The following is a 113516-nucleotide window of genomic DNA, read 5'->3' as shown; positions in this document are numbered from 1 at the left end:
ACCTCGACCGCGGTCGAACCACTGTCGGAATAAAACACATGGGCGAGCCCGGGCGGTGCGATCTCGATCAGCCCGCGCGCGAGTTCCTCGGCCGGCGCGTGGGTATATTCGGCGAAGATGATCTGGTCGCAGGTTTCCGTCGCCCTGCGGATCGCCTCCATGATGGTGGGGTGGCGATGGCCGTGAGTGATGACCCACCAAGACGAAATCGCGTCGAGGATCGACGCGCCATCTTCGTCGACGAGACAGGCGCCCTCGGTGCCGACGATGCGGCGCATCGCCGGTTCCAGCGCATGCTGGGTGAAGGGATACCAGACGGCGGAGTTTCTCATGCCGGCACCTCCAGGAAATCGGCGATGTTGAAATTTTCAGCGAAGGCGCGGCGCAGGCGGTCGGGCGTCAGCGGATCGAGTCGCGGCAGCCGGCCGAGACGCCGCACGGCGCCAAGTTCGGATATGACCGCTTCGCTGTCCTCCTGCGCGTCGCCGATGATGGCGACGCCGAGGATGGGAATGGCGCGGCTGCGTAGCGCTTCGAGCGACAAGAGGGTGTGGTTGATCGTGCCGAGCCCGGTGCGAGCACAGAGAACGACCGGGATCTGCCAGCGCGCGAAGACATCCGCAAAGACCGTGTGTTCCGTCAGCGGCACCAGAAGCCCGCCTGCGCCTTCGATCACCAGCGGTCGTTCCACCCCAGGCGGCAAAAGACCTTCCGGCCGGAGCGTGACGCCGTCGATCCGTGCCGAGAGGTGCGGCGAGGCCGGTGTTGCGAGCCTGTAGGCTTCAGGCAGGACGCGGTCAGACGACAACCGGCCGAGCCGGGCGACGGTTTCGCTGTCGGTTTCTTCGTCGAGACCTGACTGCACAGGCTTCCAGTAGCAGCCGTCGAGCGCGTCGGTGAGAGCTGCGGAAAAGATGGTCTTGCCGATGCCGGTATCAGTACCGGTGACCACGATACGGGTTTTCATGGCCGCTCCTTGGCGATCGCGCTCTTCAACTGCTGCAGCATCTGCGCGATTGCAGACTGGTCGACGTTGAGCGTGATGGCGATCCGAAGACGCGCGGTGCCTTCCGGCACCGTCGGCGGGCGGATTGCCCTGATATCGTAGCCCTCGGCGCGCATGCTGGCGGCGATGCGGAGCGCTCGGCCGTTGTCGCCGATCGGGATGGGCAGGATCTGCGAGCCGCTGCCTTCGATGCCAAGCGTCTCGACGAGCGCCCGGTTGGCGAAGGATCTGAGGCCCTCGAATGCGGCGCGGCGTTCCGGCTCGTCGACGAGGGCTACGAGCGCTTCGCGCACCGCGGCCGCAACGAGCGGCGAAGGTGCGGTGGAGTAGATGAAGTTGCGGGCGCGGTTGACGAGATAGTCGCAAAGGACGGCGCTCGCCCCGACCACCGCGCCGGAAACACCGAGCGCCTTGCCGCAGGTGTGCAGCACGACGACGTTCTCCCGGCCTTCCAACTCCGCCGCCAGACCGCGACCTTCCCGTCCGAAGACGCCGGTCGCGTGCGCCTCGTCGATGACGAGAAAGCCGTCATGCTGTGCGGCAAGCGCTGAGAGGTCGGCAAGCGGCGCGCGATCGCCATCCATCGAATAGAGGCTTTCGACGGCAATCCACGGGCGCCCCGCTCCGCCGGCCCGGCGCCATTTTTCGATGGCATCGGCAAAGGCGCCGACATCGTTGTGCACTGCTGCCACCGCATCGGCCTTGCTTGCGGCGACGCCCTCACGGGCGCTCGCATGGATCAGGGCATCATGGACGATGAGATCGTCCCGCTGCGGCAGCGTCGAAAACAAGGCAGCATTGGCGGCATAGCCGCTGCCGAAAAAGAGCATCCGTTCGGCGCCGAAGAAGGCGGCCGCTTCCGTCTCCAGCGCCTGGTGTTCTTCGTGATTGCCGCGCAACAGCCGTGAGCCGCCGGAGCCGACAGGCACGCCGCGCGCGATGGCGGCCGTTATCGCCGCCTTCAGCCGCGGCGAGGCGGCGAGCGCCAGGTAGTCGTTCGAGGTGAAATCCACTCCGCCGGCGGGGGCAAGAGCGCGCCGGCGGCCCTTGCGTTCGAGGCCCTCCAGCGTCTTCTCGTAGCGCGCAAAAAGACCCGCGGTCATTCCGCCGCGTCCTGCCTTGCCGCCAGCGCCATCGGCTTCAGCCCCAGCCGCCGGAAGAGCGCTGCATCGTGGTCCTCGCCGGGATTATCGGCGGTCAGCAGGGTTTCGCCGACAAAGATCGAATTGGCGCCGGCAAAGAAACAGAGCGCCTGCGTCTCGTCGCTCATGTCGGTGCGACCGGCCGAAAGCCGGACATGCGATTGCGGCATCAGGATGCGGGCAAGCGCGATGGTGCGGACGAAATCGATCGGATCGACGGGTGCTGCATCCGCCAGCTTCGAGCCCGGGATCGGGATCAGCATGTTGATCGGCACGCTCTCGGGCGGCTCGGCCAGGTTGGCGAGGGTCACCAGCATCGAGATCCGGTCGTCGGCCGTCTCGCCCATGCCGAGGATGCCGCCGGCGCAGACCTTGATGCCGGCGTCGCGGACATTGGCGAGCGTCTCCAGCCGGTCGGCAAAGCTGCGGGTGGTGATGATCTCGCTATAGAAGCGTTCGGACGTATCGACATTGTGGTTGTAGTAATCGAGCCCGGCCTCGGCGAGCCGCGCAGACTGGGCCGGCGTCAGCATGCCGAGCGTCATGCAGGTTTCCATGCCGAGCGCCCGTACACCCTCGACCATGGCGACGATGGCATCCATGTCGCGGTCCTTCGGGCTGCGCCACGCGGCCCCCATGCAATAGCGGGTCGCGCCGCCGTCGCGCGCCTTGCGCGCCTCGGCAAGCACACGCTCGACCTCCATCAGCTTCGATGCCTTGAGCCCGGTCGGATAATGAGCGGACTGGCTGCAGTAGCCGCAATCCTCGGCGCAACCGCCGGTCTTGATCGAGAGCAACCGGCTCATCTGGATGGCGTTGGGATCGAACTGCGCGCGGTGAACGGTGTGGGCGCGGTAGAGCAGATCGTTGAACGGCAGATTATAGATTTTCTCTGCTTCCGCCTGGGTCCAGCGGGTATTTGCCGCGTCGCCGAGGATAAAATCAGCACCAGCCGCTCGGTTTTTGTCCAGCATTTCGGTTTGTCCTCCAGGTCGTCACCGTCGTAAAATAGATAGAATCCAATATTATCTATAATTTTGTCGGACACGGAAATTCGCAAGCACCCAAGGGAAGAAATGTTTACATCGCATACTCTTCTGGTTGTATTTTTGGATCGTATGAAGGTCCGGACGCCGTCGGCACAGGGCGAGAACCGACAATCACTCACTCGCGCGTCAACGCCAAAGTCTCGCGCACGCCGCCAACGAAACCACTACGACTCCGGACTTCTCCGGCATTCCAAGCTTCATTCCGGTCGGCCAGCCCCTTCCTTCCATCGCGCCACCGACGCCTGCGCTTTCTCGCAGAAAAATTATAGATAATTTTTTCGGCAGTCAGATCACGGTCAGCACGAATGCTGGCTCTTGACAAAAACGGCCCCGAGCGGTCAGCTTGGAGCATTCACCAGGGGTGTCCCGCCAAGGGGCTGAGATTCTGCTATGCGGTTGCGCGGCGCAGTGACCCGTTGAACCTGATCCAGTTCATACTGGCGTAGGGACGGTGCAGACTCGCTGCCGCAAACGTCGCGCTTACGTGACGGTTCAATCGGCAAGGCGTCCTTCCCCTCCCCCGCTCGTGAACTGGGTCTCCACCTTTGGAGCCTCGGCATGCACACCGCCAACACCATCCAGCTTCGTTGCCTACGACGGCCCGTTCGCGCCACACGGGAGCGCTGAGCGATGCGGGTCCTCGTGAAAGGTGCCGGCGTCGCAGGGCTCTGTCTGGCCCATGAACTCAGCGCCCGCGGTGTCGCGGTGACGGTCGTCGAGCAAGAGCCAGGCTTTGCCGGCGCGGCCTCCTGGTTTGCCGGCGGCATGCTGGCGCCCTGGTGCGAGCGCGAAAGCGCCGAAGAGGCGGTGCTGACGAAGGGCATCGGCGCCATCGACTGGTGGGACGACGTCCTGCCAGGCGAAGTTTCCCGCAACGGCACGCTGGTCGTCGCCCCGCCACGGGACGCCGGCGAACTCAGGCGCTTCGCCTCGCGCACCTCCGGCTACGAATGGCTCGACACCGCGGCGATCGAACGGCTGGAACCGGCGCTTGCCGGACGTTTCCGCGAGGCGTTGTTTTTTGCCGGCGAGGCGCATCTCGACCCACGCCGGGCGCTCGCCCGGCTGCGGCAGAAGCTTGTCGATCGCGGCGTCACCTTCATCACCGAGGCGAGCGACAACGGACACCACGATCTCGTCGCCGACTGCACCGGTGCGGCACGCATCAGCGACACGCCCGGCCTGCGCGGCGTGCGCGGCGAAATGCTCTACCTTGAGACAAGCGACGTGGAGCTGTCGCGGCCCGTCAGGCTCGTTCATCCGCGCATCCCGCTCTACATCGTGCCGCGCGGCGGCGGCCTCTTCATGTGCGGGGCGACGATGATCGAGACGGATGACGGCGGACCGATCACCGCCCGTTCCCTCATGGAACTGCTGAACGCCGCCTATGCCCTGCATCCAGCCTTCGGCGAAGCGCGCCTCGTCGAGACCGGCGCCGGCGTCCGCCCCGCCTTCGCCGACAACCTGCCGCGCGCCCTGCGCGCCGGGCAGACCATCACGATCAACGGACTTTACCGCCATGGCTTCCTGCTTTCGCCAGCCGTGGCGGCGGAAGCAGCCGACCTTGCGCTTGCGCAGGACCTGAAGGGAGATGCCGCATGAGACTGACCGTCAATGGCGAGGATCACGACCTCGCCGTCGCCACCCTCGCCGAGCTTCTGGCCACCCTCGATTTCGAAGGCGACTGGCTCGCCACCGCCGTTAACGGCGAACTGGTGCACCGGGCCGACCGTTCGGGTCATGCGCTTTGCGACCGGGACCGCATCGAAATCCTCTCGCCGATGAAAGGAGGCTGAGACATGCTGACGCTCTATGGACAGGACCTGCGCTCGAGACTGCTTCTCGGCACCGCCCGCTATCCCTCCCCCGCCGTGCTCGAAGATGCGGTGCGATCCTCGGGCACCGAAATCGTCACGGTCTCGCTTCGGCGCGAAACCGCCGGGAGCCGCCAGGGCGGCGCCTTCTTCGAACTGATCCGGGCGCTCGGGGTGCAGGTGCTGCCGAACACCGCTGGCTGCCATTCGGTGTCCGAGGCGGTGCTGACGGCCAAGATGGCGCGCGAGGTCTTCGGCACCAACTGGCTGAAGCTCGAAGTGATCGGCCACCACGACACGCTGCAGCCCGATGTCTTCGGGCTGGTCGAGGCGGCGCGCATCCTTTCGGCCGAAGGGTTCGAGGTCTTTCCCTACACCACGGATGATCTGGTGGTTGCCGAGCGGCTCTTGGAAGCCGGCTGCAAGGTGCTGATGCCCTGGTGCGCGCCGATCGGCAGCGCCATGGGGCCGCAGAACATCCAGGCGCTCCGGGCAATGCGGGCGAACTTTCCCGATGTGCCGCTGATCGTCGATGCCGGCATCGGCCGGCCCTCGCACGCAACGACGGTGATGGAACTCGGCTTCGACGCCGTCCTGCTCAACACGGCCGTCGCCGGCGCCGCCAGGCCCGCGCTGATGGCATCGGCGTTTGCGGGCGCGATCGATGCCGGGCGGCAGGCCTTCGAGGCGGGCATGCTCGAACCGCGCGATTTTGCCGTCCCTTCCACCCCCGTCATCGGAAAGGCGGTGTTTGCGTGAAACTCGACCCCTTCTACCTTATCGTCGACAGCGCGGCCTGGATCGAGCGGCTGGTGCCGCTCGGCGTCAAGCTGGTACAGCTGCGCGTCAAGGATCGTCCGGAAGCGGAGATCCGCCGCGAGATCCGCGCGGCCAAGGCTGTTTGCGACGAGCAGGGCTGCCAGCTCATCGTCAACGACTACTGGCAGCTGGCGATCGCCGAAGGCTGCGATTTCGTCCATCTCGGTCAGGAGGACCTGGCGGAGGCCGACCTTGCCGCGATCCGCGCCGCCGGCCTGAAGCTCGGCCTCAGCACCCATGACGAGGCGGAACTGGAGACGGCGCTGGCGGCCGACCCGGACTACATCGCACTCGGGCCGGTCTACCCGACCATCCTCAAGGCGATGAAGTGGGCGCCGCAGGGACTACCGCGTCTTGCCGCCTGGCGGAAGCGCCTCGGCTCCCTGCCGCTGGTCGCTATCGGGGGTCTCAACGTCGAGCGGATTGCCGGCGTCTTCGAGCACGGCGCCGACATCGCCGCCGTCGTGACGGACATCACCCGCAACGCCGATCCGGAAGGCCGGACCCGCGAATGGATCGCTAGAACCGCACCGTGGCGATAGCCACGTGCCGGACCGCGGGCGTCGATCTCCGCGGTCAGGCGATCTCCAGCTGCGACAGCCAGGAGGCATCCAGGCCGCGCTTGCGGCAATAGGTGGCGAGCCGCTGGCGGGTCGGCCCCGGCCGGTCGAGGCCAAGGTAACGGGAGGCGTTCTTCCAGAAGATGTTCTGCTGGTCCTCCTCGCTGACATTGGCCTCCTTCAACTGCTGGGCGATCCGCGGGACATAGGCGTTGTAGTCCTTCTCCAGCGCCATCATCGACCAGTCGGTGCCGAACATCAGGTGGCGCGCACCGGGATCGTAGTCCTTGAGCCATTTGTCGAGCAGCACGCGGATCTTTTCGTGCAGCCCGGGCGTGTTGTCGGTGACGAGTTCACTGAGGTAACTCAGGTCGGCAAACAGGTTCGGCCGGCGCCCGTGGTCGATCGTCCTGCCGATGATGTCCTCCCAGGTCGGCGGACCGGAGAACTTGTCCTGGGCACAGGACACCATGACCCCCGTCGGCGCGCCCGGGCGAATGACTTCATCGAATGCGCCGAAATGCGCGAGGTTGATCCGCAAGTCATTGTAACGGTTGGTATCGAGCAGCTTCTTCCAGTAGGCGGGGCTCGCCATGTTGCCATAGCCGCAACCGGCGCCGATGCTGTTTTCCGCATGCGCCATGATCGGCACGCTGTTGTCGCGGCACCAGTCGTAGAGCCGCTTCAGCGCCGCATCGATCGCCGGATCCGCATTGCCCCATGCCTTGAAGCCCATCGGCGGATAGATCTTTACGCCGATGAAGCCCTTTTCCATGATCGCGTAGCGGACGTTTTCCAGCGACGAGCCGCGCTTCTGCGCCTCCCGGTGCGGATCGAAACCGACGAAGCTGTGCATGTGGATGCCATGCCGCTTGATCACCAGTTGCTGGATCTCGTCCATCACGTCGATCTGGTCGTGCTGCGGCGATGCCCTGCCGCCGATCGATTTCTCGAAATCGAGGATACTCGGCGTGATCATGGAGAACCGGCATTTCGAGGCGAAGATCCGGGCATAGGTTTCCGCCAGGTTCTCCCGGTAATCCTGCATGAGGCGCACGAAGGAAAGGTAGTTGCCGATCTGATCGTGGGCCTTGGCGGCCGATGCCAGCGCATCGACGTCCGTCTCCTCCACGCTGCCGGAGCGCCGCTGCAGGCCCTGCGGCAGGCCGGGGGCGCCACCGATCTGTTCCAGCAGACCCTGATAATCCGGCGTTTCGGCACCGCTTCGTGCGGTCAACGACGCACGCTGCTCGCCCGCTAGCGCCACCAGTTGCTTGACGGCGGTGCGCAACTGCTCGTCCTTCTGCCGCTCGAACTCGGCGTCGGACGGGCGCGGCATCCGCCTCTTGAGAATGGCGTCCTCGGCCTTGGCCTTGGGCGCGACATCGCCAAGGGCCGTCACGAGAAAGACCACCAGGGCGTTTTCCAGGCGCTTCGACTGTAGAGGATCGGCGGAGAGCCTCGCTTCCGGCAACTTTTCCCGCAGCGCCACATAGCGCACCAGACCTTCCACCGGCACATCGGCCGCGTTGAAGAAATGGCAGTGAACGTCGACGATCGGATAGGGCAGCTCGCAGGCCGCAGCCGGGGGCCAGTCGTGTCGGCACCCGGAAAGCACATTCGCCATCACGCCTGCCGAGAACAGCCGCAAGACATTGCGGCGTGTCACGGCGGCGACCGGACCACCCCAGTCGACCCCCATCGTCCCCTCCTGTTGCGAGACCCCCTCGAACAATCGGGCAAACATTACTCCGTTCGCAAGCGGCGTGGAACAGATATTTACTTGCCGTTACTGGAAACCCGTAGGTCAACACGGGCGGACTTTAAGTGCGAAAGGAGGCATGTTACTCTAAAATCTTGGGGAGAATTTTGCGTGGTAGGTGGCGCCGGCAAGAATGAATTCCAACGTTACCTGTCGGGAGCCCTGGTTCGATGGTCTGCCCCGGCGGCGACGGATTCGGCTGGCCCGACGCGCGAGGACTTTCCCGGCACATTGCTGTTCGCCGACATTTCCGGTTTTACCCGGCTGACCGCCAAATGGTCGGAAAGCGACCGCGCCGCCGGCGCCGAACGAGTAAGCCGGCTGCTCAACGGCTACATGGGACCGCTCGTCCGGCATATCGAGGAACATGGCGGCACGGTGCTAAGCTTTGCCGGCGACAGCCTGCTTGCCGGCTGGCAGGCTGCCTCCGACAGCGAACTGGAGCAGGCCGCCTGGCGCAGCTGCTATTGCGCCGGCCGCATCCGTGAAGAGATCGGCGGCCCCGGCGGGCCGGAGGACGCGCTACAACTGCGCATCGCCGTCGGCGTCGGCACCATCACCCTGCTGCACCTCGTTCCCCGCGTCGACCAGCGCTGGCTGATCGTCGGCGGCGACTGCCTGGCGCAGGCGGACCATTGCGGTCTTTTGAGCGATGCCGGCGAAATTCTCGTCTCCGATGCCGTGTGGCGGCTGATCGGCAAGCGAGCAACCGGCTCGCCCGGCCGGGAGGGCACCGCCCGCCTCGAACGCATCGATCCCTATTCGACCGCGACCAGGCCGCCCCGCGCCCTTTCTGGCGCCGCCAGCAAGCGGCTGGAAACCTATCTGCCGCTTTCGCTGCGCGGTCGGCTTCTGTCGCCGCTTTCGGAGTGGCTGGCGGACCTGAGAACCGTGACCGCCCTGTTCGTGCATATCGTCGGCCCGGACCTCGAGAAAGATCTCGACCGGCTGAACCAGCTCGTTGCGCGATCGATCGCCGTCGTCGGTCGCACCGGCGGCGAAATCCTCCATACGGCTCTCCATGCAAACAGTCTCGAGATCTTCGCGGTCTTCGGCCTGCCCGGCCCCAAACATGCAGACAACGCGCGTCGCGCGATCGTTGCGGCACTGCGTCTTTCAGGCGAACTCGACGATCCCGACATCGGCCTTTCGGCCGGCATTTCCACCGGCGAGAGCTTCTGCGGCGCGCTTGGCGCGAGCCACCGCGCGGACTACACGGTGGTCGGCGCCGCCGTGAACATGGCCGCGCGCCTGGCAAGCGTCGCCGCCGGGCGCATCCTCGTCGACCAGGCGACGGCCAAGGAGACGGCCAGCCAGATCGCCTTTTCCGGACCGTGGTCGCTGGCCATACCGGGTGTGCGCGGCGGCGTGTCCGCCTTCGCGCCGATCGCCGAGACGGTCGCGACGATCGACACCAAGTCGCCGGCACTCCTCAACCGCGCAGCCGAAATGACGGCCCTTTCCGCCTATCTCGACAGCGCGCCCAGGGGGCAGTCCGGCATCATGATCGTCAAAGGCGATTCCGGCGTCGGGAAGTCGGCCCTGCTGCGCGCCTTCGTGGAACGCTGTCGCGACCGCGGCAACCGCGTGCTCGTCGGCAATGCCGACGACATCGAAAGCGACGTGCCCTATTTTGCCTGGCGCGGGGTTATCCGCGACCTGCTCGGCATCGGCGACCTGCGCGGCGCCGAGGCCACGGACCAGGTGGGGCTCTTCTTTGCGGAAAGACCGGAACTCGCTTCGCTCGCGCCGCTGCTCAACGACGCCATCAACCTCACTTTGCCGGACACGCCGGAGACGCGGGCCATGTCCGGCGACGGGCGCTCCCACCGGTTGCGCGAACTGCTGAGCGAGCTCATGACCGACAGCCTCGCCGGCGGCCAGGGCTTCGTCGTGCTTGAAGATGTGCACTGGCTCGACGAGGCGTCCGGCCAGTTGCTGGGGCGGCTGGTTTCAGGGGCGGCACCGGTACCGGTCGTGGTGTCGACCCGGACGACCCGCACGCAGGAAGACCTGACCCGATGGACCGGCCTGCACCATAACGGCGCCCAGACGCTCGATCTTTTACCGCTCGATTTCGAGGGCACGATCGCGCTCGTTCGCGCTTCGATCGGCAGCAACTCGCCCTCCGACGGCTTCGGCGAGGCGGTCTATGCGCAATCGGCCGGAAACCCGCTGCTGATCTGCGAAATCTGCCGGATGATCGGCGAGCGCCGGCTGCCCAAGGCGGCCGAGCCTGCCGCAACCGTCTCACTGCTCTCCGAGCCCCGCTCGAACGATGCGACCCTGCTCAACACCGCCAAGGTGACCGTGATTGCCCGGACCGACCAGCTTCCGGCGGAGCTGCAGGTGCTGCTGAAGATCGCAAGCGCCATGGGTGCGACCTTCTCGCTCGCCGAGCTTGGCGCGCTGCCGCCGATCAGGAAGACGGCACTGGACATCGAGGCGAGCATCGAGCGGCTGCAGGCGGCGCATCTGATCAAGCCCGCCGACGACCGCCCGGGCCGGTTCATGTTCAGCCATGCCGTCATCCGCCAGGCGATCTACGAGAGCCTGCTGTCGGAACAGCGCCATGAAGCGCATCGCGCCATCGCCAAGGCGATGGAAGAAGGCGGGCAGCCGGACAATGCCGAAAACCTGCCGCGCGTGCTCAGCCACTGGGAGCGCGCCGGCGACGCCGCGCAGGCGTTCAACTATCTGGACCGCGTTGCCGAACTGCGGCTGCGCCAGTTCGACAACGCAGCGGTGGTCGACCTGATCGAACGCTTCTTCAAGACGGCGCGCGACCTTTCGATCACCATTCTACCGGCCAGACGGGCGGCCGCCTGTTTCCTGCTCGGCGAAGCCAGCCTCAATCTTGGCCGCGCCGAAGCGGCCCGCCATGCCTATGAGGAAGGCCTGCGGCTTTCCGGCCTGCCGCTGCCGCGCACCTCCGCCGGCCTCGCGCTACATCTCGTGCTCGATCTGGCCGAACAGGTGTGGCGGCGCACCACCCATCGCGACGCGGACTGGATCCTGAAACGAGAAATCTCGCGATCGCCGTCCGATCCCTTCCTGCTGGCGGCGAAGGCACATGAGGACCTCACGCGGATCTACTACTTCACCAGCGAGAAGTTGCGGCTGATCCATGCGACGCTTAGGGCGACGAACCTTGCCGAGAGAAACAAATACGTCTCGCCGACGACCGCCGCCAATTACGCGAGCCTCGGCGCCATCTGCGGGGTGATTCCGTTGCACAGCCAGGCCGAACACTACAGCCGGCTGGCGGCGGCACTGTCCGAACGCGTCGACCAGTTGGGAACGCGCGTGCGCGTCGACCTGCTGTCGGGCATGTACCAGATCGGCATCGGTCATTGGCACGCGGGCAAGCGGGCCTTCGAGGCAGGCCTCAACAATGCGGCGACGGTCGGCGACCTGAGGCGCTGGTGCGAGGTGGCGGTCGGGCTGGAGACGATTTCCGGCCCGTGGCTTTTGACCTCCGCCTTCGAGGGCATCGCGCCCTGGGAGATCCTCGTGCAACGGATCTGCGAGGAAGGACGCCGGCGCGGGGACATGCAGGTGCTCGGCTGCGGCCTGCTCGGCCGTCTCCGGGGCCATGCAGCGCTTGGCAGGTGGAACGCGATCGAGACCGACCTCGACGAACTCGAACAGATCCTTCGCGAAAAGGGCGACGGTCTGGAACTCGTCCATTCGATCGAAGGCGCATCGCTTCTGAGCGAGGCCGCGCGGCGACGGGGCAACACGACGGAGGCCGCAAGCTGGCTCGAGCGGGCGCTATCCTGGTGCGAGACGCTCAACCCGGCGATGAAGACGCGGACGCTGCCGGCGCTTGCCCGTCTCTTCGATGTCGCAAGCGACCCCGATGGCGGCGACCTGCTGGCGGCACAGCTTGTCCTTCGAAAACTCGAGCGCTTCGCGCGGGTCTACCCGATCGGCCGGCCGGCGGCGGCACTCGGCGAAGCGACCCTGCACCTGCGCCGCGGCCAGCAACGCCGCGCCGAGCGCGTCACCCAATATGCCTTCGCGGAGGCGATCCGGCTGGAGATGCCGGCCGTGGCGCTCGCCGCCCTGCAGCATGCTGCGGGACCGAGGGATGCCGAAGCGCGCCAGGCGTTCGAGACGATGTTTTCTCTGCGCCGGGCCACCTGGTGCGAGGTTCTTCCGCTTGGTCAAACCGACCAGGCGCCGCATGTCCAGTTTGCCAGATCCCAGGGAAGCCGCGCATGAACCGTACCAGTCCTCCCCGCATCCTGATCGTGCTTGCCCATTTCGACGAAACCCGGAACCCCAGGGGCCGCCCCGACTTCATTCCCCAGGGAACCGGTCACCTGTTCCTGGCGGGCGCATTTGCCCGCGACCGCGTGGATCTTCGCGCCTATAGCGAGTTCCACGACGGACCGCTCGTCGACGAGGCAGCCTTCGCCGAACTCGACATGCTGGTGTTGACCGGCGTGACCGCGGCCTTCGACCGGATGCAGCACCTGACGGCCTATGCCCGCACCAAGTCGCCCGGCTGCGTCGTCGTCGCTGGCGGGCCGGTCGTGCGCAATCTGCCGGTTTCGAGCGCCGAGACCTTCGATTACGCCTGCGACGGCGACGTCGAGGAAATGCAGGCGGTCATCCGGGAGGTGTTTGGCGAATGGGCCGTCTCCGAGACGATCCTGCCGCGCTTCGACCTTGCCAATTGGCGCGGTCCGGTCAGCTACGTCGAGACGAGCCGCTACTGCAATTTCAAGTGCAGCTTCTGTGCGTTGACCGCCGAAGGCAGACGCTACCACAGCTACGACCCCGCCTATATCGAGGCGCAGCTGCGCAACGCCCCACCGAAGAAATACGTGCTGTTCATCGACAACAACTTCTACGGCAACAGCAAGGACGTCTTCCATGCCAAGCTCGACGTGATCCGCTCGCTGTGGCGACAGGGCCTGTTTCAGGGCTGGATCGCCCTTGTCACCGGCGACTTCTACCGCGATCCACAAAATCTCGAAGCGGTGCGGGCGGCTGGCTGTCTCGGTCTGTTCAGCGGCGTCGAGACACTGAGCGAAGCGCAGCTGAAACGCTACCAGAAGAAGCAGAACCTGGTGGTGCCGCAGCTGGAGGCAATCAAGACCTGCCTCAATGCCGGCGTCGCCTTCCAGTATGGCCTGATGTTCGACCCGTCGTCGCAGACGATCGAGGCGATGCAGGAAGAACTTTCCTTCATCACCGGCGAAACCACGATGCCTTTGCCGGCGTTTCTGAGCCTGACGATCCCGCTGCTCGGCACGCCGCTCTTCGACGAATGCGTCGCCGACGAACGCTTCCTGCCCTCGGCCAAGCTGCGTGACATGGATGGGTTCACCCTGATGACCCGTCCGCTCGACGGCCTTGAGGAGGTGGCGCTCTTTGCCCGCAAGCTGTCGCGGCTCGACGGCAACCGTGCCAGGATCCTGCGCCATTGCCTGGGCTTCTACCGCAACTACCGCCATTCGCTTTCCGGGCGGCAGATGATCCATCTGCTTGCCAACAGCCTGCGCCTGGCGCTTCCTTCGGTCCTCCATCGCCACGGCCTGCCGACGCGCTCGGGCAGCGACGAAAATCTCACCTATGTGACGACGACGCAGCCGCTCGGCCCGCTCTACACGCCAGCCTTCCGGGTCGGCGAGGGTTTCCGTTCGCATTTTGCGCCGACGATGATCACCGACGCGTCCGGCGCGCTCGACGAAACCATCGCCCGCAACCTCGAATTCCGCAGCAGCCGCCGGCAACGGACAGGCACCGGCATCGAACATTCGTCCAGTTGAAGCCGCCACCACGCCTGCGTCAAAGTGCCCGGCCCGATGCAACCTCCAGTGCGTGAAATTGGGTTCGCTTGGTAAGATTGGATTCAAACTTTTTGAGTAAGCTTCCGTTAGCTATTTCACACCTGTCGGCCGGCGATCGCCGTCGACCTTGTTTTGCGTACGGGTGCCCATGCGTCTTTCAGCTGCGACCGCAATCCTTTTTGCCGGCCTCATTTCGGGCTGCTCCTCCAGTTCCAGCCTGGACACGATCGCGCCGCCCTCGCGCGAAACGACGAGTTCGGTCGCTATGTCGGCCGCACCGGTGCCCGCCGCCAATGTCGGTGCACGGGTCGCGCAGGTGACGCCGCCGCAGAACGTCCAATCGGCACCGCCACAGGAAATGCTCGCCTGGGCCGGCCCCGTTCCGGAACCGGAAGCCTTCGCGCCCGCGGCAAACACCACGACGACGACAACGCTCGCCGCGCCTGTTCCGGACGCGCGCCCGGTCGCCTTCGTCGCCCCGGAAAATCCGGTGACCCAGGCGATGCCGCAGGGCCGCTCGCGCATCTACGGTCACCGTTTCCGCGACGCCAAGCCGATCAACTTCGGCCGCGCCAAAAATCCGCGCAAGATGGCCGTGCATGGCGTCGACGTCTCCCGCTGGCAGGCCGACATCGACTGGGCCAAGCTGCGCACGCAAGGCGCCAATTTCGCCTTCATCAAGGCGACCGATGGCGGCGACCATCTCGACCCGATGTTCAAGAAGAACTGGCGCGCCGCCAAGGCGGCCGGCATGCGCCGCGGCGCCTATCACTTCTTCTACTGGTGCCGCACCGCCGGCGAGCAGGCCGACTGGTTCATCCGCAACGTCCCGCGTGAACCGGGCGCGCTGCCGCCTGTGATCGACGTCGAATATAACGGCGAATCCAGCTGCAAGCGCCGCCTGTCGCCCGAGCGCGTGCGCGAAAAGATGCAGGTGTTCATGGACAAGCTGGAGGCTCATTACGGCCAGCGTCCGATCATCTACACGGCGCCGGATTTCTACGCCGACAACCTGCAGGGCGCGTTCAAGAACTATCCGTTCTGGCTGCGTGCCGTCGCCCAGCACCCGTCGATCGTCTACCCGAATCGCAAATGGCTGTTCTGGCAGTATTCCGGCTCCGGCCTTTCGCAGGGCGTCGATGGCAAGATCGACCTCAACGTCTTCCACGGCAGCGAGGACCAGTGGCACGACTGGCTGGAGGCACGGGCGAACTGAGCCGGCGGGCACGCCTCTCGATTCTCTGACCTAACCTCACACCTTCTCAACCCGCGCGGGCCACCTTCGGCCCGCCGTGGTTGACACGGTCGAGGAACCGCCGATAGCCGGGATGGTCGCGCAACAGGCGCCGGCCGAGATCCGCAAGAAAATCGACGTCCTTTTCCTTGAGGCTCAGCCGATTGTGCAGCCCGAGGATCCGCCGCGCCAGCGCCGGATCGGAGACATCCGACAGCGCAAGCCGGACGATATCGACATCGAGGTCGCCGCAGCCACGCTTGCCGCCGCCACTGCCGCACCGCCATCTCACGAATTTCTCCCGCCAGGCCGGCAGATGATCGCGCAGCGCGTCGAAGCTCTGGAGATTGGGAATATTGATCATCGCGTCGATGGCGGCGACGATCGCGACGGGAGCCCTGGGGCTGTCGACATTTTTCGAGATGTCCCCGCCAATGCGCGTGGAGGCATCGACGACGATGACGACCAGATGCCTGAGACGCAAGGCACGCTCCACCGGGATGGGCTCCGGCGCAGGCCGGCCCATCAGGTGCAACAGGCTTTGCGTTCCGACGCCATCGACCAGGCCGCCATCGTAGAGCTTCAGATAGTTGAGATCCTTTGCCGTTTCGTAGCGCCTGAGGGAATCGGCGTATTCGCGCGCAACCAGCGAGCCCGGCGCCCGAGGCCCTGTCTTCGGTGTTTTCGCCTCGGGTAGCGCCTCGCAACCGCTTCGGAAATTTTGCAAGGTCAGCGGCGCGAAAACGACCGGAACAGCGGCCGAGGCCGCGACCGCATAGGCGAGCGGATAGTCGTCGTAGCTGCTGCAGATGGCGGTGAACGAGGCGCGGTCGAAGATGAACGGTGTACGGTTGTAGAGATCGGTCGCGTGGATCACCAGCCGCGGCTGACCAGGGCGGCGCTCGAGGCTGCCGAGCGTCGCGCCCTCGAAAAGGTAGGCATCGAGCCAGGCTGGGAACCCGGTGCGATCGTTCACCCCGCCGCGATAGCCGCGCAGAATGTTGGGCGGTGAAAACGACGTCCTGAGCGAGGCCTCGACATCTCGCCCGAGAAAGCGCTTGCGAAAATCCTCAAGGCCCGCTCGGCCGTTCAAGGCAAAGTACGAGGCGAGCACAGCACCACCGGAGACGCCGGCAACAACGGCGACATCGTCGGCTAGCCGACGCCCTCGCCCGCCCGGAGACGGCGCCTCGGCCAGCGCCGACAGGACGCCGTAGCCGAAGGCCGCAGAACGGGCGCCGCCGCCGGAGAAGGCAAGGATGATGCCGGTATCGCTCGCATCCGGCGTTGACTGCGCAAGCGGCACGGCGCCCGTCGTCAGTTCAAGTCGCCTGTTGGTGGGCGTCACGTCCGGGCCGGCGCAGCCGGCTGCAGCAAAGGCGAGCGCCAGGGTACCGTGGCGCAGGAACCGGCTGGCGCGCGCAAGCGCAACGGGGCGGGCCACGCGGTAACCAGCCGGCTTTTGCCTGCGTTGCCTGATTGTAATCGACGTCCGTTTGTTGAGTGTCATGCGCCGTGATCCGGGTTGGCTTTGCCCGCGAGACCTGTCTTTTCCAGGTGTCACTGGTGCGCAAGCCTAAGGATCAAGATTGAGCCTGCATGTCATGCAGGGCGCTCGCAACGAATGATTGTGCGGCGACAAAAATCGGGATTACCTTGCGGCGGGATGACAGGTTCCCTCAATGAAGCGGCACTAAGGTCGCGCGCGTAGGCACATTGCACGGGGTAAAGCGCATTCATGCGGGTCTTGCTGGTCGAAGATGAGAAGGAACTGGCGGGGGCGCTGAAGGCCGCATTGAGCCATCACCGGATGATCGCCGATCATGCGCGCGATCTCGCCGAAGCCGCGCTGATCCTGAATGATGCCGTCTATGACGTGGTCGTGCTCGATCGCAAGCTGCCCGATGGCGATGGGCTCTCGCTCATCCCCGTGATACGGGCGCGCGGCAACACCGTGCCGGTGCTGATGCTGACGGCGCTCGACGATCTCGCCGACCGGGTCGCCGGGCTCGATGGCGGCGCCGACGACTACATTGGCAAGCCCTTCGCCTTCGAGGAACTGCTGGCGCGGCTGCGGGCGCTGGCCCGTCGCCCGGTTCCGGTGCAATCCGATGTCGTCACCGTCGGGCGTCTCTCCTTCGATCTCGCCCATTGCGAGGCAAGCGTGGCCGGCGCACCGCTGAAGATGCCGCGGCGCGAGCTTCTGGTGCTCGAAACGCTGACCCGCCGCATGGGACGCATGGTGCTGCGCGCGGCCCTGATGGAGGCCGTGTTCGGGCTCGACGACGAGATCCAGTCCAACGCGCTCGACACCCATATCTCGCGCGTGCGCCGCAAGCTGGCAGACGCAGACGCGGGCGTGACCATCAACGGCATCCGCGGCGTCGGTTACCTGCTACGGGAAGACCAATGAGCGGCCGCGCCTCGCATTCCTTCAAATGGCGGCTTGTCGGCTGGCTCGTGCTGTTCGAGACGGTCGCGACCTTTGTCGTCATCGCCATTGCCGTCGGCCTGCTCTGGGTGACCGGCTATCTCATCGACGGATACGAGAACGGCAATGTCGACGTGCTGAAGGATGCGATCACCCGCAAAGCCGATGGCGGGCTCGAACTTCAGGAAACGCCCGAGCTACAGCGACTACGCCAGCAGGCTGGAAAGATCTGGTTCATCGTCCGCGACAAGCAAGGGCACAGCCTCGCGGAGGGCACGGTGCCGGAAGAATTCGCCTTTGCGGTCGCCGTACTCGAGCGCATGAACGACGCCCGCTTCCGGCGCTCCCCCGACAAGAACGCGCGTCCGGAGGCGGTGGTCAAATGGCTCGAGTCGCCGGCCGGCATGGTCCAGATCTTCAGCGGGACGGAGGGACAATTGACCCTCGGCCGTCTGTTGCTCACAACCACCGGCGCCTTCCTCACCATCTTCGTGCCGATGTTGCTGCTACTCGCCTTTGCGACCGTGGTGGTCACGCCAATCGTCGTACGACGGATGCTCTCGGGCCTGTCGCATGCGGCCGCGCATGCCGCCCACATCGAATATGACCAGCGCGGCATCCAGATGCCGGTGACGGGCGTTCCCAACGAGTTCCTGCCGCTGGTGACGGCAGTCAACGATGCGCTGACGCGGCTCGACGACGGCTATACGAGGCACAAGCGCTTCCTGGCGCAGGCCGCCCACGAACTGCGCACGCCGGTCGCGATCCTCGGCGCCCGCATCGCCTCGCTACCGCCGGGTCCGGACAAGACGCGGCTCAACGAGGACGTGACGCGCCTTTCCATTCTGGCGGGCCAGCTTCTCGACCTCGAACGGCTCGACGCCGAAAACGACGAGTTCAGGCCGGTCGATCTTGCGGCATTGGCCGAGCGGGTGATCGTCGCGCTCGCGCCGCTCGGCTTCGGCGCCGGCTACGAGATGAGTTTCGAGGCGGATCAACGGCCCGTGATGATTTCCGGCGACGAGGCGTCGCTGGAGCGGGCGCTCACCAATCTCGTGCAGAACGCCATCGATCACGGTGGAAGGCGTGGCACCATCACGGTGAAGGTCGATCCACTAGGCGCGATCGATGTCTGCGACGACGGCGACGGCATTCCGCGCAGCGAAACCGACCGGATCTTCGAGCCGTTCCAGCGCCTGCGCAAGGACGGCAAGGGTGCGGGGCTTGGCCTCAACCTCGTGCAGAAGATCGTGCACCTGCATGGCGGCTACGTCGATGTCGCCCGCTCGGCGTCCGGCGGCGCCTGCATGCGCATCGTGCTGCCGCTGTCGGCAGCCACGGCAGCCTGAGAAGAACAAGCCCCGGAACCTACGCTGCTTTCCCTTGAATCGGCTAGGACATGGGGGAAGAGGGCATGAAGTTCCGGGGCTCGACGCGGCCTGACCGGGAGAAAAAATCAGGCTGCTTGGACCTTTTTCGACACCCGCGCCCATTCCGGGATCCAGTCGCGATGGGCGATGAGCAGGTCGTCGACGAGCGACCAGATCTGGTCGAGGTCGAGCTCGGCCGCCGTATGCGGATCCATCATCGCCGCATGGTAGAGATGCTCACGGTTTTCCGTCATCAGCGCCTCAACCGTCAGTTCCTGGACGTTGATGTTGGTGCGGATCAACGCGGTCAGCTGCGGCGGCAGATCACCAATGAAAGTCGGCTGGATGCCGGACGCATCGACGAGGCAGGGAACTTCCGCCGCGCAGTTCTCAGGCAGCGAGGTGATGCAGCCGTTGTTCCTGAGGTTGCCGTAGATGACAGAGGGTTCGCCGGTCCAGACCGAGTTCATGATCGAGGAAGCGTATTCGTGGCTCTCGGCCACCTCGATCGTCTCGGCCTCCTTGAAGGCGGCCGCCTGCCCCTTCCAACGCTCGATCTGCTCGACGCAGCGCTTCGGATACTCGTCGAGCGGAATGCCGAACTTCTCGATCAGGTCCGGCCGGCCGTCCTTGATGAAATAGGGCGTATACTCGGCGAAATGCTCGGAGCTTTCGGTGACGAAATAACCGAGCCGCGTCAGCATTTCGTACCGCACCTTGTTGGGGCAGCGCGGGTTCCAATGGCTGGGCTTCGGGAAGCGGCCTTCGCGATAGCCACGCACGAGATCCGGATAGAGATCGCGGAAGCTGCCGTCGGCCTGTTTGTGCTCAAACTTGAGGAAGAAGGCCATGTGGTTGATGCCGGCGGCGCGGTAGCGGATCTCCGAAACCGGGATATCGAGATCGCGCGAAAGCTCGTAGGCCGTGCCCTGGACCGAATGGCAAAGGCCGACCTGGCGGATCGTCGGGAACTTCTCCGAGATCGCCCAGGTGTTGATCGCCATCGGGTTGACGTATTGCAAGAGGATCGCGTTGGGGCAGACCTGCAGCATGTCCTCGCAGATCTTCCAGAGATGCGGAACGGTTCGAAGCCCGCGCATGATGCCGCCGACGCCGAGCGTATCGGCGATCGTCTGGCGCAGGCCGTATTTCTTCGGCACTTCGAAATCGGTGACCGTGCAGGGCTCAAAGCCGCCGATCTGGAAGGCGACGACGACGAAATCGGCCCCTTCGAGCGCTTGTCTCTGGTTCGAGTGGGTCTCGATCTTGGCTTTGACGCCGAGCGTGCGCACCAGCTTGCCGGCGACGATCTCGCTTTCGCCGAGGCGCTCAGGGTTCACGTCCATCAGCGCGATCGTTGCGGCCGACAGCGCCGGGCGCTGCAGCACGTCGCCGATGATGTTCTTCATGAAGACGGTGGAGCCGGCGCCGATGAAGGTGATCTTGGGTTGTCTGGTCATGGATTGCCTCTGCTTTCTAGCGGTCATGCTGCCACATCGAAGGCGGCTCTCACGAGCCTTTCGGTGTAGGCGGTCTTGGGATTGGACAGAATTTCGCTCACCGGCCCTTCCTCGACGATCCTGCCGTGCTGCATCACCACCACCCGGTGGCAGAGCGCGCGCACGACCTTGAGGTCGTGGGAAATGAAGAGGTAGCTCAGGCCCCGCTCGTCCTGCAGCTTGCGCAAGAGTTCGATGATCTGGGCCTGGACAGAAAGATCGAGCGCCGAGGTCGGCTCGTCGAGCAGGATGAATTCCGGCTCGAGTGCGATGGCCCGGGCGATGGCGATGCGCTGGCGCTGACCGCCGGAGAATTCGTGCGGAAAGCGCGACAGGATGTTGCCGGGCATGCCGGCGGCAACAAGCGCATCCACCACCCGGTCGACCCGCTCCTTGCGGTTCTCGCCGATGCCGTTGACGACCAGGCCCTCCTCGATGATCTGGCCGATCGACATGCGCGGGTTGAGCGAGGCGAACGGATCCTGGAAAACGATCTGGATGCGCGAGCGCAAGGGCCGCATCTGGGTACGGTCCTTGTCGTGGATCGGGATGCCGTCGAAGAAGACCTCGCCGCCATCGGCATTGAGCAGGCGGATCAGCGCCTGCCCGAAGGTCGTCTTGCCGGAACCGGATTCGCCGACGAGCCCGAGCGTCTCGTGCTTACGCAGATTGAGGCTGAGCCTGTCGACGGCGACCAACTCAGAAAACTGCGAGCGGAACAGGCCGCCCTTCTTCAGCATGAAGGAGACCTTCACGTCCCGCCCCTCGAGCACGATCGGCGCATTGTCCGGCAACGGCTTGGCGGCGCCGGAAGGCTCCGACGAGAGCAGCCTTTTGGTATAGGGATGCAAGGGATTGGCGAAGAGATCAGCCGTGGTGTTGTGCTCCTTCACCTCGCCATATTGCATGACATAGACATAGTCCGAGAACTGCCGCACCACCGTCAGGTCGTGGGTAATCAGGATCACCGCCATGCCCAGTTCGCGCTGCAGGTCGCGGATCAGGTTGAGGATCTGCGCCTGGACGGTCACGTCGAGCGCCGTCGTCGGCTCGTCGGCGATCAGCACATCCGGATCGTTGGCGAGCGCCATGGCAATCATCACCCGCTGACGCTGGCCGCCGGAGAGCTGGTGCGGATACTGGTTGATGCGAAGCTCGGGGTCCGGGATCTTCACGTGACGCAGCAGTTCGAGCGCGCGCTCGGTTGCCGCACGGCGGCTCATCCGGCGATGCGCCCGGATCGCCTCGATGATCTGCGAACCGACCGTATAGACCGGGTTCAGCGAACTCATCGGCTCCTGGAAGATCATCGCCAGGCGGTTGCCGCGCAAGGCGCGGCGTTCTCGTGGCGAGAATTTCAGCACGTCCTTGCCGTCATATTCGATCCGCGATTGCGGTGCGACAGTGGCGCGCTTGGACAAGAGCCCCATGACGCTGCGCGCCGTGACCGACTTGCCCGAGCCGGACTCGCCGACGATGGCGATGGTCTCGCCGCGGTAAAGCTGGAAGGACACGTCCTTCACCGCCTCTACCGTGCCATGCTCGACCTTGAAACGAACCGCGACATTGCGGGCGTCGATGACCGGCCGGCCATCGCGTTCGGCAAGGTCCCTGCGCGCGGAAGGCGCGGCGGTGAGGACGTCGATTGCTTCAGACATGATGCGTCCTCCTCAATAGGGATCGATAGCGTCGCGCAGGCCGTCGCCAAGGGCATTGAAGGCGAAGACCGTGACAAGCACGAAGGCGACGGGCGACAGGATCCACGGATAGGATCCGATGACGGAATAGGTGGAGGTGTCCTGCAACATCAGCCCCCAGGAAATGAGCGGCGGCTTGACCGCAAAGCCGAGGAAGCCGAGGAAGGATTCAAGCAACACCACCTGCGGGATCGACAGCGTGACAGCGACGATCACATGGCTCATCACGTTCGGCAGGATGTACTGGAAGATGATGCGCCGGTCGCTGGCGCCGACGGCGATCGCGGCCCGCACATAGTCGATGCGGGCAAGGGCCAGCGTCTTGCCGCGCACCTCTCGCGACATCTGCGCCCAGCCGAGCGCCGACATGACGATGATGACGAAGGCGAGGAAGACATTGGTCGGCGCCGTCACCGGGATCAGCGAGGTCAGCGCCAGGTAGAGCGGCAGTTGCGGGAAGGCGAGCACCAGTTCGACGAAGCGCTGCGTCCAGACATCGAAACGACCGCCGAAATAACCGGACGCCATACCGACGGTGGTGCCGACAACGGTGACGATCGAGACGACGATCAGCGCGATCATCAGCGAGATGCGCGATCCGACGAGAATGCGCGACAGCACATCACGACCGAACTTGTCGGTGCCGAGCAGATGCACCGCCGAACCGTCGACCGCGCCGAAGAAATGCCGCTCGGCCGGGATCAGGCCGAAAAGGCGGTAGGGCGCGCCCTTGACGAAGAAGCCGAGGATCTGCGGGTTGTCGTAGTCCGGGCCAATGATCGGCTGGAAGGTGATCGGGTCAAGCTCGGTGCCTTCACTGAGCGGATAGCTGCGCGGCGAGAAGACGAAATTGCCATCCTTGTCGGCAAAGCTGATCGCCTGGGGTGGCGCAAAGGCGACACCCGTCGCCTTCGGATCGACCGGCGACAGGAAGTCGGCGAAGACCGCCATGAAGATCAGCAGACCGACGAGGACGAGGCCGAGCATGCCGGTCCAGGACCGCTTCAGCCGACGCCAGACGAGCGCCTGGTAGCTTTCGTTGTGATGTTCCTGCCGGGGTTCGGCGGCGAGCGGAATGGTCGTTTGCATCTCGGCGGTCATGCGTGGGCTCCTCCGAGACGCACGCGCGGATCGAGCGCGGCCAGCAGCATGTCGGCGATGATGTTGCCGAGGATAAGGGTTGCCGACAGCACCAGCATGAAGGTGGCGGTGACATACACGTCGCCCACCCACATGGAGCCGACGATGGCGGGACCGACGGTCGGCAGCGCGAAGATGATTGCCGTCTCGATCTCGCCGGTCAGCATGTAGGGCAGCACGACGCCCTGATACATGATCAGCGGATGCAGCGCGTTCGGAACGGCATGGCGCATGACGACGGCACCTTCGCTCAGGCCCTTCGCGCGGGCGGTCTCGACATATTGCGCGTTCAGCGTGTCCAAGAGATTGCCGCGCATCACCCGCATATTGTAGGCGAGGCCGCCGAAAGTGGCGATCGCCACGACCGGCCAGACATGTTTGACGAGGTCGACGAACTTGTCCCAGGACCAGGGCGCGCCACCGTAGCGGGCCGAGTGGAACGAGTTGATTTCGCTGACATTGAAATGGAAGACGAGGATATAGACGATGATCAGCGCCATCAGGAAGCGCGGCACCGTCATGCCGAGGAAGGCCACGGTCGAAAGCAGGCTGTCGATCCAGGAATATTGCCGTGTCGCGGCGATGATGCCGAAGGATATGCCGATAATGGACGCGAGGATGTGGCAGACGAGTGCCAAGGCCAGCGTGCGCGGCAGGCGTTCGCCGACGACATCGGCAACCGGCTTGTTGTAGTAGAGGCTGTGGCCGAAATCGCCGCGCGTCAGGATGCCGGTCATCCAGTTGACGTATTGCACCGGCAGCGGCTTATCGAGGCCATGCTCCTTGCGATAGGCCTGCGCCTGGGCTTCGGCCTCCTCGTAGGACGCACCACCCTGGTTGATCAGCTGCGAACGAATGTAATCGCTATAGTCTCCCGGCGGCGCCTGGATGATGGCGAAGGTCGCCACGCTCAAGACAAGCAGCACCGGAATGGCAGAGGCGAGGCGGACAAGCAGAAACCTGAACATGCCGTTTCCTTCTGTCGTTGGGGTGATCGAGCGCTCCTCCGGCCTGTAGCCGGAGGAGCGGTTGCGTTAGTTGCTCAAGCCCTTGTCGCCGGGCTTGCCCGGAAGCTGTTCGGCAAAGAGCTCGAAATCACCCTGCTTGTCCGAGGGGACAAAGAGGCGCTCGCGCATGATCGTGTCTTCGGCCCAGTTGAACATGAAGATCGGCGCGCCCGTCGGCACGTTGGCGAAGCGCTTGTTGATGATCAGCGCGCCCGGATATTCGGTAAGGCCGACCGTATCGAGGTTCGTCGTCGCGACCTTCTGGTACTGCTTCATCAACTCCGCGCGCTCGGCATTGTCGTTGGTGGCGATGAACTTGTTGATGATGTCGACGAGTTCCTGCTCGAAGGGCATCAGGTCAAGCTGTCCGCCTTCCGGTGCACGGTGGTGCCAGCTGGTGCGCGGACCGGCGGCCGCCAACTGCGGCGTGTTTTGCACAACGGAGGCATATTCGGCGGCGTTGCGGTGAACCATCCAGTCGAATTTTCCGGCGTAATTGGTCGCGTCCCGCTGCTTGCCGTCGAGCGAGTTCAGGACCACCCGGAGGCCGAGCTTTTCCATCTGGCCGATCAGGCCCTCGGCGAGGTTGCGGTCGGTCGCGTAGCTGTTGTCGATCAGAAGCACGATCTCCACGTCCTTGCCGCCTGCCTTGCCTTCCGGGAAGTTGACGAAGCCGTTGCCGTCGGTGTCCTTCAGGCCCGCCTTTTCAAGCAGAGCCTTCGCGCCATCAAGATCGAAGGGATAGTAGACGGTCGACTCCCGGTCGTAGAAGCTGGTGCCGGAGGAAAGCCCGCCGGGATAGATCGCGGTGAAGGGGCCCTTCACCAGCGCCTCGCCGAGCTTCTTGCGGTCGACCGCCATAGTCACCGCCTTGCGGAAATCCTCGTTGCGGTTGAGCTCACGCACGGCCTGGGCGCGTTCGTCCGGCTCACCCCAGCCGTTGGCCGAGAAGTTCATGTGCAGATTGTAACCGATCAAGCGCGGGCCGAAGGCAAGCCGAGCGGGAGCTGTGTCCTGCGCAGCGCGCTTCAACGACTCGACGAAGTTTTCCGGCTGCTCCAGGTTGGAAAGATCGGCGGAGCCGGCAATTGCCTGCACGTCGCGATCGGCCCAGGTCGAGAGCTTGTAGTGCAGCTCGTTGATATAGGGCAGCTGGTTGCCCGCCTCGTCGACCTTCCAATAGTACGGATTGCGGCGCAGCACGATGATATCGTCGGGGCGATAGGCGACCGGAACCCAAGCGCCCATGACCGGGATGTTCATGTATTCCGGCGGGAAGGCATTCTTGTACTGGTCGTAGGTGGTGCCGGCGTATTTCGGATGCTTGGCCTTGAGGATATGCGATGGGCCAGGGCAGAAGGTGCCGTAGGCCATGGCATAGAGGTGCTGGCGCGGGAAGGCCTCCTTGAAGGTCCACTCGACCGTATACTGGTCGATCTTCTTCAGCGTCGTGCCGGCGCCGAAAGTCTCCGGCGTCGCGCCGTTCAGCGGCGTCACGCTCGGGTCGAGCACGTTGTCTTCCCAGTAGAACATCACGTCGTCGGCGTCGAAGAGATCGCCGTCCGACCACTTGGCGCCCTCGACCAGATGCATCGTCAGCTTGTGACCATCGGCGGACCAGTCCCAGCTCCTGGCAAGGTTCGGCAGCGGCTCGACGTCCTTGGCCTCCACCTGGAAGAGCGGCGCCGTGCGGGTCAGGCATTCGGACATGCCGATATCGATGCCGCCCCAGCCCTGGCTCTGGCCGGCCGAGTAGTTCCAGCCTTCCGGCCGACCGCCGATCACGTGGCGCAGCGTGTCGCCGTAGACGCCGACGCCGTCGGGCATGTTGCCGGTCTTGAAGACCATCGGTTCCTTCGGCAGGCGCTCGGCGACCGGCGGCAGCTTGCCGGTCTTGACGTATTTCTCGGTAACCCAGGCCGGCTCCTTGTATTCCGGCAGCGCCTTGAATTCGGCGATTGAGTCGCGCGGCACATAGGTAATCTTGCCCTCGGCCGGGAATGCCGACTGCTGCGGCACGACGGTGGGCTCGGAAGCGGCGGCCTCCAAGGCAAAGGTCGAGATGCCGACAAGCAGCAGGCTCGCCATTTTCGTCAGTCTGTGGCTGGTCATTGGCTCAGATTCTCCCTCTTTCGCCGCGCCGGAACGCGGCCTCCTCCTTGAAAAGTCTGCAGTTCAGGCAGTGCTGCTTGCGTCTCCTCACGCAAGCAGCATTGCAATCGATCAGCCGGCGGCGCGGACCTGGCGCTCGGCGCGCAACTCGTCGAGCGAGCGCACCTGACGCCGCGCGGCGCCGTTCCACTCGCGGGTCTTGACGGTGGCGCGGCCAAGCCGCTCCTTCGCACCGTCGATCGCGTGGGCGTATTGCGGCAGCCACTGGCTTTGCGCGACCACCATCTCGTCGACCATCTGCCAGACCTCGTCCGGCGTGCAGATCGCGCCGACCAGCGGATCGTGCAGCATCGCCAGCTTCAAGAGGTCGAGATCGCCGGTCACGGCCGCATGGACCGACATGCGCTGGACGTTGATCGAGGAAAGGCAGGTGGCAGCACAGGCCTCAGGAAGGGTAATGCCCGAGACCATGTTGATGCCGAAACGATCGACGAAACCGGGGGATTCGATGATCGCGTCGGCGGGCAGGTTGGTGATCACACCATTGTTCTTGACGTTGAAGTGACCGCGATAGACCCGGCCTGTTTCCAGTGCCTCGAGAATATGGCTTGCATGTTCGTTCGAGCGCTTGGCGTGATCGAGCGGCTTTCCGGCCGCTTCCAGGAACTGCGGAAACTCGGTTTCGAACCAGTTGCGCGTCTCGGTCGAATGGCGGAGATAGCCGCCGGTCTCGCCGTGGATCCAGTCGGACATATCGATCCAGCGGGTAATTTCCTCCGGGCGCTTGCGATACCAGGGAAGATATTCGGAAAGATGGCCGTTGCTCTCGGTCGAATAGACGCCGAAACGCTTCAAGACGTCGATCCGGAGCTTCTCCTGCTGGGAGAACACCGGGTGCGCTTCGAAGGCCGCGACCAGTTCGTCCTTGCCGATGCTGCGGCCCTTGAGCCTGACATCGACGAACCAGGTCTGGTGATTGATGCCGGAGCAGATGTAATCAAGCTCGCCCTCGCCAGCGCCAAGGATTTCGGCAATCTGCTCAGCCCCGTGCTGGACACCATGGCAGAGGCCGACCGTATCGACCTTGCCGTATTCGATCGCCGCCCAGGTGTTCATCGCCATCGGGTTGGCATAATTCAGGAACTTCGCGCCCGGCTCGGCGACGGCGCGGATATCCTTGCAGAAATCGAGGATCACAGGAATGTTGCGCTGGCCGTAGAGGATGCCGCCGGCGCAGATCGTGTCGCCGACGCACTGGTCGACCCCGTATTTGAGCGGAATGCGGATGTCGTCGGCATAGGCTTCGAGGCCGCCGACGCGCACGCAGCTGATGATGTAGCGGGCGCCTTCCAGCGCCTTCAACCGGTCGGTGGTTGCCGTCACCTTCGTCGGCAGGCGGTTGACCTCGACGATCCGGTCGAGGATCGCCTTGATCATTTCCAGATTGCGAGCGCTGAGGTCGGTCAGCGCAACCTCGATGTCGCGCAATTCCGGCACGGCGAGAATGTCGGTGAAAAGCTTCTTGGTGAAGCCGATGCTGCCGGCGCCGATGATGGCGATCTTGAACGTTGCCATGCCCTCACTCCTCATGAACTGCATGCATTTCTGACAAAGGGTAAAATCAATTCACGGTTTTTCACCGTCTTCGCGCGCAACTTCGATGCATTCCCTCATTTCTTACGGGCCGAAAGCACTGCCTGTTGCGCTGTTGGCGGTCATTATGTGTATAATTACCGACCCCGCCAGAGCGGTATTGTGCTTTCATGGGTAATTTTATGCTGCAAGATTTGATCGACAACGGCCCGATTATGCGCACGGTTTCGCTGCCGCGGGGACGCCAGAGCCTGCATGCGATGCCGACCAGCACCGGCTATGAAATCCGCAACAATGCGACCTATGACTGGGACGGCAGAAAGCGCGGAAACACGCCCTTCACCGTGCTGCAGCACACGATCGCGGGTGCCGGAAACCTGCGTTACGAGAACCGCAGCTATCGGGTGCGCGGGGGCGAGACGCTGCTGCTGCTGGTGCCGCACAATCATCGCTACTGGCTGGAAGATGGCGGGCGCTGGGAGTTTTTCTGGATCTCGATGAACGGCGACGAGGCGCTGCGCATCCACCGCGCCCTGCTTGCCGTCACCGGCCCGGTCTTGAAGCTGCAACCGGAAACGATCGAGCATCTGGCCGACTGCAGCCTGCGCCTGATCCGCGGCGGCGAAACGCCGGGCCGCGCCTCGGCGATTGCCTACGAGGCGGCGATGGCGCTCTACGACGACGTCTTCGGCTCCCATCCGGTGTTCAGTCATGAGCACAGGACGATGCACCGCGTCGTCGACCACATCATGAACAACCTGCAGAACCCGCTACCGGTGGAGGAACTGGCACGCGTGTCGGGTCTGAGCCGGGCGCATTTCTCCCGCGTCTTTGCCGCCAGCGAAGGCATGGCGCCGGCCGAATATGTGCTGCAGAAGCGCTTGCAGCGCGCGGTCAAACTGCTGACGAAAACGGCAAGCCTGCCAGTCAAGGAAGTGGCGATCCTCTCAGGCTTCGAGGATCCCAACTACTTCGCCAAGGTCTTCCGCCGCTCGTTCGGGCTGAGCCCAACCGAATTCAGAACCACAGGCATGTATGCCAGCGTGCCGGCCGGCTCCGTGGAGCAACCGGTCGACACGGGGGAAGAAGCAACGGTGCTGTTGACGGGTTGAGGCCGACGGCGGTCAGCCGGCAAGTTGCTGGCGATAGGCAGACGCTCTCGGGAAAACCATGCCGAGGTCGGCATGCATGGCCCGCGCGATCACGCGGAAATCCCGCTCGCTAATGGCGAGATGACCGATACGCAGCTTCTGGTCCCAGTTGCGGTTGCCTTCGGCAAATTCCAGACTGTCGAGCCAGGGGCGAACCGGGGCCTCCATGCTGTCGGCCCAGTCGATGTCGCCGCGATGCGGCGCGACACCGCCCATGGCAAAGAAGTAGGGAGGACGCTCCTTGACGACGCCGATGGCGGCAAAACAGGCGAGCCCCGCCCGGCCGTTGAAGGCGGCGTTCGGCGCATAACCGATGAAGCCGTCACCCGCCTTCATGCGCGTCATCGCCTGGACGTTGCCGTAGCCGTAGCCAAAGCGAGAGAAACCATCTTCCGCAGCATGCTGCAGGTCGTCGCCGGAAACCGCGCCGATCCAGAAATTGCGCTCGCCCGACCTGTTTGCTGCACCCATCTGAAACATATCCTGCGCCGACATCTGCAATCCCTCGATCTCTTATCCTGCGACCACTTTACGCGCGACCCCTGCCAGATTCTGTCAGCATCGTTTTGACAGACCCGGCATACCCGTCGAGCTGCGTTTCAGCCCTCTACGCTCCAGAAATCGGTAATCTCAGGGGAAAACGACGGCATGGCACTTTATCTCTTGAAGGAACACGCGCCCGCGGGAAGCGGCGAGAGGTGCGATTAATGGAGTAATCGATTAATCAAATCGCAGTGCCAGCGATGTGTGCGACGACAATGGCGCAATGAAGGCGCCAAAAAGCAAAAGCGCCCGCAGGAGATGCAGGCGCTTGGCAATTCTTCAGTCTATGTGGGTCGCCTTAGCGGGCGAAAGCCGTGCGTGCAACGCGGTCGATGTCGGCGCGTTCGATGCCGAGGTCGCGAAGTTCGCGGTTCGACATGCGGCCCAGTTCGGTGACCGTCTGACGGTACTTGCGCCAGTTGTTGATGGAGCGTGCGATGTTCATTTGATCCCCCTTTCAATGGGCTTTCGAAGCCTGGCTGCCAGTCCGTGGCGCCTCGTTTCACTTCGATGAACACCTTATAGCTCAGGCTTTCCGTAAGTTGCAGCGCTCAAAACTCAGCGCTCCCATGTGGGAAATGCATGGGTCGGCAGAAAGCGCCGGGTCAGCCGCTGGTGCGGGCGGCCCGATTGCACAATCCTGTTTCCAAACACCGCTTTTATAACAATGCGCGTTGTAACCGCGCAGGGCCTTCAACAAAGTGCCGCTGAAGGCAAACACACGTATTTGGATATACCCGCCACCATGCACCCATCATCACGGAAACGGTTGATCCCTGCGGCAGAGACAAGTATTTCTTTTGTCGACAAAGGAATCTGACATGACCGATATCGACACCGACAACAGCCCCATCCCTGAGCGCAAGCGCGGCTCCGGCGTGAAGATGGTCTATGACCTCTTGCGCGACGAGATCCTCGACCTGGTGCTGCCGCCAGGCAGCCCGATCGACGAAGTGCAGCTTGCCGAGCGGCTGAAGATGTCGCGCACGCCGATCCGCGAAGCGCTGGTGCGTCTTGCCGGCGAAGGGTTGATCGACACGCTGCCGAACCGCTCGACGATGGTGGCGAACATCGACTTCCTCAATCTCAATCCGTTCTTCGATGCGCTTGTGCTGATGTACCGCGTCACGACAAGGCTTGCGGCGCAGAACCATAGGCCGGAAGACCTGGCGATCATTCGCGGCTTCCACGAAGACTATGCGGCAGCCGTGCAGACGCGCGACGCGCTGACGATGATCGCCACCAACGCCGCCTTCCATGCGGCGATCGCGGAAAGCGGACGCAACCCTTACTTCACCAGCCTGTTCCGCCGGCTGCTCGACGAAGGGCGGCGTATCCTGCGTCTCTATTACCAGTCCTATGACGAGCAGTTCCCCCAGCGTTTCGTCGACGAGCACGCGGCCATGATCGCGGCGATCGCCGCGCGCGACGTCGAGGCTGCCGATCGGCTCGGCAAGGCGCATGCGGAGCAGATCGTCGAGCAGGTGCAGAAGCTTTTTGCCCGCAATAGCAAGCTCGACATCGCCCTGTAGCGGCTTTTGTATTTTTCTTGTCGACAAATAAAATACAAACGGCTATTGTCTAGATCAAAGGCAGGGGCGTAGGTGCGCCGCTGCCCTGAAGACAAAGCCCGAGAGGAGTTTCAGATGAAGGCTCAGATTTTCACCGGCGTCATCCCGGCGCTGATGACCCCCTGCAAGGAAGACCGCACCCCCGATTTCGACGCGCTGGTGCGCAAGGGCAAGGAGCTGATCGCTCAGGGCATGTCCGCCGTCGTTTACTGCGGCTCGATGGGTGACTGGCCGCTCCTGACCGACGAACAGCGCATGGAAGGCGTCGAGCGCCTGGTCAAGGCCGGCATCCCGGTCATCGTCGGCACCGGCGCCGTCAACACCGCTTCGGCCGTCGCACATGCAGCGCACGCCGAGAAGGTCGGCGCCCAGGGCCTGATGGTCATCCCGCGCGTTCTGTCGCGTGGCTCGGTCGTTGCCGCCCAGAAGAACCACTTCAAGGCCATTCTCTCTGCTGCCCCGAGCCTGCCGGCTGTCATCTACAACAGCCCCTACTACGGTTTCGCCACCCGCGCCGACCTGTTCTTCGCGCTGCGCGCCGAACATCCGAACCTCGTCGGTTTCAAGGAATTCGGCGGCGCTGCCGATATGCGCTACGCGGCCGAAAACATCACCAGCCGTGACGATGGCGTCTCGCTGATGATCGGCGTCGACACGGCCGTGTTCCATGGCTTCGTCAACTGCGGTGCAACCGGTGCGATCACCGGCATCGGCTGCGTGCTGCCGAAGGAAGTCATCCACATGTGCAACCTGTCGCGTGCCGCCGCCGAAGGCGACGTCGACGCCCGTCTGCGCGCACTGGAACTGGAGCAGGCGCTTGCCGTTCTCTCCTCGTTCGACGAGGGCCCGGACCTCGTTCTCTACTTCAAGCACATGATGGTGCTGAAGGGCGACAAGGAATACACGCTGCACTTCAACGAGAGCGACGTTCTCTCCGACAGCCAGCGCGGCTACGTCGAAGCCCAGTTCAAGCTGTTCAACAGCTGGTACGGCGAGTGGAGCAAGCTCCCGGGCGCCGTCCAGAAGTACAAGGCCTGATTATCAATATCGGCCCGTAAAACGAGAAAGGCCCTCCCGTTGGAGGGCCTTTTTTTTGTGTCGACCCTTCAAGACCGCAAGCCGCGTTTGCATCGCAAGCACCAGCCAAGATTTCCCTCATTCCTGTTCCTGTCACAGGTTCCAGCAGGAGAAAGAGCCCGTAGCCCCGATAGACGTCGAGTCACTGGATTCCGGCACGAGCGGGAGGATGAAGAGGGCGAGTGGGGGGCGCCTCTCGCAGAAAAGGCCCTCCGGTTGAGAGGGCCTTCTTTTATCGACGGCGATGGTGGCGCAGCGAAGAAACCGCGGAAAGGTTAGCCGTCGCTTACGCGATGGCATCCAATCCGAGAGCCAGCAAGCGGTCGAGTTGCTCCATTTCGGCGGTATTGAGCACGACGCCCTCGGCCTCCGACTTGGCGCGCGCGACGAAGCGGCGCTGCGACGGCAGGCGAGCGCCCTGGCCGACAATCGCCTCGAACAGCACTTCGGCACGGGCAAAGGGGTCGCCCGGACGGCCGGCGGCGAACTTCTCCGGCGAGAAGGCGACGATCAGTTCGCCGTGGAAGGGTGCCAGCGTCGTCGTGCCGAGATAGTCGAGCACTTCCGGGCTCGTCAGGTCGCCGATCATGATGCCGGCAAGAAGCTCAACCATGGTGCCGATCGCCGAACCCTTGTGTCCGCCGAAGGGCAACATGGCGCCGGCAAGCGCTGCTTCCGGATCGGTCGTCGGATTGCCCTCGGCATCGATCGCCCATCCCTCCGGCAAGGGCTTGCCGGCGCGGCGGTGCAGTTCGATCTCGCCGCGGGCGGCAACCGAAGTCGCGAAGTCGAAGACGTAAGGCGGCTTGTTTTCGCGCGGCCAGCCGAAGGCGAAGGGGTTGGTGCCGAGTAGCGGCTTGTTGCCGCCGGTCGGCGCAACGGTCGCATAGCTTGGGCACATGACGAGGCCGGCAAGCCCCTCGCCGGTCAGGCCTTCCACTTCCGGCCAGAGTGCCGAGAAATGGGTGCAATCATTGATGACGAGCGCAGCAATGCCGAGCGTGCGGGCACGTTCGGCCAGCGCCGGCAGGCCGAGTTCGAAGGCCGGATTGGCGAAACCGCCCTTGGCGTTGACCTTGACGATGGCCGAGCCTTCCTGCGCTTCGAGCTCCGGAACGGCATCTGGCTTCACCTTGCCCGCCTTGACGGTGCGAAGCGCCCCTTCGATGCGGTAGATGCCGTGCGACTTGCAGGCATCGCGCTCGCCGGCGACGATCACCCGGGCCAGTGCACCGGCCTGTATGGCGTTGAGCCCCGCCTTCAAGAAGATCGCCTCGACGCGCTCGAAAAGTGCTGCGATCGTCAGGGTATTGATTTCGCTCATCTCTCTCCCTCTCAAATGCTGCGCCTGATCCGGAAGGGCCAGTCAGGCGATTGATGTTCTGCATACATATAGTATACAAAGATCCGACAAGTGCAATTCAGCCATGATCCCCTCTGCCAGAAAAGGCAATCCGGGATCGAACGAAAGGATCGGCAGATGGCCTTCACCCCCAAAGGAAAACACCTTGTCGCCGGCGAATGGCTCGACGGCGCGGGTACCTTCGCATCCGCACCCGCCCACGGGCCGGTCCATCAGTTCGCCACCGGCACGGTAGAGCTGGTCAACCGCGCCGCCGAAGCGGCCGAAGAAGCGTTCCTGAGCTACGGCTATTCGACCCGCGCCGAGCGCGCTGCCTTCCTGCGCGCCATCGCCGACGAGATTGAAGCACGCGCCGAAGCCATCACCGAGATCGGCACCCAGGAAACCGGCCTGCCGGAAGCGCGTCTCCAGGGCGAACGCGGCCGCACCACCGGCCAGCTCAGGCTTTTTGCCGACCACATCGAAAAGGGCGAATATCTCGACCGCCGTTTCGACGCTGCGCTCCCCGAGCGCCAGCCGGCGCCGCGGCCTGAAATCCGACTGATCCAGCGGCCGATCGGCCCGGTCGCCGTCTTCGGCGCCTCGAACTTCCCGCTGGCCTTCTCGACCGCCGGCGGCGACACGGCTGCCGCCCTTGCTGCTGGCTGCCCCGTGGTCGTCAAGGGCCACTCGGCCCATCCGGGCACCGGTGAAATCGTCGCGCAGGCCGTCGAAGCCGCCATCCGCAAGACCGGCGTCCACCCGGGCGTCTTCTCGCTGATCCAGGGCGGCAACCGCCAGGTCGGCGAAGCGCTTGTCCAGCATCCGCTGGTCAAGGCCGTGGGCTTTACCGGTTCGCTCGCCGGTGGCCGCGCGCTCTTCAATCTCTGCGCTGCGCGTCCGGAGCCGATCCCGTTCTTCGGCGAGCTCGGCTCGGTCAACCCGATGTTCTTGCTGCCGGAAGCCCTGAAGGCACGCGCCGAAGGTCTCGGCCAGGGTTGGGCCGGTTCGTTGACCATGGGTGCCGGCCAGTTCTGCACCAACCCCGGTATCGCCGTGGTTGTCGAAGGCGCCGATGCCGACCGCTTCACGTCAGCTGCCGTCGAAGCGCTCGGCAAGGTCGCGCCGCAGACGATGCTCACCGACGGCATCGCCAAGGCCTATCACGACGGTCAGGCGCGCTTTGAAAGCCGCAACACCGTAAAGCCGCTGCTGACGACCGAATCTTCCGGCCGCTCGGTCTCGCCGAACCTGTTCGAGACATCAGGCGACCAGTTCCTTGCCGACCACGCACTCGGCGAAGAGGTCTTCGGCCCGCTCGGCCTCGTCGTCCGGGTCGGTTCGACCGAAGAGATGGAACAGCTTGCCCGCGGCTTCGAGGGGCAGCTGACCACCACCATCCACATGGATGCGGCCGATCTCGAGACCGCCCGCCGCCTGCGCCCGATCCTCGAGCGCAAGGCCGGCCGCGTGCTGGTCAACGGTTTCCCGACCGGTGTCGAGGTGGTCGATTCGATGGTGCATGGCGGACCCTATCCGGCCTCGACCAACTTCGGCGCAACCAGCGTCGGCACGATGTCGATCCGCCGCTTCCTGCGTCCGGTCGCCTACCAGAACATGCCGGAAGGCCTGCTGCCCGAGGACTTCCAGGGCTAAGGCACCGGCAGACGCTGCGGGTGGCTTGCAGCCCGCAGCCGCAAGACACGACAGATCGCTTCGCAGGCATCCCATTTCGCGAAACAAATGGGATGCCTGCGCGCGTTCTGCGTTATGAACTTATACTTTTTGTATACTAATTGTATTTTTCTATTGATTTGTGCTCTCTAAAACGGAATAGTGCCTCAGCCGTCAAACGGCACTCATTTCAGGGAGAGAGAAAATGAAGACTTCGGTGCTCGCGCTCGGCCTCGTTGCGGCCGCTGCTCTGACCAGCCAGGCCCATGCCGACAAGCTGGATGACGTCATCGGCTCGGGTACGCTGCGTTGCGCAGTGGTGCTCGACTTCCCGCCGATGGGTTCTCGCGACGAGAACAACAACCCGATCGGTTTCGACGTCGACTACTGCAACGATCTCGCAAAGGCCCTCGGCGTCACCGCCGAAATCGTCGAGACCCCGTTCCCGGAGCGTATTCCCGCTCTGATGTCGGGCCGTGTCGACGTCGGCGTTGCCTCGACCTCGGACACGCTTGAGCGTGCAAAGACCGTCGGCATGACGATCCCCTACTTCGCCTTCGAAATGGCCGTAACCGCCAACGACAAGTCGGGCGTCAAGTCCTTCGAAGACATGAAGGGCAAGACCGTCGGCGCGACCGCCGGCACGTTCGAGGCGATCGCGCTCGAAAAGCAGGTCAAGGAATGGGGTGCCGGCGAGTTCCGTCCGTACCAGACCCAGGCAGACGTCTTCCTCGCGCTCAGCCAGGGCCAGATCGACGCCACCGTTTCGACCTCGACGGTCGCCCAGGCCAACGTGAAGGGCGGCAAGTTCGCCGGCATCTCCGTCGTCGGCAAGGCTCCGTTCGACACCGACTACGTCGCGCTCTTCACCAACCGCGAAGAATACGGCTTCATCAACTTCCTCAACCTCTTCATCAACCAGCAGGTCCGCACCGGCCGCTACGCTGAACTTTACGAAAAGTGGGTCGGCGGCGAACTTCCGGACCTTACGGCTAAGGGCGTTTACCGCTAATATGCCGTTTATCTGGCGGCGCGAAGTTTAGCTTCGCGCCGCTATTCGTTTCCGAAGAGGTGAGACGAAACATGTTCAGCTATACGTTTCATTGGAATCAGGCGCTGAAGGCCCTGCCGCAGATGCTCGATGGAGCGCTGGTCACCTTGCAGGTGGCTCTGCTCTCGATGGTCATCGGCCTGGCACTGGCGCTGGCGCTCACAGCCTGCCGCCTGTCGGGCAATCGCATCCTCGGTGGCTTTGCCACCGCCTGGGTCGAAATCGCCCGCAACACGCCGGCGCTGTTCCAGATCTACATGGCGCATTTCGGCCTCGGCAATTTCGGCATCCACTTGAGCCCGTACACGGCGCTGCTCGCGGGGATCGCCTTCAACAATGCCGGCTATCTCGCGGAAAACTTCCGCGGCGCGCTCAAGGCCATTCCGGACACCCAGACACGGGCCGGTCGTTCGCTCGGCATGACCCCGGTCCAGGCCTTCCGCTACATCGTCCTGCCGCAGATGCTGCGCATCGCCTTCCTGCCCGTCACCAACCAGATGGTCTGGGCAATCCTGATGACCTCACTTGGCGTTACCGTCGGCATGAACACCGACCTTGCCGGCATCACCCAGGAACTGAACGCCCGTTCGTTCCGCACCTTCGAATTCTTCGCGATCGCGGCGGTCATCTATTACCTGATCGCCAAAGCCGTGACCCTTGGCGCGCGCCTGCTCGCTGCGCGCATGTTCCGCTACTAAGGAGAGGTGAGAGATGTTCAATACCGCCCTCACCCTCGCTGATCTTGGCTTCCTGTTACAGGGCGCCCTGATGACGCTTGCGGTCACCGCCGTCTCCGTGACGGCCGGCACCGTGCTCGGCATCATCTTCGGCGTCGTGCGCAATCAGGTCGGCCCCTACTGGGCCATGCCGCTCACCTTCGTGCTCGATATCTTCCGCTCCGTGCCGCTCTTGATCCAGCTGGTGCTTGCCAACGCCTTCCAGGCGATCGCCAAGCTCGGCTGGGCGCCGTTCACGACCTCCTGCGTGGTGCTGTCGCTCTATACGGCCGCCTATTGCACCGAGATCGTTCGCGGCGGCATCTCGTCGGTACCGCCGACGACGCGCCGTGCCGCCCGCTCGCTCGGCATGACCTGGTGGCAGGACATGCGCTACATCGTGGCGCCGCTTGCGACCCGCGTTTCGCTTCCGTCCTGGATCGGCCTGACGCTCGGCGTCATGAAGGACTCGGCCCTCGTGCTCTGGCTCGGCCTGATCGAACTCTTGCGCGCCTCGCAGGTTCTCGTCACCCGCCTGCAGGAACCGCTGCTGATCCTTTTGATCTGCGGCGCCATCTACTTCCTCATCAGCTTCCCGATCGCCCGGCTCGGCGGTTACCTTGAAAAACGGTGGTCCAATGATTGAGATCCAGAACGTTCGCAAATCCTTCGGCTCGCTGGAGGTTCTCAAAGGCATCGACCTCACCGTCAACAAGGGCGAGGTGCTGACCATCATCGGTGGCTCCGGTTCCGGAAAATCGACGCTGCTCACCTGCATCAACGGTCTCGAGCCGATCGATTCCGGCCGCATCCTGGTCGACGGCACCGAGGTCCACGCGAAATCGACGAACCTCAACAAGCTGCGCAGCAAGCTTGGCATCGTCTTCCAGCAATTCAATGCTTTCCCGCACCTGACCGTGCTTGAAAACGTCACGCTGGCGCCGCGCAAGGTGCTCGGCCTTTCCAAGGATAAAGCCGAGGAGATCGCCGTCAAGCAGCTCACCCACGTTGGTCTCGGCGAGAAGCTCGGCGTCTACCCGACCCGCATGTCGGGCGGCCAGCAACAGCGCATGGCGATCGCTCGCGCGCTTGCCATGTCGCCGGAATACATGCTGTTCGACGAAGTGACTTCGGCGCTCGACCCACAGCTCGTCGGCGAAGTGCTCGACACGCTGCGCATGCTGGCCTCCGAAGGCATGACGATGATCTGCGTCACCCACGAGATGAAGTTTGCCCGCGAAGTCTCCGACCGCGTCGCCTTCTTCCACAAGGGCGTGATGGCGGAAATCGCCGCACCGGAGGCGCTCTTCGGCGCGCCGAAGGATCCGGAACTCCAGAAGTTCCTGGCAGCGACGCACTGAGCCGATCATGAAGAATGCAGTTCAGCCTGACGTCATCGTCATCGGCGCCGGCGTTGTCGGCCTTTCTGCGGCCATTGCCGCCCAGGCACGGGGACTTTCCGTCACCGTGCTCGACCGGGAAGGCCCGGCAGCAGGTGCCTCGGCGGGCAATGCCGGGGCCTTCGCCTTCACCGACATCCTGCCGCTCGCTTCGCCCGGCATCCTCAAGAAGGCGCCGAAGTGGCTGCTCGACCCGCTCGGCCCTTTGAGCGTACCGCCGGCCTATGCGGCACAGATCGCGCCGTGGATGTTCCGCTTCTGGCGCGCCTGCTCGGCAAGCCGTGTCGCCCATTCGACGACCGCGCAGACGGCGATGATGGACCTCTCCAAGGCCGAGCTCGAACCTTTCCTCGCCGAGACCGGCACCCTGCCGATGCTGCGCAAGGAAGGCAATCTGCAGGTCTATGAAAGCGACGCCGAGCTGAAGGCCTCTCTTCCCGGCTGGACCGCGCGAGCCGAACACGGCATCGAGTTCCGGCACATGGGCGCGGCCGAGATGGCCGAGATCCAGCCTGGTCTCGCATCGCGCTTCACCCATGGCACCTTTACCCCCGGCTGGTATTCGATCGCCGATCCCAAGCTCTACACGCTGGCGCTGGCAGACCATTTCCGCGCCAAGGGCGGCGTGATCGAGCGCGCCGAGGTCACGGCGCTGAAGCCTGTCGAAGGCGGCGTCGAACTGACGGCCGACGGCAAGACCCGGCGGACGGAGCAGGTCGTCCTTTCGGCCGGCGCGTTCTCGCACCAGGTCGCCCGCACGCTTGGCGAGCGCATCCCGCTAGAAACCGAGCGCGGCTACAACACCACCCTGCCGCAGGATGCCTTTGACCTGCGCACCCAGGTCACCTTCGGCGGCCACGGCTTCGTCGTGACGCGGCTTTCGACCGGCATCCGCGTCGGCGGCGCCGTCGAACTCGGCGGACTGAAGTTGCCGCCGAACTTCCGCCGCTCGGAGGCCATGCTGAAGAAGGCGCAGACCTTCCTGCCCGGCTTCAAGAGCGAGGGCGGCGTGCAATGGATGGGTTTCCGCCCGTCGCTGCCCGACAGCCTACCGGCGATCGGCCGCGCCCGCGCCACGGGCCGCGTCGTCTACGCTTTCGGCCACGGCCATCTCGGTCTGACGCAATCGGCCGGCACCGCACGGCTCGTTGCCGACCTGCTCACCGGCCGGCGGCCGGCGATCGACATCAGCTCCTTCTCGCCCCAACGTTTCTGACAGAGTTTAGACCATGGCCAACCACACCTTCTCCTGCATCGACGGCCACACCTGCGGCAATCCGGTCCGCCTCGTTTCCGGCGGTGGGCCGCGGCTTGAAGGCGCCAACATGCTGGAGAAGCGGGCGCATTTCCTGCGCGAATTCGACTGGATCCGCACAGGCCTGATGTTCGAACCGCGCGGCCACGACATGATGTCGGGCTCGATCCTCTATCCGCCGACCCGGCCGGACTGCGACGTGGCGGTGCTCTTCATCGAAACGTCGGGCTGCCTGCCGATGTGCGGCCACGGCACGATCGGCACCATTACCATGGCGATCGAAAACGGCCTGATCACCCCGCGCGAGCCGGGCAAGCTTTCGATCGACGCGCCGGCCGGCAAGGTCGACATCACCTATCGCCAGGAAGGCCGCTTCGTCGAAGAAGTGCGCCTCACCAACGTGCCGGGCTTCCTCTACGCCGAGGGGCTGACGGCCGAGGTCGAGGGTCTCGGCGAGATCGTCGTCGACGTCGCCTACGGTGGCAACTTCTACGCCATCGTCGAGCCGCAGAAAAATTTCCGCGACATGGCCGACCACACCGCCGGCGAACTTGTCGGCTGGAGCCCGAAGCTGCGCGCGGCGCTCAACGCCAAATACGAGTTCGTGCATCCGGAGCACCCGGAAATTCAGGGCCTCAGCCACATCCAGTGGACCGGCAAACCGACAAACGCCGAGGCGCATGCGCGCAATGCCGTTTTCTACGGCGAAAAGGCGATCGACCGCTCGCCCTGCGGCACCGGCACGTCGGCGCGCATGGCCCAGCTTGCCGCCAAGGGCAAGCTCAAGGTCGGCGACGAGTTCGTGCACGAGTCGATCATCGGCTCGCTGTTCAAGGGCCGCGTCGAGGCGGCGACCAAGGTCGCCGACCGTGACGCCATCATTCCCTCGATCGCCGGCTGGGCCCGCATGACCGGCATCAACACGATCTTCATCGATGACCGCGACCCCTTTGCCCATGGATTTGTCGTAAAATGACCCAATCGATCTCCGCCCGCAGCATTCTTTCCGGCTCCGCCGATGGCCCCATCATCGCCACTGAGGAGGCGTTGAGTTTCTGGGGCGGGGTCGATCCGGCAACCGGCCAGGTGATCGACGTGCACCATCCGCTGCACGGCCTCTGTCTGACCGGCGGCATCCTGATGATGCCGTCGAGCCGCGGCTCCTGCACCGGTTCGGGCGTGCTGCTCGACATGGCCCTGACCGGCCGTGCGCCTGCGGCCCTTGTCTTCTCGGAAGCCGAGGACGTGCTGACGCTCGGCGCGCTGATCGCGGCCGAAATGTTCGGAAAATCCCTGCCGGTGCTTCGGCTTTCGCGCGACGCCTTCAAGGCGCTGTCGCAGGCAAAGACCGCGCGTATCAGCGATACGGCAATCGAAGCCGATGGCCTGACAATTCCGGTCGCTCCGCCGGCAACGACAGCGCTCGACCTTTCCGACGACGATCGCGCCATGCTCGACGGTCGTGACGGCATCGCCGTGCAACAGGCAATGCGCATCATCGCGGCGATGGCGGCGCAGCAGGGCGCGGAAAAACTGATCGACGTGGTCCAGGGCCATATCGACGGCTGCATCTATGCGAGCCCCGCCAACCTCACCTTCGCCGAGAAGATGGCGGACATGGGCGCCAAGGTTCGGGTGCCGACGACGATGAACGCGATCTCCGTCGACCGCGCCAACTGGCAGGCACAGGGTGTACCGGAATCGTTCGGCGACCCGGCGGCCAGGCTTGCCGACGCCTATGTACGCATGGGCTGCCGCCCGACCTTCACCTGCTCACCCTATCTGCTCGACAGCGCGCCGAAGTCCGGCGAAGCCATTGCCTGGGCGGAATCGAACGCCGTCATCTTCGCCAACACCGTGCTTGGCGCGCGTACGGCGAAGCACCCCGATTTTCTCGACCTCTGCATCGCGCTGACCGGTCGCGCACCGCTTTCGGGCGTCTATCTCGACGCGCCGCGCAAGGCGACGCGCGTCATCGACGTGGAGCTGCCTGACAATATCGACGATGCCTTCTGGCCGTTGATCGGCTATCTCGCCGGCAAGGCCGCGCCCGACCGCATTCCGCTGTTGCGCGGTCTTGCATCGGCACGCCCGTCGCGTGACGACCTCAAGGCGCTTTGCGCCGCCTTCGGCACCACGTCTGCATCGCCGATGCTGCATGTGGAGGGCGTGACCCCGGAAGCGGAAAGCGCCGCGGCTAAGGATGCCGACCGCACGACGATCACCCGCGCCGACATGGCCGCTGCCTGGTCGCTCCTGAACGACGGTCCGGAGGAGGTCGAACTCGTTGCCATCGGCAGCCCGCATGCGTCGCTCGAGGAATGCCGCGCGCTGGCCACAGCCTTCGACGGCCGCAAGCGCGATAGCAACGTCGCCGTCATCGTCACCGCCGGACGAGACGCGATTGCCGCCGCGCGCGACGAAGGTCTGCTTGCCCGCCTTGAAGAAAACGGCATCCAGGTGCTGCCGGATCTTTGCTGGTGCTCGATTTCGGAGCCGGTATTCCCGACGAAGACACGGGCACTGATGACCAATTCCGGCAAATATGCCCATTACGGCCCCGGTCTTTCCGGCCGCGCCGTGCGCTTCAGCAACCTTGCCGATTGCGTCGAGGCAGCGCTTACCGGACGTGTTCCGGCGCGCCTGCCGGCCTGGCTCGCCTAACGCCTTTCCCCCTCGCTCAAGCGCTGCTGCGTGGCGGCGCTATCGAGCACGCCCATGCCGAAGCACGGGCCGCCATCGCCCCGCCGGTGTCGAAGACAACTTATCCATGGTTGCAGCGCCGGGCGTCGGCGATGTCGGGGCCGCCACCATGGGCGACGCGGCCCTGGCCACCCATGTTCGCCGCCTTGGCGAACCCGGCGGCGGCTGACGCAACCGAACGTGGCGCCGACACAGAAAACGCCCGGTCACACGCGGCGCCAAGCGCGCTCGCGCCCGCCTCCAACGCCGCGTGACCGCCGCTTCGATCAGGTTTTCGTGATGCCGCAGTCACGATTTTTCATTCATTGAAACAACCCCTTCGAGAATCACGAGAAAGCGAGTACTCTGAAGGAACATTGCGCATGGGACGCCGTTTATTCGAATGAGCGAGCCGATAAGCAGCGATCCCCGTCTCAGCCAGCGGCCGCGGGAGAGCATGATGCAAAAGAGCGAATGCGACGTTTTTGATCTCTTCTCGGAGATCTATACAAGTGCAGCGCAAGAAGAAATCAGCCTTCAAGAATACCTTCTGGCATGTCGTGACGACAAAAGCATGTATGCCACCGCGCAGGAGCGGATGGTTACAGCCATAGGTAATCCAACCCTCATCGATACCAGCGCGGACGAACGTCTCGGCCGCATCTTCTCAAACCGGACCGTCAAGATCTATCCATCCTTCGCCGACTTCTACGGCATGGAGGATACGATCGAGCGCATCGTCGGCTACTTCCGCTATGCAGCGCAAGGGCTGGAGGAGCGCAAGCAGATCCTCTACCTCCTCGGCCCGGTCGGCGGCGGCAAGTCTTCGCTCGCCGAGCGCCTGAAAAAACTGATGGAACTTCAGCCGATCTACACGCTGGCGGTCGGCGGCAAGGTCAGCCCAGTCTTTGAATCGCCGCTCGGCCTCTTCCATCCCGACCGCATGGCCGATCTGCTCGAAGACAAATACGGCATCGGCCGACGCCGGCTGACCGGCCTCATCTCGCCCTGGGCGACGAAGCGGCTCGACGAAGTCGATGGCGACATCTCGAAATTCAGCGTCGTCAAGCTGATGCCGTCGCGGCTGCGCCAGGTGGCGATCGCCAAGACCGAGCCCGGCGACGAGAACAATCAGGACGTTTCCTCGCTGGTCGGCAAGGTCGACATCCGCCAGCTCGAAAACTACAGCCAGGCCGATCCCGACGCCTATTCCTATAGCGGCGGCCTCAACCGCACGACGCAGGGCCTGCTCGAATTCGTCGAGATGTTCAAGGCGCCGATCAAGGTGCTGCATCCGCTTTTGACGGCAACCCAGGAAGGCAACTACAACGGCACCGAAAGCTTCGGCGGCTTCCCCTATCAGGGCATCGTCGTTGCGCATTCCAACGAGTCCGAGTGGCTGCAGTTCAAGAACAACAAGAACAACGAGGCCTTCCTCGACCGCATCCTCGTGGTCAAGGTGCCGTACTGCCTGCGCGTCACCGAAGAGCGGCAGATCTACGAGAAGCTTTTGCGCGAAAGCGAGCTGACCAAGAGCCCCTGCGCACCGGAAGTGCTGGAAAGCCTCAGCCGCTTCACCGTTTCCACCCGCCTTGCCCGTCACGAGAACTCGCCGCTCTATACCAAGATGCGGGTCTATGACGGCGAGAACCTGAAGGACACCGATCCCAAGGCGAAGTCCGTTCAGGAATATCGCGACGCCGCCGGCGTCGACGAGGGCATGACCGGCATCAGCACCCGCTTCGCCTTCAAGGTTCTGTCGGAAACCTTCAACTACGACACCAAGGAGGTCGCGGCCGATCCCGTGCACCTCATGTACATTCTGGAGCAGGCGATCCGCCGCGAGCAGTTCCCGAAGGAGACGGAAGCGAGCTACCTCGACTTCATCAAGTCCGAACTGGCCTCGCGCTACGCCGAATTCATCGGCCACGAAATCCAGAAGGCCTATCTGGAAAGCTACAGCGAATACGGCCAGAACCTGTTCGACCGTTACATCGCCTATGCCGACGCCTGGCTCGAAGATCAGGACTTCAAGGATCCGGATACCGGACAGATCCTCAACCGGGAGATCCTCGACAGCGAGCTGTCGCAGATCGAAAAGCCGGCCGGCATCGCCAATCCCAAGGACTTCCGCAACGAGGTCGTCAAGTTCACCCTGCGCGCCCGCGCCAAGAACCATGGGAAGAACCCCTCCTGGACGAGCTACGAAAAGCTTCGCGACGTGATCGAGAAGCGCATGTTCGGCCAGGTCGAGGACCTGCTTCCGGTCATCAGCTTCGGCTCGAAGAAGGACAGCGCATCCGAAAAGCAACACGCCGAGTTCGTCCAACGCATGACGGAACGCGGCTACACGGAGCGTCAGGTCCGACGGCTGGTCGACTGGTACATGCGGGTCAACAAGGCGGGCTGACGATGCCGAAACAGGGGATTGGGCCGAAGCAGGGGATTGGTATATGCCGAATTTCATCGACCGGCGGCTCAATCCGAAGGATAAGAGCCTCGGCAATCGACAGCGCTTTCTGAAGCGGGCCCGCGAAGAGCTCAAGCGGGTTATCAAGGATCAGGTCAAGTCGGACAGGATCATCGACGTCGACGCCGCCCATGGCGTGCCGATGCCGACCGATGGTGCCAGCGAGCCCACGTTCCAGCCGTCCCGCGGCTCCGGCGAACGCAACTACGTTCTTCCCGGCAACAAGGAGTTTTCGGCAGGCGACCGCCTGCCGAAACCGGAAGCGGGCGGCGGTGGCGGCGGCAAGGGCAAGCCCGGCACCGGCGAAAGCGACGATGATTTCCAGTTCATCCTGTCGCGTGAGGAAGTGCTGGACCTCTTCTTCGAGGATCTGGAGCTTCCTGACATGGTCAAGCTCAGCCTCAAGGAAACCGTTACCTTCAAGCCCCGCCGTGCCGGCTTCGCCACGGCGGGAACGCCGACGAACATCAATGTCGGGCGCACGATGCGCAACAGTTTCGGGCGGCGCCTGGCGCTGCACCGGCCGAAGGAGAAGGAACTGACCGCGGTCACCGACGAGATCGCGCAACTGGAAGCGGAACCGGAGCCGACGGCGAAGAGCCGACAGAGGCTCAAGGAACTGCGGGGCGAGTTGGAAAGGATCGAGAAGAAACGGCGGCGCATCCCTTACGTCGATCCGGTCGACATCCGCTTCAACCGCTTCGAGCAGCAGCCGCTGCCGAACGCCAACGCCGTGATGTTCTGCCTGATGGACGTCTCGGCCTCCATGGGCGAGCGCGAGAAGGACCTCGCCAAGCGCTTCTTCGTGCTTCTGCACCTGTTTTTGAAGCGGCGCTACGAACGCATCGACATCGTCTTCATCCGCCATACGGACGAGGCGCGCGAAGTCGACGAAGAGACCTTCTTCTACAGCACCCAGAGCGGCGGCACGATCGTATCGACCGCGCTCGAAGAGATGATCAGGATCGTCGAGGATCGCTACCCCTCGCAGATCTGGAACATCTATGCGGCCCAGGCGTCCGACGGCGACAACATCATCGGCGACAGCGAACACTGTGCGGCCCTGCTCAGGGAAAAGCTGACGAAGCTCTGCCAGTACTATGCCTATGTCGAAATCATCGACGAGCGCGAGACGGAAATCTTCGGCTCGACGGACAACGGCACCGCGCTCTGGCGCGCCTATCGCACGGTGGACGGCGAGAAGTCGAATTTCCAGATGACCCGGATTGCCAAACCCGCCGACATCTACCCGGTCTTCCGCAGGCTTTTTGCCCGGCAGCCGGCCGTACGCACCCGGAAATGAGGGGGAGACCGGATGGCACGACGCACGACCTCAGGTCTCCTGTTCCAGGGGTCCGACTGGAATTTTGCGACGCTATCGCGTGCCTATGACGCGATCGAGCAGGTCGCCATCGAGGAAATGGGCCTCAGCGTCTACCCGAACCAGCTGGAGATCATCACCTCCGAACAGATGCTCGACGCCTATTCCTCCGTCGGCATGCCGCTCATGTACCAGCACTGGTCCTTCGGCAAGCGCTTTGCCTATGAGGAGCATCACTACCGCAAGGGCCACCGCGGTCTTGCCTATGAGCTGGTGATCAATTCCAATCCCTGCATCACCTATCTCATGGAAGAAAACACCATGGCGATGCAGGCGCTCGTGACCGCGCATGCCGCCTTCGGCCATAACCACTTCTTCAAGAACAACTATCTCTTCCGCCAGTGGACCGATGCCGGCGCGATCCTCAGCTACATGGATTTCGCCAAGAAATACGTGACCAAATGCGAGGAGCGCCACGGCACTGCCGCCGTCGAAGCGATCCTCGATTCCGCCCACGCACTGATGGACCAGGGCGTCTTCCGCTACCGCCGCCCGCCGCGCCTCTCCTCGGAGAAGGTGCGCGAGAGGGCGCGCGAACGGCTGGAATATGAGGAGCAGACCTATAGCGACCTCTGGCGAACGCTGCCGCAGGTCGCCGAGAACCGCGATCCGGCCGAGGCCGAGCGCGACGCCTCCGAGCGCAAAAAGGTGCTCAACCTGCCGGAAGAGAACCTGCTCTATTTCCTCGAAAAGCACAGCCTGATCCTGGAGCCCTGGCAGCGGGAACTGCTCAGGATCGTGCGCGTCATCGCGCAGTATTTTTCACCGCAGCGCCAGACGAAAGTCATGAACGAGGGCTGCGCCACCTTCGTGCATTACACCATCATCAACCGCCTCTACGACCAGGGCAGGATCGGCGAAGGCCATATGCTGGAGCTGTTGCAGAGCCATTCCAACGTCGTCTTCCAGCCGGATTTCGACGACCGCCGCTATCCCGGCATCAACCCGTACGCACTCGGCTTTGCGATGATGCAGGACATCCAGCGGATTGCCACCGAGCCGACAGAGGAAGACCGCGACTGGTTCCCCTCCTTTGCCGGCAACGGCGACTGGATGGAAACGCTGCGTGACGCCTGGGCGAACCATCGCGACGAGTCCTTCATCCTGCAGTATCTGAGCCCGGCGGTGATGCGCAAGTTCCGGCTGTTCCAGCTCTCCGACCGATCTTCGGACCGCTTCGTCGAAGTTGCCTCGATCCACAACGAGCGCGGCTATTCCGCCGTTCGTTCAGCGCTCGCCAACAGCTACGACGTTGCCGCCAACCAGCCGGACATCCAGGTGATGGACGTCGATCTGCTCGGTGACCGGCAATTGCGGCTGCAGCACAACGTCAAGCACGGCATCCTGCTCGACGAGGGCAGTCGTGACGCGACGATGCGCCATATCCGCCATCTCTGGGGCTACGAGGTGAGCCTTGCCGGCGTCGACGCGCAAAGCGGACGGACGGTGTACGAGTGCTCGACGGCCAAATCGTCCGAGTGAGCCGTGTCCGCGACCATCACTAGAATTCGTGGCAGACATTAGAATTATTAGGCCAACGAGACACACCGTCACGCAGCGCACGCGTGGCACATCCTGCGGTATCACATCCCGGTGGCGGACGTTTAGCCTGCGATAACGTCCGGCGTGGCGGGCAAAGCCGCCTCTTCCTGCTCGGCCGCCGCTGCGAGCCAATCGTGGAAGGCGGTCATCGCCGGCGTCACGGGACGCGATTTCAAACGCGTCAGCCAGTAGCTTCCCATCGAGGTATGAACGTCGAAGGGCTGGCGCATGGTGCCGTTCGACAGCAGCCGCGAGAACATCAGCGGCGGCGCCAGCGCCACGCCGATCCCCTGGGCAGCTGCCTCCATCATCGCCAGCGAACTATCGAAGACGATGCCCTTGAGCAGCGGCGCCGGATAGGCGATGCCCGCTGCATCGAACCAGGTCACCCACTCGTCGGCCCGGTAGGACCGAAGCAGCGTCTCGTCGAGCAGATCGGCCGGCGTCGTCAGCCGCTCGGCGATCTCGGGGATGCAAAGCACGGATAAAGGCGCCTCGAAGAGCCGCGTCGCCTCGATATTGTGCCAGGAGCCACCGCCGAAACGGATGGCGAAATCGAGGCCCTCGGCCGCCATGTCGACACGGTTGTTGTTGGTGGAAAGACGAACGTCGACAAAGGGATACTTCGCCTGGAAGTCGGCGAGCCGCGGCAGCAGCCAGCCGACCGCAAACGTACCGACGGCGCCGATCATCAGCACTTCGCGGATATGCCCGGCCTCGAAGCGGTCGAGCATGTCCGCCATCCGGTCGAAGCTATCGCGCAGGACCGGCAGCAGCGCCTCGCCCTCGGCCGTGATCATCAGCCCGCGCGGCAGCCGCTTGAACAGGGTCACGTTCAGGCGGCTTTCGAGAAGCTTGACCTGATGGCTGACCGCGGCTTGCGTAACGCAGAGCTCGATCGCCGCGCGGGTAAAGCTCAGATGCCGCGCCGAGGCTTCGAAAGCGCGCAGCGCATTGAGCGGAAGATATGGCCTGACCATGAATGCCCTAACTCACCTAATGGGTCTTGCAAATAAACGTGGTTTGTTGCGCAAGCACAATCCCTTTACGGTGAACTTTATCGGCGGTGCGTGCCGTTGCCCGGCAGCCGCCAACTCAGGAAAGGCGCGGTCAACCGCGCCGCTTTCGGAGACCCGATCCATGCACTGTTTCATCTGGCCCTAGCGGCCGCTGGCACCGTCGCCGAGCCAACGTCCGCGGACGTAGGCGTACTCCAATATTCCGCTCCGCATGCGCTTCCCGCCGCACGAACGCCCGTGCCGGCGACGCTGCCTGCCGCCTTGAAGGTCCGCTCTGCGCATTATGAAGTTCGTCGCAAATCTGCTCGGCACATGCCTCAACCTTACTGTCGTCGTCGCGCTCGCTTCCGCCGCGCTCGTCGCAGCCCTGACGCGGCACCTGCCCGATCACCGCACGCTCGCCAATTGGGAGCCGGCGGTGACCAGTCGTCTCTATGCCGCCGACGGCACGATGGTCGCGGAACTCGCGCGGGAGCGCCGGCTGTTCCTGCCCATCGCCACCATCCCCGCGCGCGTGCGCCAGGCATTCCTCTCCGCCGAGGACAAGAACTTCTACACCCATCCCGGCATCGACGTTGCGAGCATCGGCACGGCGCTCTTTGCCAATCTCGCCAACTACGGCTCCGGTCGCCGCATGATCGGCGGCTCGACGATCACGCAGCAGATCGCCAAGAATTTCCTGCTGACGTCGGACCGGACTGTGGAGCGCAAGCTGCGTGAGGCGATCCTTTCGCTGCGGATCGACCAGACCTATTCCAAGGATCGCATCCTCGAACTTTATCTCAACGACATCTATCTCGGGCGCGGTGCCTATGGCGTGGCGCAGGCGGCGCTCACCTATTTCGACAAGCCGGTCAGCGAACTCTCGGTCGCGGAGGCAGCCTTCCTCGCAGCCCTGCCGAAGGCGCCCAACAATTACGACCCGGACCGCCAGGCGGACCGGGCAACCGGCCGCCGCAACTGGGTGATCGACCAGATGCGGCAGAACGGCGTCATCGACGCCGCGGCCGCCGCCAAGGCATCCGCCACCCCGCTCGGCGTCAAGCGACGCCAGCAATCGCCCGCGGTCGCAAGTTCCGATTATTTCACCGAGGACGTCCGCCGCCAGCTCAACGCCCGGTACGGCGAGGCCGCCCTTTATACGGCCGGCTTCTCGGTACGAACGACACTCGATCCGCGATTGCAGGCGGCGGCCATGGCGGCATTGCGCAAGGGCCTCGTCGCCTATGATCAGGCGAAGGGCTACCGCGGCCCCGTCACCCGGCTGCCCTCGACCGGAAACTGGGCGGCGACACTCACCAAGCTGCAGCCGCTTGCCGACGTGCCGGAATGGCGGCTCGGCGTGGTGCTGGCGACCGACAAGGATGGAGTAGAGATCGGGCTAAGACCTCCGGCTGCGGTACGAAGCGGGGCACTTGGCACCGATGAGACGATCCGCCTTGGCCGGCCCGGCATGGCCTGGGCGCTCTGCCGCTCGGCCAAGACAAAGCGGGGCTGCGCCGCGGGACCGGACGGGGTTCTTGCGCCCGGCGACGTCGTCTATGTGGAAAAGGTGGGCGACGGCTATGCACTTCGGCAGCCGCCGCTCGTGCAGGGCGCGCTCGTCTCGATGGACCCGAACACCGGCCGGGTGCTCGCAGTTGCCGGTGGTTTTTCCTATGCCCAGTCGGAGTTCAACCGCGCAACCCAGGCCTATCGCCAGCCGGGTTCGTCGTTCAAGCCCTTCGTCTATGCCGCCGCCCTCGACAACGGCTATGCGCCGACGACGCTGGTGATGGATGCGCCGATCGCCCTTGCCGATGGCGCCGGGCGGATGTGGAAGCCGAAGAACTACGACGGGCGCTTCAGCGGTCCCTCGACGCTGCGCGTCGGGCTCGAAAACAGCCGCAACCTGATGACCGTGCGCCTTGCGCGCCATCTCGGCATGGATCTGGTCGCCGACTATGGCAAGCGTTTCGGCATCTATGACGAGCTGAAGCCTTACCTGCCGATGTCGCTCGGCGCCGGCGAGACGACGCTGCTCAGGCTGGTCTCGGCCTATGCCGTCATCGCCAACGGCGGCAAGGCCGTGACGCCTTCGATGGTCGATCGCATCCAGGATCGTTACGGCCGCACGATCTTTCGCCACGACCAGCGCAAATGCGACGCTTGCGCCGCCTCCGACTGGACCGGCCAGGAAGAGCCCATGCCCGTGGACGACCGCGACTATGTACTCGATCCGATGACCGCCTATCAGGTGACCTCGATGCTGCGCGGCGTTGTCGAGCGTGGCACCGCCCGAAACGTCGGCGCGCTCGGCGTGCCGATCGCCGGCAAGACCGGCACCACCAATGACGAGAAGGACGTCTGGTTCGTCGGCTACACGCCTAATGTCGTCACCGGGGTCTTCCTCGGCTACGACACGCCGAAGCCGATGGGCTATGGCGAAACCGGCGGTGGCCTTGCCGCCCCCATCTTCATCGACTTCATGAAGGTGGCGCTTGCGGGACGGCCGGCGGCCGATTTCCACGCGCCAACGGGCATGACGGTCGAGGCGATCGACCGGAAGAGCGGCCAGCCGGTGCCGGCGGGCACCCCGGGCGCCATTCTCGAATCCTTCAAGCCGGGCACTGCGCCCTGCACCGGCGGCTGCCCGGTCATCGACGGCTTCGAGACGGCGAGCACAACGGCCACCGCCGATGCGGACCTTACGCCCGAACAGCGCGAAAAACTTCTCACCAACAGCAGCGGACTTTATTGAGATGGCACGCAAGGTTCAGCCCCGGCCGGATCCCCGCGGTCGCCTTCTCCTCGTCATCGGCGCCTTCGCGCTCGTCTTCGGCCTCATGCTCGCGCGGCTTGTCCAGCTGGGTGTCGCCGACTACGAGCGCACCGGCTACATACCGCCGCCGCCATCGCTTGGCCGCCCCTCGATCCTTGACCGCAACGGCAATCTGCTGGCGATCGACGTTCCGAGTTCCGGGCTCTATGCCGAGCCTCGGCTGATCGTCGATGTCGACGAGACGGTCGAGAAACTGACCGAGATCTTTCCTGATCTCGACGGGCGCGACCTCTATCGACGCCTGAAGAGCGGTGCGGCCTTTGCCTGGATCAAGCGCCAGGTAACGCCAGCCGAAGAGCAGGCCGTCTGGAACGCCGGCCTTCCGGCGATCGGTTTCCAGCGCGAGAAGCAGCGCTTTTATCCCAACGGGACGCTCGCCGCCCATGTGCTCGGCACCGTCGATATCGACAATATCGGCATCGCCGGGATCGAGCGCTGGATCGAGGGCCAGGGGCTGGAGGTGCTGCGCCAGAGCGGCATGGATCTCTCCCATCGCAATCTCGAGCCGGTCAGCACGACGCTCGATATTCGCATCCAGCACGCGCTCGAGGTCGAGCTGCGCAAGGCGATCGCCAAGTTCAGCGCCAAGGCCGGCGCCGGGCTGGTGCTCGACGTCACCAATGGCGAGATCCTGGCGCTCGTTTCTTACCCGGATTTCGACCCGAACCTGCCTGTCGATGCGCTGAAGCCCGACCGCATCAACCGCATCGCCGCCGCCACCTTCGAAATGGGCTCGACCTTCAAGGCACTAACGACGGCCATGGCGCTCGATTCCGGCCAGTTCACGCTTCGCTCCGTCGTCGACGCCAGCAAGCCGCTTGCCTTCGGCCGCTTCCGCATCAACGACTACCGCGGCCAGCATCGACCGCTGACGGTGCCGGAAGCCTTCATCTATTCCTCGAACATCTCGATGGCGAAGATGGCGATCGCCGTCGGCCCAGAAAACCTGCGGGCATTCCTGACGCGCTTCGGGCAGATGTCGCGGCTGACGACGGAACTGCCGGAAAGCGCCCATCCGCAATTGCCGCGGCGCTGGGGCGAGATCGACACGGCCACCGCGTCCTACGGTCACGGCATCGCCGTGACACCGCTGCAGGCGAGCATCGCGGTGGCGGCGCTGGTCAACGGCGGGCGTCTCATAAGGCCGACGCTGATCAAGGCCGCGGCGCTCGACGACCGCATCATCGCGCGCGATCTGATCAAGCCGGAGACCGGCGAGGCGCTGCGCTATCTCCTGCGGCTCAACGCCAAGACCGGCTCGGCAAAGAAGGCGGAGGTCAAAGGCTACTTCATCGGCGGCAAGACCGGCACGGCCGAAAAGGTGGTTGGCGGGCGCTACTCGAAGGAATTGAACATCACCTCCTTCATGGGCGTCGTTCCCGTCGACAATCCGCGCTACCTGCTTCTCACCTTGCTCGACGAGCCCAAGGGTCTGAAAGAAACCTACGGCTTCCGCACCTCCGGCTGGAATGCAGCACCGCTCGGCGGCGCGGTGTTCGAACGGATCCTGCCGATGCTCGCCCTCATGCCCGATTTCGAGATCGCCGATGTCAGCTTCCCCGAGATCAGCACCCAGGGCGCCTTCGGCTCGCAGCTCTTTCCATCACCGAAGAGCACGGGCGAGCGCAACAGCGGCGCGATCGACGGAGCGCTTTGATCCCTGTGGCTGCGGCAGGCGATGACGCGCGAGCCGGCTACCGAACCGTCGGCTATGCCTCCAGGAAAGCGCGGGAGAAACCCGGCTCGGTCACTTCGATCGTTCCATCCGGAAGCTTCAGAAAGCGTTCGATGGCGGTGCCGTAGGTCCGCATCCAGCCGTCGAGCATTGCAGCCGCGCCGTCGAGGTCGCCGGCCTCCTGCCGCTGCAAAGCCTTGTGCATCACCTTGGCGACGCTCAGCCGCAGTTGCAGCAGCATCAGGGCGGACGCTTCCGGATCGGGTGCATCGAGCGTTCCGTCCGCATGCCCACGCCGCAGCATCTCGGCGACCAGCGGCAGGCTGACGGCCATCAGCGCCTCGTCGATACGGTGATAGAGCGCGACGTTTTCCGGCTTGAAGAGCGCGTTGAAGCTGTTCTTCAACTGCGGCGCCATGTCCAGTTTCAGCCGCCGCGAGCCGGCGAAAAGCGCGTTCAGCTGTCCGACCGCATCCAGCGCGGGGTCTTCGAAAAGCGGCTGCAATTCCCTAAGGTTCCGCTCAGCCAGGCGGGTCGCGACCGCCTCCAGCAGTGCCTCCTTCGAGACGAAATAATGGTAGAAGGCGCCCTTGGAGACGTTGGCTTCACGGATGACGTCGTTGACCGTCGTGTTCTCGTAGCCGTGCAGGAAGAACAAACGCTCGGCGCAATCGATCAACTCGTTCGATCGGACTTCCGGCGATTTCTTCGTTCTGACCATGAGCGCTCCCAGAACGGCGGCTTAGCATGGGTTTGCGGCGCGGTCCACGACACTTCCGAACCAGAGTAATCCGCTGGCTTGAAACAAACCGACCGTCGGTCTATTTATACAGAACGGATTGGAAGCCTTCAAGGAGCGTCTCGTGCGGCTCACTCGTTATGCAGTCGGAGCGGCCGTTGTCGTCGCCGTCGGTGCGGCAAGCGCCTGGTATTTACTTCGCCCGGTTCCCGTCTCCGTCATTTCGCCGAACCGCGGCGATGCGGCGGAGATCATCTATGCCGATGGCGTGGTGGAGCCGCGCACCTGGGCAAAAGTCACGCCGACTGTCGCCGAGCGCATCGTCGAGCAGTGCAATTGCGAGGGCCAGCGTGTCGCCAAGGGCGACGTGCTCGCCCGTCTCGACGATACCGAGGCACGGGCGGCGCTTGGCGAACTGCAGGCGCGGCTGACGCTGGCGCAGGAGGAATATCGCCGCAAGCTGGCGCTCGCCGAGCGCAGCACGATCAGCGAACAGGAGGTCGACCGGGCGCGCAGCGAACTCGGCCAGCTCGAAGCGCTCGTTGCCGGCCGCCAGGCGCGGCTCGCGACCTATGTGCTGCGCGCACCGAGCGCCGGACAGGTGCTCCGGCAGGACGGCGAGATCGGCGAGGTCGCGGACCTCGGCACGGTACTCTTCTGGGTCGGGGAGCCGAAACCGCTGATCGTGACCGCCGACGTCAACGAAGAGGATATCCCACGCGTCGAAGTCGGCCAGGAGGCGCTGCTCCGATCGGATGCCTTCCCCGATCGCAAGCTGGAAGCCACGGTCGACAGCATCACGCCCAAGGGTGACCCGGTGACGAAAACCTATCGCGTGCGCTTTCGACTGCCCGACGACACGCCACTTCGGATCGGCATGTCGACCGACGTGAACATCATCGTGCGGGTCGCAAAGGGCGCCTTGATCATCCCGACCGTGGCGCTGGAGGGAACGAAGGCCGCGGTGATCGACCGCAACCGCGCCCAGATCCGTGAACTGAAAACGGGCATCCGCGGCGCCGACGGCGTCGAGATCCTCTCCGGCCTCGAAGACGACGCGCTTGTCGTTTCACCCTTCCCGACCGGCCTTGCCGACGGCACGCGGGTGAAGGCCACCCCTGCCCCAGAGAAATGAGCCCGCCATGCGCCTCATCCTCGACATCGCACTGACGCACATATCCGGCCGGGGCCGGCAGACGATCGTTGCGATGCTGGGCGTGGCGGTCGGTGTCGGCTTCTCCATCGCCATGGCAGCGTTGATGCAGGGCGGACAAGACGACTTCGTCCGCCAGCTCGTCGACACCATGCCGCATGTGCAGGTGACCGACGAGCAGCGCACGGCGCGCCGCCAGCCGGCGGAAGACCTTTTCGATGCCGCCGCCATTTCCGGCCTCAGGCCACGGGACGACCGCCGCGGCATCATCAACCCGACGGCAGCCCTCTCCTGGCTAGACGGCTGGGTTCCCGGCCGCTTTGCCGCCACCCTCAAGACGCAGGGCGTGCTTCGCTATTCCGGCCAGGAGGTGGGCGCCGCCGTCATCGGCATCGATCCGCAGGCGGAGCCGCGGGTCTCGCCGATCATCGGCGACTTCAAGGCGGGCAGTTTCGCAGCCCTTGCCGCCGGCGGCAACAATGTGGTGATCGGCGATACCATGGCCGCCCGGCTCGGCGCCAAGCTCGGCGACACGATCACCGCCGTCTCTTCGGAAGGGCTCGGCCGCCGCTTCAAGATCGTCGGCCTCTTCCACACCGGAACGACTGCCCGCGACGAGGGCGAGGCTTATGTGCTGCAGAAAAACGCGCAGATCCTCTCGGCCCGACCGAACGCGATCAACGTGATCAACATCAAGCTCGACGATCCGAACGCCGCCCCGGCGGTCGCGCGGCGCATCGAGGCGGAACTCGGCTACAAGGCCGTCGCCTGGCAGGAAGCCAACGAGTCGATCCTCGAGGCGCTCGTGGTGCGCAACGTCATCATGTACACGGTGGTCGCCGCGATCATGCTGGTCGCCGGCTTCGGCATCTTCAACATCATCTCGACGATCACGCACGAAAAAGCGCGCGACATCGCCATCATGAAGTCGCTCGGCTTCACCGAGGCCGACATGCGCATCCTCTTCGTGCTGGAAGGCGTGGCCATCGCTACAGCCGGCACGCTTCTCGGCTGGGCGTTCGGTTTCGCAATGATCTACGGCCTTTCGCTCGTCCGTTTCGAACTCGCGGCCACTGGCCAGGAAATGACCCGGCTGCCGATCGCCTGGAGCATGCTGCACTATCTGATCGCCGCCGCCTTCGCACTTGGATCGGCAGCGGTCGCCGGCTACCTGCCGGCACGGCGCGCCGCCCGCGCCAATCCCGTCGACATCATCCGGGGCGCAACATGAGCACGCTGATCGAAACCAAGGATCTGACGCGGATCCTGAGGGAGACCGTACCGGTCACGCTGGTGAAGGACATCACCTTGAGCATCGGCGAGCGGGAATTCGTCGCCGTCACCGGCCCCTCCGGTTCCGGCAAATCGTCGCTTCTCTATCTGCTCGGCCTGCTCGACCGGCCGACGGGCGGCACACTCTCGATCCGCGGTCGCGATACGGCGCAGATGGACGAGGACGAACGGGCCGCCAAGCGGCTTGGCAATATCGGCTTCGTCTTCCAGTTTCACTTCCTGCTGCCGGAATTTACCGCCCGCGAGAACGTCGAGATCCCGATGCGCAAGCTCGGCCACCTTGGCCGGAGCGAGATGCGTGAGAAGGCAGGCGATCTGCTTGCCGCACTCGGGCTTGCCGATCACCTGGACAAGCGGCCCGACCAGCTTTCGGGCGGCCAGCGCCAACGCGTCGCGGTCGCCCGTGCGCTTGCCAACGATCCGCCGCTGATCCTCGCCGACGAACCGACCGGCAGCCTCGACAGCAAGAGCTCTGAGCAGGTCTTCGGGATCCTGGAAACGCTGGTGCGCGACGAGGGCAAGACCGTGGTCGCGGTCACCCATGACCTGGACATGGCCGCGCGCATGGACCGGCGCCTTCACCTCATCGATGGGCGCCTGACCACGGAGGCCAACGATGCCGCACCGAAAGACGAAGGCGCGGCTCCGGAGGTCTGACAACGCGGCCTCAGCCGAAGACGAGATCGCTCTCCGAGAGCACCGAGAGCGAGACATCCTCGATCAGAATGCCTTCGGTCTCAGAGCCATTGAAGGAGACGAAGACGCCATCGGCCGTATCGCGCGCCGCGGCCAGGAAATCGGCATAGCTGTGAATACCCGTCGTGTCCTGGGCCTCGTCGGAAAAAGCGATGCGGTCACCCTGCCGACCATCGAAATCGAGAATGCGGTCGAGGCCCGCCTCGCCGGAGGTTTCCGACGACCAGGAAAAGGTGTCGGCGCCGCGACCACCCGTCAGCACATCGCTGCCGTTGCCGCCGCTCAACAGATCGTTCTCGGAGCCGCCATCGAGGAAATCCGCCCCGTCGCCACCGAAAAGTTGGTCGTTTTCCGACGCCCCGCTCAGCCTGTCGTCGCCGCCGCGCCCGTCGAGGATATCGTTGCCGCTCGAAGAATAGAAGGTGTCGTTGTCGTCACCGCCGCGCAGCACATCGTCGTAGCCCCCGCTCGAGACGTTGAAATATTCGATACCGGTGAAGGTCAGGCCGGTATGGGTGACACCCCGTGCCGCGTCGAAGTCCATCGCCTCCGGCAGGCCGCCATAGTTGAGGTTCAGGAGATCCCGGCCCTCGCCGCCATCGACCTCGCCGAGGTAGCGGGCATTGATCGTATCGTTGCCCGCGCCGCCACGCAGGATCGACGCGACGCCGAGGCTGCCGCTGCCGGGAAAGGTGTCCTGCAGCCAGTCGTCTCCGGCCCCGCCGTCGAGCACGTCGCTGCCGCCGGTATTGGCAAGCGTGTCCCCCCCGTCGCCGCCATAGGCCACGTCGTCGCCGGCACCGGTGACGATCGTGTCGTTTCCGGCACCCCCGTGAATGTAATCGTTGCCGTCTTCGCCATAAAGCGCATCCGCCCCGGCGCCGCCTTCGAGATGATCGTTTCCAGCGCCGGCTTCGACCACGAGATAGGTCAGATCGCCGGCAATGACCCGGTCGTTGCCGCTGCCGAGCATGAGGCTCGCCTCCTCGATGCCGCTAATGACCGTGCCAGTCGAGGCGCGTCCGGCGGAAAAGTCGATCGTCAGGTCGCTCGTGCGTTGTGTTTCCTTGATCCATAGCCAGTCCTGGCCCGCTCCGCCGTCGATCTCTGCCGAATAGAGCGTCGAGGTGATCTGGTCGCGGCCGTCACCGCCAAACAGACGATTGGCGCCGAGCCCATCGATGATCGTATCGTCGCCGGCACCCGCATCGACGAAGTCGTTGCCGCCGCCAGTCTGGATGACATCGGAAAGGGTACTCCCGAGGATCCGGTCGTTGCCGCTTCCCGTCGTCACTTCGATCTTTTCGATGCCGTCATAGGTGACGAAGATGTGCCGCTCGCCCGCTGTCTGGGAACCGATGATGCCGTGGCCGTTTTCCAGGTTGAAGACGACGGGGGATTTCGCGGCGACGAGATCGATGGCCAACGTATCGGTGCCGCTGCCGCCGGAAACGGTGCTGCCGGTACCGATGAGAACGAAGCGGTCGTTGCCCGCGCCGCCATCGAGACGGTCGTGACCGCCGCTGTTGGTGATGAGATCGTTTCCGCCACCGGCGTAGACGACATCGTTGCCGGCGCCGGTCGAGATGTTGTCGCCCGAGGCCGTACCGGTGATCCTGTCATCGCCACTGCCGGCAAGCACCCGCAGCCACTCGATATCGTGGAAGAAGACGTGACGCCCGGCGACCGCGGGATCGCCGACATAACCGTGGCCGGCCGCGCCGTTGAACACCATCTTCTCGGAGGTCTGCGAGAAATCGACCACGAGACCGTCATAGCCGGCCCCTCCGGTGACCGCGCCACCCGTCCCGTTGAGCACGATCTGGTCGTCGTCGGCGCCGCCGTCGAGGCGATCGTAGCCACTCGAGCTGATCAGGGTATCACGCCCGCCGCCGCCGCTGACGAAATCATCCCCAGCGCCTCCATCGATCGTGTCGGCGCCGAACAGCCCCCAGATTCGGTCGCTTTCCCCGGTCCCCTTCAAAACGTCGTTCCCATAGGAACCTACGATCCTCGCCATGCGATCACTCCCCTTCAAACGATTTTCGAAAATACTTTGCTTTATGAATGTTAATTTGCCGCCTGGGACTGTATGTATATAAATACGCAAAGCAATACCGAAATAAATACTTGAAATAACGACAATATAATTCGAGATTTATATTAGATATTTCGCGCGTATATTTTCATCGCCGTCGCGTTGCCGGACAACCGCCGTGGCCTTGCCGCGAGTCCCGGGCGCGAGAAACGCGCCCGAGCTTTCGGAAAAGGCAGAACTCAAGCCACGAACCGCGAGAGCCACTTGTTTGCGGAAGCGACGAATTTTGTCAGCGCTTAAGAGGAGTGATGGCGCAGCGCGCCCACTGGGAGGTGGCGGCCTGACGCGGTTGCGGCCTACGCTATCCCCGCATCGATGCGCTTGCCCAGCGCCTCGTCGCTTGCGCGGCACCGTCGAAGCTCGCCTCGAAGGCTGCGGATGCGAGCACGGCGCGAATGTGGAGCGTTTCGTCGCCGACATTGGCAAAGCCGTGCCGACGTCGTTTCGGCACGATCAGCGATTGATGGGCGGTGAGAAGGAAGCGTTCGTCGTCGATCCACATTTCCGCCTGCCCCGCGACCACCGTCAGCACCTCTTCGACAGGATGGCTATGGGTGGGCGCGCCGGCGCCGGGGGCGATCCATTGTTCGAACAGGCACAGTCCGGAAGCGCCATTGAGCGCGGAGATCAGCATGCGGGTCTCGACACCCGGGCGCCACGTCTCGATCGGCCAGTTCTCGTGCGCGATAGCTCCCATGACGTGCTTCCCCGTCGATGAAATCCAAGCTGCAGAGTATCAGTTCTTGCCAATCGACACGACCGATCGGTCATTCTCAGTCGCCCGTATGGCGCTCAAGGCGCTTGATGCCTCGCCTTACCAACAGCTGGGCAGAAGGAAGGGGCGGCGCGGAGCGCCGCCCCTTCTTCAGAGACTAGGGTGTGAAAGCCGCCTACGATCAGTTGATGACCTGGACGACCGTCCTCGACTGCGGCTCGACGATCACGCGGTGCTCATTGACGACCGCATAGGCGTATCGCGGATTGTCCGGTACGGGCGTCAGAACGACGGCCTGCGGGATCGGTTTGCCGATCACCACCTGTTCCTGAACCACCACCGAAGGCGGCGCGGGCTGCTGTTCGACATAGGTGATGACTTCCGGCGGCGGCGGCGTCAGCGCTCCACCGAGCGCGCCACCGACCACGGCGCCTACGCCGGCACCGATCGGCCCACCGACAACGGCACCCGCCGTCGCGCCGCCAACGATACCGGCGGCCGTGCCAGCCTTCTGGTTGGCATCCTCAGCAAATGCGGATCCTGCCACCAAAGAAACAACAGCCGCGGCGATTACAAGCTTCTTCATGATCTCATCCTTTCGTTCAATCACGACATCAACGAAAGGAATAATAAATTGTTCCGAATTCACGCCGTTTTCGGCGCATCACGCTTGATAACTTTCGTTAACAATCAAACCATTATCGGCTTAAAAGTCAGTAAACCGCGCAACATATCGAAAAATTCCGATTCTATACTATAAATAATGATGATTCATTTCCAACCGGATAAGAATACACTTCGGGCGCTCAAGGCAACACATTTGCCCTGCCAGGCTTTCTGCCCACGCCGACCCATCAGTCCCGAGGCAACCGGCCAAGAAGCAGTTTGTTCCCTTCCCTGTTGCCGCAGCGTACGCATTTCAATGCCGGGCCGATGGAATTGAGAGAGACGCCCCATCCGCGCCTGCTTGCAACAAGGCGGCGATCGATCCGCCCCTGGTGCCGGCAGTTCCCGCATTTCGCCACGAGCACATACCATTCCGGCAAGAGTTCCAGGGTCGCCCCGTAATCGGCGGCGTCTTCGCGCGGCATCAGGTCGATGCTTCGACGATGCCTCATGTTCATTCCTCTCGAAGCCTCGGGTCGCTTCGTACGTCATCCAGCCAAGGGGCCTGAAGCGGTCGGCGCGTTCGTCAGCGGGCGGAACCGTCGAGCCGAAGCGAAAGCTGGACACCGCCACGCTTCAGCCGTGGCAATGGCGGCGCCATGTCGATGCGACCGAAGGTGCGCTTGCGCCATTCGGCCTCGCGTTCCCGCTTCTTGCGGGCGGCCGCAACGGCGGCCATGGCGCGTTCGATCACTTCTTCCGTGTGGGTCATGGTCTCCATCCGATTCATGGGAACCTCCGTTTTGTTCTTGTTATGTTCTTATTTTAGCGTTCCAATGTCAACTCCCCTTAGGGGGCCGGACGAATCGCTCTTGCCTCGTCGACGCTTTCTGCGTCTCCCCGCGCCGGGCGCCGGGTCTGATCGGCCGAAACCAGGGCGACGATGGGCAAAAGAGCAGCTTTTTCCGCCACCCGATTTTCCTTGTTTTCCAGCGTTCGGCGACCGGTCCTCAAGGCCGCCTCATTAACCTTCGCATTGCCGAATTAACCATTTGTTAACCATTTGATCGATACACCGAAGCAACGGAAAATTTACCAAGATGAACGATGTGTTAACCGAATCCCGGCCGATCCGCCTCAAGGGGCGATCCTTCCTTGCGCTAGCGCTGACCCCCGAGCTTCCGCTCGAGGATTGGCTCACCCGCCTCGACCATCTCGCCTCCCGCTCCGCCGGTTTCTTCCTGCGGCGCCCGGTGGTCCTCGACGTCGATGGCCTTGATATCGACCGGTCGCAACTGCGCGAACTCGTCGACCAGCTCGGCAAGCGCAATGTGCGCATCATGGGCATCGAAGGTGCGCGCCAGTCTCTGCTCGGCGCCGACCTTCCGCCCGCGATGACCGACGGTCGCCCGGCGGCGGACTACGAAGCCAAGATGGCGGAACAGGCCGAAAAGACCGAGGCGCCGGAAGCGGAAGCCGAAGCCGAAGCAGGCGCGGAAACGGTGATCACGGCAGAGCCGGTTGCCGCCAAGGCGACACCGTCGATCGTGGTCACCCAGCCGGTACGCTCGGGCCAGTCGCTGTTCTTCCCCGAAGGCGACGTGACGATCATCGGCTCGGTCGCCTCGGGCGCCGAAGTCGTCGCCGGCGGCTCGATCCACATTTACGGCGCGCTGCGCGGCCGGGCGATGGCCGGCACCACGGGCAATGCCTCGGCGCGGATCTTCTGCCGCAAGCTCGAAGCGGAACTGATTGCGATCGACGGCTTCTACAAGACGGCCGACGACATGGAGCAGAACCTGCGCGGCAAGGCCGTGCAGATCTGGCTCGACGGCGAAGAGCTGAAGGCGGGAACGCTCGGTTAGGCCGAGGCAAGGAAGGGTGTGGATGCTGGCCATCCGCATCTGGTGATTCAGGTCGATCCGGCCGGGGTCACGAGGACGTAGGCGAAGGCGAATTCACAGATACTTGGAGAGACGAATGGGCAAGGTAGTCGTAGTTACATCGGGCAAGGGCGGCGTCGGCAAGACGACGTCCAGCGCCGCACTGGGCGCCGCACTCGCTCAGAACGGCGAGAAAGTCGTCGTCGTGGACTTTGACGTCGGTCTGCGCAATCTCGACCTCGTCATGGGCGCGGAACGCCGCGTCGTCTATGACCTGGTCAACGTGATCCAAGGCGAGGCCAAGCTGTCGCAGGCGCTGATCCGCGACAAGCGCCTGGAAACGCTCTATCTGCTGCCGGCCTCCCAGACCCGCGACAAGGACAACCTGACGCCGGAAGGTGTCGAGAAGGTCATCGCCGCCCTTCAGAGCGCCTTCGACTGGGTCATCTGCGACAGCCCCGCCGGCATCGAGCGCGGCGCGACGCTGGCCATGCGTCATGCCGACATCGCGATCGTCGTCACCAACCCGGAAGTCTCGTCGGTGCGCGATTCCGATCGCATCATCGGCCTGCTCGATTCCAAGACCCTCAAGGCCGAGAACGGCGAGCGCATGGAAAAGCACCTGCTGCTCACCCGCTACGACCCGATCCGCGCCGAGCGCGGCGACATGCTGAAGGTCGACGACGTCTTGGAAATCCTGTCGATCCCGCTGATGGGCATCATCCCGGAAAGCGCCGACGTGCTGCGCGCCTCCAACGTCGGTTCGCCCGTTACGCTCGCGGACAACCGTTGCGCGCCGGCACTTGCGTACTTCGACGCTGCGCGCCGGCTCAAGGGCGAAGCCCTGCCGATCACCATCCCCGGCGAGAAGCGCAGCTTCCTCGGCAAGATTTTCGGAAGGAAAGCGGCATGAACCTTTTCCGTTTCTTCTCCCGCACCCAGTCAGCGCCGGCCGCCCGCGAACGGCTGCAGGTGCTGCTCGCCCATGAGCGCGCATCAGCCGGCGATAGCGATCTCGTCACCAAACTGCGCGACGAGATCCTCCAGGCGATCTCCAAGCACATGCAGATCGACGACGACAAGGTCCGCGTGACGATGGAGCGCGGCCCCCAGGTCTCGACGCTCGCCGTCGACATCGAGATCCCCTTCGACGCGAAGAAGGCGGCCTAAGGGCCGCCAACTTATTTGGGAAGCAACGTTCCTCTCGGACGACTTCCTGTTTTCAGATACGGCAGTGTCCAGCGGGTACTGCCGTATTTTTGTTTGAGATCAGTACTCCGGCGCGACACCGAAGACGAACTCCACCTTGTCGCCCGTCATGTTGAAATACTGGTGATCGAAACCCGCCGGAATATAGAAGCCGTCGCGCGGGTTGAGTTCGAACCAGACCTGGCCTTCGGCATCCGGCACATGGATGTTCAAGGTACCCGACACCACGTAGAGGCATTCGTCACCCTTGTGGCGCTCCATACCGGTGCGTTTTCCCGAAAGCAGCGTCGTCTTGCCGACGGTCAGCTGATCGGTCGCGCAGTAGAGGCCGGTATAGGCGCCGTGCGTCTGTCGATCGAGGCTCAGGAGCAGATCGGCATCGCGCATCGGATGGATTGTCCTGGCCTTGCGCTGCACTTCGGCCTCCATCGGCCAGCGACCGATGAATTCGCTCTGGCCATAACGCGATTGCTCGATCTCGATATAGGGCTTGGTACGCGCATAGGGACCTGACGTACCCTTGGCCGGCGGCGGCGCGAAGAATTCCAGCACGCGGACCTGCTCGTTGCCGAGATTGAAGCCGTGATGCCAGGTGTCCTTGCGGAAGAACAGCGCCTCGCCTTCCTTTGCGATGCAGAATTCACCCGTCTCGGGATTGGCGAGACCGAGCGTGCCGGAGAGCACGTAGAGAACCTCGTCCGCCCCGAAGATCGTGCGGAAGGCTTCCGTGTGCTTGAAGCAGCCGCCGGGCTGCATGCCGAAGACGATCTGGTGGATGCTGTCCGTCGAGGCATAGATCCAGTCGTCGACGAGACCGGCATTTTCCTCGCCCCACAGATGCCGCGTGACGCCGGCATAGGGGATGTGGCTGGGACGATCGAAAACGGGACGGGGAGACGGCTTGTATCCCATCGGAAAACTCCTTGGTTCTGGGCGCTGAAAGCGAGCGCCGATGCGGGGGAATGTCAGCGCGCGACGCGCGCTATTTCGGCGGTGCTTGCGCGTGCGTCCGCTCCAAAAGCCGGGCGGTGACCGCACGCTTCATCTCGGGGTCGAGGTGCATGACGTTGAAGACCTCCGCCAGCCACATGCCCTCGACCGCCAGTCGCGTGATCGTCGCCTCGACCGGATCGAGGCCGTCGTTTTCGACGGATGCCTGGCAGCGGATATTCTGCTGGCGCACGATCTCCAGAAGGTCGGGGAAGTTCGACAAGGCGGCAGTGATGCTGGCACCCAGGCGGTCGTACTGATCCCCGGTGCTGGTGGCCTCGCCGAGCGTGGCGCGCACATAGGCGCGGGTGTAGCGGCCATGCGGGTCCTCGTCCTCGGTTTCGAGGCCGGAGAGACCGGTCTCGAAACGGTAGACGAAACGTTCGACCATCGCCCGCACCAGCGCGTCTTTGCTGGCGAAGTGGTAGAGGATGCCGCCCTTGCTGAGGCCGGTCTGCTCTGCCACTTCGTCGAAGGTGAGGGACGACACGCCCTTGCCGACGACGATCGCTTCGGCGGCGGTGAGGATGCGGTCACGTGCGGTTTCGCGTTTTGCCATGTCGATACAACTCAAGTGTGTGAAACGTGTCCTGCTATAGCCCCGAACTCTCGCGCAGGCGACCGACGATCTCGGCCATCAGCGCCAGATCCTGACGCGAATCCGAGAGTGTCGTCTTCGGCTTGGTGCCGTTGACGAGGTGGTCGTGGAAGGCGCGCAGTTCCAGGGCGAACGGATCGGTGTAATCAGGGCCGAAGGTGCGCGTTTCGGTCTCGGTATCGGTGCTGTCGATCACTTCGAGCGCGGTCGGCAGGTTGCGGATATAGGGCGTGTCGTAGCTGACGCGCAGCTGGCGGCGATCGGACAGCACCTCGATGCGGGCATCGAAACGGGCGACGTTGTCGATCATCGCCTCGTAGATCGCGGTGAAGTGACCGTAGTCGAACAGCGCGACAATGGATTCGCCGTTGCATTTGTGATGGGCGGCGATCACCCGCTTCGGCAGGCCGATCAGTTCGCGCATCGCCGAGAGGCTGTGCGAAGAAAGCCCGGTCAGCACCTGATAGGCACGCATCAGGTCGGCGGGCGCATCCTCGCCGACTACCTGTTTCAGAAGCGCTGTCGTCTGGGCGCGGGATTCCGCCAGGAACGCGGCGTCGAGGTCCGTTGGATAGAAGATGTTGCGGGTCTGTCGAATGAAGAACGGGCCCTCGCAGATGATGTCGCGGACGCGGACGTAACGCACGTCGCTCGCAGCCGGCATCATCGCCTTGGCGCGCAGGAAGCTCGGCGAATAGCGGCGCATATAGGCAACGAAGAGCAGCCGGTCGGTGGCGTCCGCCAGCGGCGCCACCGCGTCGATTTCGCCGAGCGTCAGGCAGGCAGGCTTTTCCAAGAAGACGTGCTTCTTCGCCTTCAGCGCCATCTCCAGATAGAAGCTGTGCGTCTGGTCCGGGGTCAGGATAAAGACGGCATCGATGTCAGGTGCAGAGACGAGCGCTTCCGCCGTCTCATATTTCTTTGCGCCCGGATAACGGGCCGAGCAATAGGCCGTCAGGCTCGGCGAGACGTCATAGACGCCGGCGATTTCGAACAGATGGCGATGATCGGCCAGGATCGGTAGATGCATGAGCTGGCTGACTTCGCCAAGCCCGATCAAACCAACACGAACGACACGCATGTGAGTACCCTTTCCGCCTCGAATGGAGGCCATTTCAACCCTTGACCGCACCGGCCGTCAGGCCGGAGACGATGTGTTTCTGGAATATCAGCGCGAGAATGATCAGCGGCACCGTGACGATGGTCGAGGCGGCCATGATCGCCCCATAGGGGAACTCGTAGCGGCTCGACCCGGAGATCAAAGCGATCGCCACCGGCACGGTGCGGTTCTCGTCGGTGAGGATGAAGGTCAGCGCGAACATGAACTCGTTCCAGGACGCGATGAAGGCGAGAAGCCCCGTCGAGATCAGCGCCGGTCCCATCATCGGCAGGAAGATGCAGCGCACGATGCGCAGCGGCGAGCAGCCGTCCATGATCGCCGCCTCCTCGATCTGCTTCGGCAGGTCACGCATGAAGGTCGTCAGCACCCAGATATTGAAGGGCAGCGTGAAGATCATATAGGCGAAGATCAGCGAACCGATGGTGTTGTAGAGCCCGAGCCAGCGGATCATCTCGAAGAGCCCGGAAAGCAGCGCGATCTGCGGGAACATCGATACCGCCAGCACCAGCAGCATGATCGGCGAGCGGCCGCGGAAATCGATACGGCCGAGCGCATAGGCCGCGCCGACAGCCAGCAGCAGCGACAGCGCCACGACCGAGAAGGCGACGATCAGCGAGTTCGACAACGAACGCAGGAACACGCCGTCGGAGAGGATCGCCGCGTAGTTGTTGAACTTCAGGTCGGGCAAGAAGGTGACGTCGAAGATCGCCTGGCCCGATTTCATCGACGAGGCGATCATCCAATAGAACGGAAACAGCGTGTAGAGCGCGACGATGCCGAAGAGGGAGTAGATCGCGATCTTATGCAGGCGTTTGCCGGTGTTGCTCCTGACCATGTCAAACTCCCATGAGGCGGCGATTGAGACGGAAGACGGTGACGTAGATGGCGGTCACCAGCGCGATCATCAGAAAGACGGCGGTGCTGGCGGCCGAGCCGACACCCATGTCCTGGAAATTGACGAGCACTTCTCGGGCATAGATCGAGACCGTTTTGGTGTCGTCACTGTTGGAGGAGAGCACGTAGCTCAGGTCGAACATGCGCAGCGCGTCCAGCAGGCGGAAGAGCACGGCGACGGCGATGCTCGGGGCAAGCAGCGGCAGCGTCAGCGAGGTGAACTGCTTCCATGCCGGCACGCCATCGATCGAGGCGGCCTCATAGATGCCGCGCGGCAGCATCGACAGTCCCGCAAGGATCAGGAGCACCATGAAGGGCGTGGTGATCCAGACGTCGACCGCGATGATCACGGGCATCACCAGCGCCGAATTGGCAGTCCAGGCGACACCACTTTCAATCACGCCGGCAAGCTTCAGCACGTGGTTCACGATGCCGAACTGGTCATGCAGCATCCATTGCCACATGCGGGCGCTGACGACGACCGGGATCGACCAGGGAATGAGGATGATCGCCCGCATCATGCCGCGCCCGGCGATATGCGAATTGAGAAGCAGCGCGATCGTGAGACCCAGAACGGTCTCGATCGACACGGAAATGACCGTGAAATAGAGCGTGTTGCGGACCGACTGCCACCAGAGCGGATCCTCAAACAGCGCATAGTAGTTGTCGAAGCCGACATAGCTGTAGAAGTCCGGCTCGGTGAGCAGGGCGTCGGTAAAGGAAAAGAGGAAGGTGCGGCCGAGCGGCCAGAGCGCCACGCCGGTGAGGACAAGCAGGCTTGGCGCGAGAAACAGCCAGGCGGTACGAACGCGCGCCTGCCGCAGTCCTGTTGATCGTGAACCCGCCATCATGGCCTCACGCTCCCTTGGCCGTAAGCGCCATGTCGTCGGCACCGAAAATATGCGCCTTCGACGTCAGCCAGCCGACGGTGATGTCGGCGTTCGGCCTGAGATCGGGTTTGCCCTGTGCCTTGACGACCAGCGACTGGCCGTTGCCAAGGCGCGCGTGGACGAGCGCCTCGCCACCGAGCGGCTCCACAAGTTGCACGGTTGCAGGTAGGCGGACGTCGCCGCCGCCGAGGATCAAGTCTTCCGGCCGGATGCCGACGCTGACTTCGCCTTCATAGCCGAGATGCCCAAGTCCATGGCGGGCGTCGAGCACCTCGAGGCGGCTTCCGCCCGCGTCATTGGCGAGCGTCCCGCTGAGAAAATTCATGCGCGGGGCGCCGATGAAGCTGGCGACGAACTTGTTGGCCGGGCGCTCGTAAAGCTCCATCGGCGTGCCGACCTGCGAGATACGGCCGTCCTTCAAGACGACGATACGATCCGCCAGCGTCATCGCTTCCAGCTGGTCGTGGGTGACATAGACGGTGGTGGCTTTGAGCTCGCGGTGAATGCGGGCGATCTCAACCCGCATCTCCATGCGCAGATCGGCATCGAGATTGGAGAGCGGCTCGTCGAACAGGAACAGCTTCTGCGAGCGGACGAGCGCACGGCCGATGGCGACGCGCTGTTGCTGGCCGCCGGAAAGCTGGGCCGGGCGGCGCGCGAGCAGATGTTCGATCTTGAGGAACCGGGCAACCTTCGCCACGCGCTCCTTGATTTCGCCGCCGGCGAGCCGCGCGGTTTCCAGCGCGAAACCGAGATTGCGCTCGACACTCATATGCGGATAGAGCGCGTAGGACTGGAACACCATGGCGATGCCACGGCGCGCCGGCGCCGTCTCGTTCATGCGCGCGCCGCCGATCTGCAACTCGCCGTCCGAGATTTCCTCGAGCCCGGCGATCATGCGCAGCAGCGTCGACTTCCCGCATCCGGAGGGACCGACGAAGACGACGAACTCGCCTTCTGCGACCGAAAGGTTGACCTTGTCGATCACGGTCAGCGCACCGAAACGCTTGACGACATTGGTAAGGGCAATTCCACTCATTGGCGCACCGTCTGGTTGGCAGTCCTGTTTGCAAGCGCGGCCACGCCGATGGCGCAGGCCGCATCACCGAGAAGGCTTGGAACGATCGGCATGTCGCGCGCGCCATCGGCCCAGATGAACGGCCGCGTCAGCGCGGCGAGCCGCGCATTGACCGACGGGTCGCCACCGATGCCGCCGCCGAGGATGAGCACGGCGGGATCGAGCGTGTTGACAAGCTGGCCGAGATAGGAAGCGAGCGACAGAAGACCGTCGGCCACCATCTGTGCCGCCCGCGGATCGTCCGCTTCGGCCTCAAAGAGTTGCAGCGCGCTTGCGTCCGGTCGGCCGCTCAACCGGCCGTAACGCTCTCCGAGCGCCTTGCCGCTCGCAAAAAGCTCGAGGTTGTGGCGAACCGCCTGGTCCTGCCCTTCGCCCGAGAAGGCAACGAGATCGCTGCCGGAGAAATGGATCGCAAAGCCACGGGCACCCGCATAGGGCGTGCCGCCGATCACCAGCGAGTGCGAAAGCCCGGTGGAAATGGTCACGTAGACGAAGGGATCGATACCGCGACCGGCGCCAATCCACCCCTCGGCGAAGGCGGCGGCACGCACGTCGCTATCGATATGCAGCGGCCCGAAACCGCCGAGACGGCCGTGATAATCGAGGCCGCGCCAGTCGAAGTTCCAGGCGGAAGCGGGTTCGCCCGCGCCGGTCACCAGTTCCGGCAGGCAGACGCCGAGACCTGTCGTCTCGACACCAAGCGCTTCGCCTTCGTGGCGAATGGTCTCGGCAAGCGAGGCCACCAGGTCCAGCACGGCGGCACCGCCCTCCTGGCAGCGGGTCGGCTCGGTGCGCTCGGCGATCACGGCGCCGTCGGCCAGACGCACAAGGCAGGCCTTGGTCTTCGTTCCCCCGACATCGATGCCGATGGCATGCTTGCTCATCACCGCGCTCCCCATTCGCCGGCGGCGTCCGCATCGGCGTAGAGTTCAGCACCCCGGCATTCGACGGCGATGGTCGCCGGCCAGCTCGGGTCGTAAGCGCGTGCGCTCGTCAGGCGATAGAAGGCGTGACGCTTGCCCTCGCCCCAGACGATCATCGCGACGGCCTTCGACTGTTCGGCGATCGAGCCGATGCCGATCGTAACCCCATGCGAGGGTACGTCGTCGATGCCTGAGAAATCCGGGAAGGTCGCGAGATTGTCGCGCCGCGTCTGCTCGGCAAGGGTGACGATGCGGGTGCGGCTGTCGCGGGCAGAGCCCGGCGGGTTGAAGGCGATGTGTCCATCGCCGGCACCCGAGGCGAGCAGGAAAAGATCGATGCCTCCAGCGGCAGCGATGCGCTCATCGTAGCCGCCAGGTGCCGCAATATCCGGCATCCAGAAGTTTTCGGACGGAATGCGGAAGTTTTCCGGCAGCGCCGCATTGATGCGGCCGACGATCTCACGTTCCCCGAAGCCGCAGCAGGAGTAATGCGCCTCAGCCGGCGGCGGGGCGAAACCGTCCCCTGCTGCGGGACGGAGATACTCGTCCATCATGACGATGATCAGCCGCGCGCAATCGACGGGGTCGCCAGCAAGACGGCGTCCGAGCGCCTCATAGACCGGCAACGGACTGCGGCCGCCGGGGCAACCGAGAACGTAGTTGCGGCCTGCAGCACTCGCTTCCCGGATACCGGCAATGATCCGGTCCGCAAGACGCTCGCCGATGGCCGCCGGCGTATCGTGGATCTCGACCTTCATGCGCCGGCCCCGTTCGTAAGGAGCTTCGAGACGAAGTCAAAGTTGCGTCGGGCGATCGTTTCCGGCGTATCGGGATGGTTCAGCGCCAGATCCTGCTCGACCACCAGCGGACCGTCGTAACCGGTCTCCCGCAGCGCTGACACGAAGGCGGCGATATCGACGACGCCACGGTCGAGATCGGTCATGATGCCCTCTTCAAAGGCACGATCCGAATGGATGCCTTCGGAAAGCACGCGCTCGCGGAAGGCGCCGTCGACGTTCTTCAGATGCACCGAGTTGATGCGTTCGCGGTGGCGCCGATAAAACGCGATCGGATCGGCCTTCCAATAGGCGTGATGGCCGGTATCGAGGCAGAGCCCGACGAGATCGGGATCGGTGTCGGCAAGCAGCCGCTCGATCTGGTCCTCACGCTCGACGCAGGTGCCGACATGCGGGTGGAAGCTGAACTGCAGGCCGTGGCTGCGGGCGATCGCCGCCGCCCGGTCCGTCTGGTCGATCATCGCGCGCCAGCCGGCCTCGTCGACAACGCCCATGCGGTCTTTCGGGTAGAATTCTGACTCGTCCATCAGGATGAAATGCGTGCCACCGATTTCAGAAAGCAGCTTGCAGATCGCCTGCGCCTTTTCCTCAAGCACCGGCCAGGTGGATGCATCGGCAAGCGTGTGCACATGGGCGGCCGCGACGACCTTTAGGTCGCGGCTTGCCAGCTCGGACGAAAGCACGTTGGCGTCCGTGGAGAAGTAGCCATAGGGGCCGAGCTCGGTGTGCCGGTAGCCGGCCGCACGGATGCGGTCGAGATAATCCGTCCAGCCGAGATCATTCCCCTGGGGCCAATAGATGCCCCAGCAGCACGGTGCGATCGCAATATTCACGTTGGTTTCCTCAGATCCTGTGGTGGCGAGGTCCGTCATGCCGGACCCCGTATCGTCGAGGCGGGCTTACCAGCCCCGCGCCTTCAGCCGCTCCAGATCGCTGCTGACCTTGGCGAGTGCATCTGCAGCGCTTTCCTTGCCGCTCAGCACATTGTGCACGCCGTTGAAGATCCGCTGCGACACCCGGTTGTAGGAAGCGCCGGTCACCTGCGATGGCCGCGAGGCGCTTTCGGCATAGGCCTTTTCGGCAAAGGCCAGCGACGGATTGGCGGCGAGGATGTCCTTGTCCTCGTAAAGCGCCTTCAAGGTCGGGCTATAGGCCTGAAGCGCGCGGCGCTTCTGTTCTTTCGCGCCGGTGAGGTAACGCACCAGGCTGACAGCCGCATCGACATCGTCGGCATATTTGGAAACGCCGAGCAGGCCCGCGCCGTAGCAGCCGCTCGATTTCTGGCCCTCCGCCCCGACCGGCAGCGCCATGACGCCGATCTTGCCGCGCAGCGAGGAGTCTTCAGCCTGGGTCGTGCCCCAGACATAGCTCCAGTTGCGGTGGAAGACGGAATTGCCGGCCTCAAAGACGCCGCGCGAGCCTTCCTCGTCATAGTTCAGCACGCCCTCGGGGCTGATGTTGCCGATCCAGGAACGGGCGAGATCGAGCGCCTTGACGGCCTCGGGATTGTTCGCGGTGATCGTGCCATCAGGCGAGATGAAATTGCCGCCGCCGAAGGAAGCGACCCATTCGAGCGCGTCGCAAGTGAGCCCCTCATAGGCACGGCCCTGCCAGACATAGCCCCACATGTCGGGGCTGCCGCCGGCGCGTTCCTTGTCCTGGACGAACTTCGCCGTTTCGGTCAGTTCCTGCCAGGTCTTCGGCTCGCCCTTACCGTACTTCTCGAGCAGATCCTTGCGGTAGAACATCAGGCCGGCATCGACGAACCAGGGCATGGCCAGAAGCTTGCCGCCAATGGTGGCATCGGCGAGCGAGGATTCGAAATGGGCGGAGATTTCATCGGCCGGAACCTTCTCGCGCAGGTCGACCAGGTGCGGCGCCAGCGTTCCGACCCAGATGTTGTCGAGCGTCAGGACGTCGACGTCACCGGACTTGCCGGCGAGCAGCTGCTGGTAGAGCGGCAGCGCCTCGCCCCAGTTGGCGGGCATCTTGTTGATCTTGACGGTGTTGCCGGTTTCCTTGGCCCAGGCCTCGGAGGCCGACTGGCAAAGCTCGAGTTCGGCACCGGCCGAGCTGCAGAAAATCGAGACTTCGGCCGCAGCCGCCGGCATGGCGGCAAAAGCGACGCCGGCCATGGCGGCCGCCTTGAAGCACTTCATCCAACGCATTCTCGTCTCCTCCCCAGAAAACGTGTTGTTGCGATCAGCGATGATTGAGTTACTATACCGTCCGGACGGTACAGTAAAGTGAAAAATCATGAAGGCGAGCAGCAGGTGGGGAAATAGCCCTCACCCGGCTGCTTTCGAGGGGATGCGCCTGCGCAGGCGTGTTGAGGAGGATTGTGAATGGAGAGCACCAGCGTGCCGATAGGCCATGGACATGCGGACGCCGAAACGAACGCGGCGCAAAGGCGCCCCGGCGACATGAGGGAATTGAAGGGGATGTTTGCGTCCCGAGCGCTCAGACTTCCGCGCCAGCTCGAACAGATCGCCCTGTTCGCGCTGGCGAAGCCCGACCTCGTCGCCTTCGGCAGCGCCCGGTCGATCGCGCTCGCCTGCGCCGTCTCGCCGACGACGGTCGCCCGTTTTGCGACCGTCCTTGGTTTCGATGACTTCCGCGATCTGAAGGCGTTCTTTCAACAGCACCTGCGAAATGCGCGGATGGTCTCGGCCTCAACGTAGAACACTCACGCGGCTTGCTTCGGCAGCGGCCCGACATAGAGCGAACGCGGCCGGATAAGGCGGCCTTCCAGCGCCTGCTCGCGGGCATGGGCGATCCAGCCGACCGTGCGGCCGATCGCGAACACGCCGGTGAAGACGTCGCGCGGGAAACTGAGCGCATCGAGCAGCAGCGCCGTATAGAACTCGACGTTGACGTCGAGCGGGCGATCGGGCTTGCGCGCCTTCAGGATGGCGAGCGCCGATTGTTCGACCGCTTCTGCCAGTTGAATGCGATCGCGGTTCGCCGGAGGCGCGACGATCAGTCGTTTCAGCGCGCCCTTCAGCGCATCGGCGCGGGGATCGCGAACGCGGTAGACGCGGTGGCCGAAGCCCATCAGCCGTTCGCCGTGGTCGAGCGTCTCAGAAAGCCAGGCCGCCGCATTCTCGGGCGTTCCGATCGCATCCAGCATGTCGAGCACCGGCCCGGGTGCACCGCCATGGAGCGGCCCCTTGAGAGCGCCGATGGCGGCAAGCACCGACGAGGTGAGACCGGCCTTGGTGGAGGCGACCACGCGCGAGGCGAAGGTCGAGGCGTTGAGGCCGTGGTCCGAGATCGTCACCAGATAGGCGTCGAGCGCCGCCACGTCTTGGCCGCTCGGCACCTTGGCGCCGAGCATGGCGAGGATGTCGGCGGCGTGCGACAGCGCCGGCGTCGGCGCGACCGGGGCCTCGCCCCTCTTCATGCGCAGCGCCGCCGTCAGGAAGACGGCCGGCGCGGCGAGCAGACGTAAGGCCGAGTCGAGATCCTCCCCATCCGGGAGCCGGGCGATGAGCGCGCGCATGATGTCGACCGGCGGCAGTTCCAGCAGCGCGTCGTCGATGGCGCCGACATGGGCGAACACGTCGGCCCGCTTTTCACCCAGGCGCTTGGCGAGTTCGGTCCGGTCCGGCATCGGCCCCAGCAACCCCTCGAACAACAGCGCCACGACATCCTCGTAGCTCGCCTGGCCGGCCAGGTGATCGAGCGAGACGCCGCGGATGATCAATTGACCCGCCTCGCCGTCAACATGGGAGAGCTGCGTTTCGGCGGCAACGACGTCTTCAAGTCCGTTCTTCATCATCAAGTTTCTCCTTTACGAGGAGAATGATCCGACCTAGAGCTATTGACGTCAATCTTGATGCAATTGATCAATATGAACACACTCTGGATCACCGCCGAAGAGGCACTCCTAAGGCTCGGCAGCAAGCGGCAGACGCTCTATGCCAATGTCAGCCGCGGCCGCATTCGCGCCAAGCCCGACCCTGCCGATCCGCGCCGCAGCCTCTACCAGGCCGACGACGTGCACCGGCTGGCCGAGCGCCACGCCGGCAGAAGACAGGCATCGGTCGTCGCGGCCGAGACGATCCGCTGGGGCGAACCGGTGTTGCCGACGACGATCTCCAGCATTGCCGGCGGACAGCTCTCCTATCGCGGCCGCAACGCGATCGAACTTGCCGCCACGGCAACCCTGGAGGAGATTGCCGCGCTGCTCTGGCAGACACCGGCGGCGGTTGACATTCCAGCGAACGATCCCGGCAGCGGCCAATCGCGGCTTGCAACGACCTTTACGCTTCTTGCCGGGCGCATCGAAGCCGACCTGCCGGCGCTCGGACGCAGGCACGCCATCCTGAAGGCCGAGGCCGCCGAGGTACTTGCGACCGTTGCCGCCGGCCTCGCGCCGTCGCGGAAAAACGGGCTGCTACACGACCGCCTGGCGCAGGGCTGGGGGCGGCCGGAAGCGGCGGAACCGATCCGCCGATGCCTGGTGCTGACGGCGGAACACGAACTCAACGTCTCTGCCTTTGCGGCGCGGGTCACCGCGTCCTCCGGTGCAGCACTTTCTGCCGCCACGCTTTCGGGTCTTGCCACCCTCACCGGCCCCAGGCACGGCGGCGCCTGGCTCAGTGTCACGCGACTTGCCGAACAGGCGGCCGTGGGTGGGGTGCGCGAGGCGATCCGTACCATGCTGTCTTCGGATGGCGTGGTCCGGGCTTTCGGCCACAGGCTCTATCCGGACGGCGACCCGCGCGCGAAGGCGATCATGTCGAGCTTCGACGTGCCGCCGCTTTATGCCGCGCTGGCCGAAGCAGGCGAAGAACTGCTCGGAGAACCGGCCAATCTCGACTTCTCACTGGCCGCACTCGCGGCCGCCTATGCGCTGCCCGACGACGCGCCGATGGTGATATTCGCCCTCGCACGCACCGTCGGCTGGCTCGCACACGCGATGGAACAGGTCGTCAGCGGCGATCTGATCCGGCCGCGCGCCCATTATGCGGGATCATAACTCCTTCTTCGCGCTCGCGACCCCAAGGCTCGGTTGACTAGAAAAGGTGCAGACTGACTGCCGCAAAAGGGCCACAATACACGCTACCGGAAAATATTATCCGTCAGACGGGAGCAAAATGGCCTTCATTAAATAATGTTAATGAAGCGGCTTCCCGGAGATGTTTACCGAAATATTACGCGTTATTAACATGACGGCGGCACATGGAAGTAATACCTTCATTTCGAGGCTGAATATTGCCGGCGACCGCTTCGGCCGTGACGCGACAATAGGAGACAGCCTCGAATGGAAGCGCACAGCGCTTCCTTCAATTCAGGAGATGCAGTCATGCGCTCGCCCTTCAAGACCACCACCATCGCAACCGTCGCCCTCGTCCTTCTGAGCGGCGCCGCCTTTGCCGCCGATCATCACGATTTCGGCCGCGACAACGAAAAGGGTGCCTATACCGGCGATTACTATCAGGGCATTTTCACCCAGGACGACATGTCCACCCCGGCCATGCCGGTCTACCGGACGCCGACCCACATGGCGTCGACGCGGCTCGATCATGTCCTGCATGAACTCCGGGTCGACAATCATCGCATCAATGTCGATCGCGAACAGGGCAAGCTGACGGCAGCAAACTACAGCAAGCTTGAACGCGAGGACGGCGCCGTGCGCGCCGAAGCGATCAAGACCGCCGCCGCCCATCACGGCATGCTGCCGGACAAGTCCTATGCCCGGCTTCAGGGTGACGTTCATCACCTCAACCGTGACATCGCCCGCATGGCTTGACCGACACGTTGAGGCTCACCCGGTCTTCGGGTGAGCCGTAGCCGATGGCGCCGGGCCCTTTCCAGGGTCCGGTCCTTCGGGACCAAGACGCCCCTTAATCCGAAGCCGGCCGACGCCGCGCCGCAGACCCGACCTGCCTCGGGCTGCGCCCGACCACGTTCGTCCGGCAAACAGGCAGCGAAAGGAACAGGATCATGTCAAACATTCTCACGAGGTATAGAGCTGCCGCCCTCCTCGGCGCAGCCGTCATCATTGCGCCCCTGTCCGTGGCAGCTTTCTCAGGCCATGACGTGGCCGCCGCCGCGGCCGGCCCGGCCGTTGCAGTCCCGGCCGCATCTGGCGGATCCTTCGCGCCGATCGTATCGGCCGACAAGCCCGCAGTCGTCACGGTCACGACCGTGATCAAGGCCGACAACACCGGTGCGGGCGAACCTTCGCAACAGGGCGGAAACTCGCCCTTCGACGAACAGTTCCGCCAATTCTTCCACGACCAGGGCATCCCGATGCCGGACCAGGCGCCCGAGCAGCGCCAGCCGCAACGGGCCGAAGCGCTCGGCTCCGGTTTCATCGTGACCGCGGACGGCTACGTCGTCACCAACAACCATGTCATCGACAAGGCGTCGAGCATCATGGTGACGCTCGACGACGGCACGCAGATACCCGCCAAGCTTGTCGGCGCCGACCCGAAGAACGACCTGGCGGTGCTGAAAATCGCGGCGCCGAAGCCGCTGGCAACGGTTGCCTGGGGCGATTCCGACACCTTGCGGGTCGGCGACCAGGTGCTGGCGATCGGCAACCCGTTCGGCATCGGCACGACGGTCACGTCGGGGATCGTCTCGGCACGCGGTCGCGACCTGCACAGCGGCCCCTATGACGATTTCATTCAGATCGACGCCCCGATCAACCACGGCAATTCCGGCGGACCGCTGGTCGACGCAAAGGGCCAGGTGGTCGGCATCAACACGGCGATCTATTCGCCGAACGGCGGTAGCGTCGGCGTCGGCTTCGCCATCCCGTCGGACCAGGCGCAGAAGGTCGTCACTGAGTTGATGAAGGATGGTTCGATCCAGCACGGCTTTATCGGCGTGCAGATACAGCCGGTCACGGCTGATATCGCCGACGCCATCGGCCTTGCCCAGCCCGAGGGCGCACTCGTTGCCGGCGTCAACGGCGGAACGCCTGCCGCCAAGGCCGGCATCAAGGCCGGCGACGTCATCACCGCGCTCGGCGGCAACCCGGTGAAGTCGCCCCGAGACCTGTCACGCATGGTCGCCGACCTCTCGCCCGGCACCTCGAAGAACGTAAGTGTATGGCGGACCGGCAAGACGAAGGACGTTCCGATCACGATCGGCGACAATGCCGCAGATCAGCAGTAACGGTCGTAAGCGCGTCACCGTACGCCTTGCGTCCCTCAAGCCCGGCTGCATCGCGGCCGGGCATCGCCATGGCAGCAGTCAGGCGGCAAGCGAACCGGCCCGGTTCTGCTCGCGCCAGGCGACGGGGCTCAAGGCGGTGACGCGGCGGAATTCGCGGTTGAAATTCGATTTCGTCTGAAAACCGGATTCAAGCATGGCCGCAGTCACCGACATATCGGTCTCGCGCAACAGCCGGCAGGCCTCTGCAATCCTAATCTCGTTGATGTATTGCGAGACGTTCTTGCCCGCCAGCCGGTTGACGGCGGCCGATATCTGCCGGGCGGGCAGGCCCGCGCGGCGCGCCAATCGCGACAGGGTGAGGTTTTCGTCGCGGGCCAGTTTCTGGCCGACGAGCAGGCGCTCGATCCTGTCGAGGATTTCGCGATCCTGCGGCGTTGCAACCGGATCCTCTTCGGCGACCGCGCCGGCGGCCGGAAGCGCGCGCGCACGGTCCGCGACCACGGCTGTCAGCCCGATGAAGAGCAGGCCCAGCAAGTTCGCGTTGCTGACGATAAGGCCGATATTTGCGCCCTTCGTCCATTCGAAATCCAGAAGGATCGCCAGATCGAAGAGCGCCGACAGGCAGAGCGAGAACGCGGCAATGAGCAGGGCGCGGTGCGCCGCGGTGGCGCCTTCGAAACGCGCTTCGTCCAGTGCATCCGTGCCGACGCGCGCCAGGTTCAGGAGCGCCAGCGCATATCCGACATATTCGACGATCAAGGCGAAATCGATGTAGCGCGGCGCAAACAGCACGAGCACGAGCATGCCGATCGTCGGCGCCGCGTGGACCCACCCGGCCGCAGCAACGCTGCGCTCGTCTTTGCGGATCAGGCTGTGGAAACTCGCAAGCACCAGCGGCGGCACGCCGCTCGCCAGCACCGGCAGCGCGAATTTCAACGCCGCGAGGTCATAGCCCCAACGCAGCCCGACGATCACAGACTGGAGCGCGCACAGCGTCAACAGGGCATAGAACGGCCGGTTCCGCCGCGCCGGCTCGTCGCCATGCAGCACGAAGGCAAGCAGGACGAGAAGCAGCAAGGCGACGACGAACGGGAGCGGCAGGAAGATCAAGACATGTCCTTCAAAGGAAAGGCTGGCAGACGAAAGGCGGGCAAGCATTCGATGGGCGGATCATTGCCCAGATCGCGATTCGGGACGACCTCAATCACGATCGAGGACGCGGACAAGCGGGGCGTTTGTGACGATCGGCCGTCTTTTCCAACACAGCGAGATACCTATGCCCCTCCTCCAGTTCATTCCCGCCGCCGCCTTCCTTCTGAGCCTGGCTGCCTCGGCGCAGGCCGACGACGTCGGCGTCCGCGAGATCGACGTTGCCGCGCCGAAGCGGGAACGCCAACTTGCCGTCACCGTCTGGTATCCCGCCGGAGCCGGGGGTGAGCCCGTGCTTGTCGGCGACAACCGCATCTTCAAGGGGTCGCACGCATCGAAGAACGCCCCCTTGCGCCAAGGCCGATATCCGCTGGTGGTTCTGTCCCATGGGTCGGGCGGCCGTGTCGAAGCCATGAGCTGGCTTGCAGCCGACTTGGCGAAAGCGGGTTTCATCGTCGCGGGCCCCAACCATCCCGGCACCACCAGCGGCGACTCGACGCCCTCCAACACGCCGAAGCTTTGGGAACGGACGGCCGACCTCTCGGCATTGATCGACACATTCACCCGGGATCCGCAATGGAGCGCTGCAATCGACCCCGAGCGGATCGCCGTCCTCGGGTTCTCTCTCGGCGGCTCGACCGCCATGGAGATTTCAGGGGCAAGGGCCAGTCTCGATGCCTATGCCCGCTACTGCGACAGCTACAAAAAATGGGACTGCGCCTGGTTTGTCGGCGGCAGGGGCTATGTCGATGATGCGCCGGTCGATGTCGACAAGCTCGATCTGCGCACCATCGACAAGGCGCGTTTCGAGCAGTCGAACCTCGACGGGCGCCTTAAGGCTGCAGTGCTCGTCGACCCAGGTCTTGCCCAGGCCTATGTGGAAGACAGCCTCAAGGCGATCGCGATCCCGATGCATTTCATCAATCTCGGCAGCAAGGAGACGATCCCGCTTGCCGTCGCCTCCGAGCCGCTGGCGGCGCTGACGCCGAAGGGCTCCTATGCCGCGGTCGCCGGAGCGGACCACTTCAGCTTCCTGCCGATATGCAAGGACGGCGCCGCCGAACTGCTCAAGACCTTCGGCGAGGTCGATCCGATCTGCCAACCGACCGAACGCCCCCGTGCCGACATCCACGCGGAAATCGTCGAACTTGCCCGCGAGGCCTTGCAACAGAGCCTTGGCGAATAGCGGTCGGTAAAATCGCAAGCCAGGCGGCGATGCGCACCGCGGATCGCCGCCTGGCCAGGACGAGGCCCCGCCGTCTCGCACTTCCGGCAGCCGGACGATCGCAAGCGATGCCACAGACTACAAAGGCTTACAAAAGCACCGCCCGGCCGACACACCGCCAATACACGCCTCCGCTGAAATGCGCGTGCTTCCAACAACGCACATGCAATCATCCATCACGGAGGACCCCATGAAAACGACCCGCATCATCGCCGCAGCCCTGCTGATCGCCGGCAGCATGACGACGCTTCGCATGGCGGAGGCCCAGCAGATGCAAGGCATCCAGCGTACGGACCTGATCAAGAACGAGATCAGCGTGCCCGGACACGAGGCCGTGCAGGTTCGTGTCGACATCGAACCGGGCACCGCCTCGATCAAGCATTCGCATCCGGGCGAGGAAATCGCCTATGGGCTTGAAGGCTCGCTCGAATACCAGCTTGAGGGCCGGGATCCGGTGACGCTTCAGGCCGGTCAGGCGCTGTTCATTCCGGCCGGCGTTGCCCATGTGGCGAAGAACGTCGGCACTGCCAAGGCATCGGAGCTCGCGACCTACATCGTCGCCAAGGACGCGCCGCTTCTCGTTCCCGTCAAGTAAGCGCTGATTTGATTGGCGCGGCGCCGTTCAGGCCGCCTTCAGACGCGAAGGAATTCCAGCAGCGCCGCGTTGAACGTCTCTGCCGACTCGATGTTGACGATATGCCGGCCCGGCAGCGACAGGTGGCGGCCTCGCCGCACCCGGGCGGCGATGTATTCGAGATCCGCCGGCGGGCATACCGGATCACTATCGCCGGAGATGGCGAGCATGGGATTGGCGATCGCTGCGATCTCCTCCCGAAGGTCCGCGCCCGCGAGCGCGGTGCAGCCACCGATATAGCCGTCCGTCGAGGTGGCGGCGAAGGCGCCGAGAATGCGATCGACGGCTTCCGGGTGGCTTGCTGCAAATTGCGGACTGAACCAGCGTTCGGCCGTTGCTGCGGCAAGCCCTGCGAGACCGTCCGCCCGGACGCTGTCGACGCGCGCGGCCCAGCTCTCGGGCGTCCCGATGCGCGCCGCCGTGGCACAGAGCACGATCTTGTCGAACCGTTTGCCGGCGTGGATACCGAGCCATTGTCCGGTCAGGCCGCCGATCGACAGGCCGCAGAAATGTGTCCGCTCGATCCCGAGGCCATCCATGAGCGCGAGCACATCCTGGCCGAGGTCGGAGAGCGCATAGGGCGGCGGCGGTGCCGATGAGCGGCCATGGCCACGGCGATCATAGCGCAGCACCCGGAAATGCGGCGACAGATCAGCGATCTGCGCATCCCACATGGAGAGGTCCGTGCCGAGCGAACTGCAGAAGAGCAGCCAGGGCGCGTTGCCGCTCTGGTCGCCGTCGATGCGGTAGTGAAGCCGATGGCTGGGCAGGTCGAGATAGGCCATGGAAGAGAAGCTCCGATCGGGAAAGCCGCCAGCGAGGGCGGCTCCAATGTTGCTGGCGCGAGAGCCGCGCTAGGTGGTACGCGCGCTGCAATAGGTAGATATCGACAGCGCGCGCTCAAGGGGTGGCAACCGGGCCTTTCGTGGCCCGGCCGTCTCGCCTCGATCTATGCGGGCGCCAGACGTGCGATCTCGACACGGCGGGCATTGCTGACCGCGAAGACCAGCATGGCGACGGCCGAGATCGCCGCCGGGATGGCGAAGATCGCGAAGTTCTGCTGCAGCGGAAGCTCCTGCGCCAGAAGCACGCCGCCAAGCGTCGGCCCTACGATCGCGCCGATGCGGCCAACGCCGGAGGCCCAGCCGAGCCCGGTGGAACGCACTGAGAGATTGTAGAGCTGCGCCACGCTTGCATAGAGCAGGATCTGCGTGCCGATCGTGGTGGCTCCGGCAACAAAGACCATCAGGAACAGGACGCCTGTCGGCGGATTGAAGCCGATCAGCGCGATCGAGAAGGCGGCGGCAACGAAGAAACCGACTACCACCTTCGGCAAGCCGAAGCGGTCACCGAGCCAGCCGCCGGCAATCGCGCCGACCATGCCGCCGAAATTCAGCGAGAACAGGCTAAGCAGGCTCGCTTTCTCGGCATAGCCGGCTTCCTGCAGCACCTTCGGTAGCCAGGACGACAAGAGGTAGACGAGCAGCAGGCAGCAGAAGAAGGCGACCCAGAGCATGACGGTGCGCAGCGTCCGCTGATGGCGGAAGAGCTCCAGCACCGATGCGGAAGCACCCTTCGTCTCGGAGAAGACCAGCCTGTCGGTGGCGCCAAGACGTACGTTCGGGTCGATCTTGGCGTAGATGCGCTTGGCCTCGTCCTGCTTGCCCTGACGGATGAGGAAGCCGAGCGATTCCGGCAGCTTCCAGAGAATGACAGGCAAGAGCAGCAGCGGCACGGCGGCGATGAAGAACATCGGCTTCCAGCCATAGGACGGAATGAGGCCGATGCCGAGACCGGCCGCCACCATGCCGCCGACCGAATAGCCGGAGAACATCAGGGCGACCAGGGTGCCCCGCAGGCGCTTCGGCGCATATTCGTTCATCAGCGCCACGGCATTCGGCATCAACCCGCCGCAGCCGAGACCGGCGAAGAACCGGAAGATCTTGAACTGCTCCGGCGAATTGGCAAAGCCGGTCAGAAGCGTCGAAAGCGTAAACAGCAGGAAGCTGATGGCGATGCCTTTCTTGCGGCCGATCCGGTCAGCGAGCGGCCCGAAGATCAGCGCCCCGAACATCATGCCGAACAGCGCCCAGGCCTGCAGCGCGCCGGCCTGCGGCTTGCTCAAACCCCATTCCTTGATCAGCGTCGGCAGCACTGTTCCAGCGACAAAGACGTCGTAACCGTCGACGATCAACAGCAGCGCCGTCAGCGCCACCACCATCCACTGAAAGCGCCCAAGCGGGCTTCCGTCAATTGCCTCATTCACATCGATGGAGCGCATCTTCTCCTCCCCAGGTGTTAGCGCGTTAAAATGATGGTCCGTCAGCCGAGATCGCCGCCGGCGACCGGCAGCACGCTGCCGGTGATGTAGGAGGCCTCGTCGGACGCCAGAAAAAGGATAGGGGCCGCCTGCTCGTCGATGCTGCCGTAGCGCTTCATAAAGCTCGACTGCTTCACCTGGGCGACGACCTCGCCCATCCAGCCCTTCTCGGCGTCATTGTCGCCTTCGGCGTTGCGCGGAATGCGCCGCGGCGGCGCTTCAGTGCCACCCGGCGCGGTCGCGACGACGCGGATGTTGCGCTCGGCAAGCTCCATCGCCAGCGCCTGGGTGATGGCGTTGACGCCGCCCTTCGCCGCCGAATAGGGCACGCGGTGAATGCCGCGCGTGGCGTTCGAGGAGACGTTGACGATGGTACCGCCGCCTCGGGCGAAAAGATGCGGCAACACAGCATGGCAGCAGTAGAGCGTCGGCATCAGCGAGCGGCGGATTTCCGCATCGATCTGCGCCGGTTCGAACTCCGAGAAGGGACGCATGCGGATCGCGCCGCCGACATTGTTGATCAGGATATCGATGCCGCCGAATTTTTCCACCGCAAAGCCCATCGCTGCGGCTGCCCCCTCATGGGTTTCGAGATCAGTCACGAAAGCCGTCGCCCGCTCGCTGCCCGCCTCGGCCGCCACCTCAGCGACGAACTCGGCGCGATCGACAAAGAGGACCTTGCCCCCTTCAGCCACGGCGCGCAGCGCCACGGCACGACCGATCCCTTGCGCGGCACCGGTGACGACAAGAACTTTGCCGGCAAACCGTCCTTCGAAACGAGCGGAGGTCATGCTGCCTCCTTCGCCACCGCGTTGGGCGTGAACTTCTCATAGTGGAAGCTGTTGGGCCTCACGCCGGTGTCGTCGAGGTGCTTGCGCACGGCGTCCACCATTGGCGGTGGGCCGCAGAGATAGACATCGACATCACCGCCGTTCAGCAGTTCCTGCGGCATATGCTGGGTGACCCAGCCCTTGCGCGGATGGCTGGAGGCCGCGTCCGCGACAACCGTTGAGAAGGTGAAGTTGGGAAGCCGCTGCGCATAGGCCTCGATATGGTCGACCAGCACCAGATCGAGATCGCGGGTGACGCCGTAGATCAGGTGAACGGTTTGCTCACGGCTCGTCTGGGCGAGCACCTCGAGCATCGACAGGAACGGTGCGAGCCCGGTTCCGCCTGCCAGGAACAGCAGCGGACGCTGTGCCTCCCGCAGGTAGAAGCTTCCGAGCGGTCCGGTCAGTTCCAGTTTCGTGCCGACTTCGGCGCGCTCCAGCCATGTGCTCATGAGACCGCCCGGGATCTTCTTGATCAGGAAACCGAGACGGGTTTCGCCGGGCGCTGAACTGAAGGAATAGGAGCGGCTCTGGCCGCTGCCGGGCACGTCGATGTTGACATATTGACCGGGCAGGAAGGCGGGGGCTGCGTCCGCGTCCAGTTCCAGCACGATCGCTGCATCGTTGTGCGGAATGACCCGCGCCACGGTTGCCGAGAATTTCTGCTGTCCGGTCTTGCAGGCGGCAGACGTCGTCGGCACCGCGATGACGCAGTCGCTCGACGGCTTCATCTGGCAGGTCAGCACCAGTCCGCTTGCCGCCTCGTCCGCTGTCAGCGCATCGTCGATGAAGTCGTCGCCGAGGTCGTAGGCGCCGCTTTCGGCGCGGCACTTGCAGGTGCCGCAAACCCCGTCCGAACAGTCCATCGGCAGGTTGATCTTGTTGCGGAAGGCGGCGTCGAGCACCTTCTCATCGTCCCTGCATTCGACGAAGCGGGTGACGCCGTCCTCGAAATTCAAAGCGATCCTGTAGCTGGCCATGGTTGCTCCTCCCATTCCTGTCTTGTCAGGCGACGGCCGTCAGATGTGGTAGACGTCGATGACCTGGCGGATGTAGTCGTTCTTCAGCACGATCTTCTTTTGCGAAATCAGCAGCCCATCGGCACTCTTGCGCAGCGTGACGAACATGGTGCCGAAGAAGTGGTCGGTGACCTTGTAGCGGTGGTTGAGCGTGTGGAAGTTGTAGCGGAAGTCCGCTTCCTCGCCGCGATCGGCCACGAGCTCGACATTGTTGACGTTGTGGCTCGTGCGCGGCTCCGGCGTGGACGCCCCCGAACGCTCGGTCTTGATACGGAAGACACGATCTTCCAGGCCATCGCGGCTCGGATAGTAGATCAGCGAGATCTGCGACTGTGGGTCTTCGGTCAGCTGATCGTCGTCGTCCCAGGCCGGCATCCAGTAGCTGACATCGGGCGCATAACAGGTCAGCCATTCGTCCCATTGGCGATCGTCGAGCAGGCGCGCTTCGCGGTAGAGGAAAGCGCAGGCGGTGTCATAGGAGATCGTCATGCGACCGCTCCTTGTCTCTCTAAGGCAAGCGCTTCGCGCATCACCTTCGCCCAATATTCGTGCTGGCGGACGAAGAGGCCCTCGTCTTCGCTGCGCTCGCCGGAGAGCAAGGGTTCGATGCCCATGCGTTTGGCATTTTCGTCCGGTCCGTCGATCCAGAGCGGTGCGCCGCGCGACAGATCGTTCCAGAGCGCGGTGATGCCGGCGTAACCCTGCTGGCAGGCGCGGAACTCCTCCAGATCGTCCGCCGTGCCCATGCCGGACACGTTGAAGAAGTCCTCGTACTGGCGGATGCGCAGCGCCCGGTCTTCGGCGCTCTCGCCCTTGGGTGCAAAGCAGAAGATGCTGATCTCGGTCTTGTCGACACTGATCGGGCGGGTGACACGGATCTGCGTGCTGAACTGGTCCATCAGGAAGACGTTCGGATAGAGGCAGAGATTGCGGGTCTGGTTGACGATGAAATCCGCCTGGACCTCGCCGACGCGAGACTTGATCTCCTCGCGGTGGCTGTAGATCGGCCGGACCTCCGGGTTCATGGTGTTGGTCCACAGCAGGATGTGGCCGTTGTCGAAGCCGTAGACGCCGGCAATCGAGCGGCTCCAGCTCGAGGCGTCGACCGCCTTGGTGCCTTCCTCGTTGCGCCGGCCCATGGTGGCGGCATAGTTCCAGTGAACGGAGCTGACGTGATAGCCGTCGCAGCCGTTCTCCATCTGCAGCTTCCAGTTCCCGTCGTAGATGTAGGAAGAGTTGCCGCGTAGCACTTCGAGACCACCCGGCGCCTGGTCGACGATCTGGTCGATGATGACTTTCGTTTCGCCGAGATAGTCCTCGAGCGAGGAAACGTCCGGATTGAGGCTGCCGAAGAGGAAACCGCGATAGCTCTCGAAACGGGCAACGCGCTTCAGGTCGTGCGAACCGTCTTTGGCAAACTGCGGCGGATACTGCGTCGTCTTCTCGTCCTTCACCTTCAAGAGCTTGCCGGTGTTGGAGAAGGTCCAGCCATGGAAAGGACAGGTGAAGCTGCCCTTGTTGCCGTGCTTGCGGCGGCAGAGCATGGCGCCGCGATGGGCGCAGGCATTGATGACGGCGTGCAGTTCGCCCGTCTTGTCGCGGGTGACGACAACCGGCTGCCGGCCGATGGTGGTGGTGTAATAGTCGTTGTTCTCGGGGATCTGGCTCTCATGGGCGAGATAGACCCAGTTGCTTTCGAAGATGTGCTTCATCTCCAGTTCGAAGAGGTCTTCGTTGGTGAAGATGTCGCGACGGCAACGGAAGGTGCCGGCCTCATGATCGTCCTCGACCGCTGTCGCGAGCAGGTCGTCGAGGGCTTGGGCTTTGTCGATAACGGCGGACATGGTTCTTCTCCCGCAAACGGCTGATCCGTGCTCGGCTCTAGCGATTGCAACAATGTCTGATGTCAGGGGGCGGCGGCTTGGTCGGCCGCCGCAGAGGTGATCAGGCGGCGGCGCGCTTGCGCTGTTCGTTGACCTGGTTATCGACGCCGTTCACCAGCGAGGTGAGATGGATGTCGAACGCAATCTCGGCGAAGGGGCCGGAGAGATTGTTGGCCTTGATGCTCGCCTCGTCGGTGCGCTCGGTGACATCGGGCACCAGGCCGTCACGGGTCGCATAGGCGAAATCGTCGTTGACCAGCGGGTCGCCGGCGATGTTGATCTGGGTCGTCAGCTTGCGGTGGCCATCGGCGCTGATGAAGAAATGGATATGGGCCGGGCGCTGGCCATGGCGACCAAGGGCGGACAACAGTTGCTCGGTCGGGCTTCCCGGAGGCACGCCGTAGCCGTGCGGCACGATGCTCTGGAACTTGTAACAGCCCTTGGCGTCGGTGACGATCGTGCGGCGCATGTTGAACGGCGCCTGCAGGCCGGTCGGATCGAAATGCGAATAGAAACCGCGGGTATCGCAGTGCCAGACTTCGACGGTCGCGCCCTTCAGCGGCTGGCCGGCGGCATCATAGACGGTGCCGTGCATGATCAGCGTCTGGCCATTGGTGTCGCGACCGTCGTCGAGGCGAGCGAAGCCTTCCGAAGCCGGCGCACCGGCGACGTAGAGCGGGCCTTCGATGGTGCGCGGCGTCTGGTTCTGGATGCCGAGCGCTTCGTCGATCGCGTCGAGACGCTCGTCGAGGAAGTGATCGAGGCCGAGGCCGGGCGAGATCAGGCCGGCCTGGCCGGCAGCGCCGATCTCGTTCAGCCAGGCAATGCCGGTCCAGTATTCGTCCGGGGTGATGTCGAGATCGTCGATCGCCTTGAACAGGTCGGACATCAGCCGGTGCACGATCTGTTTGACGCGCGGGTTGCCGCCGTCCTTGTCGAGGCCACTCAAGACCTTCAGGAAAGTTTGAGTCTCCGGCTTGTCGAAAATCTTCACGCTCATTTCAATTCCTCCACTTGGATTGTCTTGAAGCTCGAGCCGCTTGCCAACCTCCTGGCCGCGGCACGCACAAATTCTCAGCTATCGTCCTCGCGGATCGAGGATGGGTGCCGAAGCAGCGGCGTGACCTCGATCTGCATGAACTTGACGAGCGGCAGGCCCGAGAGGATCTCGTGCAGCTCGGCATTGTCCTTCACGTCGAAGACGCTGTAGTTCGCGTACTGCCCGGCGATCCGCCAGATGTGCCGCCACTTGCCGCTCTGCTGCAGCTGTTGCGAATAGGCCTTTTCCCGGGCGAGGATCTCCGCCGCCTGCTCGGGCGGCAGATCGTGAGGGATATGAACGTCCATTCTGACGTGAAACAGCATGGCTTGATCCTCACTTTGCAACGCTGATCGTCTTGCGCAGCCCGTCGCGCGCAAAGAATTTCAGCCGGTCTTCGTCGAGTTCGATCCCGAGCCCCGGCCCGTCCGGCACCGTCAGTTCGAAGTCGCTGTAGTCGAGCGGCGTCGCCAGGATTTCCTCGGTCAGAAGCAGCGGGCCAAAGAGTTCCGTGCCCCATTGCAGGTTGGCGAACGTCGAAAACACATGGGCTGACGCGACCGTGCCAACGCCGCCTTCCAGCATCGTGCCGCCATAAAGTTCGATGCCGGCGGCATCGGCGATGGCAGCCACGCGCTGCGCATTGAAGAGGCCGCCGCTCTGCTCGATCTTGATCGCGAAGACGTCGGCACCCTTGGTCTTGGCAATCTCGAAGGCGCTTTCCGGTCCCGTGAGGGACTCGTCCGCCATCAGCGCCACCGGGAAGCGACGGACCAGGCGGCCGAGTGCTGCGGTCGAGGCGACCGGCTGTTCGACCAGTTCGCAACCGGCGTCCGCAAGTGCCGCCATGCCATAGGCTGCCTCAAACTCACTCCAGGCCATGTTGACGTCGACGCGCACCGCGCCGCGCTCGCCGAGCGCCCGCTTGATCGCCGCCACATGAGCGATATCGTCCTTCAGCGGCTTCGCACCGATCTTCAGCTTGAAGATCCGATGGCGGCGAAGGTCGAGCATCTTCTCGGCTTCGGCGATATCCTTGGCCGTGTCGCCCGACGCCAGCGTCCAGGCGACCGGCAGGCGCTTGCGCAGTGCCCCGCCGAGCAGTTCGCTGATCGGCAGACTTAGGCGCTTTCCGTGGGCGTCAAGCAACGCCGTTTCCACAGCACTCTTGGCGAAGCGATTTTCCTTCACCGCCTTGCCGATGCGGGCCATCAGGGCGCGAACACGTGTCGCGTCCTCGCCGACCATGAGCGGTGCGAAATAGGTATCGATCGCAAGCTTCATCGATTCCGGGCTCTCGCCGCCATAGGCGAGACCGCCGATGGTCGTGCCCTCGCCGATGCCGACCGTGCCGTCGCTGCAATGCACCTTCACCAGCATCAACGTCTGGCCGGTCATGGTCGCGACCGAGAGCTTATGCGGCCGGATCGTCGGCAGATCGACCAGAACAGTTTCGACCCGTTCGACGACGGGAGAAAAGGCTGCGGTCGGAGCGATGGGTGCAAGGGTCGTGTTCATGGCGTGGACAGTGCGCTCACGCACCGGGTGACGTCCAACACCAAATAGGTTATCTACGATACCTTCACGGTATAGTATGACAAAGATTACGCGCATTCATGCGCTTGCCGCACTGCAACATACCGCAAATGGTAGGACAATAGGGGCCGTAACATTGGATCTGCGCCAGCTTCGCTACTTCGTCGCCGTCGCCCGCGAGCGCAATTTCACCCGCGCCGCCGAGCAGCTGCACATCGCCCAGCCGCCGCTCAGCCGGCAGATCCAGCTTCTTGAGGAAGAGTTGGGCGTGCCGCTGATCATCCGCAAGAGCCGGCCGGTGCGGCTGACGGAGGCAGGCCGATTGTTCTACGAACAGTCGCTACAGGTGCTCGGCCGGGTGGAACAGATGGTGGAAGCGACGCGCCGTGTCGGCCTCAACCAGAACCGGGTGCTGTCGATCGGCTTTGTCGCGTCCACGCTCTATGGCGGGCTGCCGACGCTGGTGCGCAAGCTCAGGCAGAACGCGCCGGAACTCGACATCCGCTTGCTGGAGATGGTGTCGGTACAGCAGATCTCGGCGCTGAAGGAGGGCCGGATCGATGTCGGCTTCGGCCGGCTGCATCACAACGATCCCAACGTCGCCGGCATCCTCATGCGGGAAGAGCGCCTTGCCCTGGCGATACCGCAGGGCACGCCGTTTGCCGATGACACGTCTCCCCTGCCGTTAAGCGCGATTGCCGGGCAAAAGCTGATCGTCTACCCGAAGGAACCGCGCCCGAGCTATGCCGATCACGTTTTGAGCCTGCTTCACGCTGAGGATGTGCGCCCTGCAGAGGTACATGAAGTGCGCGAAATCCAGAGTGCACTTGGCCTCGTCGCCTCGGATGCCGGACTTTGCATCGTCCCGTCCTCGGCGCGTCAGGTCCGCTCAGACCTGCACTATCGCATGATCGAGGGCGAGCGGGCGACCTCGCCCGTCATCCTCAACCACCGGGTCGGCGACAATTCGCGCTACATCGAGCTGATCAAGGCGCTGATCGTGGAGATGTATGCGGAAAACCCACCCTGGCTCGGCCTCGAGCACAATCTGCCGTTCCGGCCGTCCTTCGTTAAATGACGCGTTCGGGCGTCCGCAATTCCCGTGCTTCACGCGTCGAGGAAGTGGCGCAATCCGCCCAGATCTCGCGGACCATATCGCGGAGCAAAAACGCTTCGGCCCAGCGGTCGGTCGTATCGTTGCCGTTCCTGTCGGTAATGGCGTAGGGCCTCGGGCCGAGTTCGCAGGTCATGACCAGCTCGGCATCTTCAGCGGCACGGGAGCGCCAGTGCCGAAAGCCGTAGGTCCACCACTGATGAAAGAGGTCGATCCAGGGTCGATGATGCGGAAAGGAAAGCTCGATCTGGATCTGCTGGCAGGAGCCGATGCGGCCGTGGAAAGCCCTAGCGTTGCGCAGGATGCGTTGGATTTGGTCATGGCTTTCGTCTTCCACCGGGAAGGCAAACTCCCGACCGACGAGATAATGCGAAAGGTCGGCCAAGAGTGGCAGGTCGGGGCGCCGGTCGAGCAGATCGAGCGTGAAGAGGAGATCGCTGGTGATCCGATTGCGATGGGTTTCGATATAGACGGGCACGCCCGTCGCCTCGGCAATCCGCATCCATCCGTCGAGAAGCGGCAGGCAATCTTCGACCCGGCGCGGACGAATGTCGGCCTGCAGGTCGATGTGGCTGACCGGAAATTCCTCGGCCAATTCCAGCGTCAAGCGCAGATCCTCGACGCTTCGAGGAAAACAGACACCTTCGATCTTCAGGCCGGTGCCACGGATCACGGCGTTGAGGTGCTCGACATCGCGCCGATTGGTGTAATGCGCGCTGATACCGTCGAACCCGGCCTCGACGATCATTGCAATGTTCTCTTCAAGACTGCGCTCAAATCCGTCCGCATGCCGGCGCTCCATCGCCCAGAGCGACTGAAAGACAAGCAGCTTCTGCATCAGGCGGCCCTGGCACTTTTGAGCAGCGCCTTGAGGTTCACGCTGGCGTCGGCCAGCGCTCCCGGATCGGGACTGACGCCGGCGGCAATCAGCATTTCCGCGAGCTTGATGTCCTTGGCGAGACCGTTGCCGAGACCGAGGCCCGCGGCCGCAACGAGACGCCCGCCATCGAGGTAAAATTCGAGTTCGCCGCCGTCGAGCTGGCGCGTCACGGTTTCATGGTCCGCATGCGGCAGGCCCGCCACCTGCAGGCCGAGATCGTATTGATCGGTCCAGAACCAGGGGATCGCTGCAAAAGCCTCCTTGCCGCCGGCCATGTTGCGGGCTGCGACCTCCGCCTGGGCGCGCGCATTGCGCCAGCTTTCGAAGCGGATATGCCCACCGCCGGGCTGGGCCACCGCAGCGCAATCGCCTGATGCATAGATGTTCGGGTCGCTAGTCTGCAGATAGAGGTCGGTCAGGATGCCGTTGCCGACGGCCAGCCCTGCCGCCTCCGCGAGTGCTGTATCCGGCTGGACGCCGATGGCGGCGACGGCGATATCGGCCGGCACCGCGGTGCCATCGGAAAGAAGAACCGCATCATCGATGATTTCAGCGATCCCCCGCCCCAAATGGAAGGTGACGCCTTCGTCCAGATGCCGGGCATGAAGCTTCGCGGCGAAGCGTGGCGGCACCGCGCGACCGAGCGGCCTCGGTGCCATTTCGATGACGCTGACAGCGATGCCCTTGCCGCGCAGCACTGCCGCGAGTTCCATGCCGATCAGCCCGCCGCCGATGATCGCAACGCTTTTGGCGGTCTCCGTACGCGAGAAGATCGCCGCCGCATCCGGGTAGGTGCGAAAATCGAGCGTGCGCTCGGCCCCGGCGCACGTGAGCCGTCTCGGCCGGGCACCGGTGGCGAGGAGCAGCTTGTCATAGGCGAGTGTCCGCCCATCACTCAAGGTCACGGAGCGGGCATGCCGGTCCAGTCGAGACGCGGAAACGCCCTTGATATAGTCGATACCGGCGGTCTCCAGCGCTTCGGCACCGCAGATCGGCTTCATCTGCACCGCGCCATCGAGCGGCTTCGACAATGGCGGGCGCTCATAGGGCAGATGCGGTTCCGTACCGATGAGCGTGACGCTGCCGACGAAGCCCGATTCACGCAGCGCAAAGGCCGCGCGCGTGCCGGATTCCCCGGCACCGATGATGACGATGCGATCCATGGCTTGCTCCGTAGACCAGGCGTTGACGGTGCGGTTCAGCAGAACCGCATGTAGATTTGTCAGTCCGTTCAAAAAGGTGGCCGGCGCAGGCAGGAGAAATGCGCCGGCCCTCAGCGCCGCACGTCTGATCAGACAAGGTCGCTGTAGAACTTTAAGTCCCTGCAGTCCTTTGACCGGTTGCGATTAAAGGACTGTAGAAGATCAGTTGCGCGCTGCGTAATCGGCCATGTTCTTCGGCGTGACGAGCTCGAAGGGAACCCAGACGTTCTTTTCGACGCTTTGACCACGCACCAGTGAGACGGCGGTGTCCACGGCACTTGCCGATTGCCCCTTGGCGTTCTGGAACACGGTTGCGTCGAGGTCGCCGGCGGCCATGGCGGCAAGCCCGTCCTGGGTCGCATCGATGCCGACGACGATCACGTCGTCCATCGACACGCCAGCGGCCTTCAGCGCCTGGATGGCGCCGATCGCCATTTCGTCGTTGTTGGCAAAGACCACGTCGATTGGCTGTCCAGCAGTGATCCAGTTGGTGGTGAGGTCCATCGCATTGGTGCGCGTCCAGGCGGCCGACTGCTCGTCGGCGATGGTGGCACCCTTGCAGTCGCCGGCAGCGAGCGTTTCCTTGAACGCCGAGGTGCGATCGCGCGAGGCCTGGTGGGCAAGATCGCCCATCAGGATATAGACCTGCGCATCGCTGGCCTTGCCCTTTTCCTTCAGCAGCGAACAGGCGGCTTCCGCGCCCAATTTACCGGAGTCCGTTTCCTTCGAGCCGACATAGGCCTGTTTTGCCGGCAGCTTGCCGAGGTTCTCCGGCTCGAGGTTGAGATAGACGAGCGGAATGCCCGCCTTCTCGGCGGCTTCGCTGATCCCGGCTGCGGCCGAGGTATCGGTCAGTGTCATGATGATGGCGTCGACGCCCGCGGCGATGAAGTTGTTCACCTGGTTGAGCTGCTTGGAGATGTCGGTCTGCGCATCCTCGATCTGGACGGTGGCGCCGTCAACCTCGCCGACCCGGGCATTGATGCCCTCGCGCAGCAGCGTCTGGAAGTTGTTGTCGAAGCTCTGCATCGAGACGCCGATCGTCTCCGCCGAGGCAGCACTTCCCATCAAGGCGGCAAGCGCTGCCGCCAGGTACATGGATTTCATGATTTCCTCCCGAGGGTGCCGGATCACCCGATCGCATTCCGGAGGCCCGATGGGCCTGATCAATGCTTGCGTGGGTGGCCCTAGCCGAGCGCCACGCGCACCTCGCCGTCGACGATTTCGGCGGGATAGGTCTTCAGGTTTTCGCAGGCCGGAAGCCTGATGGCTTCGCCGGTGCGGTAGTCGAAGGCGCCGGAATGCTTGGGACATTCGACCTCGTAGTCCATGACGAGGCCATCGGCGAGATGCACGGCTTCGTGGGTGCAGAGGCCGGCGGTGCAATAGACGCTATCGTCGGGGCCGCGGTAGACGGCGTAGGTGCGGCCACCATGGTCGAAGCGGATCGCGCCCTCCTGTTCGATATCGTCAAGCCTGCAGGCGGGTACCCAGGTGATCACGGTGCTCATTCTGCTGCCTCCCCGATGGTGTTGCGTGCCTTGCGGCTAGCGAGTTTTTCCTTGCGCTTGCGGTAGCGCTCCTGCATCCGCGCCTCGCCCTCCTTGGAGCCGTCGTGCCAGGTGCCGAACCAGCGATCGAGCGGGATCAGGGCGTCGCCGTAATTCACCTCGAAATACTTGTGGTGCAGGTAATGCGCATAGGCGTGGCTATCGACGAGAGTCTCTTCACCGACCTCGACCTTGTGGAAGCCGACATGACCGGGAATGGCGCCGAAGCCCGCATAGTGCAGCTGATAAAGCATCAGGATCGGGTTCGACGGCAGGATGAGGTGATAGAAGGCGGTGCCGAAGTAGAGCAGATGCTCGACCGGATGCATCGACAGCGACGACCACGGCGACGGGTTCACCGAATTGTGGTGGACCGAATGCACCCACTTATAGAGCAGCGGCGTGTGGATGAGCCGGTGGATGCAGAAGAAGTGGAACTCGTGGATGACGGGCACGACGAGTGCGACAAGCGCGAGCGTCCAGGGATTGTCCGCGAAGGTGAGCCACGGCGCGTAGCCCTTGGCATAGGCAAAGAGCATGGCGACCTCGACGGCGGTCCAGATGGTGACGCCTGAGAGGAAGGTGCGCAGGATGTTGTCGAGGTTCTGGCTCTCGAACCAGAACGCCTTGCTCTTCTGCTCCGCCGGGAACTTGCCGTTGTACTTGAACCGGTTTTCCTGCCGCTTCAGCACATAGAGGTGCATCTCGAACGCGCCGTAGAACAGGAAGACGCAGACCGCATTGACCGCATAAAGCCAGGCGATCCAGCCGAAGCTCAGGCTCTGCATCGCCTCGACCGGCGGGATGACCCAGGCCCAATAGGCAACGGCCGAGGCCGCGAAGATCGCATTCCACGGAAAGAAGTAGTGCGGCAGCCACTTGATAAGTGCCAGCAGTTTTGGCGGGAAGGCAAACAGTGGCGCGGTTTCGATCGGGTCGTTCGGCGCCCAGTCACCGCGCTTGTTGCGCGTTCCATATTTCAGATCATCCATGACGCTCTCCTCCCGGCGGATCGCGTGCGCTCCGCCAAATTCCGGTGAAGGAGATCGCTGTCCGGTTCGGTCGGATCCGCGTTCCTTCTTGATAAAAATCTAGCAGGAGGCGGTGGGAACGGCGAAAGCTTGTTTGATCAAATCAGATCAAAGGCTCTCGGCTGTGATGGTGATGAAGCGAATGGGCGCCGTGTCCGGCTCCATCTCGGAAAGCCCGATCCGGCGCAGCATCAGATCAAGCGAGCGGCGGGCCTGCGCCTCCGGCGCCTGGTCGAGCACGACGTCCATGATGCCGTCGCTCAGCGCCTTGCGGGTGTAATCGGTGAGTTCGTGGCCGACGAAGAAGATCTCGTTACCGCGCTTATGCCGGCGAAGCACGTCGATCAGGGCCGCATTCGCGCCGCCGGCATTATAGAGCCCGGCCATGTCAGGATACATGTCGAGCGCCCATCGCAACGCTTCGGCGCCGTAGTGCTCCTCGTCGCGGGTAAAGCCCAGCCACTCGAACCGACGCTCGCCCGGATGCGCTGCAAAATAATCCGAAAAGCCGCTGAGGCGGTCGCGGTGGACCTGATAGATCGGGTGGCAAAGGGCGACGACAGGCCCTGTCCGGCGCGCCATGCGCGCGATGAAGAGCGCCGCCGTTCGTCCCGCCGCGTGATTGTCGATGCCGACGAACGCACCCAGTTCGTGCGAGGCCCTGGTAACGACGTGGACCACCGGCACGCCGCGCGCGATCACGGCTTCGACGGCGGCGCTGATCAGCGGATGGTTGGGTACGGCAAGGATCAATCCGGCGCGTGGCACTTCGCTTGACAGGATGCGTCTGGCGATCTCCTCTGGCTTCATTTCCTCGGTAAAGCTGCGATGCACGACGACGAGCGGATCGAGCGTCTCTGCGATCCGCTGGAAGGCCTGGGACAGGCGGCGATAGAAGGTCGTCTCCGGCCGCACCATCAGCACGTCGATGCGCAGCAGCCCGCGATGGGCCTCGGGAAGGGTTCGCGGATAATTCAGCGCGCGCGCCGCGACGACGACTTTTTCGACGAGGCCCGGGCGGACACCACCACGGCCGTTCAAGACCCGCTCGACCGTCGCGGTTCCGACGCCGGCGAGCTTGGCAACGTCGCGGTAGTTCGGCTTGCTCACGGAGACCTATCCTCGGCGTCGACATGTGTTCCCAGCGCTTTAGCACGAGAGAGCGTTCGCTCGACAGAGCACCTGCTCAAGTTGGGCTCGCCCTCGTCGCCACGTCGCCTATATCCATCGGGACATCGAACCGGATCGAGGCTTCCATGACCTATGAGTTGTACTATTGGGACGGCATCCAGGGCCGTGGCGAATTCGTGCGGCTGGCGCTCGAAGATGCCGGTGCGGACTATGTCGACGTCACGCGGGAACCGGGCCGCGGCACCGGGGAAATGATGAAGCTGATGGAAAGCACTTTTGAAGCGCACATTCCGTTCGCCCCGCCCTTCCTTAAGGATGGCGACCAGATCATTTCGCATGTGGCGAACATCCTCTTCTACCTCGGCCCTAGGCTCGGCCTTGCGCCCAAGGACGAGGCACAACGCTGGTTCGCCAACGGCCTGCAACTGACGATCACCGATTTCATCGCCGAGGTGCATGACACGCACCATCCGATTGCGACGTCCAAATATTACGAAGACCAGACGCAGGAAGCGAAGGCCCGCGCAGCCGAATTCGTCACCAACCGCATCCCGAAGTTTCTCGGTTATTTCGAACGCGTTCTCGCTCAAAATCCTGACGGCAGCGGCCATGCAGTCGGTGGCGCGGTCAGCTATGTCGACCTTTCGCTGTTCCAGGTGATTGAAGGGCTGCGTTATGCCTTCCCGAAGGCGATGCGGCACTACGAGGGGCGGTATCCCAAGCTGGTAAAGCTGCATGCTTTGGTAAAGAGCCGGTCCAACATCGCCGTCTATCTCGCCTCACCGCGACGGCTGGCCTTCAATGAGGACGGGATCTTCCGCCGCTATCCGGAACTGGATATCGAGCCCTGAGGCGAGGCGCCGCCAACGTCACGCCGCGGCGACCCTTTGCTCCCGCAGGAACGCGGAGACGCGCGTCAAGCCTTCGCGCAGGATGCCTTCGTTGTTGGCATAGCCGATCCTGAGATAGCCCTCCATGTCCATGGCGCTGCCCGGGGTGAACATCACGCCGGTTCGCTGAAGCAGTTGCAGGCAGAACGCCTCTGACGTCATCGGCAGGTCGTATTTCAGAAGCGCCGTCGTGCCCGACTGCGGCTTGACCCAGGAGATCAGCGGCTCAGCATCCACCCAGTCCGATAGAATGGCGAGGTTGGTGCGGGTGATCGCCTGGCTGCGGGCAAGGATCTTGTCCTTGTTTTCAAGGGCGATGGCCGCGAAATGGTCGTCGAGCATGCCGACGCTGATGGTGTTGTAATCCCGATGGACGGAAACGGCCCGGATCAGTTCCGGCGGCGCGACGATCCAGCCGAGCCTGAGACCGGCGAGCGAAAAGGTCTTCGACATGCTGCCGGTGCTGATGCCCTTTTCATAGAGGTCGGCGATCGACGCGGTCAGGCCGCTGCCCTCTTGATCCGTGCCGCGATAGACCTCGTCGCAGAGGATCCAGGCGCCGCAAGCGCGCGCGATCTCGACGATCCTTTCGAGATAGGCGCGGTCCATCAGCGCCCCGGTCGGGTTGTTGGGATTGTTGATGGCAATCAGCTTGGTCCCGGGGATCGCCAGCCGCTGCAATTCCTGGAGGTCGGGCAGAAATCCGGTCGCTTCCGTCAGGCGCAGGATCTGCGTATCGGCACCGTAGCTCTCGGGGATCGAATAGTGCTGCTGGTAGGTCGGCAGCACCGAGATCACCCGGTCGCCCGGTTCGACCAGCGTCTCGTGCACCAGCGCGTTGGCACCGATCGCGCCATGGGTGGTGACGACGTTTTCGATGCCCTGTTTCGCATAGAGGCCCGCGACCAGGCCGCGCAGCCGCTCGGATCCCTCGATCGCGCCATAGGTCAGTTTCAGCGGCAGCAGTTCGGCAAGGATCGTATCCGTCTTGCCGGCCATCTCCATCAGCTCTGCGACGGTCAGCGACTCGACGCAGGTTTCGGCGAGGTTCCATTCGCAATGGTTCTCATAGCGGTTCATCCAGATCTCGACGCCGAAGTCGCGGATTTTCATGCGGAGTACCTTTCGAATGTTGAAAGCATGGCCTCGACCATGCCGGTGCCATGGTCGAGACGGCCACGGCGCTCTCGTTGAGAATTGCCGTCTGCTGTGACATGAACCGACGAACTGACACGCCTCCGCACAGACACTCCGTTGATATCGGAGCCCCCTGGAAAAGCTGTGGCAATTGGTGGTCGATCCGTATAGAAAGACGTTATGAGCAATATATTGCACAGTCAAGATCGATCCGACGTTTTGTCCCACGTCGCCGAAAACCTGAAACGGATCCGCCAGGCGGCGGGCCTCAGCCAAGCCGCACTGGCCGAGGCGTCCGGCATCAGCCGGCGCATGATCGTGGCCGTCGAAGGTGGGGACGCCAATATCAGCCTCTCCAGCCTCGACAAACTGGCAGCCGCCATGAAGGTCGGCTTCATCGATCTCATCCGGGATCCGCAACGACAATCCGGCGGCAGCATCGACGCGGTGACCTGGCGCGGTCGGCAAAAGGAAAGCGAGGCGCGGCTGCTTGCCTCCATCCCGGCCACGAACGAGGCGCAGATGTGGCTCTGGTCGCTGGCGCCCGGCGAACGCTACGACGCCGAGCCCGATCCGCAGGGATGGCATGAGATGCTGTTCGTGACGGAAGGCGCCCTGACGCTCGAGCTCTCGGGCGAGCGCAAGCGCTACGCAAGCGGCACCCATACCGTCTACAGCTCGGCCCAGGCCTATGCCTACATCAACGACGGCGACAACGTCGTGACCTTCATCCGCAACGTCATCTCGTAGACCGGGCCGACACAGCCCCCGCTACTCGACGTAGTTCCAGGGGACGAAGCGATAGAGCGTTTCGTCGCGCGCCACATGGCCGACGCCGGGGAACGGCAAATGCGCGCCGGCAACGAGGTATCGCCCATCGGCCGCATCCGCCAGCGCCACGGCACGCGTCGCTGCCGCCGCGGTGCCGTCGACGTCGAAGCTGACGAAGACATCGGGCGTGTCGAACTGGATGTAATCCCCGTGAATGACGTCCCCCCAGAAGACGAGGCGCTGGCCGTCATCCGTTTTCAGCACGATCGCGGAATGCCCGGGCGTGTGCCCGGCGCGCAGTGCCGATCCGAGGTTCGGCAAGACGTCGCCATTGTCGGCGAACCGCTTCACCTTTCCGGCGGCGATGTAGGGAGTAAGGGCGTAGTGTGCCCGCTGGAAATCGGTCTTCTGCGCCTCGGTCAGCGCCGTTACGCCCTCGCGCTCGATCCAGTAGCGGTATTCGCGGTCGGCGAGATGGATCTCCGCGTTCGGAAATTGCGGCTTGCCGTCGACAATGAGGCCGCCGGAATGGTCGGCGTGCACATGGGTCAGGATCACGGCGTCGACCTGGTCGGCGCGGTAGCCGGAGGCGGTGAGATGCCGTACGAGCTTGCCGGCGGCAGCACCCAGCAGGGTTCCCGATCCGGCATCGATCAGCACCAGCCGCTCGCCGTCGTTAACGAGATAGGCGTTGATGGACAGATGCGGCTCCTTGCCGAGGAAATTCGCCTCCAGCCTGCGCTGCAGTTCGGCTTCCGGTTCGTTCTGATAGATCTTCGTCATCGGCAACGACACGGTGCCGTCCGACAAGGCGGTGACTTCGAACTTTCCGAAGCGGAAACGATAGTAACCGGCATTGGCGACGGTCGAGAACGGCGCGGCGGAAAAGGCGAAACGCGGTGCGAGCGGTAACAGGGCGGTGGCGGCAAGAAGGCCCAAAGCTTGTCTGCGGGTGGTCATGATCGGCTCCTTCGATTGGATGCCGAGACGCTATCAATTCAACCGCCGGTCGATTATCCTGCGATCGTGGAAGTGATTGTTCCGGAAACGCATGAAATCCCCCCAATCTGCCGATCTCAACAGCCTCAGGATTTTCCTCGAGGTCGCCCGCTCCGAGAGCTTTTCCTCAGCAGCGCTTCGCCTGCACCTGCCACCGAGCACGGTCAGCCGGCGCCTGGGCGAGCTTGAGGCCGCCCTTGGCGTCGCCCTGCTGCTGCGCTCCACCCGTCGGGTCTCCTTGACCGAGGCCGGAAAGCACCTGCTGGAGTCGGTCGGCGGCGCCGTCGAACTCATCGACCGCGGCATCGCCGGCTTCCAGCCCGCCGACGGTACGGCGCGCGGGCGCCTGCGTGTCGCCACATCAGTCGCCTTTGCCCGCACCTTCCTGCCACCGATCCTGAAGCGCTATGCGGCGCTTTGCCCCGAGGTGCAGGTCGACGTGCAGACCACCCACCAGAATGTCGACCTGATCGGCGAAGGCGTCGACGTGGCCTTGAGGATGGGACAGCCGGTCGACAGCGAGATGATCTATCGGAAGATCGCAACGATCGCGCCGCGCCTCTATGCCGCTCCTGCCTATTCCGCCGGATTGGCGCTCTCGTCTCCGGAAGACCTGATGCATGTGGCGCTGATCGCCTACCGGACGCGCATGCGGCGGGACCTTGCCCATTGGGTGCTTTCGGACGGCAACAGGCAGTTTATCCTGGAGCGCCCGCCGTCGATCGTCGTCGACGATCCGGCGATCAGCGAGCGGCTGATCGCCGAGGGTCTCGGCATCGGCATGCTCAGCGAAGCGCTTGCCGCCGACGGCGTCTCAACCGGACGGCTCGTTCCGGTTCTTCCCGCGTGGTCCGGGCCGTCCACCCACATTTACTATCTCTTCCACCAGCAACTCGGCGACCTGCCGAAAGTGGCGGAATTCTTGAAGGCCGTGCGCGAGACGTTTCGGCTTCGCGACGCGTGACCCTGCGGCAAAGGTGTCGCCGTTCGCGTGAATGCAGACGTTCAGTTGAGGCCGAAGCTCTAGGGCTGGATCTCTTCGATCGAATCGACCCGGTCTGGATAGAAGGCCAGCCGGCCCTTGATGGCGGCCACTGCCGGGTTGGGGTTTTCATAGGTCCAGACGGCGTTGCGCGACCGCTCGCCGCCCAGGGGGATGCTGAAATAGGATGCGTCACCCTTATAGGGGCAATGGGACGAATGATCCGTGCGCTCAAGCAGGGACATATCGACATTCTCACGCGGGATGTACTGCACCGCGGGATAGGTTGCCTCGCGCAGAGCCAGCGCATCGCGGGTGTCGGCAATGACGCGCCCGCCGAGTGTGACGACGACGCGGGCCGGGTTTCTTTCGGTGGTGATCGGATGATCGGGACCGGGGATCTTGATCGGTTTGTCTGACATGGGCGACCGCCTCCAGAGCGTTACAGATACTAGGTGGTACCGTCGCCGGCCGATTCCAACTGGTCACGCCAAAAACCCTCAGCTGTTTGCCGCCGAAGAATGGACGGCTGTTGAGGGTTCTGCCGCTGCGGCCACCGGATGGCTCTCGTCGAGCAGCCTGCGCACTTCCATCACGCCCTTGGCCGTATCCGACCAACTGTGTCTCCAGACGAGAAGCGCGACCGAGCCGACGATGGCGATAACAAAGGCGATCGGCCCCAGGAACCAGAGCGCCGCCGCCACGGTGAAATAGTAGGAGCGGACACCCTGGCTGAAGGAGCGAAGGGCCGGATTGATCATCAGCGACAGGGCGTGGGCCCATGCGGCAATGTCGCGGGCCTCTTCGCGCGACGGACTCGCGCCGATCGCCGCGAGGCAATAGTTGATCTGCCGAACCGCCCAGATGAATTCGGACAGCCCGCGCAGCAAGGTCGCCATGACGAGCAGCACCTTGCACTGAAACAGCCACAGCGGCTCGATCGGCGCAAACATCGCGATGATGCCCGATTGAAGACCGATCGTCGGCTGGATGAAGAGCGCGCTGCTCATGGCGACGATGACGATGAGATTGGCCGAACCGAAGAACGAGGCCGAGTTGATCGTGTGACCGAGGATGGCGGCGTCACCGATGAAGTTGCTGTCCCGCGTCAGCACCTCGCGCATCCAGGCCTGCCGGACCCGCACCATGTCCAGCATCAGGCTGTCAGTCCGGCGCGGCCAGCCAAGCGCCATCATCGGCTCCAGTCCCACCCAGGTCACGAGGAACAGGATAATCGCAATCCAATCAAGCATCTGCACGGCCGACCTCCTACCATAGCTGTGTCTAATAGAAGCCGCGGCGAGCGGCGCGTCAACGCGGCGGCACAAGTCGGGATTGCCGGAGCCGACGGCATCGCCAGCGCTTGCTGACAATCCCTGAGACTTAGATGCCATCACCGGATTGACACAGTCTGTATCCTGGATACAATTTGCCTCGATCTTGGAAGGGATCGATGAACCAATCCTTTGAATGGCGAAGCCAGTCACGGCTGCTCGACGAAGTGGCGCAGGCCCTTCGCGAACGCATCTATGCCGGCGTCTACGCCCCCGGGGCGACGCTCCGGCAGGAGAAGATCGCCGCCGAATTCGGCATCAGCCGCACGCCGCTGCGCGAGGCGCTGCGGGTGCTCGAGCGCGACGGGCTGGTGGTCAACAAGCCGGGCAGCGGCGTGCGGGTCGCGACCGCCGACCTGCCGAAGCTGCTGGACGCCTATGCGGTGCGCGAGGCGATGGACGGGGTGGCGGCACGCAACGCCGCCGAGCGGGCAACGACTGCCGAGATCAAGGACCTGGCCAAGCAGGTCGAACGCCAGCGTAAGATCGTCGAGAACTGGGATCCGGGCGCCTACACCCAATCCAACGTCGTCTTTCACGAGGCGATCGTTGCCGCCTCGCGCAATGCGTCGCTGGCACCGCTCGGGCCGCTGCTGCGCATGACCTCGCAGGTCTTTGCGCCGGCGTTTTCGCTTTCCAGCGAACGGGCGAGCACGGCCGTCGCCGAACACGGGCTGATCGTCGAGGCGATCGCCGCACGCAACCTTGATGAATCCGAGAAGCTGGCCCGCGCCCACATCAACGCGACGGCCATGAGACTGAAGGCGCTGCTTGAAGAGCGCGGGACTGACAAAGAGGCATGACTGTGAAGACCTACGGCAATTTCATCGCGAACAAGTGGCAGGACGCAACGAACGGCGAGTTCATTGCCGTCAGGGACCCTTCCAACGGCCAGGAATTCGCACGCATCGCCCGGGGCACCCGGGATGATATCGACCTCGCCGTGCGTTCGGCACGCGCAGCGCTTTCCGGTGACTGGGGGCGTTTGACGCCGACCGAGCGCGGCCGGGTTCTGACCCGGATTTCCGCGGGCGTGCTGCGCAACATCGACCTCCTGACGGAACTTGAGGCGCGCGATGTCGGCAAGCCGCTGACGCAAGCGCGCGCCGACGTCGTGGCACTTGCCCGCTATCTCGAGTTCTATGGCGGCGCTGCCGACAAGGTGCATGGCGACACCATCCCCTATCAGAACGGCTTCACCGTACTGACCGTCTACGAGCCGCATGGCGTCACGGGCCATATCATCCCCTGGAACTATCCGATGCAGATCCTCGGCCGCAGCCTCGGTGCTGCTCTTGCCATGGGCAACGCTGCCGTCGTCAAGCCGGCCGAAGAGGCCTGCCTGACAATCCTCGAATTCGCCCGCATCGCCGAGGAAGAGGGCCTGCCTTCAGGCGCACTCAACATCGTCACCGGCTTCGGCTCGGAGGCGGGTGCGGCCCTTTCCGAACACCCTGACGTCAACCACATCTCGTTCACCGGGTCGGTGCGCACAGGCGAAATGGTGCAGGCGGCAGCGGCAAAGAATGCCGTGCCGGTGACGCTGGAGCTCGGCGGCAAGTCGGCACAGATCGTCTTTGCCGATGCGGATCTCGACCGCGCAATCCCCTTCCTCGTCAATGCCGGCATCCAGAATGCCGGCCAGACCTGCTCGGCCTCGTCGCGCATCCTGGTCGAACGCGCCGTCTACGAAGACGTGGTGGCGCGCATGAGCGAGCGATATCGCGCGCTGAAGGTCGGTCCGGCCGGTAGCGATCTCTCGGTTGGCCCGGTCGTCTCGCAAAGGCAGAAGGCGATCGTCGAGGGCTTCCTCGCAGACGCGGCCAAGGATGGCCTGAAGGTCGCGGCGCAGGGCGAGATCGTCGCCGACGCGCCCTCGGAAGGCGCTTATGTCGCCCCTACCCTTCTGCGCGACGTGCCGCATCAACACCGCACGGTGCAGGAAGAAATCTTCGGCCCGGTGCAGGTGATCATGCCGTTCGACGGTGAAGAAGAGGCTGTCCGCCTTGCCAACGGCACTGCCTACGGTCTCGTCTGTGGCGTCTGGACCAACGACGGCGGACGGCAGTTGCGGATGGCGCGCGCCGTGCACGCCGGCCAGGTGTTCATCAACAATTACGGCGCCGGCGGCGGCGTCGAGCTGCCTTTCGGCGGCGTCAAGAAATCCGGCCATGGCCGCGAGAAGGGTTTCGAGGCCCTCTACGGCTTTGCCAGCATGAAAACCATCTCTGTCTACCACGGCTAGAGCGGGATGAGGAAAAGTGTGTGCGGTCTTCCGCCCGCAGCCCGCTCTAACCCATGATCCAAGTCTCCTCGGGAGGAACTACACGTGTCACTAGAAGGTAAGGTCGCTCTCATTACCGGCGCAGGCTCCGGCTTCGGCGAGGGCATTGCGAAGCGCTTCATCGAAGGCGGCGCGAAGGTCATCGTCGTCGACCGCGATGCGTCAGGCGCCGAGCGCGTCGCCAAGGAACTCGGCAAGAACGCATTTCCCGTGGTTGCCGATATCGCCAAGGAGACGGATGTCGCGGCTGCCGTTGCCGCAGGCCTCAAGCAGTTCGGACGCGTCGATATCCTGATCAACAATGCCGGCATCGGCCACAAGCCGCAAAATGCCGAACTGGTCGAGCCCGACGAGTTCGACCGCATCCTCGGCGTCAATGTGCGCGGCGTCTATCTGATGACGCGGGCGCTGCTGCCACACATGAAGGACAACAAGGCCGGCGTCATCGTCAACATCGCTTCGACGGGCGCCAACCGGCCGCGGCCGAACCTTGCCTGGTACAACGCCACCAAGGGCTGGGTCGTCTCGGTTACTAAGGCGCTGGCGATCGAACTCGCTCCCTTCAATATCCGCGTCGTCGCGCTCAATCCGGTTGCCGGCGAAACGCCGCTGCTGACCACATTCATGGGCGAGGATAGCGAGGAAATCCGCAAGAAATTCCGCGACTCCATTCCGCTCGGACGCCTGCTGAAGCCCGAGGATCTCGCCGAGGCCGCCTTCTTCGTCGCCTCGCCGCAGGCCTCGATGATCACCGGCGTGGCGCTCGACGTCGATGGCGGACGCTCGATCTGATTGCATCGATCCGATTTCTGGGACCATAAACAACGAAACCGCAAAGCGGGGGAACCATGATGAACTTGACGAAACTGGCGCTTGCCTCGTGCTTCATCGCCGCGTCGCTGACGCCGGCAATGGCCAAGGATACGATCACCGTCGGCCAGGTGCTCGAACCGCCGGGCCTCGACCCGACCGCGGGTGCCGCCGCACCGATCCGCTACATCACCTACGGCAACCTCTTTGAAGGTCTCGTCCGCGTGGTCGAAGACGGCACGGTGAAGCCGCTGCTCGCCGAAAGCTGGACGGTCTCCGACGACCAGAAGACCTACAGCTTCAAGCTTCGCCAGGGCGTCAAGTTCCACGACGGCACCGCCTTCGACTGCTCGGTCGTGAAGTTCTCCTATGAGCGCGCCGTCTCGGCCGATTCCACCAACGCTCAGAAGGGCCTGTTCGAGCCGATCGAAAAGACCGAATGCCCTGATCCGGCAACCGCGGTCGTGACGCTGAAGCGCCCGGCCTCCAACTTCCTGTTCAACATGGCCTGGGGCGACGCGGTGATGATCGCGCCGTCGTCGGCCGCCGACAACAAGACCAAGCCGGTCGGCACCGGCCCGTTCAAGTTCAAGGAATGGGCAAAGGGCGACAAGGTGGTGCTTGAAAAGAACGCCGACTATTGGGGCGAGCCGGCCAAGCTCAGCGAAGTCACCTTCAAGTTCATCAGCGACCCGTCGGCTGCAGCCGCCGCCGTTCTTGCCGGCAACGTCGATGCTTTCCCGATGTTTCAGGCCGCAGAACTGGTGAGCCAGTTCCAGAGTGATCCGAACCTTCAGGTCGAGGTCGGCAGCACCTCGGGCAAGGTGGTTCTCGCGCTCAACAATGCGAAGAAGCCCTTCGACGACGTGCGCGTCCGTCAGGCGCTTGCCCATGCGATCGACCGCAAGGCGCTGGTCGAAGGCACCTATTCGGGCTTCGGCACGACCATCGGCTCGCATTATTCGCCGGTCGAGCCCGGCTATGTCGATCTCAACGAAACCTACCCCTATGACCCGGGCAAGGCGCAGCAACTGCTGCAGGAAGCAGGCGTTCAGAACCTCGAAATCACCATCATGCTGCCGCCGCCGGCCTATGCCCGCCGTGGCGGCGAGATCATCGCGGCCATGCTTGCCGAAGTCGGCATCAAGGTGAACCTCGTGCCGATCGAGTTCGCACAATGGCTGGACCAGGTGTTCAAGAACTCCAACTTCGACGCGACGATCATCGCCCATGCGGAAGCTCGCGACCTCGATATCTATGCCCGCGACAAGTACTACTTCAACTACCAGAACCCGGAATACAAGGCGCTCTACAAGTCCTACACGCTTGCCTCGACCGAGGCCGAGCAGATGGACCTGATCGGCCAGCTCCAGCGCAAGCTGGCAGCCGACGAACCGAACGTCTTCCTCTACGCGCTGCCGAAGATCGGCGTCTGGAACAAGAAGGTGAAGGGCCTTTGGAAGAACATGCCGGTACCGGCCGACGACCAGACCCAGACCTATTGGGAAAACTGATCGACGTTCATTGAGCGGGATGCGGCCGGAAAACCGCACCCCGCTCTGGCATCCGCTCCTTCGCTGAGGGAGTGGACGCAGATCTGCCGTTGATCGCCGCACCCGGCACCGATCAACGCTTGCTCATTCCGGGAGGTTGATGTGATTTCCTTCATTGGCGGTCGCCTCGTGTCGCTCTTGCTGACGACACTGGTTGCCTCAGTCATCGTCTTTCTGCTGATGCAGGTGCTGCCCGGCGACCCGGCCGTGCTGATGCTCGGCATGAATGCCGACGCCGACGCGATCGCGGCGCTGCACCGGCAGCTCGGCCTCGACCAGCCGATCTGGATCCGCTACCTCCAATGGATCGGCGGCTTCGTCGTCGGCGATTTCGGCATGAGCCTCACCTATTCGGTGCCGATCCGCGAACTGCTCGGCCCCCGCATCCTGGTGACGCTGCCGCTGGCGCTGCTCTCCATGGCGATCTCCGTCGTCGTCGCCATCGCCATCGGCGTCTATGCCGCCGCCAACCGCGGCAAGGCCGGCGACACCGTCGTGATGGGCATCGCTCAGGTCGGCGTCGCCATCCCCAATTTCTGGCTGGCGCTTCTCTTCATCCTGCTCTTTGCCCTGAAGCTCGCTTGGTTCCCGGCCTCCGGCTTTGCCGGCTGGGAAGGCGGTATCTGGAACGGCCTGCACTCGCTCATCCTGCCAGCGCTCGCGCTCGGCCTGCCGCTTGCCGCCATTCTCGGCCGCGTCACCCGCTCGGCGGTCATCGAAACGCTCGGCGAGGACTTCATCCGCACGGCCCGGGCCAAGGGGCTCAGCCGCTCGGGGGCACTCTGGAAACACGCGGTGCCGAACGCGCTGATCCCTGTGGTGACCATCATCGGCCTGCAGTTCTCCTTCCTGCTTGCCGGTACGATCATCATCGAGAACGTCTTCAACCTGCCGGGCATCGGCCGCCTCGTCTTTCAGGCGATCGCGCAGCGCGATCTCGTGACGGTCCAGACGCTGGTGACGCTGCTTGCGGCTTCCGTCATCACCATCAATTTCCTCGTCGATCTGGTCTACGGCTATCTGGATCCGCGCCTGTCGAGGGGAGGCCACTGATGTCCACTCCCGCAGCCGCCGCGCAACCCAGCCTCTTCTCCAAGCTCATCGGCAGCCGAAATCTGACGATCGGCGCTACCGTTACCCTCATCCTGGTGGCGATGGCGCTCGTCTCCTATGTCTGGACGCCCTATTCGCCGACGGCGATGAACTTCCGCGACAAGCTGCAGGGTCCGAGCCTTGCCCATTGGTTCGGCACCGACAATTTCGGCCGCGACATCCTGTCGATGATCATGGTCGGCGCCCGCAACTCGATTTCGGTCTCGATCGTCGCGGTGCTCGTCGGCGCCGGCATCGGCGTACCGCTCGGCGCCTGGGCGGCCGCCCGCGGCGGGTGGGTCGACGGCCTCGTCATGCGCATGAGCGACCTTGCCTTCGCCTTCCCGGCGCTTCTGACCGCCGTCATTATCACCGCCATCTTCGGGCCTGGTGCTGTCAATGCGATGATCGCGATCGGCATCTTCAACATCCCGGTCTTTGCCCGCGTCACACGCGGCGCCTCGATGGGCCTCTGGAAGCGCGAATATGTGCAGGCCGCCCGCTGCGCCGGCCGTGGCGACGTGTCGATCACGCTTCTGCACATCCTGCCCAACATCAACCACGTGCTGCTCGTCCAGGTGACGATCCAGTTCGCCTTGGCAATCGTCGCCGAAGCCGGCCTTTCCTATGTCGGACTCGGCACCCAGCCGCCGATGCCGAGCTGGGGCAAGATGCTGAACGACGCCCAGACCTTCATCTATCAGGCACCGTGGCTCGCGATCTTCCCGGGGCTGGCGATCACATTCGCCGTGCTCGGCCTCAATCTGCTCGGTGACGGCCTGCGCGACATTCTCGATCCGCGTGTGAGGCGGCAACGATGACCAAACCCTTGCTTCACATGGCCGGCATGTCGGTCGAACTCGCAGCCGGCAAGAACACGGTTGATATCGTCTGCGACATCGACCTCGAGCTCAATCGCGGCGAACGCCTCGGCATCGTTGGCGAATCCGGCAGCGGCAAGTCGATGACCGCCCTTGCCGTCATGGGGCTGCTGCCGCAGCGCATGCGGGTGCGTGGCGAACTTTCCTTCGACGGCCGCAATCTCGCGGGCTTGGGCGAAGCCGACTATTGCGGCTATCGCGGCCGGCGCATGGCGATGATCTTCCAGGAGCCGATGACCGCGCTCAATCCGGTCAAGTCGATCGGCGCGCAGATCGCCGAGGGTCGGCGGCTGCACCTCGGCGAAACGAAAGCCGATGCCGAGAAGAAGGCGCGCGCGCTGCTCGACCGCGTCGGCCTGCCGGCGCCGCGCTTCGATCTGGACCTCTATCCGCATCAGCTCTCCGGCGGTCAACGCCAGCGCGTGATGATCGCCATGGCGATCGCCTGCGAGCCGGACCTGCTGATCGCCGACGAGCCGACGACCGCGCTCGACGTCACCGTGCAGGCGCAGATCCTCGACCTGCTCGACGAACTCATCGAAGACACCGGCACGGCGCTTATGCTGATCACGCACGATCTCGGCGTCGTCTCGGAGATGACCGACCGCATCGCCGTCATGTATGCCGGCCGCATCATCGAAACCGGGCGCACGGATGACGTCTTTGCCCGCATGGCGCATCCCTATGCCCGCGGCCTTTTCGCCGCCTCACCGCATGGCGCAGCACTCGCCCCGCGACATCCAAGTGAAGGGCGGCCAAGACTGAACGCCATTCCCGGCATCGTGCCTGACCCGTTTGGCCGGCCGCCGCATTGCTCCTTTGCCGACCGCTGTTCCTATGCCCAACCGGACTGTCGCCTGGCGATCCCGGCGTTGGACCTGATCAATACCGATGAAAATGTCGAGCATCGCGCCGCCTGCTTTCATCCGCGCGAAAGGATGGTGGCATCGTGAGCGAGGTAATCCTCAAGACCACCGATCTGGTGCGCGAATACGACCTGCCGCGTCCGTCGATCTTCTCGAAGCAAAGCCGTCTGCGCGTGCTCCATGGCGTGAGCGTCGAACTCGCCGCTGGCCAGAGCCTCGGCATCGTCGGCGAAAGCGGCTCCGGCAAATCGACCCTGGCCCGCGCCGTGATGGGGCTGGAACGGCCTCAGTCCGGCCAGGTCTCGATTGCCGGCAAGGATATCTATGCGCTCGATCGCGCCGGACTGCGCGAGGCGCGCAAGGGCTTTCAGGCGATCTTCCAGGATCCCTATGGTTCACTCGATCCGCGCCACACGGTGAGGACAATCATCTCCGAGCCGATCGTTTCGCTGGAGCGCGGGACCGGCACCACAGAGCGCAACCGCCGCATCGCCGAGGTGCTGGAGGCGGTCGGCCTGCCGCTGGCGTCGGCCGACAAGTATCCGCACGAATTCTCCGGCGGCCAGCGCCAGCGCATCGCCATTGCCCGGGCGCTGATCACCAGGCCGGCGCTGATCGTCGCCGACGAACCGGTGTCGGCCCTCGATGTCTCGATCCAGGCGCAGGTTTTGAACCTGATGATGGACCTGCAGGAAAAGCTTGGCCTCTCCTACCTCTTCATCAGCCACGATCTTGGGGTCGTGCGCGCCATCACCGATAGGGTCGCGGTCATGCATCTCGGCCGCATCGTCGAGGAAGGGCCGACATCAGAGGTGTTCGACAACCCCCGCCATCCTTACACCCAGGCGCTGGTCGCCGCCGTGCCCAAGCCGTTTTCTGGGCGCCGCAAGCGCGTGCGCTCCGATGGGCCACCGCAAACGCCCGTCCATACCGCAACGACCGCAGCCGGCTGCGCCTATGCCGCCGTCTGTCCCGCGAGACAGGAGATCTGTCTGAGCCGAACGCCTGAGGCCAAGCCGGTAACGCCGGCCTGGTCCGCCCGCTGCCATTTTGCCTAGGAAGTGCCCCATGTCCGAACTCGCCGATCTCTCCGCCGTCGATCTCGTCGACGCCTACCGCTCGAAGAAGCTTTCCCCCGTCGAGGTCACGGAAGCCGTCATTGCCCGCATCGACGCTTCCGAGCCGAAGCTGAATGCGCTCTGGGCCTATGATCCGACTGAGGCGCGCAAGGCCGCCAGGGCGTCGGAGGAACGCTGGGCAAAGGGTGAGCCTCTGGGTGCAATCGACGGCGTGCCGGTAACGATCAAGGAGAACATTGCAACGAAGGGCACGGCCGTACCGCTCGGCTGCGCCGCCGTGTCGCTGGCGCCGGCTGCCGCGGACGCGCCGCCGGCAGCCCGCACCCGCGAGGCGGGTGGCATTCTGCTCGCCAAGACCACCATGCCCGATTACGGCATGCTCTCTTCGGGCCTTTCCAGTTTCCACAAGCTGGCCCGCAACCCGTGGGACCTCTCGGCCAATCCCGGTGGCTCAAGCGCCGGCGCGGGCGCGGCAGCAGCGGCCGGTTATGGGCCTTTGCACATCGGCACGGATATCGGCGGCTCCGTTCGTCTGCCCGCCGGCTGGTGCGGCATCGTTGGGCTGAAGCCTTCGGCCGGCCGCGTGCCGATCAACCCGCCCTTCATCGGCCGCGTCGCCGGGCCGATGACACGGACGGTCGCCGACACGGCGCTCTACATGTCGGTGCTCTCGAAGCCCGACGCCCGCGACACGATGGCCCTGCCCTATGCCGATATCCCTTGGCTCGACCTTGGCCGCGATCTGAAGGGCCTGAAGATCGGCCTCTGGCTCGACGCCGGTTTCGGCCAGGCAGTGACTGAGGAAACGGAACACGCGGTTAAGCGGGCAGCCAAGCTCTTCGCCGATGCCGGCGCGATCATCGAGCCGGTGGGCCCGTTCCTGACGCGCGAAATGATCGACGGACTCGACCGGTTCTGGCGGGCGCGCGGCTGGGAAGACGTGTCGCGCCTTTCGCCGGAAAAGCAGGCGCAGATCCTGCCCTATATCTTCGACTGGATCAAAACGGCCGAGAATTTCTCCGGCCGCGAGGTCTATACCGGCTTCGCCCAGATCGACGCCATGCGCAACGCGCTGCATGCGGCACTTTCCGGCTATGACTTCATCCTGTCGCCGACCGCACCCACCGCATCTTACCCGGCCGAATGGGCCTCGCCGGTCAACGACCCGCAGAAGCCGTTCGAACACATCGCCTTCACCGTCGCCGTCAACATGGGCGGCCAGCCGGCAATCTCGCTCAACTGCGGTTACACCTCAGGCGGCCTGCCGATCGGCCTGCAGATCATCGGCCAGCAGTTCGACGATATCGGCGTGCTGCGCCTTGCCCGTACCTTCGAAACCATGCGCCCGGAACAGCGCCCATGGCCGAAGGTCGCATGATGAGCGACACGATGCGTTACACCATCGAAAGCGGCGATCTCGAAAACATCGTTTCCCGCCTGCTCGACATCGTTCGCCGGCTCGGCGTCAGCGTCTCGAAACTCGCGATCGAGGTAGACGGCGGCAACGCCAATCTTGAAATCGCCCTCGCTCCCGCCTCGCAGGCTGTCGCCAACACGCTGCGCGAGCGCATCGGGCAGATCGAAGGCGCGAAGGCAGCGGTCTAGCCCTCATCATCATCATCGCGGCCGTGCCGCTTTACACCGACTGAAAACCACAGGAGTGCCGACAATGGCCCGCAAACTTTTCATCCTCCCCGGCGACGGCATTGGCCCGGAAGCCATGGCGGAAGTCCGCAAAATCATCGCCTACATGAACGCCGAGCTTTCCGCCGGCTTCGTGACGGACGAGGGCCTGGTCGGCGGTTCGGCCTATGACGCCCACGGCCAGGCGATCTCGGAAGAGGACATGGCAAAGGCGCTCGCCGCCGACGCGGTGCTGTTCGGCGCCGTCGGCGGTCCGAAGTGGGATGCGGTGCCCTACGAGGTTCGCCCGGAAGCGGGCCTGCTGCGCCTGCGCAAGGACCTCGAACTCTTCGCCAACCTGCGCCCGGCAATCTGCTATCCGGCGCTGGCTGCCGCCTCGTCGCTGAAGCCCGAACTGGTCGAAGGTCTCGACATCCTGATCGTGCG

103 protein-coding genes, 1 pseudogene and 1 riboswitch (1 of these 105 running past the window's edge) are annotated in these 113516 nt (G+C 63.9%); of the genes and pseudogenes, 52 read left to right on the top strand and 52 right to left on the bottom strand.

The features are described from left to right. The 4 genes in view from M2267_RS16830 to bioB are tightly spaced (each overlapping or abutting the next) and all read right to left on the bottom strand, a layout consistent with a single transcriptional unit that may run on beyond the window. Nucleotides 1–332, bottom strand: the 5' end (the start) of a protein-coding gene (locus tag M2267_RS16830; RefSeq protein ID WP_429115615.1) for an adenosylmethionine--8-amino-7-oxononanoate transaminase. Its footprint begins 937 nt before the window's first position; only the first 332 of its 1269 coding nucleotides appear in the window; it begins with the start codon at nucleotides 330–332; the stop codon falls past the left edge of the window. Continuing rightward, a complete protein-coding gene (bioD, locus tag M2267_RS16825; RefSeq protein WP_429115613.1) occupies nucleotides 329–967 on the bottom strand; it encodes a dethiobiotin synthase in 639 nt (212 codons plus the stop codon). The genes M2267_RS16830 and bioD overlap by 4 nt, the downstream gene beginning before the upstream one ends. Next, nucleotides 964–2109, bottom strand: a complete 1146-nt coding sequence (locus M2267_RS16820) for an 8-amino-7-oxononanoate synthase (protein WP_429115611.1) — start codon at nucleotides 2107–2109, stop codon at nucleotides 964–966. The genes bioD and M2267_RS16820 overlap by 4 nt, the downstream gene beginning before the upstream one ends. Next, entirely contained in the window at nucleotides 2106–3122 is a 1017-nt protein-coding gene (gene bioB, locus M2267_RS16815; protein ID WP_429115609.1) for a biotin synthase BioB, read from the bottom strand. The genes M2267_RS16820 and bioB overlap by 4 nt, the downstream gene beginning before the upstream one ends. A gap of 422 nt (nucleotides 3123–3544) precedes the next feature. After that, nucleotides 3545–3664: riboswitch (TPP riboswitch) on the top strand. Nucleotides 3665–3827: 163 nt separating this feature from the next. Here bioB and thiO point away from each other — a divergent pair. Genes thiO through M2267_RS16795 form a run of 4 tightly spaced genes read left to right on the top strand, consistent with a single transcriptional unit; the run spans nucleotide 3828 to nucleotide 6372 of the window. Next, nucleotides 3828–4799 carry a glycine oxidase ThiO gene (gene thiO, locus M2267_RS16810; RefSeq protein ID WP_429115607.1) on the top strand — a complete coding sequence of 324 codons (972 nt, stop codon included), beginning with the start codon at nucleotides 3828–3830 and terminating at the stop codon, nucleotides 4797–4799. Next, on the top strand, nucleotides 4796–4993 hold the full coding sequence (gene thiS / locus M2267_RS16805; RefSeq protein WP_043611536.1) for a sulfur carrier protein ThiS: 198 nt from the start codon (nucleotides 4796–4798) through the stop codon (nucleotides 4991–4993). The genes thiO and thiS overlap by 4 nt, the downstream gene beginning before the upstream one ends. A 3-nt stretch (nucleotides 4994–4996) precedes the next feature. Then, on the top strand, nucleotides 4997–5770 hold the full coding sequence (locus tag M2267_RS16800; protein WP_429115605.1) for a thiazole synthase: 774 nt from the start codon (nucleotides 4997–4999) through the stop codon (nucleotides 5768–5770). Next, nucleotides 5767–6372 carry a thiamine phosphate synthase gene (locus tag M2267_RS16795; RefSeq protein ID WP_043611533.1) on the top strand — a complete coding sequence of 202 codons (606 nt, stop codon included), beginning with the start codon at nucleotides 5767–5769 and terminating at the stop codon, nucleotides 6370–6372. Before M2267_RS16800 ends, M2267_RS16795 begins: the two co-directional genes overlap by 4 nt. Before the next feature lie 34 nt (nucleotides 6373–6406). Here the strand turns inward: M2267_RS16795 and M2267_RS16790 are convergent, their stop codons facing one another. Continuing rightward, the gene (locus M2267_RS16790; RefSeq protein WP_429115603.1) at nucleotides 6407–8092 is read right to left on the bottom strand and encodes an amidohydrolase family protein; all 1686 of its coding nucleotides are present in this window, start codon (nucleotides 8090–8092) and stop codon (nucleotides 6407–6409) included. Between the two features lie 171 nt (nucleotides 8093–8263). Between M2267_RS16790 and M2267_RS16785 the strand changes: the two genes are divergently transcribed. The 3 genes from M2267_RS16785 to M2267_RS16775 all read left to right on the top strand — a co-directional run bounded on the left by M2267_RS16785 (nucleotide 8264) and on the right by M2267_RS16775 (nucleotide 15172). Continuing rightward, entirely contained in the window at nucleotides 8264–12379 is a 4116-nt protein-coding gene (locus M2267_RS16785; protein ID WP_429115601.1) for an AAA family ATPase, read from the top strand. Further along, nucleotides 12376–13935, top strand: coding sequence for a B12-binding domain-containing radical SAM protein (locus tag M2267_RS16780; RefSeq protein WP_429115600.1), 1560 nt, complete (start codon nucleotides 12376–12378; stop codon nucleotides 13933–13935). Before M2267_RS16785 ends, M2267_RS16780 begins: the two co-directional genes overlap by 4 nt. A 169-nt stretch (nucleotides 13936–14104) precedes the next feature. After that, on the top strand, nucleotides 14105–15172 hold the full coding sequence (locus M2267_RS16775) for a GH25 family lysozyme (RefSeq protein WP_429115598.1): 1068 nt from the start codon (nucleotides 14105–14107) through the stop codon (nucleotides 15170–15172). Between the two features lie 46 nt (nucleotides 15173–15218). Here the strand turns inward: M2267_RS16775 and M2267_RS16770 are convergent, their stop codons facing one another. Then, a complete protein-coding gene (locus M2267_RS16770; RefSeq protein ID WP_429115596.1) occupies nucleotides 15219–16700 on the bottom strand; it encodes a patatin-like phospholipase family protein in 1482 nt (493 codons plus the stop codon). Between the two features lie 228 nt (nucleotides 16701–16928). On the opposite strand from M2267_RS16770, the gene M2267_RS16765 reads away from it, so the two are divergent. Then, nucleotides 16929–17603 carry a response regulator transcription factor gene (locus M2267_RS16765; protein WP_429115594.1) on the top strand — a complete coding sequence of 225 codons (675 nt, stop codon included), beginning with the start codon at nucleotides 16929–16931 and terminating at the stop codon, nucleotides 17601–17603. Continuing rightward, complete coding sequence (locus tag M2267_RS16760) at nucleotides 17600–18970, top strand: sensor histidine kinase (protein ID WP_429115592.1); 1371 nt, start codon at nucleotides 17600–17602, stop codon at nucleotides 18968–18970. The genes M2267_RS16765 and M2267_RS16760 overlap by 4 nt, the downstream gene beginning before the upstream one ends. A 107-nt stretch (nucleotides 18971–19077) precedes the next feature. On the opposite strand, the gene M2267_RS16755 is transcribed toward M2267_RS16760, so the two are convergent. The 6 genes from M2267_RS16755 to M2267_RS16730 form a co-directional block, all read right to left on the bottom strand. Then, nucleotides 19078–20451, bottom strand: coding sequence for an alpha-glucosidase/alpha-galactosidase (locus M2267_RS16755; protein ID WP_205236077.1), 1374 nt, complete (start codon nucleotides 20449–20451; stop codon nucleotides 19078–19080). A 23-nt stretch (nucleotides 20452–20474) separates the two neighbouring features. Beyond that, nucleotides 20475–22148 (bottom strand): ABC transporter ATP-binding protein, encoded by a 1674-nt coding sequence (locus M2267_RS16750; RefSeq protein ID WP_429115590.1) that lies wholly within the window; start codon nucleotides 22146–22148, stop codon nucleotides 20475–20477. Nucleotides 22149–22160: 12 nt separating this feature from the next. Continuing rightward, nucleotides 22161–23276 (bottom strand): ABC transporter permease, encoded by a 1116-nt coding sequence (locus tag M2267_RS16745; RefSeq protein WP_429115911.1) that lies wholly within the window; start codon nucleotides 23274–23276, stop codon nucleotides 22161–22163. An 8-nt stretch (nucleotides 23277–23284) separates the two neighbouring features. Then, a complete protein-coding gene (locus M2267_RS16740) occupies nucleotides 23285–24295 on the bottom strand; it encodes an ABC transporter permease (protein ID WP_043623545.1) in 1011 nt (336 codons plus the stop codon). Between the two features lie 66 nt (nucleotides 24296–24361). After that, nucleotides 24362–26446 (bottom strand): ABC transporter substrate-binding protein, encoded by a 2085-nt coding sequence (locus M2267_RS16735; RefSeq protein ID WP_429115588.1) that lies wholly within the window; start codon nucleotides 26444–26446, stop codon nucleotides 24362–24364. 111 nt (nucleotides 26447–26557) lie between these two features. Further along, nucleotides 26558–28021: an alpha-glucosidase/alpha-galactosidase gene (locus M2267_RS16730; protein WP_429115586.1), complete on the bottom strand. Its 1464-nt coding sequence runs from the start codon at nucleotides 28019–28021 to the stop codon at nucleotides 26558–26560. A 188-nt stretch (nucleotides 28022–28209) separates the two neighbouring features. Here M2267_RS16730 and M2267_RS16725 point away from each other — a divergent pair, with 188 nt between their 5' ends. Beyond that, nucleotides 28210–29151, top strand: a complete 942-nt coding sequence (locus M2267_RS16725; RefSeq protein ID WP_043623554.1) for an AraC family transcriptional regulator — start codon at nucleotides 28210–28212, stop codon at nucleotides 29149–29151. A gap of 12 nt (nucleotides 29152–29163) precedes the next feature. On the opposite strand, the gene M2267_RS16720 is transcribed toward M2267_RS16725, so the two are convergent. Continuing rightward, nucleotides 29164–29661, bottom strand: a complete 498-nt coding sequence (locus tag M2267_RS16720) for an EVE domain-containing protein (protein WP_429115584.1) — start codon at nucleotides 29659–29661, stop codon at nucleotides 29164–29166. 370 nt (nucleotides 29662–30031) lie between these two features. Beyond that, complete coding sequence (locus M2267_RS16715; protein WP_064817045.1) at nucleotides 30032–30178, bottom strand: DUF1127 domain-containing protein; 147 nt, start codon at nucleotides 30176–30178, stop codon at nucleotides 30032–30034. A 376-nt stretch (nucleotides 30179–30554) separates the two neighbouring features. Here M2267_RS16715 and M2267_RS16710 point away from each other — a divergent pair, with 376 nt between their 5' ends. Further along, entirely contained in the window at nucleotides 30555–31265 is a 711-nt protein-coding gene (locus tag M2267_RS16710; RefSeq protein ID WP_043613006.1) for a GntR family transcriptional regulator, read from the top strand. Between the two features lie 114 nt (nucleotides 31266–31379). Then, nucleotides 31380–32342, top strand: a complete 963-nt coding sequence (locus tag M2267_RS16705; RefSeq protein WP_043612977.1) for a dihydrodipicolinate synthase family protein — start codon at nucleotides 31380–31382, stop codon at nucleotides 32340–32342. Between the two features lie 325 nt (nucleotides 32343–32667). Here M2267_RS16705 and M2267_RS16700 read toward each other — a convergent pair whose 3' ends face one another. After that, a complete protein-coding gene (locus tag M2267_RS16700) occupies nucleotides 32668–33705 on the bottom strand; it encodes an Ldh family oxidoreductase (protein ID WP_429115580.1) in 1038 nt (345 codons plus the stop codon). A gap of 156 nt (nucleotides 33706–33861) precedes the next feature. Between M2267_RS16700 and M2267_RS16695 the strand changes: the two genes are divergently transcribed. The 11 genes from M2267_RS16695 (at nucleotide 33862) to M2267_RS16645 (ending at nucleotide 47834) form a co-directional block, all read left to right on the top strand. Continuing rightward, nucleotides 33862–35379: an aldehyde dehydrogenase (NADP(+)) gene (locus tag M2267_RS16695; protein WP_429115578.1), complete on the top strand. Its 1518-nt coding sequence runs from the start codon at nucleotides 33862–33864 to the stop codon at nucleotides 35377–35379. Between the two features lie 223 nt (nucleotides 35380–35602). Then, nucleotides 35603–36409, top strand: a complete 807-nt coding sequence (locus tag M2267_RS16690) for a transporter substrate-binding domain-containing protein (RefSeq protein ID WP_113540836.1) — start codon at nucleotides 35603–35605, stop codon at nucleotides 36407–36409. 71 nt (nucleotides 36410–36480) lie between these two features. Next, nucleotides 36481–37146, top strand: a complete 666-nt coding sequence (locus M2267_RS16685; protein ID WP_104666529.1) for an amino acid ABC transporter permease — start codon at nucleotides 36481–36483, stop codon at nucleotides 37144–37146. Between the two features lie 13 nt (nucleotides 37147–37159). Beyond that, the gene (locus M2267_RS16680; protein ID WP_043612988.1) at nucleotides 37160–37810 is read left to right on the top strand and encodes an amino acid ABC transporter permease; all 651 of its coding nucleotides are present in this window, start codon (nucleotides 37160–37162) and stop codon (nucleotides 37808–37810) included. After that, the gene (locus M2267_RS16675; protein ID WP_429115575.1) at nucleotides 37803–38525 is read left to right on the top strand and encodes an amino acid ABC transporter ATP-binding protein; all 723 of its coding nucleotides are present in this window, start codon (nucleotides 37803–37805) and stop codon (nucleotides 38523–38525) included. The genes M2267_RS16680 and M2267_RS16675 overlap by 8 nt, the downstream gene beginning before the upstream one ends. 7 nt (nucleotides 38526–38532) lie before the next feature. Continuing rightward, a complete protein-coding gene (locus M2267_RS16670; protein WP_429115573.1) occupies nucleotides 38533–39780 on the top strand; it encodes an NAD(P)/FAD-dependent oxidoreductase in 1248 nt (415 codons plus the stop codon). Between the two features lie 13 nt (nucleotides 39781–39793). Continuing rightward, nucleotides 39794–40795, top strand: a complete 1002-nt coding sequence (locus tag M2267_RS16665) for a 4-hydroxyproline epimerase (RefSeq protein ID WP_429115571.1) — start codon at nucleotides 39794–39796, stop codon at nucleotides 40793–40795. Then, nucleotides 40792–42483: an aconitase X gene (locus M2267_RS16660; protein WP_429115570.1), complete on the top strand. Its 1692-nt coding sequence runs from the start codon at nucleotides 40792–40794 to the stop codon at nucleotides 42481–42483. Before M2267_RS16665 ends, M2267_RS16660 begins: the two co-directional genes overlap by 4 nt. A 478-nt stretch (nucleotides 42484–42961) precedes the next feature. Further along, nucleotides 42962–44911 carry a PrkA family serine protein kinase gene (locus M2267_RS16655; protein WP_043613002.1) on the top strand — a complete coding sequence of 650 codons (1950 nt, stop codon included), beginning with the start codon at nucleotides 42962–42964 and terminating at the stop codon, nucleotides 44909–44911. A 43-nt stretch (nucleotides 44912–44954) separates the two neighbouring features. Next, a complete protein-coding gene (locus M2267_RS16650; protein WP_192450111.1) occupies nucleotides 44955–46274 on the top strand; it encodes a YeaH/YhbH family protein in 1320 nt (439 codons plus the stop codon). Between the two features lie 12 nt (nucleotides 46275–46286). Further along, entirely contained in the window at nucleotides 46287–47834 is a 1548-nt protein-coding gene (locus M2267_RS16645; RefSeq protein WP_043621247.1) for a SpoVR family protein, read from the top strand. Nucleotides 47835–47956: 122 nt separating this feature from the next. On the opposite strand, the gene M2267_RS16640 is transcribed toward M2267_RS16645, so the two are convergent. Then, a complete protein-coding gene (locus tag M2267_RS16640; RefSeq protein ID WP_429115569.1) occupies nucleotides 47957–48874 on the bottom strand; it encodes a LysR substrate-binding domain-containing protein in 918 nt (305 codons plus the stop codon). Nucleotides 48875–49193: 319 nt separating this feature from the next. On the opposite strand from M2267_RS16640, the gene M2267_RS16635 reads away from it, so the two are divergent. Beyond that, entirely contained in the window at nucleotides 49194–51653 is a 2460-nt protein-coding gene (locus M2267_RS16635; RefSeq protein WP_429115910.1) for a penicillin-binding protein 1A, read from the top strand. 1 nt (nucleotide 51654) lies between these two features. Then, nucleotides 51655–53391: a peptidoglycan D,D-transpeptidase FtsI family protein gene (locus M2267_RS16630; protein WP_429115568.1), complete on the top strand. Its 1737-nt coding sequence runs from the start codon at nucleotides 51655–51657 to the stop codon at nucleotides 53389–53391. Between the two features lie 52 nt (nucleotides 53392–53443). On the opposite strand, the gene M2267_RS16625 is transcribed toward M2267_RS16630, so the two are convergent. Beyond that, nucleotides 53444–54130: a TetR/AcrR family transcriptional regulator gene (locus M2267_RS16625; RefSeq protein WP_429115566.1), complete on the bottom strand. Its 687-nt coding sequence runs from the start codon at nucleotides 54128–54130 to the stop codon at nucleotides 53444–53446. A gap of 142 nt (nucleotides 54131–54272) precedes the next feature. Between M2267_RS16625 and M2267_RS16620 the strand changes: the two genes are divergently transcribed. Genes M2267_RS16620 through M2267_RS16610 form a run of 3 tightly spaced genes read left to right on the top strand, consistent with a single transcriptional unit; the run spans nucleotide 54273 to nucleotide 57251 of the window. Further along, nucleotides 54273–55283 carry an efflux RND transporter periplasmic adaptor subunit gene (locus M2267_RS16620; protein ID WP_429115565.1) on the top strand — a complete coding sequence of 337 codons (1011 nt, stop codon included), beginning with the start codon at nucleotides 54273–54275 and terminating at the stop codon, nucleotides 55281–55283. Nucleotides 55284–55290: 7 nt separating this feature from the next. After that, nucleotides 55291–56532 (top strand): ABC transporter permease, encoded by a 1242-nt coding sequence (locus tag M2267_RS16615; protein WP_429115563.1) that lies wholly within the window; start codon nucleotides 55291–55293, stop codon nucleotides 56530–56532. Further along, nucleotides 56529–57251 (top strand): ABC transporter ATP-binding protein, encoded by a 723-nt coding sequence (locus M2267_RS16610; RefSeq protein ID WP_429115562.1) that lies wholly within the window; start codon nucleotides 56529–56531, stop codon nucleotides 57249–57251. The genes M2267_RS16615 and M2267_RS16610 overlap by 4 nt, the downstream gene beginning before the upstream one ends. Before the next feature lie 10 nt (nucleotides 57252–57261). Here the strand turns inward: M2267_RS16610 and M2267_RS16605 are convergent, their stop codons facing one another. The 4 genes from M2267_RS16605 to M2267_RS16590 all read right to left on the bottom strand — a co-directional run bounded on the left by M2267_RS16605 (nucleotide 57262) and on the right by M2267_RS16590 (nucleotide 61481). Then, complete coding sequence (locus tag M2267_RS16605; protein WP_429115560.1) at nucleotides 57262–59310, bottom strand: calcium-binding protein; 2049 nt, start codon at nucleotides 59308–59310, stop codon at nucleotides 57262–57264. A 379-nt stretch (nucleotides 59311–59689) separates the two neighbouring features. Next, entirely contained in the window at nucleotides 59690–60085 is a 396-nt protein-coding gene (locus M2267_RS16600) for a cupin domain-containing protein (protein WP_429115558.1), read from the bottom strand. Between the two features lie 199 nt (nucleotides 60086–60284). Continuing rightward, complete coding sequence (locus M2267_RS16595; RefSeq protein WP_192450101.1) at nucleotides 60285–60689, bottom strand: DUF1236 domain-containing protein; 405 nt, start codon at nucleotides 60687–60689, stop codon at nucleotides 60285–60287. 606 nt (nucleotides 60690–61295) lie between these two features. Continuing rightward, on the bottom strand, nucleotides 61296–61481 hold the full coding sequence (locus M2267_RS16590; protein WP_034798488.1) for a hypothetical protein: 186 nt from the start codon (nucleotides 61479–61481) through the stop codon (nucleotides 61296–61298). A gap of 328 nt (nucleotides 61482–61809) precedes the next feature. Between M2267_RS16590 and minC the strand changes: the two genes are divergently transcribed. The 3 genes from minC to minE all read left to right on the top strand — a co-directional run bounded on the left by minC (nucleotide 61810) and on the right by minE (nucleotide 63762). After that, nucleotides 61810–62574, top strand: a complete 765-nt coding sequence (gene minC, locus M2267_RS16585) for a septum site-determining protein MinC (RefSeq protein WP_205236063.1) — start codon at nucleotides 61810–61812, stop codon at nucleotides 62572–62574. A 115-nt stretch (nucleotides 62575–62689) separates the two neighbouring features. Further along, complete coding sequence (minD, locus tag M2267_RS16580) at nucleotides 62690–63505, top strand: septum site-determining protein MinD (RefSeq protein WP_192450099.1); 816 nt, start codon at nucleotides 62690–62692, stop codon at nucleotides 63503–63505. After that, complete coding sequence (gene minE / locus M2267_RS16575; RefSeq protein WP_034798387.1) at nucleotides 63502–63762, top strand: cell division topological specificity factor MinE; 261 nt, start codon at nucleotides 63502–63504, stop codon at nucleotides 63760–63762. Before minD ends, minE begins: the two co-directional genes overlap by 4 nt. Nucleotides 63763–63861: 99 nt before the next feature. Here the strand turns inward: minE and M2267_RS16570 are convergent, their stop codons facing one another. The 10 genes from M2267_RS16570 to M2267_RS16525 all read right to left on the bottom strand — a co-directional run bounded on the left by M2267_RS16570 (nucleotide 63862) and on the right by M2267_RS16525 (nucleotide 73250). After that, complete coding sequence (locus M2267_RS16570; RefSeq protein WP_429115555.1) at nucleotides 63862–64713, bottom strand: cupin domain-containing protein; 852 nt, start codon at nucleotides 64711–64713, stop codon at nucleotides 63862–63864. A 70-nt stretch (nucleotides 64714–64783) separates the two neighbouring features. Then, a complete protein-coding gene (locus M2267_RS16565) occupies nucleotides 64784–65350 on the bottom strand; it encodes a TetR/AcrR family transcriptional regulator (RefSeq protein ID WP_043618747.1) in 567 nt (188 codons plus the stop codon). 34 nt (nucleotides 65351–65384) lie between these two features. After that, entirely contained in the window at nucleotides 65385–66470 is a 1086-nt protein-coding gene (locus M2267_RS16560; RefSeq protein WP_429115552.1) for a Gfo/Idh/MocA family protein, read from the bottom strand. A gap of 34 nt (nucleotides 66471–66504) precedes the next feature. Then, complete coding sequence (locus tag M2267_RS16555) at nucleotides 66505–67344, bottom strand: carbohydrate ABC transporter permease (protein ID WP_429115550.1); 840 nt, start codon at nucleotides 67342–67344, stop codon at nucleotides 66505–66507. 1 nt (nucleotide 67345) lies between these two features. Beyond that, entirely contained in the window at nucleotides 67346–68251 is a 906-nt protein-coding gene (locus M2267_RS16550; protein WP_090296665.1) for a carbohydrate ABC transporter permease, read from the bottom strand. A 7-nt stretch (nucleotides 68252–68258) separates the two neighbouring features. Then, nucleotides 68259–69332: an ABC transporter ATP-binding protein gene (locus tag M2267_RS16545; protein ID WP_429115548.1), complete on the bottom strand. Its 1074-nt coding sequence runs from the start codon at nucleotides 69330–69332 to the stop codon at nucleotides 68259–68261. After that, nucleotides 69329–70255 carry an ROK family protein gene (locus M2267_RS16540; RefSeq protein ID WP_429115547.1) on the bottom strand — a complete coding sequence of 309 codons (927 nt, stop codon included), beginning with the start codon at nucleotides 70253–70255 and terminating at the stop codon, nucleotides 69329–69331. Before M2267_RS16540 ends, M2267_RS16545 begins: the two co-directional genes overlap by 4 nt. Beyond that, complete coding sequence (locus M2267_RS16535; protein ID WP_429115545.1) at nucleotides 70255–71052, bottom strand: 6-phosphogluconolactonase; 798 nt, start codon at nucleotides 71050–71052, stop codon at nucleotides 70255–70257. The genes M2267_RS16540 and M2267_RS16535 overlap by 1 nt, the downstream gene beginning before the upstream one ends. Continuing rightward, on the bottom strand, nucleotides 71049–71924 hold the full coding sequence (locus M2267_RS16530; RefSeq protein WP_429115543.1) for a sugar phosphate isomerase/epimerase family protein: 876 nt from the start codon (nucleotides 71922–71924) through the stop codon (nucleotides 71049–71051). The genes M2267_RS16535 and M2267_RS16530 overlap by 4 nt, the downstream gene beginning before the upstream one ends. Before the next feature lie 66 nt (nucleotides 71925–71990). Further along, complete coding sequence (locus M2267_RS16525; protein WP_429115907.1) at nucleotides 71991–73250, bottom strand: ABC transporter substrate-binding protein; 1260 nt, start codon at nucleotides 73248–73250, stop codon at nucleotides 71991–71993. 282 nt (nucleotides 73251–73532) lie between these two features. Here M2267_RS16525 and M2267_RS16520 point away from each other — a divergent pair, with 282 nt between their 5' ends. Beyond that, nucleotides 73533–73772 carry a MurR/RpiR family transcriptional regulator gene (locus M2267_RS16520; protein ID WP_429115542.1) on the top strand — a complete coding sequence of 80 codons (240 nt, stop codon included), beginning with the start codon at nucleotides 73533–73535 and terminating at the stop codon, nucleotides 73770–73772. Nucleotides 73773–73777: 5 nt separating this feature from the next. Here M2267_RS16520 and M2267_RS16515 read toward each other — a convergent pair whose 3' ends face one another. Beyond that, nucleotides 73778–74869, bottom strand: a complete 1092-nt coding sequence (locus M2267_RS16515; RefSeq protein ID WP_429115905.1) for a citrate synthase/methylcitrate synthase — start codon at nucleotides 74867–74869, stop codon at nucleotides 73778–73780. A 75-nt stretch (nucleotides 74870–74944) separates the two neighbouring features. Here M2267_RS16515 and M2267_RS16510 point away from each other — a divergent pair, with 75 nt between their 5' ends. The 3 genes and pseudogenes from M2267_RS16510 to M2267_RS16500 form a co-directional block, all read left to right on the top strand. Further along, on the top strand, nucleotides 74945–76075 hold the full coding sequence (locus M2267_RS16510) for a citrate synthase (protein ID WP_429115540.1): 1131 nt from the start codon (nucleotides 74945–74947) through the stop codon (nucleotides 76073–76075). Nucleotides 76076–76402: 327 nt separating this feature from the next. Further along, the gene (locus tag M2267_RS16505; protein WP_429115539.1) at nucleotides 76403–76849 is read left to right on the top strand and encodes a hypothetical protein; all 447 of its coding nucleotides are present in this window, start codon (nucleotides 76403–76405) and stop codon (nucleotides 76847–76849) included. 194 nt (nucleotides 76850–77043) lie between these two features. Continuing rightward, nucleotides 77044–78222, top strand: a pseudogene (locus M2267_RS16500) (Do family serine endopeptidase); the annotation flags it as partial. An 81-nt stretch (nucleotides 78223–78303) separates the two neighbouring features. On the opposite strand, the gene M2267_RS16495 reads toward M2267_RS16500, so the two are convergent. Further along, complete coding sequence (locus M2267_RS16495) at nucleotides 78304–79383, bottom strand: helix-turn-helix domain-containing protein (protein WP_429115537.1); 1080 nt, start codon at nucleotides 79381–79383, stop codon at nucleotides 78304–78306. 118 nt (nucleotides 79384–79501) lie between these two features. Here M2267_RS16495 and M2267_RS16490 point away from each other — a divergent pair, with 118 nt between their 5' ends. Beyond that, nucleotides 79502–80560 (top strand): alpha/beta hydrolase family protein, encoded by a 1059-nt coding sequence (locus M2267_RS16490; RefSeq protein WP_429115536.1) that lies wholly within the window; start codon nucleotides 79502–79504, stop codon nucleotides 80558–80560. Between the two features lie 229 nt (nucleotides 80561–80789). Further along, a complete protein-coding gene (locus tag M2267_RS16485; RefSeq protein WP_043618728.1) occupies nucleotides 80790–81194 on the top strand; it encodes a cupin domain-containing protein in 405 nt (134 codons plus the stop codon). Nucleotides 81195–81232: 38 nt separating this feature from the next. Here the strand turns inward: M2267_RS16485 and pcaD are convergent, their stop codons facing one another. From pcaD to M2267_RS16440, 9 genes are all read right to left on the bottom strand, one after another. Next, entirely contained in the window at nucleotides 81233–82018 is a 786-nt protein-coding gene (pcaD, locus tag M2267_RS16480) for a 3-oxoadipate enol-lactonase (RefSeq protein ID WP_429115535.1), read from the bottom strand. Between the two features lie 164 nt (nucleotides 82019–82182). Beyond that, on the bottom strand, nucleotides 82183–83514 hold the full coding sequence (locus M2267_RS16475) for an MFS transporter (RefSeq protein ID WP_429115533.1): 1332 nt from the start codon (nucleotides 83512–83514) through the stop codon (nucleotides 82183–82185). 41 nt (nucleotides 83515–83555) lie between these two features. After that, complete coding sequence (benD, locus tag M2267_RS16470) at nucleotides 83556–84344, bottom strand: benzoate diol dehydrogenase BenD (protein ID WP_429115531.1); 789 nt, start codon at nucleotides 84342–84344, stop codon at nucleotides 83556–83558. Beyond that, nucleotides 84341–85363 (bottom strand): benzoate 1,2-dioxygenase electron transfer component BenC, encoded by a 1023-nt coding sequence (gene benC, locus M2267_RS16465; protein WP_429115529.1) that lies wholly within the window; start codon nucleotides 85361–85363, stop codon nucleotides 84341–84343. The genes benD and benC overlap by 4 nt, the downstream gene beginning before the upstream one ends. Nucleotides 85364–85402: 39 nt before the next feature. Further along, on the bottom strand, nucleotides 85403–85891 hold the full coding sequence (gene benB / locus M2267_RS16460) for a benzoate 1,2-dioxygenase small subunit (protein WP_429115527.1): 489 nt from the start codon (nucleotides 85889–85891) through the stop codon (nucleotides 85403–85405). Beyond that, nucleotides 85888–87246, bottom strand: coding sequence for a Rieske 2Fe-2S domain-containing protein (locus M2267_RS16455; protein ID WP_429115525.1), 1359 nt, complete (start codon nucleotides 87244–87246; stop codon nucleotides 85888–85890). The genes benB and M2267_RS16455 overlap by 4 nt, the downstream gene beginning before the upstream one ends. Before the next feature lie 100 nt (nucleotides 87247–87346). Continuing rightward, nucleotides 87347–88285, bottom strand: coding sequence for a catechol 1,2-dioxygenase (gene catA / locus M2267_RS16450; RefSeq protein ID WP_429115524.1), 939 nt, complete (start codon nucleotides 88283–88285; stop codon nucleotides 87347–87349). A 74-nt stretch (nucleotides 88286–88359) separates the two neighbouring features. Next, on the bottom strand, nucleotides 88360–88650 hold the full coding sequence (catC, locus tag M2267_RS16445; protein ID WP_429115522.1) for a muconolactone Delta-isomerase: 291 nt from the start codon (nucleotides 88648–88650) through the stop codon (nucleotides 88360–88362). 10 nt (nucleotides 88651–88660) lie between these two features. After that, a complete protein-coding gene (locus M2267_RS16440) occupies nucleotides 88661–89842 on the bottom strand; it encodes a muconate/chloromuconate family cycloisomerase (protein ID WP_429115903.1) in 1182 nt (393 codons plus the stop codon). A gap of 154 nt (nucleotides 89843–89996) precedes the next feature. On the opposite strand from M2267_RS16440, the gene M2267_RS16435 reads away from it, so the two are divergent. Further along, complete coding sequence (locus M2267_RS16435; RefSeq protein WP_429115520.1) at nucleotides 89997–90938, top strand: LysR family transcriptional regulator; 942 nt, start codon at nucleotides 89997–89999, stop codon at nucleotides 90936–90938. On the opposite strand, the gene M2267_RS16430 is transcribed toward M2267_RS16435, so the two are convergent. The 6 genes from M2267_RS16430 to M2267_RS16405 form a co-directional block, all read right to left on the bottom strand. Continuing rightward, on the bottom strand, nucleotides 90931–91812 hold the full coding sequence (locus M2267_RS16430; protein WP_429115518.1) for a sugar phosphate isomerase/epimerase: 882 nt from the start codon (nucleotides 91810–91812) through the stop codon (nucleotides 90931–90933). The two genes, M2267_RS16435 and M2267_RS16430, sit on opposite strands and share 8 nt — an antisense overlap. Continuing rightward, on the bottom strand, nucleotides 91812–93017 hold the full coding sequence (locus tag M2267_RS16425) for an NAD(P)/FAD-dependent oxidoreductase (protein ID WP_429115516.1): 1206 nt from the start codon (nucleotides 93015–93017) through the stop codon (nucleotides 91812–91814). Before M2267_RS16425 ends, M2267_RS16430 begins: the two co-directional genes overlap by 1 nt. Nucleotides 93018–93218: 201 nt before the next feature. After that, nucleotides 93219–94163, bottom strand: coding sequence for a substrate-binding domain-containing protein (locus M2267_RS16420; RefSeq protein WP_429115515.1), 945 nt, complete (start codon nucleotides 94161–94163; stop codon nucleotides 93219–93221). An 80-nt stretch (nucleotides 94164–94243) separates the two neighbouring features. Beyond that, nucleotides 94244–94555 carry a MocE family 2Fe-2S type ferredoxin gene (locus tag M2267_RS16415; RefSeq protein WP_429115901.1) on the bottom strand — a complete coding sequence of 104 codons (312 nt, stop codon included), beginning with the start codon at nucleotides 94553–94555 and terminating at the stop codon, nucleotides 94244–94246. An 8-nt stretch (nucleotides 94556–94563) separates the two neighbouring features. Next, nucleotides 94564–95598: a sterol desaturase family protein gene (locus M2267_RS16410; RefSeq protein ID WP_429115513.1), complete on the bottom strand. Its 1035-nt coding sequence runs from the start codon at nucleotides 95596–95598 to the stop codon at nucleotides 94564–94566. Nucleotides 95599–95745: 147 nt separating this feature from the next. Then, on the bottom strand, nucleotides 95746–96747 hold the full coding sequence (locus M2267_RS16405) for a LacI family DNA-binding transcriptional regulator (RefSeq protein ID WP_429115511.1): 1002 nt from the start codon (nucleotides 96745–96747) through the stop codon (nucleotides 95746–95748). A 146-nt stretch (nucleotides 96748–96893) separates the two neighbouring features. On the opposite strand from M2267_RS16405, the gene M2267_RS16400 reads away from it, so the two are divergent. After that, complete coding sequence (locus M2267_RS16400; protein WP_429115509.1) at nucleotides 96894–97619, top strand: glutathione S-transferase; 726 nt, start codon at nucleotides 96894–96896, stop codon at nucleotides 97617–97619. 18 nt (nucleotides 97620–97637) lie between these two features. Here M2267_RS16400 and M2267_RS16395 read toward each other — a convergent pair whose 3' ends face one another. Then, on the bottom strand, nucleotides 97638–98771 hold the full coding sequence (locus M2267_RS16395) for an aminotransferase (RefSeq protein WP_429115507.1): 1134 nt from the start codon (nucleotides 98769–98771) through the stop codon (nucleotides 97638–97640). 243 nt (nucleotides 98772–99014) lie between these two features. On the opposite strand from M2267_RS16395, the gene M2267_RS16390 reads away from it, so the two are divergent. After that, nucleotides 99015–99545 carry a helix-turn-helix domain-containing protein gene (locus M2267_RS16390; RefSeq protein WP_429115505.1) on the top strand — a complete coding sequence of 177 codons (531 nt, stop codon included), beginning with the start codon at nucleotides 99015–99017 and terminating at the stop codon, nucleotides 99543–99545. A 21-nt stretch (nucleotides 99546–99566) separates the two neighbouring features. Here the strand turns inward: M2267_RS16390 and M2267_RS16385 are convergent, their stop codons facing one another. Beyond that, nucleotides 99567–100526 (bottom strand): MBL fold metallo-hydrolase, encoded by a 960-nt coding sequence (locus M2267_RS16385; RefSeq protein ID WP_429115503.1) that lies wholly within the window; start codon nucleotides 100524–100526, stop codon nucleotides 99567–99569. Between the two features lie 91 nt (nucleotides 100527–100617). On the opposite strand from M2267_RS16385, the gene M2267_RS16380 reads away from it, so the two are divergent. Further along, nucleotides 100618–101529, top strand: coding sequence for a LysR family transcriptional regulator (locus M2267_RS16380; protein WP_429115501.1), 912 nt, complete (start codon nucleotides 100618–100620; stop codon nucleotides 101527–101529). 59 nt (nucleotides 101530–101588) lie between these two features. Here the strand turns inward: M2267_RS16380 and M2267_RS16375 are convergent, their stop codons facing one another. Both M2267_RS16375 and M2267_RS16370 read right to left on the bottom strand, forming a co-directional pair. Further along, nucleotides 101589–101969, bottom strand: a complete 381-nt coding sequence (locus M2267_RS16375) for a DUF427 domain-containing protein (protein WP_429115499.1) — start codon at nucleotides 101967–101969, stop codon at nucleotides 101589–101591. A 78-nt stretch (nucleotides 101970–102047) separates the two neighbouring features. Next, entirely contained in the window at nucleotides 102048–102800 is a 753-nt protein-coding gene (locus tag M2267_RS16370) for a DUF599 domain-containing protein (RefSeq protein WP_429115899.1), read from the bottom strand. Between the two features lie 200 nt (nucleotides 102801–103000). Between M2267_RS16370 and M2267_RS16365 the strand changes: the two genes are divergently transcribed. The 11 genes from M2267_RS16365 to M2267_RS16315 all read left to right on the top strand — a co-directional run. Then, complete coding sequence (locus M2267_RS16365) at nucleotides 103001–103684, top strand: GntR family transcriptional regulator (RefSeq protein ID WP_043618673.1); 684 nt, start codon at nucleotides 103001–103003, stop codon at nucleotides 103682–103684. Beyond that, entirely contained in the window at nucleotides 103681–105126 is a 1446-nt protein-coding gene (locus M2267_RS16360) for an aldehyde dehydrogenase family protein (protein ID WP_429115497.1), read from the top strand. The genes M2267_RS16365 and M2267_RS16360 overlap by 4 nt, the downstream gene beginning before the upstream one ends. A gap of 84 nt (nucleotides 105127–105210) precedes the next feature. Next, nucleotides 105211–105957: a glucose 1-dehydrogenase gene (locus M2267_RS16355; RefSeq protein ID WP_429115495.1), complete on the top strand. Its 747-nt coding sequence runs from the start codon at nucleotides 105211–105213 to the stop codon at nucleotides 105955–105957. A 56-nt stretch (nucleotides 105958–106013) separates the two neighbouring features. Next, nucleotides 106014–107489, top strand: coding sequence for an ABC transporter substrate-binding protein (locus M2267_RS16350; protein WP_429115494.1), 1476 nt, complete (start codon nucleotides 106014–106016; stop codon nucleotides 107487–107489). Nucleotides 107490–107630: 141 nt separating this feature from the next. After that, nucleotides 107631–108581, top strand: coding sequence for an ABC transporter permease (locus M2267_RS16345; RefSeq protein ID WP_429115492.1), 951 nt, complete (start codon nucleotides 107631–107633; stop codon nucleotides 108579–108581). Beyond that, nucleotides 108581–109441: an ABC transporter permease gene (locus M2267_RS16340; protein ID WP_429115490.1), complete on the top strand. Its 861-nt coding sequence runs from the start codon at nucleotides 108581–108583 to the stop codon at nucleotides 109439–109441. Before M2267_RS16345 ends, M2267_RS16340 begins: the two co-directional genes overlap by 1 nt. Further along, nucleotides 109438–110454: an ABC transporter ATP-binding protein gene (locus M2267_RS16335; protein ID WP_429115489.1), complete on the top strand. Its 1017-nt coding sequence runs from the start codon at nucleotides 109438–109440 to the stop codon at nucleotides 110452–110454. Before M2267_RS16340 ends, M2267_RS16335 begins: the two co-directional genes overlap by 4 nt. Further along, nucleotides 110451–111425: an ABC transporter ATP-binding protein gene (locus M2267_RS16330; RefSeq protein ID WP_429115487.1), complete on the top strand. Its 975-nt coding sequence runs from the start codon at nucleotides 110451–110453 to the stop codon at nucleotides 111423–111425. Before M2267_RS16335 ends, M2267_RS16330 begins: the two co-directional genes overlap by 4 nt. 10 nt (nucleotides 111426–111435) lie before the next feature. Beyond that, a complete protein-coding gene (locus M2267_RS16325) occupies nucleotides 111436–112824 on the top strand; it encodes an amidase (protein ID WP_429115485.1) in 1389 nt (462 codons plus the stop codon). After that, a complete protein-coding gene (locus M2267_RS16320; RefSeq protein ID WP_429115483.1) occupies nucleotides 112806–113051 on the top strand; it encodes a hypothetical protein in 246 nt (81 codons plus the stop codon). Before M2267_RS16325 ends, M2267_RS16320 begins: the two co-directional genes overlap by 19 nt. Nucleotides 113052–113115: 64 nt before the next feature. Then, nucleotides 113116–113516 (top strand): isocitrate/isopropylmalate family dehydrogenase (locus M2267_RS16315; protein WP_429115481.1); only part of this gene is annotated, 401 nt, incomplete at its 3' end.

Source organism: Ensifer sp. KUDG1 (assembly GCF_050434285.1).
Taxonomy (GTDB): Bacteria; Pseudomonadota; Alphaproteobacteria; order Rhizobiales; family Rhizobiaceae; genus Ensifer.
Note: the sequence above shows the minus strand (reverse complement) of the source record. Positions and strands in the feature narration are given on the sequence as shown.

What these genes read in the sequence shown, in the direction of transcription:
- M2267_RS16685 (WP_104666529.1), top strand. Translation starts at nt 36,481, where the DNA reads ATGTTCAGCTATACGTTTCATTGGAATCAGGCGCTGAAGGCCCTGCCG.
- M2267_RS16515 (WP_429115905.1), bottom strand. Translation starts at nt 74,869, where the DNA reads ATGAAGAACGGACTTGAAGACGTCGTTGCCGCCGAAACGCAGCTCTCC.
- M2267_RS16665 (WP_429115571.1), top strand. Translation starts at nt 39,794, where the DNA reads ATGGCCAACCACACCTTCTCCTGCATCGACGGCCACACCTGCGGCAAT.
- M2267_RS16360 (WP_429115497.1), top strand. Translation starts at nt 103,681, where the DNA reads ATGACTGTGAAGACCTACGGCAATTTCATCGCGAACAAGTGGCAGGAC.
- M2267_RS16680 (WP_043612988.1), top strand. Translation starts at nt 37,160, where the DNA reads ATGTTCAATACCGCCCTCACCCTCGCTGATCTTGGCTTCCTGTTACAG.
- minE (WP_034798387.1), top strand. Translation starts at nt 63,502, where the DNA reads ATGAACCTTTTCCGTTTCTTCTCCCGCACCCAGTCAGCGCCGGCCGCC.
- M2267_RS16675 (WP_429115575.1), top strand. Translation starts at nt 37,803, where the DNA reads ATGATTGAGATCCAGAACGTTCGCAAATCCTTCGGCTCGCTGGAGGTT.
- M2267_RS16770 (WP_429115596.1), bottom strand. Translation starts at nt 16,700, where the DNA reads ATGACACTCAACAAACGGACGTCGATTACAATCAGGCAACGCAGGCAA.
- M2267_RS16395 (WP_429115507.1), bottom strand. Translation starts at nt 98,771, where the DNA reads ATGAAAATCCGCGACTTCGGCGTCGAGATCTGGATGAACCGCTATGAG.
- M2267_RS16335 (WP_429115489.1), top strand. Translation starts at nt 109,438, where the DNA reads ATGACCAAACCCTTGCTTCACATGGCCGGCATGTCGGTCGAACTCGCA.
- pcaD (WP_429115535.1), bottom strand. Translation starts at nt 82,018, where the DNA reads ATGGCCTATCTCGACCTGCCCAGCCATCGGCTTCACTACCGCATCGAC.
- M2267_RS16520 (WP_429115542.1), top strand. Translation starts at nt 73,533, where the DNA reads ATGTTTGCGTCCCGAGCGCTCAGACTTCCGCGCCAGCTCGAACAGATC.
- M2267_RS16705 (WP_043612977.1), top strand. Translation starts at nt 31,380, where the DNA reads ATGAAGGCTCAGATTTTCACCGGCGTCATCCCGGCGCTGATGACCCCC.
- M2267_RS16490 (WP_429115536.1), top strand. Translation starts at nt 79,502, where the DNA reads ATGCCCCTCCTCCAGTTCATTCCCGCCGCCGCCTTCCTTCTGAGCCTG.
- M2267_RS16740 (WP_043623545.1), bottom strand. Translation starts at nt 24,295, where the DNA reads ATGTTCAGGTTTCTGCTTGTCCGCCTCGCCTCTGCCATTCCGGTGCTG.
- M2267_RS16790 (WP_429115603.1), bottom strand. Translation starts at nt 8,092, where the DNA reads ATGGGGGTCGACTGGGGTGGTCCGGTCGCCGCCGTGACACGCCGCAAT.
- M2267_RS16455 (WP_429115525.1), bottom strand. Translation starts at nt 87,246, where the DNA reads ATGTCCGCCGTTATCGACAAAGCCCAAGCCCTCGACGACCTGCTCGCG.
- M2267_RS16730 (WP_429115586.1), bottom strand. Translation starts at nt 28,021, where the DNA reads ATGGCAACGTTCAAGATCGCCATCATCGGCGCCGGCAGCATCGGCTTC.
- M2267_RS16715 (WP_064817045.1), bottom strand. Translation starts at nt 30,178, where the DNA reads ATGAACATCGCACGCTCCATCAACAACTGGCGCAAGTACCGTCAGACG.
- M2267_RS16375 (WP_429115499.1), bottom strand. Translation starts at nt 101,969, where the DNA reads ATGTCAGACAAACCGATCAAGATCCCCGGTCCCGATCATCCGATCACC.
- M2267_RS16765 (WP_429115594.1), top strand. Translation starts at nt 16,929, where the DNA reads ATGCGGGTCTTGCTGGTCGAAGATGAGAAGGAACTGGCGGGGGCGCTG.
- M2267_RS16670 (WP_429115573.1), top strand. Translation starts at nt 38,533, where the DNA reads ATGAAGAATGCAGTTCAGCCTGACGTCATCGTCATCGGCGCCGGCGTT.
- M2267_RS16535 (WP_429115545.1), bottom strand. Translation starts at nt 71,052, where the DNA reads ATGAAGGTCGAGATCCACGATACGCCGGCGGCCATCGGCGAGCGTCTT.
- M2267_RS16745 (WP_429115911.1), bottom strand. Translation starts at nt 23,276, where the DNA reads ATGCAAACGACCATTCCGCTCGCCGCCGAACCCCGGCAGGAACATCAC.
- M2267_RS16550 (WP_090296665.1), bottom strand. Translation starts at nt 68,251, where the DNA reads ATGGCGGGTTCACGATCAACAGGACTGCGGCAGGCGCGCGTTCGTACC.
- M2267_RS16560 (WP_429115552.1), bottom strand. Translation starts at nt 66,470, where the DNA reads ATGCGTGTCGTTCGTGTTGGTTTGATCGGGCTTGGCGAAGTCAGCCAG.
- M2267_RS16625 (WP_429115566.1), bottom strand. Translation starts at nt 54,130, where the DNA reads ATGGTCAGAACGAAGAAATCGCCGGAAGTCCGATCGAACGAGTTGATC.
- M2267_RS16325 (WP_429115485.1), top strand. Translation starts at nt 111,436, where the DNA reads ATGTCCGAACTCGCCGATCTCTCCGCCGTCGATCTCGTCGACGCCTAC.
- M2267_RS16350 (WP_429115494.1), top strand. Translation starts at nt 106,014, where the DNA reads ATGATGAACTTGACGAAACTGGCGCTTGCCTCGTGCTTCATCGCCGCG.
- M2267_RS16605 (WP_429115560.1), bottom strand. Translation starts at nt 59,310, where the DNA reads ATGGCGAGGATCGTAGGTTCCTATGGGAACGACGTTTTGAAGGGGACC.
- M2267_RS16645 (WP_043621247.1), top strand. Translation starts at nt 46,287, where the DNA reads ATGGCACGACGCACGACCTCAGGTCTCCTGTTCCAGGGGTCCGACTGG.
- M2267_RS16775 (WP_429115598.1), top strand. Translation starts at nt 14,105, where the DNA reads ATGCGTCTTTCAGCTGCGACCGCAATCCTTTTTGCCGGCCTCATTTCG.
- M2267_RS16800 (WP_429115605.1), top strand. Translation starts at nt 4,997, where the DNA reads ATGCTGACGCTCTATGGACAGGACCTGCGCTCGAGACTGCTTCTCGGC.
- M2267_RS16365 (WP_043618673.1), top strand. Translation starts at nt 103,001, where the DNA reads ATGAACCAATCCTTTGAATGGCGAAGCCAGTCACGGCTGCTCGACGAA.
- M2267_RS16340 (WP_429115490.1), top strand. Translation starts at nt 108,581, where the DNA reads ATGTCCACTCCCGCAGCCGCCGCGCAACCCAGCCTCTTCTCCAAGCTC.
- M2267_RS16660 (WP_429115570.1), top strand. Translation starts at nt 40,792, where the DNA reads ATGACCCAATCGATCTCCGCCCGCAGCATTCTTTCCGGCTCCGCCGAT.
- M2267_RS16640 (WP_429115569.1), bottom strand. Translation starts at nt 48,874, where the DNA reads ATGGTCAGGCCATATCTTCCGCTCAATGCGCTGCGCGCTTTCGAAGCC.
- benD (WP_429115531.1), bottom strand. Translation starts at nt 84,344, where the DNA reads ATGACCTCCGCTCGTTTCGAAGGACGGTTTGCCGGCAAAGTTCTTGTC.
- M2267_RS16595 (WP_192450101.1), bottom strand. Translation starts at nt 60,689, where the DNA reads ATGAAGAAGCTTGTAATCGCCGCGGCTGTTGTTTCTTTGGTGGCAGGA.
- M2267_RS16400 (WP_429115509.1), top strand. Translation starts at nt 96,894, where the DNA reads ATGACCTATGAGTTGTACTATTGGGACGGCATCCAGGGCCGTGGCGAA.
- M2267_RS16320 (WP_429115483.1), top strand. Translation starts at nt 112,806, where the DNA reads ATGGCCGAAGGTCGCATGATGAGCGACACGATGCGTTACACCATCGAA.
- thiS (WP_043611536.1), top strand. Translation starts at nt 4,796, where the DNA reads ATGAGACTGACCGTCAATGGCGAGGATCACGACCTCGCCGTCGCCACC.
- M2267_RS16760 (WP_429115592.1), top strand. Translation starts at nt 17,600, where the DNA reads ATGAGCGGCCGCGCCTCGCATTCCTTCAAATGGCGGCTTGTCGGCTGG.
- bioB (WP_429115609.1), bottom strand. Translation starts at nt 3,122, where the DNA reads ATGCTGGACAAAAACCGAGCGGCTGGTGCTGATTTTATCCTCGGCGAC.
- minC (WP_205236063.1), top strand. Translation starts at nt 61,810, where the DNA reads ATGAACGATGTGTTAACCGAATCCCGGCCGATCCGCCTCAAGGGGCGA.
- minD (WP_192450099.1), top strand. Translation starts at nt 62,690, where the DNA reads ATGGGCAAGGTAGTCGTAGTTACATCGGGCAAGGGCGGCGTCGGCAAG.
- M2267_RS16700 (WP_429115580.1), bottom strand. Translation starts at nt 33,705, where the DNA reads ATGAGCGAAATCAATACCCTGACGATCGCAGCACTTTTCGAGCGCGTC.
- catA (WP_429115524.1), bottom strand. Translation starts at nt 88,285, where the DNA reads ATGAGCGTGAAGATTTTCGACAAGCCGGAGACTCAAACTTTCCTGAAG.
- M2267_RS16655 (WP_043613002.1), top strand. Translation starts at nt 42,962, where the DNA reads ATGCAAAAGAGCGAATGCGACGTTTTTGATCTCTTCTCGGAGATCTAT.
- M2267_RS16370 (WP_429115899.1), bottom strand. Translation starts at nt 102,800, where the DNA reads ATGCTTGATTGGATTGCGATTATCCTGTTCCTCGTGACCTGGGTGGGA.
- M2267_RS16725 (WP_043623554.1), top strand. Translation starts at nt 28,210, where the DNA reads ATGGGTAATTTTATGCTGCAAGATTTGATCGACAACGGCCCGATTATG.
- M2267_RS16610 (WP_429115562.1), top strand. Translation starts at nt 56,529, where the DNA reads ATGAGCACGCTGATCGAAACCAAGGATCTGACGCGGATCCTGAGGGAG.
- M2267_RS16720 (WP_429115584.1), bottom strand. Translation starts at nt 29,661, where the DNA reads ATGGGTGCAGCAAACAGGTCGGGCGAGCGCAATTTCTGGATCGGCGCG.
- M2267_RS16755 (WP_205236077.1), bottom strand. Translation starts at nt 20,451, where the DNA reads ATGACCAGACAACCCAAGATCACCTTCATCGGCGCCGGCTCCACCGTC.
- M2267_RS16590 (WP_034798488.1), bottom strand. Translation starts at nt 61,481, where the DNA reads ATGACCCACACGGAAGAAGTGATCGAACGCGCCATGGCCGCCGTTGCG.
- M2267_RS16695 (WP_429115578.1), top strand. Translation starts at nt 33,862, where the DNA reads ATGGCCTTCACCCCCAAAGGAAAACACCTTGTCGCCGGCGAATGGCTC.
- M2267_RS16485 (WP_043618728.1), top strand. Translation starts at nt 80,790, where the DNA reads ATGAAAACGACCCGCATCATCGCCGCAGCCCTGCTGATCGCCGGCAGC.
- M2267_RS16600 (WP_429115558.1), bottom strand. Translation starts at nt 60,085, where the DNA reads ATGGGAGCTATCGCGCACGAGAACTGGCCGATCGAGACGTGGCGCCCG.
- M2267_RS16650 (WP_192450111.1), top strand. Translation starts at nt 44,955, where the DNA reads ATGCCGAATTTCATCGACCGGCGGCTCAATCCGAAGGATAAGAGCCTC.
- thiO (WP_429115607.1), top strand. Translation starts at nt 3,828, where the DNA reads ATGCGGGTCCTCGTGAAAGGTGCCGGCGTCGCAGGGCTCTGTCTGGCC.
- catC (WP_429115522.1), bottom strand. Translation starts at nt 88,650, where the DNA reads ATGCTGTTTCACGTCAGAATGGACGTTCATATCCCTCACGATCTGCCG.
- M2267_RS16540 (WP_429115547.1), bottom strand. Translation starts at nt 70,255, where the DNA reads ATGAGCAAGCATGCCATCGGCATCGATGTCGGGGGAACGAAGACCAAG.
- M2267_RS16570 (WP_429115555.1), bottom strand. Translation starts at nt 64,713, where the DNA reads ATGGGATACAAGCCGTCTCCCCGTCCCGTTTTCGATCGTCCCAGCCAC.
- M2267_RS16710 (WP_043613006.1), top strand. Translation starts at nt 30,555, where the DNA reads ATGACCGATATCGACACCGACAACAGCCCCATCCCTGAGCGCAAGCGC.
- M2267_RS16425 (WP_429115516.1), bottom strand. Translation starts at nt 93,017, where the DNA reads ATGGATCGCATCGTCATCATCGGTGCCGGGGAATCCGGCACGCGCGCG.
- M2267_RS16780 (WP_429115600.1), top strand. Translation starts at nt 12,376, where the DNA reads ATGAACCGTACCAGTCCTCCCCGCATCCTGATCGTGCTTGCCCATTTC.
- M2267_RS16380 (WP_429115501.1), top strand. Translation starts at nt 100,618, where the DNA reads ATGAAATCCCCCCAATCTGCCGATCTCAACAGCCTCAGGATTTTCCTC.
- bioD (WP_429115613.1), bottom strand. Translation starts at nt 967, where the DNA reads ATGAAAACCCGTATCGTGGTCACCGGTACTGATACCGGCATCGGCAAG.
- M2267_RS16410 (WP_429115513.1), bottom strand. Translation starts at nt 95,598, where the DNA reads ATGGATGATCTGAAATATGGAACGCGCAACAAGCGCGGTGACTGGGCG.
- M2267_RS16510 (WP_429115540.1), top strand. Translation starts at nt 74,945, where the DNA reads ATGAACACACTCTGGATCACCGCCGAAGAGGCACTCCTAAGGCTCGGC.
- M2267_RS16545 (WP_429115548.1), bottom strand. Translation starts at nt 69,332, where the DNA reads ATGAGTGGAATTGCCCTTACCAATGTCGTCAAGCGTTTCGGTGCGCTG.
- M2267_RS16505 (WP_429115539.1), top strand. Translation starts at nt 76,403, where the DNA reads ATGCGCTCGCCCTTCAAGACCACCACCATCGCAACCGTCGCCCTCGTC.
- M2267_RS16420 (WP_429115515.1), bottom strand. Translation starts at nt 94,163, where the DNA reads ATGAAATCCATGTACCTGGCGGCAGCGCTTGCCGCCTTGATGGGAAGT.
- benB (WP_429115527.1), bottom strand. Translation starts at nt 85,891, where the DNA reads ATGACGATCTCCTATGACACCGCCTGCGCTTTCCTCTACCGCGAAGCG.
- M2267_RS16385 (WP_429115503.1), bottom strand. Translation starts at nt 100,526, where the DNA reads ATGACCACCCGCAGACAAGCTTTGGGCCTTCTTGCCGCCACCGCCCTG.
- M2267_RS16735 (WP_429115588.1), bottom strand. Translation starts at nt 26,446, where the DNA reads ATGACCAGCCACAGACTGACGAAAATGGCGAGCCTGCTGCTTGTCGGC.
- M2267_RS16820 (WP_429115611.1), bottom strand. Translation starts at nt 2,109, where the DNA reads ATGACCGCGGGTCTTTTTGCGCGCTACGAGAAGACGCTGGAGGGCCTC.
- M2267_RS16430 (WP_429115518.1), bottom strand. Translation starts at nt 91,812, where the DNA reads ATGCAGAAGCTGCTTGTCTTTCAGTCGCTCTGGGCGATGGAGCGCCGG.
- M2267_RS16615 (WP_429115563.1), top strand. Translation starts at nt 55,291, where the DNA reads ATGCGCCTCATCCTCGACATCGCACTGACGCACATATCCGGCCGGGGC.
- M2267_RS16495 (WP_429115537.1), bottom strand. Translation starts at nt 79,383, where the DNA reads ATGCTTGCCCGCCTTTCGTCTGCCAGCCTTTCCTTTGAAGGACATGTC.
- benC (WP_429115529.1), bottom strand. Translation starts at nt 85,363, where the DNA reads ATGGCCAGCTACAGGATCGCTTTGAATTTCGAGGACGGCGTCACCCGC.
- M2267_RS16555 (WP_429115550.1), bottom strand. Translation starts at nt 67,344, where the DNA reads ATGGTCAGGAGCAACACCGGCAAACGCCTGCATAAGATCGCGATCTAC.
- M2267_RS16690 (WP_113540836.1), top strand. Translation starts at nt 35,603, where the DNA reads ATGAAGACTTCGGTGCTCGCGCTCGGCCTCGTTGCGGCCGCTGCTCTG.
- M2267_RS16750 (WP_429115590.1), bottom strand. Translation starts at nt 22,148, where the DNA reads ATGTCTGAAGCAATCGACGTCCTCACCGCCGCGCCTTCCGCGCGCAGG.
- M2267_RS16475 (WP_429115533.1), bottom strand. Translation starts at nt 83,514, where the DNA reads ATGCGCTCCATCGATGTGAATGAGGCAATTGACGGAAGCCCGCTTGGG.
- M2267_RS16630 (WP_429115568.1), top strand. Translation starts at nt 51,655, where the DNA reads ATGGCACGCAAGGTTCAGCCCCGGCCGGATCCCCGCGGTCGCCTTCTC.
- M2267_RS16440 (WP_429115903.1), bottom strand. Translation starts at nt 89,842, where the DNA reads ATGAACACGACCCTTGCACCCATCGCTCCGACCGCAGCCTTTTCTCCC.
- M2267_RS16525 (WP_429115907.1), bottom strand. Translation starts at nt 73,250, where the DNA reads ATGAAGTGCTTCAAGGCGGCCGCCATGGCCGGCGTCGCTTTTGCCGCC.
- M2267_RS16565 (WP_043618747.1), bottom strand. Translation starts at nt 65,350, where the DNA reads ATGGCAAAACGCGAAACCGCACGTGACCGCATCCTCACCGCCGCCGAA.